The organism is Clostridium akagii DSM 12554, from assembly GCF_000686725.1.
GTDB classification, from domain to species: Bacteria; Bacillota; Clostridia; order Clostridiales; family Clostridiaceae; genus Clostridium_I; species Clostridium_I akagii.
On the sequence record NZ_JMLK01000007.1, the window covers coordinates 1 to 115,343 of the forward strand.

A 115,343-nucleotide genomic window follows, 5' to 3' on the forward strand; every position below is an offset into this window, starting at 1 on the left:
AGCGTGTGGAGCACATATAGCTACTGTTCCTCTAAAAATCATATTACAGATGATCAAACATCCATTAACCGATAGTGGAATAGAAAAATTCATGAAAGATTGGAAAGAAACTTTTGACAAATAAAATGAGACACGCTTAATTTCAAAAGTTAATAAGGTTTTATAATAACATAAGGCTCTCATAAAAAATGGATGCCTAAAAATAGCAGTATAATATATCTAATGTTGTAGCCATAATGAAAATGAGAGTGAGCGGGAACTAGGAATAAATCATATAAAAAAACAAATAAAGAGAGAATCCTCATAAACAATATTGAGGGTCCTATTTTTGTTTATGATTATATTTGAAGGAGGAATCTTGCACTTTATATGGAATAATAGAATATAATTGTAAAGAATTGTGTCTTATAGAATTTTTCAAAAAATAAAAGTTAGGATGTGCTTATATGAGAGGTGTAGTTTTAATTATCATAGGTATAGTAATTGGTATAATTATTTCAAGGCTAACGGGTTTATTAGGTTCACAAATCTTTAAATTTTCTGATGTTTTTAAAGAAATATCTAAACATCTTCACAAATCATTTGGAAAATACGGAGATACAATTAAAAAATAATTTAAATGTACAGTTAAGTAACAATAGTGGATAATTGCGAAGTAATATTGTTTTTATAGGGGGAATTAAAATAAAAAATACAAAACTAAATTTTTATTTTTTTGGAGATATAGGTGAATATGACATTTACAATCCAGAGTATGTATGTAGCAAAGAACACGCATCAGAAATACTATATTTAATTGCACAGAATAAACCATTTTCAATATCCAAATGTAAAGTAGCAAAACTTTTAGGGATAAAAGAAGAAACAGTTGAAAATGTTATTAATAGCCTTGAATTAATTAATGCAATAGAAGTGAAAGATAGCACATACAGAATTAAGTTTCCAATTTTTTTAGAGGAAGATGTCATAGAAATGGAGAATTACATAAATAATATAGGTGAGATAATTGGAAATAAAATAATTGCAATAAAAGATACTCTATATAAAAAGGTATCAGAATTAACATGCTCAAAAGACCATAGTTGCGAAAGAATACTCTACCATATTATTTGCGACAAAATTTTCGATGGTACTGCTTTTGAGTTTTTTACTCAAAGAAACACCTTTTGTACATCGAAGGTGCAACCTGGTAAAAGAGATTATATTATTGTTGCATATGAAGATAGCGATTTAGTAGAAAAACATAGTAATAAGATATTATGTAGTAGTAATAATTATAGGAGTTCTGGCTTTACGTTTAATAGTTTTGGAGATTTAAATGGTTCGAGGAAGGATATGTATAGGTTTTTTAGACTTTTACAAAAGAGTGTTGATAACGCAAGCCCATTTAATAAAGTGAATATATCATACAATAGAAGTTTAGATAATAAAAACAAAGAAATTGCCTGTGAATGTGGTAGGTTAATATTTAATATTATCAACAATAATTTTAAATATGATAAACTATCTGAAAAAGAAAAGAATTTAGCAAGTTTTCTGAATGAATTAGAATATATTGATATAAATAATGCTGATAATACCATTTCAATTAATATTCCAATATTTTATGATTTTGAATTATCAACAGTTATTAGAGAGTTATCAGATATTATACTCATAAATATATTTCCAATAGTAAAAGAAGTTTTTGATAATTTTGAGGTAAATGCATCAAGATTAACTCCAATAAGGCATAGGGTAGATATAAGAGAAACAGCAAATGAATTATGGCATCAAATATTTGGTGCTACTAATGAATATTTAGTAAAAGAAGGGTTTGTTGCATCACCAGAAAATATAGATGGACAAGGTAGATATTTAAGAAGTCTTACAATATCTCAAAAATAATACTAAAGTTGAGTTTTATTTAGTGAATAATCTTCATTTATTGTTTATCAATCATAAATTTACGATAGTTAGCAATTATTGATATTGGATTTTATAATTATAGAAAAAGCTTGTTAGCTTGTCTTATTATGACAGGCTAATTTTATATGCATTTATCCTCAATATTGTCTAACATAGCTTTATGCATAAATCAAGTGAATTTTTCAATCGGTATAATTCTAGTAGCATATATAAGTTTAGTATGATTATTAGGTCACTATTTAATAAGACTATAGTTGAGTAATATTAGGAGGGAATCGGAACTATGAAAAATGCATTACGAATAGCTAAATATTTAGTATTGATAGGAATTCTTATAATGATTTTTATTGAGGTAGATATTATTATATTTAGTATTAAATCAAAACCTACTTCGTCAGACTGTATAATAGTATTAGGATGTCAGGTCAAAGGAACATCACCTAGCCCATTTTTACAAGCAAGACTTAATGATGGCATAAGCCTTTATCCGATGACTACCATCCGTAACACTCCCATCTTCTACTAAGTGGGGGATAACGGCTGCTACGTCCCTGGATAACCATTTCTAAGTTTCATATGGAGAAAAAAACTCCATCTGAAACCAAGAACTCTGTTTATAAAGAGGGGTATGGAAAGTATATTATAGTTTCTGGTGGAAAAGGACCTGGCGAAGATATAACAGAAGCTATGGCTATGAAAAATTTCCTTTTAGCCAAAGGAATAGATAAGAATAAAATAATTATGGAAGAACGATCAAGAAACACCATGGAAAATTTGACTTTTTCTAAGAAAGTAATGGAGAGTAAAGGTTTTAAAACTGCGGTGGTGGTATCAAATAAATATCATTTAAAAAGGGTATCTCTTATGAGTAAAAGATTAAGAATGAATACTAGTTATTCTGGCGTTTTTGTTTCACAATATAAATTCACTGAATATGAGGGATATGTAAGGGAAGTGTTTGGGGTATTAAAATTTGTGATATTAAAAAAATAGGAAACTAAATGATGGTTCTATCTTTGCTTCCTAAATCTATGAAAAGAAGGAATTTAAACTTTTTTATGGAATATTGAAATATAATAATATTTTATTGTATAAAACGGACGAGGATGTGACACAAATTGGGATTTTTAAACGCCTTAAAGGAAAGTATAACAAACAGGCCATCAACACTTAGAGAACCAACTTTTGTTAAAGAATTTAATGAAGAAAATAAACAGTTTAATGATTTAGAGAAGCTGTTAAAAATTGCTCCCGCAGAAGTATGTAAAAAAATAAATGAAGATATAAAATTATTGTCTTATGGAATAACGGGTGAAAGAAATGTGGCCTATGAACTTAAAAATAGCCATATGCCAATATTAATTTTGCACGATTTGTATCTTCAGCATAATGGTCTTACAGCACAAATAGATTTTGTTATAATAGACCGTAAATTCATATTAGTTATTGAGTGCAAAAACATGGTAGGTGATATTGAAATAAGAAATAATGGGGATTTCATTAGGTATTTTAAAGGAAATAGTGGCAAGGTGTATAAAAAAGAAGGGATATATAGCCCTATTGTTCAAAATGAAAGGCATGTAGAAATAATAAGGGACATATTAAAAGAAGAAAAACATCTTGTTAAAACTGATTTTGGAATGATTAAACATATAGTAACAGTAGCGAATCCTAAAGCCGTGATTAATAGTAGATTTGCTAAGAAGGAAATAAAGGAACATATAATAAAACATGAGCAGCTTATAAACAGGATGAAAGAGTTTCATGAAACAAAGGGTAATGAGCATTGGTTCACAGAAGAAACTATGTATGATCTTGCAAATTCATTATTGAAACATAACGGTATATATACCCCAAATTATGAAAGAAAGTATGGAATCTCAGCTGAAACTAAAGAAGATAATCAGATTCCTGCTACAAATGAAAATGTCCTTGAAGAAAAGGTTCAATTAATACATAAAGAAATTATTGGTGAAACAGGTTTAATAGAAGAAAGTCCTCTGTATAAAGAATTAAAGAAGTATCGGTTAGATAAAAGTAGAGAAGAAATGGTGAAACCATATTTTTTATACAGCAATTCCGTGCTAGAGGTTATAGTTAAAGCAAAACCTAAAACAATTGAAGAACTAAAAGCAATAAAGGGTTTTGGAAATGTTAAATGCGAAAAGTACGGAAAAGATATTATTGAAATTGTTAATAAAAACATGAATTGAAATAAATGTAACTTTTCAAAAGTATCTTAAAAATAGTGCTGGCAAAACATATTCTGATGCAGTAAATGAATGGTATAAAATACAGGAAGACAAAAAGAAAAATAAAGGTAAGTCTCAAATAGATAGCCAATTTGAATACAATACATATATACGTGATTTTTTTAAAGACAACAGCGGTAAAACTTTAAAAGAAGCAATAAAATGTTGGAAATACAAAAAGAGTTTACTAGGCTTTAATAGATACGAGAAGAAGGATTTATGTGCTATTGAAAAATAGTATAGTGTTAATGAATTATACTGTGAAAAAAAAGAAATAAAGTGAGAATCCTCAGTAGGAAAAGAGGGTTCTATTTTTGTTTAATAATGTAGTCAAAGAAGGAATTTTGCATTTTATAGGGAATATTAAACTATAATAGTATTATGTGAAAATTAGTAAAAAGAAAGGAAGCTTAAGTCTAATGGATGAGGCAAAAAAATTAATAGAGCAGGATAATGAGTTAAGCTTTGATAATATTACTTCTAAAGGCATAATACCAAAGAAAAGTTGTATAACTGGGGATAAAAATTATTTTGTAAATTATTTAAGTGAAGCTTTTAAAAATGCAAAAACTATAGATATTATTGTAGCATTTCTAATGGAATCTGGAGTGAGGTTATTAGAAAAAGATTTAAAACTTAGAAAAGAAAAAAACATTCCATTAAGGATACTTACCGGTAATTATTTAAATATAACTCAGCCACAAGCACTTTATCTACTTAAGGATATATTGGGTGATCAAGTGGATCTAAGATTTTATAACCAACCTAATAGATCATTCCATCCTAAGGCATATATAGTAGAATACCAAGATGGTGGTGATATTTTTGTTGGGTCCTCAAATGTTTCTAGATCTGCATTAACAAGTGGAATTGAATGGAATTATAGATTAGAAAAGGCCAGCAATGAATATGACTATAATAGCTTTAAAGGAACTTTCGAGGATTTATTTATAAATGATTCTAAAATTATAGACGAAGCGGAAATGAAAAAATATTCTGAGACATGGAAAAAGCCTAAGGTTTATTATGATATAGAAAAAAGTGAAGACGTTGAACACAGCGTTATTGAATTTATAAATCCTAGAGGAGCACAAATTGAAGCCTTATATGAACTAAAAAAAGCAAGACTCGCGGGTTTAGATAAAGTAATAGTAGTTGCAGCAACAGGCATAGGTTATCATGACTTTAATGTAAATAAAAATAAATCATGTTAAGGTGAGTATAATAAGGTAAAGTTGCATTATACATGTAAGAATTAAGTATTGTATGTGGGGAGAAAAATGATAGAAGCTACTTAGCCTTAAGAAGTTTAGTGATATATCATGACATGACAACCTTACATGTATTTAAACACACTTGAAGAGTAGTATTATGTTAATATAACATATGATATTAATACTTATATGTAAAATGTATATGTATAAAAATATATTAGTAATAAAGCAAATGTACATTAAAAAATAGCGACTAAAAAAGATTCGCTACCTTTTAATGTACATTTGTTTTATTATATACAATTAATGTCTAAATATAGAACGAATTAAAGATATATTAAGAAAATAAAAGATATTTTTGATTTTTGGGCAATATTAAAGAAAAGGCAGGTTGAAATAAGTTTAGATTAACTTTAAGATATAATATATAGAAATATATCTCAATTATACCACAATATATATATTGTGTAAATACATATATTGAGTATTTTTGAAATGGAGTGATGATTTTTTGAGTGGAAAAAAAGTAGGAGTCAAAGGGTTGTATTTTGTAGAAGATATATTAGATGAAAATGGAAGAAAAATCAGTAGAATGGTTTTTAATAGTATGTGTGTTCCTGTTCAAGAAATTAATGAGTACTTAAGATATATTGAAAATTCGACAACAAATAGTTATAACACTGTAAAAAGATATTCAGATGATATTTGCTATTTTTATAATTATTTAACCTTTGCTGGAATAAAAATTTATAATATTAACTATGTCCATTTGTCTAAGCTTTTAGAGTATTTATTAAAATTAAAAGTAAGATCAGTTTCTGGAGAGGAAATAAAAAAAAGTAAATATGCTATAGAAAATAGCCTTATAAATACGATTACATTTATAAATAATAAACTTAATAAAATTACCGCTATAAGAAATACAGAAGGATTAAGTGAAATATCTATAAGTAGAATATTTACCATTATAATACGATATCTAGAATATTTAGAAAGAATGGGAAAATATAAATTCGAGATTTCTATATGTTTAATAATTAGCAATAAAATTATAAAGGGTTTTTTAAGAGCTAAAGGGATAAATTCATCGCATCATCAGTTTAGGACAATTGATTGGGATGATATTTTAAAAAAATTTGAATTAGAGTTAATAATGAAAAATGCTACTATGCCATACGAAAAATTATTATATTTTATACTTAACATAACTGGCATCAGAATAGGGGAATTGCTGGGGATGGCGATAACTAGCTATGGAAGAGATAATTTAAGGGAAAGTTTGAAAGGTGATATAACTTTTAAAAAAGGTAGGTGGTGTATAAATATTAAGTACAGATCTGGCAATGAATATTTTAGACGTGGAAAGAGCTATAGCGATAGAAGCATTTTCTTAAAAAAAAGTGAAATATGTGAATTTGAAATTCTTATGCAAAGATATCTAAATTTTAGGATTAAAAAATGCAAAAGTAAAACGAATAAATGGTTATTTCTGAATAGTAATGGAAATGAGTTAACACAAAATACAGCATATAAGCAGTTTAAAAGGACTTTAGAAAGAGGTGATTTATCTTATAGAACTAACATAACGCTACATAATTTTCGACATACATTCATAACACGACAATTAAATGATGGAGTACCTATTGAGTATGTATCAATGCTAGTAGGACATAAAAACATAGAAACAACAAGAAAAACATACTATCATGTAACAGCTTCTGAGCTAGGTGATATAAGAGAAAAATATGATGATTATGTTGATAAAGAATATGAATTAACCTCTTTAGATATAGTAGGTTTAAGAGAAAGGGTAAAAAGTTAAGAATTATGAAAATAGAATATGAAAATATTGGACATATTTCAAAACAAAGATTCTTTGAGGTATTATGTCTCGAAAATATATCTGAGGGTCGGAAAGAATATTATAGTAGAATATATGATGATATAATAAAAAACTGGGAAAATCCAACTAAATGGCTGGAGGATAGAAACAGCACAATAATAAATAAATATAGCGAATGTGGTATTACTAATTATTTTATAATATGGGCTTTAGAGAAAGGAATAGCATTTCCTAATAACTATATTATAAAAATAAGAACAGGAAATGCAAAGACAATTTTGAGGGGATGCTTAAAAGACTTTAATAAATTATTAATTACAATAAGCATGATTAGAGAAAAATATAAACAAAAACATTATTCTGGCAGATTATATGCTCTGGTTTTAAAAATCTGTTTATACAATGGAAAAAACTCATTTAAAGATATTACTTCTGAGATAATATTAAAGAATGACGAGTTAAAAATTATGGATAAGGAAATTTCTGCAACGTATAGGTTGTTAAACCTTAGATATTACATGAAATATGAAACTAAAACTGCTAGGGAGATAATTTATAACAATACCAATAAAAACAAAGTATTAAATAATTTTAGGGTAACAAGTGATATGTTATTAATTACTGAAGGATTTCTTCATGATTTAAGAAATAGTTATATTGGGGAAAGAATGCAAAAAGAAAAGAGAGAGCATATAAATATATTTTATGATTGGTATAGGAGATTTTATAAAATTGAAAAAATAAACAATATTAGAGAATTTAACAATGAAGATTGGCAATTATACATCACATATGTTTCGGATGAAAAAAACATATGTGATAAAACAAAAGCAACAAAATTATTAACAATTGTGCAATTCTGTGAGTGGTTGAGTATTAAGAATCCCTTTATTTTAGAACCCAATTTATATATTAGTAAGAAAGATTATTCAAAATTAAACAAATATAATAGTGATAAAAATTTAGCTTTTTATGAGGAAGATTCTGCGACAAAAATACTACACTATCTTGTAAATGAGTTTAAACCACAAAATGTATATGAAGCATATTATAAGGAAGCCATAATTACTTCAGCTAATTCAGGTATGAGAAGAAATGAGTTAGATAGTTTAGAATTAGGTAGTTATTTGTATGATGAGGATGAAAAGTGCTACATGATTGTCAATAGCAGTATTGATAAATTGTCTCAAAAAAATAGACGAGTATATATTACTAAGGATGGGTATGAAGCAATCAAGAGAGCAGAAAAAATAAGAATCGAAAATGGATTTTTAGTAGAAAGAGATGGTAGGAAAGGAGAAAAACCATTTATACATTTATTTGAGCATTTAAGTTCAAGGATATTATATAGTAATTCATTTTCAGAATTTATTGAAAAAATAAAAAATGAGGTAGGTATTGTAAATGAGGATGGTAAGGCTATTCAATCAGGATTACATGGGTTTAGGCATTTTTTCGCAATAGCATTATTTAGAGAAAGTAATTATAATCTATCAGTTGTCAGATACTTATTGGGGCATAAAAGTTACAACATGACAATGAAATATTTAGTACAAGAAAAAGAAAAGAATACATTAGAGATAAGAGAAGGTCTAGAAAAAAAACAAGAGGTATTTACAGGTATGGGGATAAATAAAATTGTGGAAATGATATTTAGCAATAGGCAAAGTAAACAGTATTTATTAAATAAAAAGGTAATGGAGGCTTCTAATAATATATATGATTTAATAAACATGAATGCTATTAAGAAGATGGAAATAGGATATTGTATTAAACCTTGTGAATCAAGAAAAAAATGTTTTGGTTGTAATAATTTTTTGATTAGTGAACAAGAAAAATCGAAATTGTTAGAGTATGCGAAGGATTTATTTAATATTATTTCATTTAAAGTATTTATATTAAAGGGTAAAGGGAATGCATTAAAAAATAATGAAATAAAAGAAGATATATTAGATTTATCTGTTATAATTTCTGAATTACAGGAGCTAAATCTTTCACAAGATTATATTAACAAATTTCTGATAGGTGAAGCATATGAATAGTTTATTAAATGTATTGGAATCAAAAGAACCTATTAGATCTAAAAGATTAAATTATATATATTTTACAAAAGATGAATTCGAATGGATATGTATAGAAACTAAAACAAATGTTCAGATACGATGGATGAATTTAAGACAATTCATGAAATTATATCCGTCTTTAAAAAAACTTGAAGAAAAATTACAAGAAACTAAAGAATATTATTATGGGGATAGCAAAAATAGAAAATATGGATGGATACTAGTTTATTTAGTATATTATAAACGAATAAAAATTCCTATGGAAGTTTTATATCAAATAAGGATTAATAGGAAAGAGATTATCTTTTTAGATAAAGAGTTATGTGACTTCATGAATAAAGCATATGAAATAGGCGTTATAAATAGACATTATTCTAAAATGCTCATTGTTCAGGAGATGATGCTTGAAGTAATAAGAAGCATTTTATATTTTCAACTTTCTTTAAATGAATGTTTGACTAATATGTTATTGTTCAAAAAAATAGCCAGTAAAATAAGTGGTCGTGAGATATGTTATACCCCGTTAAAACATATTTTGATAGAATTGGGAATTAAAATAAAAGAAGTTGAAGTTAATAAAAACCATACAATAAATATAGATAGGAATTTTTATAGTTCTAATAATGAATTTAGAAATCTGTTATTAAAATACACAGAATATTTAAATTCTGTTCATCCTTATAAAACTGTTAAGACTGAAATATCTCATTTAAAAAGTTTTTTTAATTTCATTTATGAAAATTATTATGAAGTAAGAGAAATTGAGGAATTGGATTGTTTTCATATTGAGCAATATATTAATTTTCAAAAAAATGTTATAAACATTAGGGGTAAAAAAAACGAACCATCAACTATAAATCATAGAATAGAATCAGTCAATAAATTTTTTTGCTTTCTAAGAGAAAAAATCGGAATTTCCATAAAAAATAATATAATTACTAATTATGATAAGCAAAAAGAATACATAAATTTTCCTAGATATAAATCAAAAAAGGAAATTAATATATTAATTAAGGCAATAAGCGAAATTGATGAAGAGAAAAGATTACAAGAAAAAATGGTGCTTGTTTTATTGTTAGACACTGGAAGAAGGATACATGAAATCTTAACACTGCAGTATAACTGCCTTAAAAATGATAGTATTTTTTTTCATAAACTAAAACAAGGTAAGCCAATATGGCAAAAAGTAGGAAAAACATCAGTTGCTGCAGTTTTAAAATTAAAAGAGTATTCTAGAAATATAAATACGGAAATTTATTCTGAATTAGATGGCAAGCGATATAGAAGATTAATCCCTAGTATATATAGCAGAGCTAAAAATGTACTATCTATTGCACAAATACGAAAATTTTTTGTGGAATTACAAATTAAAAATAATATTATTGATAAAAAAGGAAATCCCATTTTTACTTTACATGACAATAAACGAAATTTTGTTTCTAATATGGAAGCAGCGGGTGTTAGTCCTGAGGATATTGCTATTATATTGGGACAAGGAATGGAATCATTACTGCCATATGAAATAAATAATAGTTTAGCAATAGAAACTTTATTGAGTGTAGAAAAAAAAGGAATATTAATAGGAAAACAAAAGAAAAGTAACGATGATTCATATTATAATAAAAATGAACAGTTTATTATAGATTGTTTAAGCAATAATGATATTATAACAAAAAATAAAATAAATTTAATAGAAAAATTGCAAGATCCCAAAAAAGCAATACCACTTCCAATAGGAGAATGTTTAGACATAGATAGTATTCAGTCGTGTAGTATTATTTTATGCATAACATGTCAAGAATTTAGAATAATGTGTAAAGAGGACATAGAGATATTTGAAGAGTTTTGTTTTAAAATGTATAAATATATCTATACATTTAAACGTAATAAAGAAATTCAAAATTTGGAAAAAGAATATACTGCTAAAGTTATGTTTGTACTTCAAAACAAAATTAAATTAAATGAAGATGAGTGTAAAAAGGAAATAAGGTGTATTAAAAAAAGTGCACGTGATTCGCTAAAAGGGGGAACATATAATGGCAAAGTATGATAATATGATTCAACAGAAAAAAGATTTAGTATTAAAAAGAAAAGATGATGTGGAGAAAGCGTGTCAAAAGTTGATGAATTTAGAATCAAGCATTAGTTATTGTGACGTTAGTAAAATTACTAATATACCATTAAAAACACTACAAGGGCCTAACTATAAAGAAATAATAAAAACATGGCAACAGCTAAAATTAGATGATTCCTCTAATAGAGGAGAACTACATGTTTATAAAAAAGAAATAGCGCATTTGAAAGAAATAATACATAAATTAATAGATCAAAACAGTGCTCTAAAAACAGAAATCTATAGACTTAATAAATAGCGAAATGTAATTAAAAACTAACTATGACAATTAATATAAAAATAAGCTTTAAATGCAAGTAGGATATTCACACCTTGTTTAAAGCTTGTTTTTTTTAAATAGATTTTCAATTGGAACTTTTAAAGCGTTTGCAATAGCAGAAGCTTCATAATCTAATACTGGTCTTTTTTCAGACTCAATTCTAGAAAGCATGGGTTCATCAATCTGGATTCCCTGTAGATTTATTTTTGCAACTAAATCTTTTTGTGTGCAATTTTTATTCTTACGAATTGATTTAACATTTATACCAATGATATTTTTTCTTTCCATATTGAATCATCCTTACATAGTTTATGCATTAATTTTAGTAAATTGTGCAAAATAAAAGTTGTGCGGTACACAATTTTAGCAATTTTATAAAAGTTTTTTGAAGTGGGAGTGATTAAATTGGAAATATGCACACCGTTAGTTAGGGATATTTCATTATATAAAGAGATAGCAAAGAATTTAGTAAATCCATTAGAAGTTCCAAGAGAAGCAATAAGTAATTCAATGGATTCGGAAGCTAGAAATATTAACATTGAGATTTATCGGGATAATAAGGGTTTATTTTGTTTGGATTTTGTGGATGATGGATCTGGTATGGCACGTGAGGAAATGGAGAGCTTTTTTAATTTGGGTGATTCAAGAAAGGATGTTAGAAATATAGGCGAAAAAGGATTAGGAACTAAAATATTCTTTAGAAGTAAAAAATTAACTGTAATAAGTCAAAAAGGTGGTAATCGAAGATATATTGCAGTGATGGAATATGCTTGGGAAAATTTAAATAAAAACAAAATACCAGTGTATACAATAGAAGATGTTAAACCAATTATAGGTAAGCAAGGAACTACCGTTAGAATTGAAGGTTATTTAATAGATAATCCTGAAAGATTTTTCAATTTTGATACATTAAAAGATTATATTTTATGGTTTACTGCAGGGGGAAGTTTTAAAAGTATTTTTGCTACATATCATGAATTAAATAGATATGTTAAAAATATGCAAGTTGCACCTAGAATATTTATTAATGATAAAATTCAAGGAATAAAAGAGGAAATAGCGGGTACTCATCAATTTTTTTCTCCACAAGAAAATCCAAAAGAAGATATAAATGAAAATGTATACAAGAAATCAGTTAACTATTGTAGGCATTTTGGACCATACCATAGAAGTACTAACATTGATGGTGAATATGTCTCATTTCAGATGTATGGAACAGTTTCTGGTGTTAATTGTAGAAAAGCAGTATGTAAATTAAGGCAAGCAGAAAGATTAAAAAGTAGATTTGGAATTTATCTAGCGAAAGATTTTATTCCAGTTGTAAAAAAGTCAAGTTTAATTACTGATCCCAATTATCATCATTTTCATTTATTAGTGAATTCTCAAAACTTTGAGTTAACAGCAGATAGAAATAATATAAGCAATGAAGATGATCCTAAAATAAAATGGATTTTTGGTAATGTAAAGAAAATAATAAATGAAGACATAATGCCTATAGCAGAAAACGAATACTTTAAAATGAGAAAAGAGGAAGAATGCCAGTCTCAGATACGAGAGAAGAAGAGGATACTTAAAAATAGAATAAAAAATTATTCGGATTTAGAGGAATTAGATATTGAGGATATATCGATAAAAAAAATACCAGACAATGAGGCACAAGTGGCATTAGTACTTGCTTCAATATTAAGTAATAAGAATTATAAAAAACATATTAAGCACATAGATTCAATTGCACACTATTCTAATCAATCCACAACAGATTTAATTTGCATAAATAGAGAAGGCGTTCCATTATTGGTTGAAATAGAGTTTCTATTAGGTAATATATTTAGGCATGATCACCCATATGAAACATTTGATTGCATTGTTTGTTGGAAAGTAGATATTGAGATTAATGAGCGAAAAAGACTAGTTGATGGAACTGAATTAAAGTTAATTTGTGAAGAAGAAAAATGGTTGCTAAAGTTCGGAACAGACAAAATTATTCCAATTATTGAGTTATCAAGTATAATTACATCTATTAAGGAACTTCAAATTGCTACAGTTAATTAATTTATTATAACTATATAATTAGAAAAGTGCTATTATTATGATTCCCATAGTTAAACGGAAGCTTATAATGTATACAATCATTATAGGCTGTATTAATACTTCAAAATTTAGGTGGCAAGTAAATAGTTGTAAAAAGTAATACAGGTATTCGTGGAAACATAGATAATACATAAATGAGGTATTAGGGAAAACTCAAATTATGTATTATATAATGCTTAATTATAAGTTTGACAACATAAACTTTCTAATTTATAATTAAAAACAATTAGTTTAGCTTTATGAGGTGGATATGATGAAGATATCAGAGCAGATAAAAATTTTATGCGTTAGAACGAATATAAGTGTAGCAGAATTATCAAGGAGAGTAGGGCAATCTCCACAAAACTTTAGTGCTAAAATGAAAAGAGAAAGCTTTACTATTTCAGAATTGCAAATAATATCAGAAGCAGTCGATGCAACTTTTGAACATAATTTTATATTGAAAAATGGAGATAAGGTGTGAGAAAAATAGAAAAAAACAAAGTGACTGAATTTAAATTAGGCGAGCTTTTTTGTGGACCTGGAGGAATAGCTTTAGGTGCAACAACAGCTAAGATAGAAGATTCAAAATATAAAATAACACATGCATGGGCGAATGATTATGACTTAGATACTTGTAATACTTATAAACATAATATTGCTCCTGATAATGCTGATTCTGTTATATGTTGTGATGTGCATAAATTAGATATACCCAAATTGGCACCTATTGATGCATTGGCCTTTGGATTTCCTTGCAATGATTTTTCAATAGTAGGCGAACAAAAGGGCTTTGATGGAATATTTGGAGGGTTATATAAATACGGTGTTAAAGCTTTAAAAACATTTCAACCAATGTGGTTTCTTGCTGAAAATGTAGGTGGGTTGAGAAGTGCAAATGAAGGGAGTGCATTGAAAAATATACTTAATGATTTAAGGGATTCAGGATATAAAGTGTATCCACATTTGTATAAATTTGAGCAATATGGCGTTCCACAAGCCAGGCATAGAGTGATTATTATAGGTATTAGGAATGACTTACCATATGAATTTAGACCTCCAAGTCCAGCACCATATGAGAATATGGATAATACATGCAAAACAGCTATAGAATGCCCTCCAATAGATCCTAACGCATTGAACAATGAGTTAACAAAGCAATCTAAAACAGTGACTGAAAGATTGAAACATATTAAACCAGGACAAAATGCTTTTACAGCAGATTTACCTGAAGAATTAAGGCTTAATGTTAAAGGAGCCAAAATAAGTCAGATATATAAAAGATTAGATCCATCTAAGCCGGCATATACAGTTACAGGTTCAGGTGGTGGTGGGACACATATGTATCACTATGAAGAGCCTCGAGCATTGACTAACAGAGAAAGAGCAAGGTTGCAAACATTTCCTGATAATTATGAATTTAAGGGATTAAAAGAAAGTGTTAGAAAACAAATAGGAATGGCTGTACCAGTAAATGGAGTGAAAATTATTTTTGAAGCCATACTTAAAACTTTTGCGGGTATTGAATATGATAGTATTGACTTTAATGTGAAAGAGTAGGTTACAATATGTTAAATTATTGGTGGGTAACAAGACCTAAAAGAAAACTAAATTCTGTACCAGAAGTATTAGCAACGTTTGCTGAACAATCGTTGGATGAAGAATGGCAGGGACAAAGAAACTTACATTTATCATTTGAAGGAGCATTAGAGCAGGCTGGTTTAAAGCGCATAGGTGAACGCCGAGATCAGAAGGGCGGCGGCGGAAGAACATATAAGGCATGGGTTACCAGCTTAGGGTTGATATTCGCTCAAGAATCTACTGGAAAGATGAAGTTAACATTAGCTGGCGAAGCCATTATGGCAGGTGATTCTCCAGTTGAGGTGTTAAAAAATCAAATCTTAAAATATCAATTTCCTTCCTCTTTTTCATTAAGCAGAGGGGTAGGGGTTGTTTCAAGATTTAAAATAAGACCTTTTAGGTTTTTGCTGAGATTATTAAGTAATTCACAATTGAAGTATTTGACTGAAGAAGAGATTGCAAAAATAATTGTTATCGAGGCTGAAACTGAAACAAATAAATGCTATGAACATATTGTAGATAGGATTTTAGAATTTAGAGAAAAAGGTGATTCTTGTCTTGAAACAAATTTTTTTGAAAAATATAAGTCATCAAAAGGTAATGTTAATCCCGAACACCCATACAGTCATTTAATGGATTTAGCAAATACACTTGTGAATTGGTTGGAATACACACAACTTACCAAAAGAGACAGTGGTGAATTGTCTATCCTTGATGATAAATGTGAAGAAGTGCAAAAAATTTTGTCTGAGTGCCCACCTTTTATTGAGCGCCCAGAAGAGAGGGAATATTTCCAGAGAAAGTATGGTTTAGACCCCAAGCATAAAAAGGATACAAGAAATCTTATAGAAACTAAGACTGTTACAGCTAAAATTATTGCTGAACAGATAATCAAGAAATTTTATATTACAGAATCGTTGAGGCAACCTATAACAAAAATAACTACAGCGCTTATAGATAAAATTACAGAACAGACTGGTCTGGATGGAAAGATAGTGGAAGAAACACTTCTGAAATTGTATCCAAAAGGCTCAGTTGGAGCTTTTATGACTGAATATTTTGAAATGGCTTTTAAAGGTAGAGATGAGGCAACTGGTTTTGAAAAAGCAACTGTTGAGTTATTTAAAAATGTTTTTGGTTACGAAGCTAAACATGTGGGAGCAATAGGTCTTACACCGGACGTTTTGATTTTGTCAGACACAGATGGTTACCAGGCTATTATAGATAATAAAGCATATAGCAAATATACGATTAGCAATGACCACCACAATAGGATGGTTCATAATTATATAAAAGGGTTGAATCTTTATAGTACTTCGTCTGCACCACTTGCTTTTTTCTCGTATATTGCAGGAGGATTTGGTAAAAATATAAATTCCCAAATTAAAGGTATCGTTTCTGAAACTACTATACATGGAAGTGCAATGAGTGTTTCTAATATGATAAGGCTCGTAGAAAACTATACAGACAAAGGGTACAAGCATTCAAAGATTAAGGAAATTTTTTCTTTGGATAGGCAGATTTTGATGTCAGATATATAAATTAAATTTATGTAATGAGTCCAGATTATTTTAAAAATAATCTGGACTTTTTATTTTAATAAGTTATTGATTAGTAATAAAATAGTAAATGATGAAAAAACATATAAAAACATATAAAAATGTTATAATGTAAGAAATATGAAAAAGCTTTAGTTAGAGATTGTAATTATATTGAACAAAAAACAAATAAGTATTAAAATTATCAATAAAAACACAATAATAAATTTGTTTGTAGGGGCTAAAGATGGATACTAATAAAATATTAATAGACTACATTATTAAATTGAAAATAAAATATAAAAAAGAAACTATAGAATTTAAACCTTTAGAAAAATTAATTTTAAAAAGCTTTAATGATATCTTAAATAATAAGAATAAAAAGATATTATTTATTGGAATTGAAAAAGAACTAACATCTATTTTACTTATCTTAATTCTATCAATAAAACAATATTCAGATAATATGAAAAATCCAGATAATAATATTTTAGATACCGTTGAGAATGGGGACAAGGTATTTTATAGAGGACAGATATTGATATTTGATAAGATTGATATAGATGAAAGGGATAAAAACAAATACATATATTTATTAGGAAAAAATAAATGTACAACATTAGTGCCATTTGGGAATTCACACTTATTAACCATGTACAATGGGCAAGCAAACAGGATTAATAAAATAGATGGGAATTCTCAACGATATAATATAACAAGAAAATTTATATCTGAAATAATGGGAATTGATTATGCTAAATTAAATGGAGTAATTAAAGAAAGTACAATTATTGTATTTGAACATAAAGATGAACTTTATAAATTAATTGATTCACTAGAAATCGATTATGAAGATAAAAATTATACAATATCACAGCTATTTCCATTTGCATATTATACATCAGAAGAAAATCATGAGTATTTTAAAGGAAATAGAATTAAAGAAAATACAGTAATAAAATTTGTTTCTAGTATTAGTACAGCTATTGATATTATTAAAGATGATAAAAATATAAAGAATATTATATTGATAGGAGAAAAAACATACAGGGATGCACTAGAAACTGAATTAAGAGAAGCAAGTATGATTGATAGCATAGATAAAATATTAGTAATAGATACATGGGAAAGTAATTTTGATTTTTCATTATTGCTTAAAGACGATGAACATTTTAGTGTATATGCTATAACAAAAGAAGTGGTCTTAGATAATATTAATTTATTTGATGAATCTTTATTAAGTACAAAGTCAAGTTTACAAAAGACTAATTATAATTTAATGAAAAATCTAGTTAATAAAAATATTTATATATATGAAGTTAATAATTGTGAGATTTTAAATAAAAATATTTATAATATAAGTAAAAATTTAAAAGTTTTATTTGAATACTCAGATAATAGCATAAAAATATTAGATTTTATAAAGCGTGCTTATTATTTATGTAATAAAGTAGAACAATCGGTTCTACCATTAAATAAATGCAAAACAAATTTAGATAGTATAAATTACAGTATTAGCATACTTAGAGAAACTTTAGGAATGTTTCCAAAAGAAAGAGTTGAATATAAATTAATGCAAGATATAATTTCCCAAATAGAGGAGAGTATAAATTCTTTAGAAGTTGAAAATTATAAAATAGAGGTAATTAAAAAAAAGTTTTTAAATAATAAAAAATCATTATTAGGTATAAAAAATATAGATGAATTTATTGAGATTGAAGACTACTTTAGAAAAATCATGAAAAAAAGTTTAGATATAAAGAAGTTAGATAAAATAATTAATGTTTATGGATACTCATCACTCATAATTCCATGTTTTCTTGAAAGTAAACATTTTAATGTTCTAAATACTAATATAGTTGAAAATGTAGAAATAATAGTTTATAGACGTGAAAAAAATAGAATTAATTCCTTAATAAGAAAAAACAATAAAATGTTAGAACTAGTATTAAGGAATAATAAGTTATTAGAAGGTAGAAATTTACATGTGTTAAGCACAGTAGGAGAACTTTCAATAAAAACGGATTTTGTAGATAATAAAGAATTTTATGATGATGAAGAAAAATTTAATGAAATTGAAGATAAAGTTCAAAGAGTGATACAAGAAAATAAAATAAACCTTTTTATAAATGAAGATAAAGTTAATAGAGGTATTTCTAATAGTACAATGAAAGTCAACAAGATAGTTACGTTTGAAGATGATAATTATTCGCTTTTATCAAATAATTATAAGACTGACATAGTAGATATAAAAAATAAAGATATAAAACAAAAAAGTATTTCTGAATTAGCAGTTGGAGATGATATGATTTTCACAAAAAGTAAATTATCAGGAGAAAAAGACATTGTCAAGGTTGTTATCAGAGAACTTTTGGATCAGAAAAAATTTAGAAGTATATACGGTGAATATTTTGAACTAAATAATTTATGGAAAAATTGTTTGAATAATTATATGCATATATATGGTTTAACAGAACAAGATATTAGCAATGAATTTCAAATGTTTGGGAAAAAGATAACCTCTTTTGTTATAGTTAATTGGTTAAATGGAAATATAATCGGGCCTCAAGATTTGAATGACATAAAAATCATTGCAGGTATAGTAAAAAATGTTGATTTGGATGGAAGAATTGATGAGGTAATAACTGCATGCAAACAAGAAAGAAAAATACAAATACAAGTTAGAAAAGCCATTGCAAAAATAATATTAAATTCTGTTGTCAACAATAATGAAAAAAACAATGATATATATGAGATTGTGAAAAATACTATAAGTGATTTAGATAGGTATGCATATATAGGAACAATTTCGTCAATTAAAAATATCCATGAAGAAATAAGTTCTCAACATGTAAATAAGGTTATAGAGGGATGAATAAAATTGATAGATATACAAGAATGTATTAGGGTAAGAAAAGAAATAATTAAAAGAACTAAGGCAGAAATGCTTGGCCCTGGATCAGAAGATATAGGTGCCGATACAAAATACGAAGTGATATCGGATTCACCACTAGATAGATATGTACTTGGTGTTTTATTCCCACAAGATAATCTATATGAACAAGATGAATCGGAAAAAGAAAAATCTAGTGATAGTATTAATGAAGATATAAATGAAGAAGTTGAGATGGAAATAGAAAAACAAAAGAAAAAAGGAGATAAAACTAAAAATAATATTCATAGTATTTCATCGGATGAGGAAGAAGTTCAAGAAGAAATAAGTATGGCTAATCAAACTTTACCATCGGCAATGGGTTTAACTTTTTTTGCTGAAGGTGATATAGAAGAAATTAATGTTGAAGTAAGCTGTGCTAGATATAGATTAAGTCAATTTAGAGATTGTGTTATTAGAACAGATAAAGATATGAATATTACTAAGTATTCATTAGGTGAATATTTATATCAAGAAGATGGGCAAGTCAGGTTGAAAAAAAATCTATCAAGAAAAAATGTATTTGAACTCGTTTCAGGAAGAGACATACAAACAGAAAGGCCAGATATAGAAAAAATCTTATATAAGCTCGCTGATTTATGTTCATCAGAAGAAGGAAATAAACATAAGGGGTATGTTAGAAATCCATTCGTTGAGAATGGGGAAATAAAAATACCTTTAGTCAAGGAATTTAATAAGATTTTCATTAATGAAGATGGAGAAGTAAGTGACAATAGCGGAGTATTGAAAGTAACTGTTTTAAGAAAAAAATATGAAGAAAAAATTTTCAGTTATACTGTGGTTCTTGTAAATGAACAGAAATCCAAAAAGAACTATAGAACTTGTTTCTTTCAACCAGAAATAAAAATTACAACAGATAATAATAACTTTAAGTTTATCGAAAGATATGATATTCAAAATATAAACTCCAAATTTATTGATAATGAGGAGTTGGTTTTTAATTTATTGTATAGAAATAAGAAAAGTTACGCCGTAGGTCATGGTGTGGCAACAGGGCAAATTGTTAATATTGAAACTGGAAAAGGGGAAGTGCATACTGATTTCTTTCCAAGCTTTGAAATTCCTCAATTAGATTTTGAAATAGATGAGTTAGGTGAGGAGGGCAAGAAAATATTATCTATGTTCGTTTTATCAGATATTTCAGATATAAGTAAAGAAGGCAAGATTAATTTACTTAATAAATTTTCTGATGCCTATGAGAAATGGATTAGTAAACTTGAAAAATCGGGAAACGAGTTAAAAGGAAAATATAATGATGATATAATAGAAAATCAAATTATTCAATGCAAAGAAGTATTATTTAGAATGAAAAAGGGAATATGTATTTTAAGTAAAAATAAAAATGCATATGATGCTTTTTCTATAATGAATAGAGCTATGTTAATGCAAAGAGTACATTCCAAATTAACAGGGAGTGAGTATGATAGATTTCCAATGGATACAAAAATGCCACAATTTGATTATTACAATGTTGAGAAAAAAGATGGAAGTTGGAGAGCTTTCCAATTAGCTTTTGTTTTAATGAATATTGATTCAATTTCAAATCCAAATTGCGACGATAGAGATATTGTAGATTTAATATGGATACCTACCGGAGGTGGTAAAACAGAAGCATATTTAGGGTTGACAGGATTTACTATATTTTTGAGAAGATTAAATGATCCGATAGATGGTTGTGGAACAACAATTGTAATGAGGTATACTTTAAGGTTATTAGCTACACAACAATTTACTAGAGCATCTATACTAATTTGTGCTTGTGAAAAAATAAGGAGAGAAAGCAACGAGTATAATCTTGGAGAAGACGAGATATCCATTGGATTATGGGTAGGGGGAGATCCAACTCCCAATACAAATGCTGTTGCCAAAACAGAATATAAAGAATTGACAAAAGCTGTTAGCAATAAAGAAGAATTAGAGACACGGAAATTACAACACAATAAATTCCAAATATTGAAATGCCCTTGGTGTGGAACCAAACTTGAAACAGAATTTATTGATGGGAAAAAGAAAGGGGCATGGGGATATAATTATGATAAAAAGAAAATCATTTATTGTCCAGAATCTAGGTGCGATTTTCGTGAAAGGCTTCCTATACAAGTAGTAGATGAGGAATTATATAAAAATCCACCTACATTGCTTTTTGGAACTGTAGATAAATTTGCAACACTTCCTTGGAAAGGTGAGGTATCTAATTTATTTGCTTTAAATAAAGATAATAATACTAAAAGTCCTGAATTAATTATTCAGGATGAATTACATCTAATATCTGGACCATTAGGTACAATGGTTGGGTTATATGAAACAGCAATTGATGCAATGTGTTGTGCAAAAGGTATAAAACCTAAGATAATTGCATCTACAGCAACCATAAAAAGAGCAAAAGAACAATGCAAAATGTTATTTGATAGGGAGGTATCACAATTTCCTCCTTCAGGATTAAATATAGAAGATTGCTTTTTTACAAAAGAAGTTTCAATTAAAAGAAAACCGGGTAGATTATATGTTGGGTTAATGCCATCAGGAAAAACCGCTACTACAACGCAAATAAGATTATATACAGCAGTTTTAGAATCATTGAAATTCATAGATGCTTCAGACGAAATACTAGATAAATATTGGACTCTTGTAGGTTACTTTAATTCAATACGAGAATTAGGAAAAACATCAACATTAGTTAAAGACGATATAGCAAGTAATATTATAAGATATATGAAGAGATTAATGAAAGGTAAAGAAATAAGATATGCAGGAATACCCAATGAATTAACTAGCAGACTATCGTCAACTGCTATAGTAAAAACATTAAAAAATTCAGAAAATACATATGAAAAGGGTGAAGTTGATCCTAAAAGCAATAAAAAGCAGGATAACATAAATCACGCAATAGATATATTATTAGCGACAAATATGATAAGCGTTGGTGTTGATGTAAGTAGACTTGATTTAATGGTTGTTAGTGGACAACCTAAACAGACATCTGAGTATATTCAGGCTACGAGTAGAGTTGGAAGAAAGTATCCAGGTCTGGTATTCACGTTTTACAATGCGTCTAAGACTAGGGATAGATCTCATTATGAACTGTTTTATCCATATCATCAGACTTTTTATAAATATGTTGAGCCAACAAGTATTACACCGTTTTCTGAGCAGGCAAGGGAAAGAGCATTACACGCAGTTTTAATAAGTATGGTAAGACATATTTTAAAATTGAATGGAAATGAAGATGCAAAGAAATTCAAAAACGATATAGAAGGTTTGGATAAAATAAAAGAATTCATTTTGGCGAGAGCAGATCATTTAGATAATAGTCAAGAAAGAGATATAGCAATTAAAACTAAGCAAGAACTTGATGAAATTATACATAAGTGGATAGATAAAATAGATACAGCAAATGTTGATGAAGAAGTAGATTACTATTCAAAAAACGCGGATAAAAATTTACTGGTTCCATTTTTAGAAGATGACTATAGAAATGCATTTCCTACTATGCAATCTATGAGAAATATAGATAATCAAGCTGGGGTGGAAATAATTGAGTTTGGAGATGATATTAATGAATAAAATTCCACTAAAATCTAAGTCCTATAATATTCGATTTTCTCAGGTGATAGCTCCTTTTGGGGTTGGTTCTATGATTGATTTTAAGGATCAAACATTAATGCCCGCAGCACCAGAATATTGGACTATTAATAAATCACAAGAGATACACGATGAACGATTAGAGAGATTATTAGGTGTAGAAAAATTTTGTTTGCCACCTGATAAAGATCAAATTAGTAAGATTCCGTTAGTAAGATTTCCTAAATGGTACTTTTGTCCAAAATGTAAAAGGCTTAGAAAATTAGATGAATGGGAAAAGGAATTTGTGCAAAATAAAAGATCTAAGAATGTTAAAATGATTACACCAAAATGTATGGAATGTAATATGCAACTTGTTCCAGCTGGAATACTTGTAACATGTAAAAATGGTCATATTGATGATTTTCCGTGGGTAGAATGGGTACATGGTAAAAATAAAAGATCAAATTGTGATATAAAACATTCGCATCTAAAAATCAAAAATTCTAGTAGTGCGTTGGGCCTGGAAGGTTTAGTAATAGAATGCAATTGTGGTGCAAAAGCAAGTATGAAAGGGGCATTTAATGAACAGGCATTTAGTAATAATAAACCTGAAATAAACAAAATACACTATAAATGTACTGGCAATATGCCGTGGAAAGGTAAAAAAGAAGAAGATAAAAAAGAAGAATGCAATGAGATACCTAAAAGTATACAACGTGGGGCACTTAATATATATTTTGCTAAAGTTGTTAGCTCTATAGTTATTCCACCATATTCTAGTGAAATAAATTTGTTGGTTAAACAGAGCAATAAATTTTCATTATTATTAGAAATGTTAAATGATGAAGAATATGTTCAAATCAAAGGGAAAAAAAACATTATTGATTTATATACACAGAAAATAGCAGAAGATATTCATCAAGATAAAAGCATAGTAAAGATTATTTTAGATAAAGATTTCAATAGTGAAAATACTGAAAATATTGAGACTAAAGAACAGTATAGAGTAGAAGAATATAATGCATTAACGGGTAATATACCTAAAGAATGTATGGATGAAAAAGATTTTAAAATAGAAATACAAAACAATATTGATGATTACGATATTTATGGCTTAAGTAAAGTTACATTAGTTAAAAAGTTAAGAGAAGTTAGAGCATTGGTTGGATTTAGTAGACTAGAGCCTACAGAAGCAGATTCAATGTCAGGATTTGAAAGTAAAGCTAGTAGTGGGTTTGTATCAATAAAAGAAAAAAAGACTAAGTGGTATCCGGCATATGAAGCTAGAGGTGAGGGGATTTTTATTGAGTTCAACAATGAAATCATAGAAAAATGGATAAAAATATATCCTAAAGTTTCTGAGCGCATTGAAATTTTAAATGAAAGATACAATAAAAGAGAAATAAAACACGGCAATAATGGTAGAAAAATAAAGCCTAAATTTGTGCTACTACACACATTAGCACATCTTTTAATTAAAGAATTAAGTTTTGAATGTGGATATGACTCAGCTTCATTGACAGAAAGAATTTATTGTAATACAGAGGAAAATTCCACTAATATGAGCGGTATTTTAATATATACATCATCAGGAGATTCTGAAGGCACATTAGGTGGACTTGTTAGGCAAGGAAAATCTGATATGCTACCTAAAATCATATTAAATGCAGTAAGGAAAGCAATGTGGTGCTCATCAGATCCTGTTTGTATTGATAGTGGAGGGCAAGGACGAGATGGATTGAATTTATCCGCTTGTCACGCATGTACACTTATTTCAGAAACTAGTTGTGAAGAATTTAATGTTTTGCTTGATAGAGTACTTATTGTTGGAGAATTAGAAGACAGAAAGATTGGCTTTTTTAGCGGAAGCTTTGATAAGTAAGCAGTATTGGTTCAAATGTACAAATGAGAGAATATAGTAAGTAATTTGCGATATATTAAGAGACTATTCTACCATATTTACACAATCAAACCTAAATAGTAAAGAGCAGATTATATGCTGAACAAATGTTTTATTAGATATTAAAGAAACAAAACAATATAACAAACAATCTTTTTGCCCATTAATAGTTATCATTTAAGTATAGCTTAAAAGTTTTTATCGACTCAGTGAATCTTCAGTACTTATGCTTAGATTTGTAATAAAGTTAGACGCAAATAATGTTCACTAACGCTTTAAATATGTCAGATAAAATGTTAATTTTGTAATAAAGTCCGATTGTTTTTAAAGGTACAATTCGATGTTCAATGCATTTTCAACAAAGAACAAGTGAAATCAATCTTATATTGAGCAAACATTATTACAAACGGAGTAACTATATTTCAAAACTATAATATATATGTGGAAATCCAGAAAAACAAATCAAGGATTATTCTGTAGATTTGTATAATAAGGATCTATGAAAAAAATTAGCACAAACTGCTTAAATGCAGTAATATGAAATTTGAATTTTGGAAATGTACATATTGATTTACACAAATCTATGTACGTTTCCGGTGCAACCAACTAATTCGAATTAGCCCACGCCAAGGAATATAGTATTATGGTACTTAAATATAATATTTAAAATATCCATTTTATGGTTGCTTTTTATAAATGAAAGTGGTGATTTTGTGAGTAGAAATAAAAAAAATAGTAATATAGATCTACTTGAAAACATATCGAAAAAATATGATTTTCAATCTATCCAAGACACAGCATCTGAATTTGCAGGAATACATGATGTAGAATTATTGCCATCATCAATTACCATAATGGCATCAGCACTATCTGTTTTCGGAGAAATGTCTAAAATGGATAGTACAAATGCTCTCTATACAGTGGCAGAATCTATCAAGGACACAGCATCTAAATTTGCAGGAATACATGATGTAGAATCATTGTCATCATCAATCACTATGATGGCATCAGCACTATCAACTTTCGCAGAAATGCCTAAAATAGATAGTACAAATGCTTTCTCAACATTGACAGTATCTATCAAGGACACGGCATCTAAATTTGCAGGAATACATGATGTAGAATCATTGCCATCATCAATTACTATGATGGCATCAGCACTATCTACTTTGACAGAAATGTCTAAAATCGATAGTACAAATGATCTCTATACAGTGGCAGAATCTATCAAGGACACGGCATTTAAATTTGCAGGAATACATGATGTAGAATCATTGCCATCATCAATCACTATGATGGCATCAGCACTATCAACTTTCGCAGAAATGCCTAAAATCGATAGTACAAATGCTTTCTCAACATTGGCAGAATCTATGAAAAAAACAGCATCTAAATTTGCAGGAATGTCTAAAATAGATAGCGATATATTGAAAGATTATGATATTAAAAAAGAAGATTTTGAAGAAGCACAAAATATTGTAGAAGAAATTATTACTAGTGATAATGGAGAAAACTACTTACAAGAATTTGAAAAAAAGATGTTAAATATAAAAAAACAATCTCCATTTAGATACGAACTTCTTAAGAATATAATACTAATAATATTTAGTTTTATAATATCACTATTTTTTTATACTATTAGTAAACCTAATAATATAAATCAAATAAATAATACTTTAATTATTAATAACTATGGATATATCAATAAAGATAAAAAAAGTTTTAAGATAAGTCAAGAAGTAAGAGTTTCAATAACTGAATATTTAAGCGGAAAATAACGATGTAGTATTTAAATGAGTTAATTACAATATTGACAGCAAAGATTTAAAAAAACATACATAATTTAAATTAGGAAACTTGTAGAATAATTAAATATAAATTAAGTCATATCATATAAAGGTGATCTACATAAGCCTAAATCCAAATATTTTGATTTGTTATCTATAGGAGATATTTGACTTACGAGTTTTTGTAAATGCAAATAAGTATTAATTAAATGACCATAGTAAAATCCATAATTATAATCGAATCTATATATTCTTCAATCATTTTCATAATTACAAATTTGGGGGTTGTGTAGTAATGGGACAGAAATTCCCATTACGCAAACTATAATTTACCGATTCAAGTTTGATACATTACAAATACGAGTAGTAGCAGGGTTCGTACCGTGTATTTCAAATTAGTTTTTAAAACCATTTTAATGGGTTTAAAGACTCTATCTTTTTAAAATTATCTGCTATCAAATACCTTCGTTTATGCTACTATATCTCTTAGAGTGGGTTTTGTCGGTTTTCTTGGTTGCACCCCATTATCCATACACATTAAATTAATATTAATAAATGGAGGAAAAATAATGACAGAAAAGAAATCATTTTATGAAATTATTACTAAAAATTTAGAAGGAAGGTGGTGTAATGGGTTAGCTATATTAAATATATCTGATGATGAAATACGCATTGATAATATTTATAATAATAATGAAAAAACAATAAATATAAATGATTATCCTATGCCTATAAAAGAAAAAGTATTTTCTAAAGTTATAGAAATGGATTATGAAGCAGCTATTAGAGAATTTAATGCAAATAATAAAAGGATTATAAGTCCTAAAGTATTGACTGATGAAATAATTACATTTGATGGATTTAAGCATATTGAATATGGTGGAAATGTTTATTGTCATATTAAAGATAATAGAATAATAGTAAATGATAAAGATGATTTTGATAATTTTGATGAAATTTTAGAGATTGGTTTAAGCGAAGAAAAAGCAAAAGGAAAATGGCTAGTATTTTAGTGTTAATAGTGCAATTTTGTTGGCGATACCCCTCTACAAGAGCTGTAATATATGATACGTTTTAATTATACAACACTACGGGTATATGATTAAGGGAATTTTGAAAGGAGAAATGGTTCCATGCCAAAACAAGAAGTATTTTTATCAGAACAATTGAATCAACTCATTGAGAAAAAGGCGAAAGAAGTTGGCATATCTGTATCAGCAGTTATTGCAGATATGCTTGAAAGTTTATTTAGTGATGAATTAAATGTAAGAGGCGATTCTATTGTTAATACATATACAGAGCTAAAGAAAAAAGTTGTAGCTTTTGTAGACAAGGGAGATGTCTCTGATTTTACACTCAATGATATTTCTTATTTCCGAGAATTGGGTATTGCAAAAATAAGTTATGGGAAGTAAAATCCTATCGTTCCATCTATTACAAGAGCTCGCCTGGGTAAGGCCTTTAATCGTGAAATTGCACATAAAACGGGTGAGAATTTAAAGCTAATTGAAAGGACATATACAGATTCTGGAACTTTGAAGTTCCGAGGTAAATCTGCGGTTTATTCCGTTTTACCAGAGAAAAATTCTGCGGAAGAAAATAGACAGACAGAAAAATAAGAAACAAATAAGGGGTCTAAACTTTTGGGTTATGATACTGGTTTAAAATTCGATTCCACACAATACTAATTGTGTGGAACTGGTGCTATTTACTTATGTTAAGTATAATTTACCGTATAACCGATAATATGGTATTATATTTTATATAACAAAAGTACATATACCAAATAGAAGGAGTAATACTTATGAAATTTATTAATGAATTTATGAACCGTTTCTCAAAGTTTGGTATCATAGTGTGTTTGTTAGGTATTATACTGTCGCGATTATTTAGCAAGTATCATCTTTTATCAATAAGCATAATAATAGACCTATTGTATGCAATAGGTGTGCTATCTATTGGCTATTACATTGGGAACACTGTAGTCTAAAATAAAAAATAATATTTTTTTCAAATGAGGGTGATTACTATTATTGCACAAAATCGATTTATACGTGAAATTGTAAATATTAAAAGATGGTATTTATCAACTATGATTTCTTATGAAATTTCTGGACAAACATTGAAAAATCAAATTAATTCTGAATTGATAGATCAAACTAATATTGACAATGCTTTAGGCGAGAAAGATAGTAATCCTTATGCATTAATGCGACGTTTGTCAGTAGAAAATACTAAACTTTGTCGTGAATTATCTCTTATTAGATGTATCTCCGCACTTGAAGTATATTTAATAGCATCAATAAATGAAGTGTTTATGCAGAATAAGCAACCATTTTTAGCTAATAGCATAATACAATACCATATTGGTGAGATTTTAACTTGTTCTAACATCGAAGAACTTCATGATAAATATATTGAGAAGTGTTGTAGGGATCTACACAGTGGTGGTTATGGTGAAGTAAGAAAATATTATAAGAAAACATTTGATATAGATTTTGATGTGTACAATGCTATTATTGATGGTTTTAGCGTAAATAATAAGTATATAGAGCAAGCCCATGACAAACGCCATTTACTTATACATCAACTTGGAAAAATTGATGATAATTATAAAAAAAAATATAATGCAACAGATATGATTATTACTGAAACTCATCAAGAAATGCTGGTTTTTTTTCAAGCTATGTTGAGTTTTTCGAAATTTGTACAAAAGAAAATTGATAAATTTATTTTGTCACCATCAAAAGACAATAAAATTTACATCAAAATAATTGTTAAATCAGTTGAGTCACGACAATACATTGACCCCACTTATGATATTAAAATTCGAAAAAACACGACAATTAAACTATCAAGCATTTTAGAAAGTGTAAGCTATAATGATGATGAAAATACAATAAGCATTGGTTTACAAGGCGACTTTTTATCAATTCGTAAATATTATAAGCAACTAAAAAAGATTGCATCTAAAGGTGATATTGAAATTATCTCTTATGATTCTACTCATGTAGCATCTAACCCAAAGATTAAACAATTTCCGTGGAGTGACATTGAAGCTGTTATGAATGAACTTCCTGAAAGACCATGGGAAAAACATATACACAAGAAAATTGCAACAAAACTTGGTTGGTCAAATAACAAAGTAAGTAACATAATTAACTTAATTCAGAGTGAACCACAAACAACAATAAAGTTAAATAAGAATAATATACAATTAGATATTGGTGAAGAGTATGATTTAGTAACTTCAGTTGAACCGACTGAAGCAAAATATAAAATTGTGAGTTGGATAACTGAAAATTCCCAAATTGCAATTGTTAAAGAGGGGCATGTAACTGCACTTTCAAAAGGTAAAACAACAATAACTGCGAGGGTTAATGATAATAAAAGCAGAACAAAATGTGTTGTTGAAGTACTTGAGACAATGAATTTATAGCTTCCAAAGGGTTACTTTAAATTGAAAGGTGGTACTTTGTTTTTGGTACTACTTTGGGAACTAATAATCACCTGTAAATCCATTATTTATAAAAGTTTTATTTAAGTACCATAAACAACGGTTTATGGTACTATTTTACTTTGTGTGGGCTTTATAGATTTTGTTGACTGTACCATCTTATTTCCTCATATACGATAATATTTGATAGAATCCCATACCATTTAATATAAATCCTTGATATCTATCAAGAATAATATTTATACCAATTTTAGCGTATTTTATTCTACCTATACAGCAACAAACCACCTTTTCTTCTTTTGATTTCATTAATTTTATATATTTATTAACAATTGTCATATTATAAAACTCACTTTCATTATTAACCACAAAATATTCTGCAAAATGTACTTTTACACTATTTTCCATTTTGGGTGTTAAGTTCATGTATCCATGTCTTTCCATAAGTTGCATATTATTAACATAACCTATAACACATCTTATTTCACCTTCATCATTTTTTTCAATGTTACTGTAAATTATCGTACTAATATTAGGTCCTCTTACAATACTATCTACTCCATCATTAAATAGTTCCGGACTATAATTCCCATTGTTTCCTTTAACACTCTGTGGATTGCTATATTTTTTTTTATGAATACCATCGCCCTTATCTATACTGTCATTAATAAATTTATTAAAGGCTCTTTCCAGAGTATTATTCATATGTTTATTAGTTATATTTATTCTATTTTCATATTGTTTTTTCTTATTTTCTATTGTTCTTTCATTATGTCCAACTTCACTTGGACATCCAAATTTATGATTTGTACTTGCATTTGTTCTGAAAAATTTTGATCCGTTTTTTCCATCTACGAAATTAAGTTCAGCACTACAATCTTTTTCTTTACAGTATAGATGGCTTTTGTATTTTGAAAAGTACAATACTCTTGTTAAGTTTTTAGCATTAATATTTATTTCTATATTATTCTGCTTATATAATGCCTCTTCCATTTTCGTATAATCCCCCTCTTTACTTATTAAATAATAACATAAAAATACATTAAAGGATAAAATATCGATAGGTTACTTTATATAATAATGATTTTTCAGGTTTTTATTTTACATACAACTCCGTTAGTGTTGATCCTACATTGAGCTCGCAGAAGCAGAGCCCTCGGAGTGTTATGTAAAATAATTAACATTTAGTATAGATAACAAGAAAGCGTATTTGTTTAGATCATGGTCTAAACAAATTCACAAATATATGATTAAACTATTTGTCTAGACCTATTTTTATAATTTATAAACAATAATTTGTGAAAGTCTGTGTTTTCAAACAAAAAAATTGTTAATTGAAATAACGAATTCCACACAATTAGTATTGTGTGGAATTCGTCAAATAAGAGTAAAGCCTTATAAATTAAGGATTTACTCTTATTTTTTCTATAAAAAAGTTAAAATTGCAAAAACTAGTTCAACATATTATACTTAAATCGTCATTATGTTGAATTAAGAATCATGGGGGAATAGTAAAAATGGAAAAAGTAGAACCAATAAGAACGGAGAAAAAGATAAAGGATTTGAAGAAGTACCTTTTGGGAGCAAGAAACATGAGAAATTATGCTCTTATAGTTTTGGGACTTAATACAGCTCTAAGGATTTCAGATATACTTGTGCTTACCTGGGGTGATGTATACGACTTTGAAGAAAATACATTTAAAATACATGTAAATATAAAAGAACAAAAGACTGGTAAAGATAAAAACTTTCTTCTTAATAAGAATGCTTTAGATGGCCTTTTAAAGCATAAAAGACAACTTTGTCATGTAAGTACACTAGATTTCATTTTTGTGAGCCGTAATGGTGAAAATAAACCCATTACTAGGTATATGGCAATAAGAATAATAAAGACAAGCTGTGCAGCAGTTGGAATAAAAGAAAATGTTGGCTGCCATTCATTAAGAAAAACCTTTGGGTATCACTCCTGGAAGAAGGGAGTTCCAGTTCCGGTACTTATGGAATTGTTCAATCATTCATCACAAGCAATAACTAAACTGTACCTTGGTATCTCTCAGGATGATCTTGATGATGTTTATCGCCTGGTAGAATTATAAATTAATCACCATTAATTTCTTTAAACTCTAGAATATCTCCTGGTTGACACAGTAATTCTTTACTTATTCTTTCTAGAGTTGAAAATCTAATTGCCTTTGCTTTACCAGTTTTTAAAATTGAAAGATTAGTATTAGTTATTACAACTCGTTCAGCAAGTTCTGTTAATGATATTTTTATCTTTGCCATCATTACATCTAGATTAACAATTATAGACATACTTTAACCTTCTTTTACTATATAGTTAATTCGGTATCTTCTTTTAACTGTGTAGCTTCTTTTAATACTTCAGCTAAGATAATTATCATTACCCCTATAATTGTTGAAACATAATCTATAGGAAAGTGAATATTTTAAATATAATACTAAGAATAGATGAAACAGACTTTTTCCCTGTAACCAGGGTAAAGTAGAAAATATGTTACATAATACTATTAATTATAATCATTAAGTAACATTAAAATTAGCCTATTTATGTAAAATACTGAAAAGAGTTGCTAAATAAAGAAAGTGAATATTACACAAATAGCTTGTGTAACATTCACAATGACTAAAATGCACATTAATAATATACTCTGACACTGGTTACACGTTGGCTGGGACTACCCCTACTTGTTGTTATACAATGAAAAGGTATAAATGGTTAAGAAATAAAAGCCAACTACCTCAAATATTAATAAGAGAAGTTAGGAAAAGAGAATTAGTGAAATTATTACAAGCTAATGTGTGAAAATCTATAGTTTGGATAATAAAAGCATATATTTCATTACCTATACTAAGCATACAGAAATATATAGTAAAACGCGATTGAGAATATGAAAAAGATTATAGTATAGAATGGGGTAAGGATATATATTTTTTTTATGTATAGTAAATTAGGGCACTATGGGTATAATAGATTAGATTATTGTATTTTGATAAGGGAAAGGTGAGAATGAATATGGAAGAATTGAAGGAAATAATATTTAAAGCTACCATTGAAGGAATTATGAAAATATACGGATTAGATGAAAATTATTCAAAAAAGATAGTTGAAAATTCGGGACTAGATAGGTCTATAAGAATAAATCCTGAAATGGTTAGTCATTGCTCACAGGAACAGCTTGTGGATATGGTCATGGATTGCAGTCATCAAAATGGGCAAAATCACTTTAAAGAATGAAGTTCTGTAAATCATGATTTTAAAACTTTATATTTGTATTACTAAACTATAAATTAAAACATGTGTAAAATTATCATAATATATATCAAAGATTAATGTGGTTTGGTAAACATATTGTGAATAAAAATTCAATTAATCTGAATAAATATTACAATTAAAAATTTATGAAAGTAGATTGGACTTAATGTATAGAGGCCGGCAAGTCCTCAGTTTTAAATGTCTACAACATACAATATTAAAAACATATCAAGATAAAGTCGGAAAAACATTTTTGTCAGCATTTGATGTAAAAGAAGTAAATCCTAAAAAATTTCTTTTTATTGTTCATAGAGCTAATATTGCTAAAGCGGCTATGAAAAGTTTTATCAATGTTTTTGGAACAAGTAAAACCATGGGAATGTACTATGGAAACATAAAAGAAATAGAGGCAGATTATTTATTTTCAACTATACAAACAATTTCAAAAGATGGTAATTTGAACAAGTTTGATAAAAATTATTTTGATTATATCGTAATAGATGAAACGCACAGGGCAGGCGCAGCTAGTTATCAAAAAATATTAAACCATTTTCAGCCTAAGTTTTTATTAGGAATGACGGCTACTCCTGAAAGAACCGATGGTTTTGATATTTTCAAGGAATTTGATTACAATATTGCCTATGAGATACGCCTGCATAGAGCCTTAGAAGAAAAAATGCTTTGTATGTTTCATTATTTTGGAGTAACTGATATTACTATTAATGGCAATGTGCTTGGGGAAGATGTAACTTTTAATTTATTAATAGCCAAGGAACGAGTAGATAGGATTATTGAAAAAGCAGAGTTTTATGGATCAGACAATGGATGCACAAGAGGTCTGATTTTTTGTAGCTCCGTGGAGGAAAGTAATGAATTATCTAACCTTTTTAATGAGAGAGGATACAACACGGTTTCTCTAAGCGGTAAAAGCAGTGAGGATGAAAGATCAGATGCTATAAAAAATCTTGAGAGCGACACGGAAACGGAAAAGTTGGATTATATTTTCACTGTGGACATATTCAATGAAGGCATTGATATTCCTAGAGTTAATCAGATAATAATGCTTAGACCCACCCAGTCTGCTATTATTTTTGTGCAGCAATTAGGAAGAGGTTTACGAAAAGCTGCTAATAAGGAATATGTAACTATCATAGATTTTATTGGCAATTACCAAAACAGCTATTTAGTGCCCATCGCATTGTATGGGAATGATTCCTACAATAAAGATACTTTGCGTAAATTAATGGTTAGTGGCAGTTTGTTTATACCTGGAGCATCTACTGTTAATTTTGATAGAATTGCTAGAAAAAGAATTCTTGAATCCATTGATAACTCAAATATGCAACTTAAAAAAGATCTTGTAAAGGATTATGAGTTGTTAAAATTTAAGCTTGGAAAAATTCCAATGATGATGGATTTTATAGAACATGGTTCAAGAGATCCACAGCTCTATGTGGACTATTCTAGGTCATATTTTAATTTTGCTGCCATCCAGGAGGAGAATTTGCAGAATATTTTATCCAAAACAGAAGTTAAGCTTCTTGAATTATTTTCAAATGAAATCGCAAACACTAAAAGAATTGAAGAAGTTATAATTCTAAGTTTTCTTTTGAAAAATGAATCTATAAAAATAGAAAAAATCAAAGCTGCGGTTTTTGAAAAATATGGAGTTTCAGTGGATAGGGTTACCATAGAATCATGCATTAGAAACATAAATTTTCAGTTTGTCACTGAAAAGGAAAACAATAAAATAATAAGCATAAAAGATAAATATAATTTAAATATTGTTTCTTGTAGTGATGAGGTGATTTCATTTACTGAAGAGTTTAAACTTTTATTAAAAAATGAAACTTTTTTTAGCTTTTTAATTGATATGCTAAGTTATTCTGGAGTTATATATGATAAGCTTTTTAATCCGGGCAAATACATAAAAGGATTTGTATTGTACCGAAAGTATTCAAGAAAAGATGCTTTCAGAATTCTAAATTGGGAACAGAACCCTGTAGCACAAAATGTTGGTGGCTATATTGTTAGCAGTGATAAAACTAATTGTCCAATATTTGTAACATATCATAAGGATGAAAACATATCAGCTACTACTAAATATAATGATGGATTTATAAATAATTATGAATTTGAGATGATGTCAAAATCTAAACGAACTTTAAAAAGTCCAGATGTTGTCACTATAGCTAATTATAAATCAGGGCTTAGAATTCCTTTATTTATTAAAAAAAGTAATGGTGAAAGCAATGACTTTTATTATATGGGTGAAATTACACCAAAAGATGGAAGTATGGAGCAAACCACAATGCCAGATGGAAAAGGTAAACATGTTTCTGTTGTTAAAATGAGATTTCTAATGAATCAACCTGTGGAAAATTCTATTTATGAATATTTAACTGGAGAAAATGATTAATGTATAAACACTTTTCAGGAGAGCTACATAATGGGAAAATTAATAAAAATTAAAAGCGGCGAAAAAGAAGCATTATGCTTCTTTTTTGTTGCTAATTTTTTTTGTTATAACAAGTTGTAAATTGACTTACCTATGTACTGATTAAAACTATCTGATTGTTGCATGACCAATATTTTTAGGTAGAAATAGTACTTCAATTACTGGAAATAGCATCAATAGACCAAGAAAGATAAAACCGAATTTATATGCAGTAGTAATTGTAAAGAAAATTTGTAATAAGTTCACAACAACTGTAATAAGTGATATTCCCATCCCTTGAGCCAGTGTTGAAACCACAGCACTTAAAGTATTTGCGCTATTTCTATTTTTAGGTTCTATTTCAGAAAAACTTAGTCCATTATAAGCGGTTAATGCTAATGAACGTCCTACACCTGAGATTAATGCTAAAAACATTATCCAAATAGGCAAAGTAGTGGTTTCAATGAATGCTAAGGCAATGGATGTAATAAATACCATTCCAAATGATGACAATAGTGCACCCTTATAGCCTAGCTTACGAATAATCATATTGGTAAAAGGTTTGATTCCAATATTTCCAACAAAAATAAATAGAACATAACTACCTGCTTTTACTGGGGACCAATGAAACACCGTTTGTAAAAAAATTGTTAGTATGTATGGTAATGCGCCAACGCATAGCCACAAAACAGAACCACTTGTCTGAAAGATTCTAAAAGAAGTTATTTTTAAAGAATCAATTGAAAATAATGGATTTTCTGCTTTTTTTAGATGCTTAAAAACCACAAAGCCGATTATTACGCCTAAAACAATTAATCCTAATGCACTAAACCAGTAGTTTTTCCCATGAGTGGCTAGCTCCGTTCCAAGTAGAATCATGGCGGATGAAACGGCAATTTCTATAAATCCTAAAATATCAAAAGGAACTGCTTTATGTACCTGATCATTATCAATTAATTTTATACCGATTAACACTATAATTAAACCTATGGGTATATTAATTAGGAAAATCCACTGCCAGCTCCAGTAAGTAACAATAAATCCACCAATCACTGGTGCTATTGCGGGTGCTATGAGTGCTGGCCAAATGAGATAACTAATCATTTGTAAAAGACGTGAAGCTGGTGTCTTTTCTAATACAATCAGTCTTGCTGTAGGTGTCATAAAAGCACCAGAAATTCCTTGTATAATTCTCATTACTAAAAGGAAAGAAAAGTTAGGTGCTAATGCATTACTTAGGGAGCTAAGGGTAAATACGATAACAGCAACAATCCAAATTTTCTTTTTCCCAAATCGATTAGCCATCCACCCACTTAACGGGATAAAAATGGCAACTGTAATTAAATACACACTTATTAGTAAAGCAATTGTTGCCGAACCTGTATGAAAATATTGAGCCATTTTAGGTAGTGCGGTGGTTACAATTGTTCCATCTAAAATCTCCATAAAGAGACTCGCAGCCATTAATAAGGCTATTTTTATTTCTTTTGACATTCTGTTCACCATTCTTTCTTCAATTCATGTTTGAATTTTTCAATCCATTTAATTGTCACGTTGGTTTGCTGTAGTCTTAGCTGAAGCTTCTTACTTGCATACCAGTGATCTTTTGAATTTTCTTTAGCTAATCTTTCGAGTCCATCTTGCGTATCTTCTATGATGTATTTTTGCTCCTCATAGAATTCATCTAATAATTCCATTTGTGCTTCTTTTGCAAGGTGCTGCATCACATCAAGCTTTATTAAATAGATATCCGTATTGTGAGCTCCAGTGGGAACAGGCATTTTCATTAGTTCAAAAAAACGTTTTTTCCCTTTTTCTGTAATAGTAGCAACTTTCTTATTTTTTCCATCTGATCCTAGGTCACTCATTTCTAAAAAACCTTGATTTTGAAATTTTTCAAGTAATGGATAAATAACTCCATAGCTGATTTTACGATGACGGCCTAAGGAGAGTTGCATTGCATTATGTAGATGGTACCCGCTTTGCGGTCCTTCCATTAATTCACCTAAAATAAAAAGTTCATTCATTATTTTAATTCACTCCTTTATATCTAAAAGATATATTCAGTATATATCTTTTAGATACATGATGCAAGGTGTTTGAATAAAAAATTTGATTGCAATTTCCTTAATAGGCTGGGCAATAGGAGCATCGGTTAGTACTTCACTTTCCGGTGCATATATGCAGCTACATGGATATAAACCAATTTGGATTCTGACATTTTTTATAGCACTAATTTCAGCATTATTCATGTTTGGTGTAAAAATATTTCCATTTATATTTTTTTGTGATATATTATTGGTATAGATATAATCTCCTAAATTTTGTATTAAAAGTTATTTACATTATTTTATTTTTATATGGAGGGATGTTTTATGATGTTAAAAGTTAAGTCATCTAAGCTTTTTATACTAGCTATGGTTTTCGTGTTTACAACTGTCATTCCTGGTTGGAGTTCTGTAGTAATTGCAACTCCTGCAACAACTAGTGATTTCACGCAATTAAATGCTACACAAATTGTTTCTGCAATGGGGGCAGGCTGGAACTTAGGAAATCAGCTTGAAGCTAATTCTAACGGCACGCCTAGTGAAACAGCCTGGGGTAATCCAACAATTACAAAGGCTCTCATTCAAAAAGTAAAAGCAGCTGGATTTAAAACAATTCGTATTCCTGTTTCATATTTAAGTAAAATAGGCAGTGCACCGAATTACACCATTGATGCTAAGTGGCTGGCTAGAATAAAGGAAGTTGTTGATTATGCTTACAGCCAGGGGCTGAATGTAGTCATCAACATACATGGAGATGGATATACTTCCATTACTGGTGCGTGGCTATTGTGTAATTCCAGTGACCAAACAACTATTAAAGCAAAATATCAAAAAGTATGGCAACAGATTGCAAATACATTTGTAAATTACAATGAGCATTTGATTTTTGAATCAATGAACGAAGAATTTGATGGCACTTATGGCACACCTAATGCCAACTACTATTCAAACATAAATGCTTATAATCAAATTTTTGTTGATACTGTAAGACAAACTGGTGGGAACAATAGTGCGAGATGGCTACTAGTTCCGGGTTGGAATACCAACATTGATTACACCGCAGGTAACTATGGTTTTGTGCTTCCTACAGATACGTACAGGTCAACCACAGTTCCAAGTTCTGAAAAAAGAATAATGGTATCAGCACATTACTACTCGCCTTGGGACTTCTGCGGTGAAGAATCTGGAGCAATAACACAATGGGGTACATCAGCTACAGATATTACTAAAAAATCAACCTGGGGCCAGGAGGACTATTTGAACTCACAATTCAAGGAGATGTATGATAAATTCGTAACGCAAGGATATCCTGTTGTAATTGGAGAATATGGTTCAGTAGATAAAACAAGTGCTGATTCAAATAACAATACTTATCGTGCGGCATTTGCGAAATCAGTATGCATAGCTGCCAAGAAGTATAGTTCCGTACCTATTTATTGGGATAACGGAGTTAACGGACAGTACGGTTTTGGATTATTTAACAGGTCTACCTATGCCGTAACCCAGCAGGGAATCATTGATGCCATAATGAGTGGTACAGGTACTACTCCAAGCACCACAATTGCTCCTACTACGCTAAAAAACCAAAGGAGCCGGTTAACATCTGATAAATAAAAAAGGAAGGTACATAGATTTGATTTACACAAATCTATGTACCTTCCTAAATAATTAGATTATTTTATTTTCAAACCGCTTTTTCAGATATTCTATAACAATATCCAGGCTTTTTTCAAGTCCAACTTTTTCAGTATCAATAGTTAGATTTATCCATTTTACTACATCCTTTCTCAAGATACAAAATATCATAGAAGTAATAAAGTTTTTAGTATGACGCTATAGGAATATTGTATGAATTTTTGTGCAAGTTGTCAAATAGTTAGCAAACACCCATTTGCTGAGAATTCACATGGGGGAAATACTTAGTTCAATAAGTTCAGGGGTTTATATTGCAAATAATAGTCCTAATAATTATAGGGCAAGACTTATTGCCTAGGCTGGGCGATAGGAGCATCAGTTAGTACTTCACTTTCCGGTGCATATATGCAGCTACATGGATATAAATCAATTTGGATTCTGACATTTTTCATAGCACTAATTTCAGCATTGCTCATGTTTGGTGTAAAAATATTTTCGGTAGGGGTGGAAAAAAAGAAAATATCACAAACAATGACCTATAAACCATGAATGTATAATCTAAGGCTTGAAATGTAAAAAACATAAATTTCATGTGATATAATAAAATCAATTACAGAAAGATATAACCCTAAGGATATGAATGAATTTTGGAGGATATGGTGTAATTATGAATATTGAAAAAGCAATTGTAGCACTTAAGTATAACGGTTATTCAGTAATGTTATTTAAAACAGTGGAAGAGGCGGCAAAATATTTGGACAGTAGCATCAATGATGAATCTGTTGGCTTTGGTGATTCGGATACCTTGCTACATATGAACATGTTTCAGCGACTTTCTTCTCATAACAGGGTTGTTGATCCTGCACATTGCGTGCTAGGGAAAACATTTAAAGACACTGCCCTAGAGTGTCTTACTACAAATATTTTTTTGACTTCAGTAAATGCCATGTCAGAAACCGGAGAACTGGTAAATATCGATGGAACCGGTAATCGCATTGCTGGATCACTGTTCGGTCACCAAAAGGTATATTTTGTTGTAGGTACAAATAAACTCACACCTACGCTTGAAGAGGCAATCTGGCGTGCTCGTAATATTGCAGCTCCTCGCAATGCTATGAGACTAGGACTTAGGACACCCTGTGCAATAAAAGGAGATCGCTGCTATAATTGTTCCAGCCCAGATCGTATATGTAATAGCATTATAACTTACTATAAAAAAATGAGTGGCATGGATATGGAAATTGTAATAATCAATGAAGAACTTGGTTTCTGATATGTTCACGTTTTTTTGAAATAAAGTTATCATATATTTAGTAAGTATTAAATGGCGCTACCATAGAGTGGCTGACAATAAACATTTTTTACGTCAGTCAACGCCATGCCAGAAACCAATTAATAATAGTGGGTTTTAGGGTTTATCTATTGATAATTTTTATAATATAACATATTTCATCGTCATTAATGCTTATATTATAGGCACTTTCAAGGATAGATATGGTTTTACGTAAAATATCAAATTGTTTGATATTTTTTTCTTTATAATTATTTATATTTTCAAATCTAACAAGGTCTTTATTTATACACCTGTCTAACATACAACCAAGATGAATGATAAAATCTATTAAGGCATCATTAGATACCTTTGTATAAATTGGTTTAAGGGAGTCAATAAATTTTTTAATGTTTACAACTGCAATTTTAGGATTGATAAATTTCACATACTCCTCTAGCATCTCCTTTGAAGTTTCATATACGCTTTTAATAGGAATAGGCATAATTCTAACATCATTAAAATTACTATCAATTAATTTGATAAATTCTTTTTGAAAACTGGTATTTAAAAGTTTACTTATAGGGAAGTAGGGAACGTTTATATTAGGATTAAAACTTCCTATAACTGCTAAAATTTCATATTTGTCTTTAAAATCAGTAATATTTGTTTCTGAATCCAAATTGTTAGTTGTTATGATTTCAAGTTTAGCTCCATATCTATTAGCTAATATTTGGGTGACAATATTTTTGGCTATCATGCTAGCACCTTGCCCAGTAGTACAAAATGTTAATATAGCTTTCTTTTTAACCTGATTTGTATTAAGTGGAGGTAAATTTTTATTAATTAATGAATTATATATTGTTTCAAGATTATCGTTTTTATAAAGCACATTTCGTAATGCCTCAATAACTAAAAGTGTTGATACATCACTTATGGTTTTAGTTTTTATACCGGTGTCATTCGTAAGTTTTTCAGCAAATCCACATAAGGAACCCATATCTACAAGGAAAAGTATACCTTTATCATTATTATTTGCTAAAGCAATAGTTTTAATTCTATTATAAGTTTCAGATATATCGTCATCAAGGTGCATATCAATAGCTTTCATATAATCTGAAGTCAAAAGCGTATTAGCAACGGTTACCATGCTGGTAGCTGTACTGTATCCATGGCATATAACAAAAATATTAATACCTTTTGTTTCACACTTATTATCTAGTCTATTATTGGCCAATAAAATAGTTAAAAAACCTTTTTCATCTTCAGGAATTAATATTCCGAAATTTTCATTTAATAAGTTTACTAATTTTTTTGCAACTCTAAATTCTTCAGGATAGTCACGTTTTGTTTTTATAATATTAGGATTTTTTATTGGTTTTTCATCGGAAATCCTTTTTAAAAGAGCCTGTATATGAAGTGCGAATCCAAAAATAAATTTATTATTAAATTTTATAGAAAGTTCATCTTCAGCAATATTAATTAATTTTGCTGAAAAATCAGTTATATCTTTTGGGACAATTTTATATAGTTGATGCAAATGTAATTTTTTTAAGTTGAAGCTGTGCATGATGTCCTTAAAATAATCATCTATTAAGGAATTAACTTTTGTTTCTATGGTTTCGTCACTTAGATCATGATTTTTAAAATCTTCTAATGTTTTAATTATTAGTTCATATATATCTTTTTTTGAGTTGTCTTCATAATACTCTTTTTCATCTAGTGGAGATATTATTAGGTCTTCTGAGTACATATCTAAATATGCCTTTGAATTTTTATCACTATTGTTGTTGTTAAGGGAATCCTCTCTTATGGACTTATCAAGCATATCAAAACTTATTTTCAAATCCTGTTGGTTTTGAAGATGATTTAGAAAAGATTTTGCACATAAAAGTTTTATTTCAGATCGCAATTGTCCTATATTTCCTACATTAAATTTGTATAAAGCAAGTGCTTTAAGTATTTGAGGAGAAACTATAATTTCTTTGTTTAGATTTTTTGATTCGTATGAAAATAGACTTTGGATAATTTCAAATTTTTCATTAATAGCCTTTTCTCTAAAAGAAGGTAGCGTTATTACTACAGGAATTCTCCTGAGAAATGTTGAGAGTAGGCTACCACTAGGTTCTTCAGTGGTTGCGGCAATAATCAGTACATTACTTTTCCTTTTATTATCAGTCTCGCCCATTCTGTGGAATTCGCCCTTATCCATTAGATAAAAAAGCATTTCTTGACCAGCTGGTGGGAGCCTATGAATTTCATCAAGAAAAAGTATCCCACCATCTGCTTTTTCTACTAAACCCATTTTATCGTTATCAGCACCAGTAAAAGCACCCTTACAATATCCAAAAAGTTGAGAAAGTAGTAGTTGAGGGTTGTTAAAGTAGTCAGAACAATTAAAAGAAATAAATGGATAGTTGTTATCAGTAGCACCTTTTTTACTCTTACCAAATTCATGCATAGCATAAGCAAAAGTAGTTTTACCTACACCACTTTCTCCTAAAATTAAAGTATTTAGGCCTTTAGGAGGATAGGTTAGTGCAGCTTTTGATTTTTCAATTTCATGTTGGAGACTACCGCTACTTCCAATTAAATATTCAAAAGGATCAATATAAACGTTTTCAATATTCGCATTAGTAATTAGTTCTTTCAATTCATTTGATGAATAACAATCATTAAGGGTATACTGGTTTATATTATAAAATTCTTTAATAATATTTTTGGGAATAAAGGCAACTGGTCTTGTATTTATTTTTATTAAGTTTGATGATTTCCATAATTCGCTTAATACTGTACTTGCATTGTTTCTTAATATATTTAAGTTTTCTTGTATTTCTCCCGCAGTTACGCCCAAGGGTTCGTCAACTTCTAAACAATTTAAGATATAGTCTTTTGTAACTTTGTGTGTTATATAATTTAAAACAATGTCTACATTTTTCAAAAAAGTTCACCTACCATCTGCTAATTTATTTATCTCCATGCTTATGAATAATATTTAAATTCTGAAACTGTTTAGGCATAGGGATGTCTTTTTTAAATTTGTTTAGAATTATAGCAATAACAAAGCATGAAACCGTGAAATAAATATTGTGAGATAGTATTGAGATAATTAGAAAAACACAGTCCAATAAAACCAAAACATACCAAATTGCAATTTTCATTAAAATCACTCCTTTTAAGTAACATAATACAAAAGACAGCAAAAAGCAACAAAATATTTAGTATTTTTTACATGTAAATTTTAAAAGTGAAAAATGAGCTATAATGAAAATATAATATGAGGAGGTGGCTTTATGGACTACAAAATAGATTTACATGTTCATTCCTACATGTCTGACGGCACGTTCAGTCCAAAGGAAATAGTAAGCCTTGCGGTAAAAACAAATGTAAAAGCTATTTCATTAACGGATCATGATAGTGTTGATGGAATCAATGAAGCTTATAAGAGTGCAAGAGACCTTAATGTGGATTTTATAAATGGAGTAGAAATAAGTTCATTGTATAAAGATAAAAGAAAACTCCATATATTGGGGCTAGGAATTGATATAAAAAGTAGCAATTTTTTAAAACCATATACTAAGATGAAATTAGCTAGAGAAGGAGCTATTAAATCAATACTTCAAGTTATAAAATTGAAGGGAATTGATATAGATATTAATGATTTGAAGCAAAATTCAGTGAATAAATATTTAGATAGATATGATATACATAAATATTTTATTAGATATGGCATTAGTTATAATTCACAAGAAATATGGGATAAATACCTAGATCCTATTCCTTATGGAAAGGATGAATTATTTACAACTGAGGAAGCCATTGATATTATTAAAAATTCAGGTGGGCTTTCATTTTTGGCTCATTATAATAAAAACATAGGGTTAAATGGACTTACAAAAGCACAGATGGAAGTTAATATAAAGTATCTAATAGATATGGGACTTCGTGGAATTGAGAGATATTATCCGTCTTATAGTGAAGAGGATAATGAATTTTTGGATTATATAATAGATAAATATGGAATTGAATTTTCTGGGGGAACTGATTTCCATGGTGAAAATAGACCAGAAATAAGCCTTGGCACGGGATATGGGAATATGTCTATTCCTTACAGTGTATATGAAAACATTAAGAATAAAATATAATAGAATATGCTTATTTTAATAAGCACTAAAAAATATGCACTAATTATATTACAAGATTAGTGCATATTTTTTTCGCCTAAGTGCCTATCCATAGGCTATGCAGTGAGTTGGCATGATAGTTGCTAAGTAATATTGTGTAAAGATATTTCATAAAGGAGGTTACATAATGAATCCAACTGAACAGCTATTATATGAAGATTTAGTTTTTATGAACTATGAAGCAGAAAATAAAGAAGAATTATTAAAAAAAATGTCGGAAATATTAAGAAAAAAGGGTTATGTAAAGGAGTCCTATTTAGAAGGTATCCTTAAAAGAGAAGCACTTTATCCAACAGGATTAAACACCAATGGTGTAAAGGTTGCAATACCACATACAGATGCAATACATGTAGAAAAATCTGCGGTGGTAATTGTTATATTAAAAAAACCGGTAATTTTTAAAGAAATGGCAAATGAACTTAATGATGTTCACGCAGAATTGGTATTTATGCTTGCAATTAAAAATCCTAAAGATCAAGTTCCTACTTTAAGCAAGCTTATGTCAATTCTATCAAATAAAGAAAGACTACTTAGCATTCGTAATTGCAAAACTAGTAAAGAGGTGGTGGATATACTAGCACAGGTTATGTCTTAGAGTAAATATCCTTAAAATTAATGAGCTGAATAGTCTAAATGACTATTTAGGGCAGTATAAGGAATAAAAGGAGGAATTAATAATGAAAAATATTTTTGTTGCATGTGGATCAGGAGTGGCTACATCTCAAACTGTAGCATCTAAAATTGGGAATATGTGCGAAGATAATAATATTCGTGTAAACGTTGAAGCAGTTGATATTAAGTCACTTGAAAACGTTATCGACCAATGCGATATTTACGTATCCATAGTTTCATCAGGAACAAAGGATTGGGGAAAACCAACAATAAGTGGAATACCGTTTTTAACTGGTATGGGAATGGATGAGGAGTTTGAGAAATTGAAAAATTTTTTAAAAGAATAAAAAAAAATCTCCCATGAGAATTATATAGGGAGATATGAAAAATTTCAATTAACTAATTATACTACTAAACACGATTTATTTAAATATAATTTTATAATTAAATAGGGGGGAAAAATATGAGCGTAGTAATTAATTATATATTAGGACTAGGAGCAGCAATATTTTTACCAATAATAATGATAGTACTTGGGTTATGCATGAAAATGAAACCTAAAAGGGCGATAATAGCTGGCATAACTCTTGGAATAGCTTTCACAGGAATGAATGTAGTGTTAGGTTTTATGTTTAATGCTATAAGTCCGGCAGCTACGGCATTTGTACATCACACAGGTATTCAACTTAATTCAATAGATGTAGGTTGGGCTCCAATGTCAGCAATAGCTTGGGCTTGGCCGTATGCATTGCTTATGTTTCCACTTCAAATAGGTATAAATTTGCTTATGTTAGGATTAGGATTAACGGATTGTTTAAATGTAGATTTATGGAATGTCTGGGGTAAAATATTTACAGCAACTATGGTTGCAGCTATAACAGGAAGCATTCCATTAGCATTTGTCGCTGCTGCCATTCAGGTGGTATTAGAACTTAAAAGTGCAGATATATCACAAAAACAATTGTATGCCATTACAAAAATACCAGGGGTGGCCTGTACACACTATATGTGTATTGAAGCAGCTATACTTGCGCCAATAAATAGGTTGTTAGATTTTGTACCTGGTTTAAATAAAATTAATATAAATGCGGAACAACTAAAAGACAAAATAGGTGTCTTTGGTGAAAACAGTGTTATGGGATTTATTGTGGGAGCCATTATTGCAATGTTTGGTGGATATAATGTTAAAGATACGTTGAATACTGCAATGCAAGTTGCAACTGCTCTTGTATTATTCCCAATGGTAGCTAAATTGTTCATGCAGGCATTAGCACCAATAGCTGATGCAACAGGAACATTTATGAAGAAACGATTTAAGGGAAGAGAAATCTATATTGGACTTGACTGGCCTTTCCTTGCAGGACAATCAGAAATATGGGTTGCTGCAATTATACTAGTACCTTTTGAATTGTTGTTTGCGGTACTAATGTCTAAGGCAGGAATGAATAGTGTTATTCCTCTAGCCGGTATAATTAATGTTTGTGTTATTGTTCCAGCATTAATTGTAACTGGTGGAAATTTAATAAGAATGATTTTACTGGGATTAATTGCAACACCATTTTATCTTGCAGTATCTTCTAGCTTTGCACCAATTGTTACTCAATTAGCAAAAAGTGTAGGTTCAATCAAGGTTCCAAGTGGACAGTATTTAACTTATTTTGGAGTAGAATGTCCTGAATTCAGATGGGTACTTGCTCATGGGCTAAATATAATTCATGGAGATGTAGTTGGACTAGTAGGTCTAATCGGATTCTTTGGATTATTCGTTTATTATGCAAAGTATATGAAAAAGAGAGATTTATCACTTTAAAAATATAATTAATAATTGGAGGAATAAACTATGTTAGAAAACTTAAAAAAAGAAGTAGTTAAAATTGCACAAGAGGCTGATAGATCAGGGCTTTGTAAGCATAGATCAGGTAATTTCAGTATTAGAGATGAAAAAACTGGGTATGTAGTAGTAACTCCATCGGGTGTTGATAGAGAAGAGTTAACTTTTCATGATATATGTGTTGTAGATTTAGAAGCCAGTGTTATTGAAATAGAAACAAATGTACGACCAACTAGTGAACTTTTAATGCATTTACAAGTGTATAAAACAAGAGAAGATGTTTTAGCTGTTTCACATACACATTCTCGTTTTGCAACTGCATTTGCAGTATTAAAAAAAGAAATACCAGCAATAGTTTATGAGTGTGCAAATTTATCACTTAAAGATGGAGTGATACCAGTTGCTTCCTATGGAAGACCAGGTACTAAAGAACTTTCAGAAAGTGTTATTGAACCAATTAAGAGATCTGATGTAATACTTTTAGAAGGACATGGCGTACTCGCAGTGGATAAAGATGCCAAAGAATCACTTTTAAAAGCTCATTATGTTGAAGAATTAGCAGAAGTATATTATAGAACTCTTGTAATTAATGGCGGAAAGGAGCCAAAAGCATTTTCTGTAGAAGAACTAGGAAAATGGCAATATCCTTCCGAAATAAAACTTAATAAATAGGTCACGGGGGTGGATTTACAATGAAAAAATTAATGAATAAACCAGAAGATTTTGCAAGAGAAACTATTGAGGGCATAATAGCAGCGCATCCTGAAAGTTTAAAACTTGTAAATAATGATTTTAGATGTGTTGTGAGAGCTGATGAAAAGAAGAAAAATAAAGTAGCAATAGCTACAGGTGGTGGTTCAGGACATCTTCCAACATTTCTTGGATATGTTGGTTATGGACTAGCAGATGGAGTTACGGTAGGAAATGTTTTTGCGTCGCCAAGTGCAGAAGCAATGTATGAAGTTGATAAGGTAATTAGTAGTGGGGCAGGAGTGCTTCATTTATATGGTAATTACGGAGGAGACATGCTTAATTTTGGAATGGCTTCAGATTTTGCTTCCATGGATGATATTTTAGTTGAAGAAGTTTTAGTAACAGATGATGTAGCATCTGCTCCTAAAGGAGAAGAAAATAAAAGACGAGGAGTTGCTGGACTGTTCTTTGCATATAAAATAGCAGGAGCTGCAGCTGAAAAAATGTATGACCTAAAGGCTTTAAAAACAGTTGCCCAAAAAGCAGTGGATAATATTAGAACAATGGGAGTTGCACTTACACCATGTATTGTTCCTGAGGCTGGAAAGGCTACTTTTTCTATAGCAGATAATGAAATGGAAATAGGTATGGGGATACATGGTGAACCAGGAATTAAGAGATGTGAAATGAAAACTGTAGACGAAGTAGTACAGATAATTTTGGATAAAATCATTGAAGATCTACCTTATACTAGTGGGGTCGAAGTTTCAATATTAGTTAACGGTTTAGGAGCTACACCTAAGGAAGAGTTGTATATTGCTTATAGAAAGGCAAGTGAAATTTTGAAAAATAAAGGCATTAAAATTTATAAACCTTATATTGGGGAATATGCTACTTCTTTAGAAATGGCTGGAATGTCAATTTCTCTATTAAAATTAGATGATGAACTAAAGGATTTGTTAGATAAGCCAGCGTATTCACCATTTTTTCAACAGTTAAGATAAATGACAAGCAATTGATAAATCATAAAGGGGTTGGATTTAATGGAGAAGATAAATAAAGCAAATTTAAAGCAAATACTTGGAGAAGTGTTAACAGTGTTAAACGCAGAAAAAGAACATCTTATTGAATTAGATGCCTCAATGGGAGATGGAGATTTAGGTCTCACAATGACAAAGGGTTTTAAATGTGTTTATGATGAAATTGATAACATCGACTCAGATGATATTGGCGTTATATTTATGAAACTTGGAATGAAAATGAATACAACGGTTGCATCTACTATGGGTACACTAATGTCAATTTGTTTTATTAAGGGTGCAAAGCAGGTAAAAGGTTTCACTGAAATAGGGCTTGAAGAAGTAGTTAAAATGGGACATGCAGCTGTTAGTGGCGTAATGGAAAGAGGTAAGGCAAAGGTTGGAGATAGAACTATGTTAGATGCTCTTTCACCTGCTGTTGATGCTTTAGGAGTTGCATGCGCGGAAAAAAACAATTTGGCAGAAGCATTTGAAAAAGCATTTCAGGCAGCTGAAAAAGGGGTAGAAAATACAAAACAACTAGTTCCGGTGTTTGGACGTGCAGCATATTACAAAGATAGACCTTTAGGGACACCTGATTCTGGATCCGTAGCTATAATGTTTATATTCAAGGGTATTAAACAGGCTGTAAATAAATAATTTATTTATAGTAAAAAAGACTCGGCGGTTTTCTACCGAGTCTTTTTTTATAAGACAAAGGAGGTTCTATATTGAATATGATTAAAGGAAATTGTTTATTAGCTGAGTCTGGAGGACCAACATCTGTAATAAATGCATCGGCTTACGGCATTATAAAGGAGTTTTTATCTTTAGATAGCAATTTTACAGTTTATGCTGGAATATATGGGATTAAAGGAATTTTAGAAAAAAATATTATTGATGTGAAAGGTCTAGATATTGAGAGTATTGAATCACTTAAATATATGCCTTCAGTAGCATTTGGATCTTGCAGATATAAATTGGAAGATTTTAAGGATAATGATAAAGACTATAAAAAATTAATAGATATATTTGAGAGGTTTAATATAAAATATTTTATGTATATCGGTGGCAATGATTCTATGGATGCTGCATATAAAATTAGCAAATATTGTGAAAATATTGGATATGAAATGAATACAATTGGTGTACCAAAAACCATTGACAATGATTTAGTGGGCACAGATCATTGCCCTGGGTTTGGAAGTACAGCTAAATATGTATCAAACGTTGCTATGGAGCTTTGGCTTGATAATAACACATATGATAAGGAATCTATAATGATTATGGAGGTAATGGGAAGGGATGCTGGATGGATAGCAGCATCAACAGGTATTTTACAAAAATCTGGCATAGAAATAAATAAATTAATTTATTTACCTGAGATTCCTTTTAATGAAATAGAATTTTTAAGAGACGTAAAAAATTCACTGAAAAATAATAATAAACTTCTTATTGTAACATCAGAGGGACTAAAGGATGGAAACGGTGAGTATATTAATGTAGATAATAATTGTTATCAAAGTGATGATTTTGAACATGTACAGCTGGGAGGAATAGGAAGGTACTTGCAGCAATGTTTAAAAAATAACGTTACAAATAATGTTAAACTCACAGAAGTGGGAGTGATACAAAGGTGTGCTATACATTGTGCTTCTAAAACCGATATAGAAGAAGCAGAAATGGTTGGTAGGGCTTCAATTAAATATGCAATAGATGGATATAGTGGATATATGACAGCTTTATATAGAGTAGTGGGTAGCAAATATTCTTGTAATACAAAACTTATTAAACTTCATAAAGTCCGTAATAAAGTGAAAAATGTACCTATTAATTGGCTTAAAGGCCATGGGCAGGTAGAGGATGAATTGATTAATTATATAGAACCTCTTATTTTAGGTGAAGTAAACTCTTATGGAACAAATGGATTAATCAATTGCAATAATATAAGTATTTTTAGGAAAAAAAGATTTTGAAAACACACTTTGTTGAAAAAATCATTTGCATGTTTATGCAAATGATTTTCTTTTTTTAGCAGACTCTTAAAGAATAAAAAATTATGCCGATAATATAAGAGATAAAGATAAAAAAATAGACCATCCATTTGATATTAAAGTAGTGGAGGATTGTTAATAAAAATGACAACGTTTACTAGCAATTTTTATATAAATCATCAAAGACGTTATTTAGTAAAATATGATGACATAAAGGAGAACCATAAGATGAAGAAACTAAAAAAAGTAAACTCAAACAGCATTAAATCAAGATTAGTGGTAGTGTTTATTGCATTGATTTTAATCAGCATGTCAGTGCTTGGAATTGCTAGCTATAATGTATCTAAAAGGGCACTTACAGATTTAGGAGAATCGGCACTGACAAACAAAGTAAATATGGGACTTTCTTTCATGAAGGTATTAGAAAAACAAGTTGAAGATGGAAAATTAACAAGAAAAGCAGCACAAGAAATATTTAAATCTGACATGTTGAATCCTAAAAACAAAGATGGAAAAACTAGAAGTCAAAATAGTAAGTTAGAACTAAATATAGGTGCTTATATGTACGCTATAGATAGTCATGGAGTAGAAATGATGCATCCTAGTAAAGAAGGGGCGAATATATCTAAAGTAGTAGATCCAAAAGGAAATAATATAGTTAAGCTTATAACTACTGAAGGAAAAAATCCTGCAAATAATGGCATTATACATTTTGAATGGCAAAATCCAGGCGATACTAAAATACGTCCTAAAACTAACGCAGTTGGATATTTTAAGCCTTGGGACTGGTATTTAAATGTTGGTGCTTATGATGAGGACTTCTATAAACCAGCAAATACAGTTCTTAATATAATAATTCTAATATCTATAATAAGTCTAGCAATTGGTTCTGGCATAATTATTTGGTTCCTTAATAGAAAACTTAATCCTCTTAGTGAATTATCTAAGAAGATGCAGCAGGTTGCAAGTGGTGATTTAGATGTAGATATAAATATTAAGTCAAATGATGAAATAGGACAAATACAGGAAAGTTTTAAGAAAATGATTTTGGCTCAAAGGCAGGTAATAAGTACAGTCAAAGAGAGTGTAAATAATGTATTATCACAATCAGAAAGGCTTTCATCTACATCAGAAGAGATGACGTCATCGTCACTAGAAGTAGCAAATACAATGCAGCAGGTTGCCGAGGGGTCCACTTCTCAGTCTAATGATTTACAGGGCATAGTTAAATTAATGGAAAATCTAACTATTAATATTAAAAATGTACATAAAGGATTAGAAAATGTTAAAAATGAAACAGGTAATGCAACTGAGAGGGCTAAAAATGGTAAGGGAGAAATGGACATACTTATAAGGTCTATAGATGATATTATGAAAGCCTTTGAAATAGTGGTAGCAAAATTAAACAATCTTAAGACTTCAGTTAATAAGGTTAGCGATATAACAGATGTAATAACATCTATTTCAGAACAAACTAACTTACTTGCGTTAAATGCAGCCATTGAAGCTGCAAGAGCAGGAGAAGCTGGACGAGGGTTTTCAGTAGTTGCAGATGAAGTTAGAAAACTTGCAGAAAAGTCTAAAAAATCAACAAATGAAATTTCTGAACTTGTGTCATCGATTCAATTAGATACAGAGGAAGTAATAAATACATCAAATAAAGTAGATGTATTTATAAAGTCTCAAGCAAATGCAGTAGAAAATACAGTTAATTCATTTGGTGAAATTTTAGATTCTGTGGAAAAGATACCTGCACTTATGGATAAAACATATGAAGGAATGGATGAAATTATTGAGTCTAAGGAAGAAGCATTATCAAAAATTCAAGCAGTAAGTGATGTAACCCAAGAGAACGCTGCCGAATCTGAAGAAGTGGCTGCAACTTCGGAACAACTTTCGTCAGCATCAGAGGAAGTGTCCACTACAGCACAGAATTTAAGTGAAACGGCTATAGATTTATCAAAAGCAGTAAATAAGTTTAAAATAGAATAACATCACTTTTTTTCGTAAAATATTGTGGAAATATATGTTGTAAATATATATTATGAATTGAATGTTTCTGGGCTAGGTCCATTTTTATTTTACAAGAAACATGCTGGCAATATAAGAATAATATAAGTTATAATTATTTTATAGTGGTGATAAATTTGTATTACTGTCCTTATCAATGTTTCCGTTCACATTTTAACTCTAACCAAGCGAAAATTACTAAATCAGAAGTAGATTTAATGAATAACATGAGAATGCTATGGGAACAGCACGGAGCCTGGACAAGAATGGCCATAAGCAGTATTGTTTTTGGGTCACCGGATGAAGAATTTGTTATTAATCGGTTATTACAAAATCCTGTAGATTTTGCTAATACCCTGAAGATTTTTTATGGAGATAAAGCTGCTTTAAAGTTCAGTGATTTATTAAAAAGCCATCTTGTTATAGCAGCACAGATTGTAAAAGCATCTAAAGCAGGTGATACCAAGTCGGCTGCAGAAGCAGAAAAAAATGGTATGAGAATGCGGATGCAATAGCTTCTTTTCTGAATTCTATCAATCCTTATTGGTCAGAGGAGAGCTGGAAAGCTATGCTATATGAGCATTTAGCACTTGTGAAAGCAGAAGCAGTTTCTATGATTTCTAAAGATTATGAAGCTGGCACAAAAGTTTATGACAAAATTGAAACTCAAGCACTAGGGATGGCAGATATGATGACAATGGGTATTATTAAACAGTTTCCTTATAAATTTATAAAATAGTTATTGAAGTATCAAGAATGATTTTTATTTTTGGTACTTCTTTTATTTTTATTACATAGTAATAATTCAAGCAGTGTTATATATAATAGTGACATATTAATATATTTTAGGTGGAATATTACAGATAATTGTAGTAATATGTAAATAGATATAAAATATAAAAAGGAGACGGTTAAGATTCTGTAGTCCACCTTAACCAGGTAAATATTTTGTTAAGCCAAACTCAAAAAAACTTTAGGAAACAAATGAAAGAAGCCAAAGAAGATGGAAAATTAGAAAACATATATATGGCTATAATGATTTTATAAATATGAAAAATTCCTTGGATGCGTATAGAAATAAAGCAGATACGAAGCAAAGCATTTTATATGATTCTAGGAATAATCTTTTACAGGAAATTGATGTAGTGGATAAACTGTTATTATTTACAATAAATAATATAAATAATAAATTGTCTCAGAATGATTCTAATTATATTAATTCCTTAGTACTGCAAAAAAACAAATTAGAGACTGAACGGCAAAATATTTACATACAATTATTTACCAAAGAACAAATGCAATATAGTATAGGAAAAGATGGCGTAATTAATTATAAATATAAAATAGCTAACTAAAAAATTCATCTCATAACTAACGCTAGGATAATTATGAGATGAATTTTTTAGTTAATTAGATTATTTTATTTTCAAACCGCTTTTTCAGATATTCTATAACAAGATCTAGGCTTTTTTCAAGTCCAACTTTTCCAGTATCAATAGTTAAATCGTATCCACAGGCATCATACATATCTTGTCCAGTAAGCGATTTAAAATATTTTAATCTTTCATTATCTGTTTTTTGTATATATTTCAAAGCTTCATTTTCTGAAATATTGTGTTCCTTTTGAATTCGTTTTTTGCGAAACTCAATATCAGCGTTAAAAAATATGCTTACATGTCTTGGGTGATTTCTAAGAATGTAAGATCCACCTCTTCCTATTATTACAGCTGATTTTTCACTGGCAACTTTTGTAATGAAATTAGATTCAGCTTCATGCGCTTGTTTATCTGAGATAATTTGTATATCTTCGTTGAATTCTAAACTACCAAATGCATAACTTGAAACTAATGAAGCCCATAGTGGAGTTTGTTTTTCATCACTAGCTTCTAAGTTCTCAACATAGGTTCCTAAATCTTTTGCTGCTTCTTTAACAATCTCATGATTTAAATATAAAAAGTTCAACTTTTCAGCAAGTTTATATCCTAAATATCTTCCTCCGCTGCCAACTTGACGATTGATAGTTATTACAATATTAGATTTATCCATTTTTACTACATCCTTTCTTAAGATACAAAATATCATAGAAGTAATAAAGTTTTTAGTATGACTCTATAGGAATATTGTATAAATTTTTGTGCAAGTTGTCAAATGGTTAGCAAACACCCATTTGCTAAAAAAATCTATCTACTAGAGAGTTCGAATAAGCAACACATTCTTCTATGTCAGAAAAACTCATTATTTCTCCTGCGTAATATGTATTTTTCTGACCTTGAAGTCCTTCCACTTTATCATACCAACCATGTTTCATTTGCTGAGAATTCACATGTGGAAAATATCTCCAACATTTGTGCATTACTACATCTTTTAAATGGATATTGTATAGTTCTAAATCTTCTTCTAAATATTCTCTGCACATATCTGAAGTGACTTTCTCATTCTGATCTCCAAGTATATTAAATGTAATTATACTATTACCCTCATCTGTTCTATCATAAGAAAATACTACATGACCTGCCCTAGATTGCATCATATTTCCAGGAACATAGGCAGATGTGTTTCTACTATTTTCAACTAGGCATGCAAAATTGTAAAATTCCATATAAGTTATTTTTGAAAACAAGTTAGTTTCATCTTCTGTTGTATCAACATAATCTTTTAAGTCCTGAAGAGGTGATGAAAATATTATCTTGTCATATTCTTCCATGCCAAAATCAGTATAAACATATACTTTATTATTTTTTCTTATTATGTTTTTTATATGGGTACAAAGCCTTACTTTTTTATTAAGCTTAGCATTCAATTGATTCCAGATACTTTCTGTGCCTTCTTTCCATACAATAAAATCTTTGTTTATAAAACCCATCATTGTTGGAACATCTAGATATTGAAGCACGTAGGCCGCAGGAACAAGATTAAAATAGCCATAGCCATAACCTGTATATGGATTAACCCATAACTTAGGTATTAGTGGGATTTCATTTTTTATGCAGAAATTTTCAAATGTATCAGCTAAATCAAGATGTACTTTCTCATGGCCCGGATTTTTTATATCAGGATATTTTGTCTCAATTAAATTTTGTAATTTAGCAATTTGAACCTTAATTTCTCTCATTTCGTCTTCGGTAAAATAATTTATACTTTTTCCAGTATTATTATCAAAATAATTCCCAACTATTTTTTTGTGGATATATTCAATTCCGGCCTCATCCATTAACGCTAATGATTTGTAATAGGTTGGAAGGGCTATAACTGCTCCCATTTCGTAATATTTACCATCAAATTTAGGAGTATTACATTTACCTCCGACCCTATCAAGTCTTTCTAAAATAGTTATATCAGTATAACCTTTTTTCTGCAAATACCAAGCAGCTGACATACCTGAAGGACCTGACCCCACTATACATATTTTCTCATCTAAACTTTTACTCATTACCATCACTCCTATCTAACCTGTATTTTTTTAATTCTTCACATAGATTATCTATTTCAATAATAGATTTTTGAATATCATCGATCCTATTATTTTGTTGCTCCATCTCAGCAAATATTTCTTCAGAAGAAGCAGAATTTTCTGTTGATACATTTGCTACTTCAGTAATCTTATTTTCAATATCCAAAAAGGCTGTATGTATCTTATTTACCAATTCATGTTCATTTGATATGTCTTTATTAATGCCATGGAATGAATTGCTGAATTCACCAAGTTTATCAGTTACCTTAAGAGAGATATCTTTTCCACTCTTTACAGCTAAGGTTCCTTTTTTTACTACTTCAAAGGTTTCGGTTGTTTTTTTATTTATATCAGAAATAACTTCTGATATTTGTTTTACTATTTCTGAACTACTTTCTGCTAGTTTTTGAACCTCTGATGCTACTACAGCAAATCCTTTCCCGGCCTCGCCAGCTCTCGCAGCTTCTATGGATGCATTTAAAGAAAGTAAATTTGTTTGAGTAGATATTGCAACTATAGAATTCAAAGCTTCATTGATTTTACTTATGTCGCCGCCTAATTCTCCAACTATAGAATAGGCTGAACCAACGGCAGTATCAATTAAGTTCATTTGATTTTCCATATTTTTCATTTCAAATAATCCTTCTTCTACACTAGAACTAATTTTAATAATGGTACTATTGAGTTTATTTGATATTTCGCTAGTCTCCTGAACTAAATTAATTGCTTCCTTTGTATTAGAATTTATATTTGTTGCAGTATTTGCTTCTGTTTCTGCTCCTTTTGATATTTCCTGAACCGAAGCAGTTATATTAGCACTTGAAGCTTTTGCTATACTTATATTTTCATTACATGTAGATACGCTAACATTTAATATTTCAGTGCTTTTTTCAATTTGCTTCATAGTAGTTTGGAGTTTTCCCAATAATTCATTGGCATTTTTTTCTTTTAATAATGAAGTGTCAACAAGTTCACTACCCCATTTTGTCAAAAAATATAACACTAATATAACAGCATCAATAATGGTGAGTCTTTGAATAAATTCAGAAACAACTAAATTTGTACCCATTAATGCAGCAGGTGAAATAATATAAATAGCAATTAATGATATATTTATTATTGCTGTATAATATACGAGCATTTTACTTTTGAAATATAGAGTAATCATAGATACTCCACCAAAGAAGGCTAAAAAGATAAGTTGGTTTCCCTTCATCGCATATAATAAATAACAACATGTGTAAAATGGAACTAAACAAATAAGAATACCTTTGGCTGAAGTTTTAATTGGTATAAAGAAAATAGCAGTTCCTATAAGGGAGCTAAGAGCTAACACACATACAATTGAAAATGCATTTTTTTGTCCTACGACTAAGGATTCACCTGCCAATGAAATGTTTATCATCCAGATTAACATAAAATTAATTTTATTAATTCGAGATGTTTCAAACTTACTTTCTGGAGTACTGGTTTTGTTTTTAGTTTTCATTAGAATTCAATTCCACCCTTCGTTTTAAATACATTTAAGCTTTAACATCTCCTGCTTTTGGCACAAATGTATAACGTATATTCCTATAACAGTAAAGATTTAGCTATACTGCTACTTATTTTACTTATCGTCATTTATATGGCAAACTTAACAACAGAGAGTTATAACAATTTATTAATGTTTTAGTTAAAGATTAAGTAGCATGATTTTACAAGAAACCCTTGGAAAGAAGGGTTTTAGCATTTTATATCGAATCATAAATAACAATAGTAATTAATGAAAATTATTGAGAATGAGGAAGGTATACTACATGAAGCTTTTTAAAGAGTTACTTAACATAAGAAGTTCACCATCCAAGATAACTTCAAAGCCAAGGGAGGTTAATGTATTTTCAAAGCTACACAAGAATCTAATAATATATGGATTAGTATTGTTATTATTCTGTTGGATTGGAAATATTCTTTATTATAATAATAAAGAGATAAAGAAACCTTTATTTTTAAAACATTATTATGCTTTGCAAGATGGCATGGGTGATTTTAATTTATATTATGTTCAAAACATTAATTCACAAGATAAGGTTTCAAGTATTGTATTTCCTGAAATAGGACAAAATCCTGTGAATTTCACAGAAAATGATGATAATAATGCTTATTGCAATATAGATAAAAGGTATTATGCGTTAAAAACTATTAGAATCACCATTTATAATGGAGATTCTAATAATATGCCAGCGGAGTATAAAAATAAAATAATTACTAAGGCTAAGATTCAATTTTCAAATGGCAAAAGCATGAATGTGAGTTTAGGGAAAATATATTTTGCTAGTGAGAAGATAAAGGATAATGGCTTAGAACAACGAAGTACTACAGTTTCTACCGATAATATTGCGTATTATACTTACTGGATTAAAAAAGATATTATGATTACAGGTATAGATTATCAATTTGAGAAACAAGTAAAAGGTATGCTAGAAATCAATATTGATGGAAAAGCAATTTCAAAGAACAGTTTTCCAATTAGATTATATTCAGTAGGTATGGTTTCTATAGGCGATAAAATGAACCTAAACAAAAATAATGCTTATTTTTTTAATTTTCATATTTTAACAGAAGATTTGCAAGGTAATAAGGGAAAATCAAGCTGTTTTATTGGATCAATCTTTCAGCCACCGGAGAATCTTGATGTTGATACTTTAAAAAAGAATAGTAGAGGAGAGTGATTAGATGTACTGGAAAGGTTATAATCGCTTGTTCTGGGGAATAATAATTACTATTTTTCATATTAATATAGGTTATATAAATATTATACCGGATTTTATAGGTTATATTTTAATATATTCAGGTCTTAATATATTAGCACTACAACATAAAGTTTATGAAAAAGCTAAAATTCCTGCTGCATTGTTAGTATTACTCACTTTAAAAGATATATGGCATGATCCAAATAATAATATTTTAACAGGTCAAATCTATAAATTAAGCTTAGCTACACTTATAATTAGCACGTTAGTTGCTATTATTAAACTTTATCTTATATATCTTTTATGTAATGGAATATATGAGATTTGTAAAGAACGCGGGTTAGAAGAAATTATGAGTAGTGCAAAAAATATATGGAAGAATTATTTTTTAGTAGCTTTAGCATATTTAATATATGCTCCCTTCTCAATAAATTTAGAACAAGTACCAAGGAATATTATCATAATTATTATAGGAGTAATTCAAATCGTAATATCAATTTCTCTTGCGCTAATGTTAAAAAAATGCAGAGTAGAGCTAGAAAATTAAATATATTGAAATACTGAAAAAACAGTTGTAAAACTGTTTTTTTTTATTGTAACTGCACCTGAATAATTTGAATATAATAAATTTGAGGTGATCTCAATGTCATATTTTGATTCATTAAGTCCCGAGGAATTTATTATTTTAGCAAACTTAGCTGCCTTTACACTTATGGAAGGAAACTCAAATAAAGATAATATAATTTTAGGTAGTTTTTTATCCACCGTTTCAAGTATTATGCTCTCTTTTTCAGCTCAGCAAAACTTTATTAAGGCTTTAAATGAAGGTACAGGAAATGGATTTGAAAATATTCCAAACAATGTTAATCAACCTATAAATATTCCAAATGATATGTAGAACATAGAGGATTACCTTCTTTCATATGCATAGATGTTTATATATTCTAAAATATAAGTATAGTTTCTTTACAGTTTGGCAAAATTGACTATATAAAATACCCCTGTTTAGATTTATATTTAAGATATAGCCAATGCCTAGGCAATTAAAATTTGCTTAAGCTAACAGCGTATTAAATAAATGCTCAAATGGAGGTTTTTAAATGAAATTTAATTTTGATCAAACTATTGATGTGGAAAAAACAAATGCTTATATGGTTGGTGCTGGACTTGCATCAATGGCAGCTGCTATATTTTTAATTCGAGATGGGCATGTTCCAGGAAAGAATATTCATATATATGAGGAATTAAATGTAACAGGTGGAAGTATGGACGGAAATGGTAATGCTGATGATGGTTATGTAATCCGTGGCGGAAGAATGTTTGATAGAGAAGCTTATGCCTGTACATTTGGAATAATGGAAAGCATTCCATCATTAACTGATCCTAAAGTTTCAATACTTGATGAATTTAATGCTTTTAATAAAAAAATTCATACCCATGCAAAAGCTAGATTAATAGATAATGATGCTAAAATAACGGATGTATCAACTCTAGGATTTAATCGTGAGGATAGATTAGCACTAGCAGATATATTAATTCACTCTGAAGATTCTTTAGGAACAAAAAGTATTAAAGAATGTTTCCCAGAATCATTTTTTAAAACAAATTTTTGGCTTCAGTGGACTACACTTTTTGCCTTTGAGACTTGGCACAGTGCTGTAGAATTAAAAAGATATCTTCATAGATTTATCCAAGAATTACCACGTTTAAAAGATTTGTCTGGAATACGTCGTACACCATATAATCAATACGATTCAATGTTATTACCTATGACAAAATGGTTAAAATCACAAGGTGTTAATTTTGAATTAGACTGCCGAGTTACTGATTTTGAATTTAAGCCATCAGAAACTGAAACTACAGTTACAGCATTTAAATGTGTTAAAAACGGAAAAGAAACTATAGTAAAAGTTGGCGAAGGAGACCTTGCTTTTGCTACTATAGGTTCATTAACAGCGGGAACAAGCCTTGGCTCAATGACCACGCCAGCAAAAATTAATGATAAAACTGTAGGTGGAGCATGGGATCTTTGGGAGAAAATCGCTAAAGGACGCCCTGAATTTGGTAAACCACAGGTGTTTGATCAGCGTGTTGAAGAATCAATGTGGCAGTCTTTCACAGTTACCCTTAAAGATCCAACAATGTTTAAGAAAATAATAGAATTCTCAGGAAATCAGCCAGGAACTGGTGCTCATATGACATTTAGAGATTCTGCATGGCTCATGACAATAGTACTACACAATCAACCACATTTTCTTAGTCAACCTGAAAGCGTACAAATTATATGGGGCTATTCGTTGTTCCCATATGCAAAAGGTGATTTCGTAAAGAAGAGAATGGTAGATTGTACTGGAGAGGAAATATTAACAGAGGTATTATATCATCTAAATTTCAAAGAGGATATGGAGAAAATCCTTAAAACATCTATTTGTATACCATGTATATTACCTTTTACAACTGCACAATTTTTAACTAGAGCAAAAGGGGATAGACCACAAATTATTCCAGAAGGTTCAACTAACTTAGCATTACTTGGACAGTTCTGTGAAATACCAGATGATGTAGTATTTACTATGGATTATTCCGTAAGAAGTGCACAAACTGCTGTTTATAAATTCCTAAATTTAAATAAAACAGTTACGCCTATCTATAAAGGACAACACGATATTCGTGTAATGATTAATTCTGCCATTGAACTTTTAAAGGATGATAATCTAAGTGAAGAATTGGTTGCATTAAAGTCTTTACTAAAATAATAAAAAATGAGTCCTAAGCTTTAAATTGAAAGCTTAGGACTCATTTTTTTATTCATAATAGTGACTCTTATGATATAATGGTTTATATCATACAAAAACTCGTATAATATCGGTGATTTGGTCCGAAAGTTTCTACCTGCTAGCCAAAAGAAATAGCAGACTACGAGGTAATGCGTTTTAAAGATGTATATAATATTGTTTATATATATCTTATTAAGCCCAGTATCTCAATTTTTTTTGAGGTGCTTTTTTTGTTTTCATTAAACTAGGACATGTATATATAAGTGTTTATGTATGAGTAAATTTATTTTTTAACATAGAAGGAGAAGAATACAACATGGAAAAACTAAAGAATAGTGATGTTAGTGATGAACTAAATTATGGAATTGAAGATAAACCTAAAACTTTAATACAAATTTTGCTAGGATTTCAACATATCTTTGCTGCTTTTGGTGGAATTATAGTTGTTCCAATAGTCATTTCAGCCGCACTAAAATTTGATGCAAAAACATCCACTGCTTTAATCAGTAGTGCAATATTAATGGCAGGTATAGCTACTTTTATCCAGTCAAAAAAGATAGGCCCAGTAGGAGCAAAAATAGCTTGTGTTATGGGAACAGATTTTACCTTTGTGGCTCCAGCTATTGCAGTAGGTTCAAAGTATGGATTACCTGGAATTTTAGGCGCAACTATTTTAGGTGGAGTACTTGTAATTATTTTAAGTTTTTTTATTAAACCTTTAATGAAACTATTTCCACCAATTGTTACAGGAACAGTTGTTACATTAATAGGTTTAACTCTAATACCTGTGGCAATGGATTGGGCAGCAGGTGGAGCAGGATCAAAGGATTATGGAAGTTTAAAAAATATCGGTATTTCACTTTTAATAATGATAATAACATTACTCATAAATCACTATGGCAAAGGGCTAATTAGTAGTGCATCGGTAATAATAGGAATGTTTGTAGGGTATTTAATTTGTATCCCTCTTGGTATGGTGAATTTCGGTTCGGTTTCCAGTGCAAGTTTAATATCACTGCCACAAATTTTAGCACATGGCGTAAATTTTAGATTAGATGCAGTACTACCATTTGTACCAGCTTATCTAGTTTCAACGATTGGAACTGTTGGATGTATTAAGGCAATTGGTGAAGTATCAAAAGTAAAATTAGATGATAAACGTATTGGCGCAGGTGTTTTATCGGATGGTGTTGGAAGTATGCTTGCAGGCTTTTTTGGAGCAATGCCAAATACCTCTTTTAGTCAGAATATTGGACTTATATCATTAACTAAGGTTGCAAGTCGTTACGTTACAATGATGGCAGGAATCATACTAGTCATTTTAGGATTATTACCTAAATTTTCGGCACTTATAAATATAATGCCTCAGCCTGTCCTTGGTGGTGTAGGAATTGTAATGTTTGGAACAGTGGCAGCAGCTGGAATTCAAACTTTAAGCAAAGTAAAAATAAGCAACAGGAATTTATTAATTATGGCCACATCTATAGGTCTTGGTCTAGGGGTTACTTTCCGTCCCGATTTTTTAGCTAAACTTCCGGATGCTCTAAAGATGATATTTTCATCGGGAATTTCAACTGGAACAATTACAGCATTAGTATTAAATTTAATATTAAAAGAAGACACAAAATAAAAATCATTGAGGAGTAATAGATGAAATCATTAAAAAAACGTATAATTGAAGAAGGACATGCATTAAATAAAGATGTTTTAAAGGTTGATTCATTTCTTAATCATCAGGTAGATGCTAATTTAATGTATGAAGTAGGAACATATTTTAAGGATTATTTTAAGGAACATGGAATTACAAAAGTATTTACAATTGAAAGTTCGGGTATTGCACCAGCGGCTATGGCAGCACTACAAATGGATTTGAAACTTATAATATTAAAAAAACAAAATTCTAAGATTTTAAAGGGAGAGGTTTATCAGACTACGGTGCATTCATTTACAAAGGATACAGACTATGAATTAACCCTTTCTAAGAAATATATAGGTAAAGATGATAAAGTTTTGCTCATTGATGATTTTCTCGCAAATGGTGAGGCTGCAATGGGTGTAGCGCGTATAATTGAAGAAGCAGGAGCTAAACTTTCTGGGATAGGAATTGTCATTGAAAAATCTTTCCAGCCTGGAAGAAAAATATTAGAGAATAAGGGATATGATATATATTCTTTAGCTAGAATAGCTAGATTAGACAAAAATGTAGTTGAGTTTTTAGATTAAATTCATTAGTGATTTGTAAGATTTTTAATGAAAAAGGTTCTGACGATTTTGTTAGAACCTTTTTTATATCTAAATTTCGTCATTAATACTTTCTAGCATAGTAGCAAATTCTTCTGGACTTTTTATATCTAAGTACATATCAATAAGTGTCTTAGTAGACATTTTATTATAGCCTTTAGTACCATTTTCTAGTATTTCACTTAAAACGGTGATAAAGGTTTCGTTACTTTTATCTATATTCTTAAGCATCTTATCTGTTTTGTTTTTAATTAACTCATCTTTAATTTTGTCTCTTAATAGTTCTGAGTAGTTTTCCATATATTTTTGTATTTCTTCAGGGTACTGAGAATAATTACCAGATATAATATCTTCAAATTTAAACACGGTATCACTTCCAATCATAAATAAAACTGATTTTATTATATCTAAAGTAGGAGCAAATATCAAATAAAAAAAGGTTCCTACGATTTTTTGTGGGAACCTTTTTTTAGGCAGTTATCTTTTTATAGTTTAAATTTAAGTACCATTTCATTTAATCTTTGTGCAAGTTCTGTCTGACTCTTTGCTGTCATTGATACTAAAGCGATGGATTTTGTAGTTTCTTCAACACTATCTTTAATTGTTTCAGCATTTTCAGATGATTTTTGTGAAATATCTGCCATATTTCCTACAGCTACACTGACTTGATTAATTGTAGCATTAAGTTCTTCTGACATTGAGGCTATTTCCTCCGACATTTTACTTATAAAATGGGAATCATTATAGTACTGGTCAGCTGTATCTATAAAAGATTCAAATTGCGAATTTACATTTGTATTTATAAATTGTAATATTTCATTACTGTGATCAGATAGATTTTCAAATGCCATTTGGACTTTTGAAATCGTTCCATGGATAGAAGTTACAGCATCAGAGGACTGCTCAGCAAGCTTTCTAACTTCATCTGCAACAACTGCAAAACCTTGACCATGTTCTCCTGCTCTTGCAGCTTCTATTGCAGCATTTAGCGCTAATAGATTTGTTTGATCTGCAATTTTTGCTATAGTATCAGCCATATTACTTATTTCTCCAACTACTTTACCATCTTCAATAGATTTTAATATCTTTTGTTTTTGTTTTTCATAAACATTGTTAGATTCTTGTATGGAAGATTTGGCCTTGGCTTGTACATTTGTAGCTCTATCAATGGACTGGCTTGAATTGTTACTTCCTTCCATGGATTTATCAGATAATTCATTTATACTTGCATCAACTTCTTGTATTGATGCTGTAATTTCTTCAGCTGAAGCACTAGCTTCTTGAACACCATTAGCTATTTTTCCAACTGCATTATTTATGTTTTCTGACTTTAGTGCAAGCTCTTCAACAGTTACTGAAAGTTCCTCACTAGAAGCACTCATTTCCTGGGAATTTTCTATAATTGTTTTCACTAAGTTTTTAACATTTTCTTGGGCTGTATTTAGTGCTGTTGCAGTTTCAGAAAATTCATCACCTCTTGTTGTAGGAGCAGGGGTGGATAGATCAAATTCAGCAAGCCTTTCTGCTAAATGTTTAATTTTCAATAAAGGCTTATTGATATTCTTTGAAACAATAATACCTAAACCTATTGCAAGTAAGACACCTACTATAATTAATAGGATGATGATTTTATTATCATTTTTAAATAATGAATTATTATTATTGCTTAAATTTTTTGTTGCGGTAAGATTATTATTAATATTCTTATTTAAACTGGAAGTCATTGCATTTGCTATTTCAGGGATATTGTTATACTGAGCTAATGCGTCATCATAACTATTTGATTCAATGGATTTTAATATATCTTCACTTAATTTAATATACTTTGCCTCTTGAGATAAGTAGGCCGTCCATGTTTTATCCACAGCTGAATTTACTTGTAAATCACTTAAATTTTGAATATATTGTTGAATCTCAGCTCTATTTTTATGGATGTCAATTTCTAAATCAGCTTTTGCAGAATCATCACGTATATAAAGTAATTTTAAAAAATCATTTTGAATTTGTGTTAAATCCTGTTTACTGGCCTCCGACATAAAAACACTTTGCATTCCAACAGAATACATGGCATTTGAGTTATTAGATACAGTTTTTAACGATAATGATGATATAACACCCACTACCACAATTAATAAAGCAACTAATACAAATGATAAAACCAATTTTGTCCTTACTTTTAATTTCAAAATAGGTCCCCCTTTCAAATCTTAATTTATTATTGTAACTTTAAGCTAAAAAATCACCATTTATATATTAACCAATGAGTTGTATGGGTTATATGGGTTATAATATATTATATATTATAATAAAAGTAAATTCTACATTTTTATCATTTCTTTTTTTAATAATCAGCAATATATGGTGTGAAAAACCACCGAATTATCTAAAATTAGCAATGAATGATTTATTTCATCATAAATATCCACGAATACGTATTGTAAAAAAAGGTTAAAATATTGACATTTAATCATTTATAATATAATCTGATATATGAAATGAATGTTCATTCCAAAGGAGGATTTTTAATTTAATGGATAAGAAAGCTTTGATTTTGCGAAGTACACTAAAGCTTATTACTGAAAATGGTTTTCACGCAACACCTGTATCTCTTATTGCCAGTGATTCTGGCGTTGCAGCAGGGACAATATATAGGTATTTCAAAAATAAGGATGATATTATTAATGAGCTATATGCCTATGTAAAAAAAAATTTTAATGATGCTATTTTAGAGGGCATGCAAGAAGGAATTACGGAAAAAGATGAGTATGGTTTGAAGTGGAAAAATATGATCAATTATTTTATTAAAAACCCTTTAGAGGCTAAATTTATGGATCAGTTTGCTACATCTCCATTTATAAATAAAGATATAGTTAAAAGTAGTTTGGCTAGGTATTCCCATCTAAAAGATCTTTATAAAAGAGCTATTAACTCTCAGACCATTAGGGATGTGTCCTATGAAGCTGTAATGGTAGCCATGCTTGGAACAGTAAATCAATTATATAGAACAAACAATTCAGATATGTTTAAAGTTGATGAAAAAGTTATAAATGAGGTTTTTGAAATTTTTTGGATTGGAATAAAAAAAATATAGTTATTTATCAGGAGGATTTTATATGAGTATTTTTGGAATAACAAAAGGAACAGAATTGGAAGAACAAGTAGATAAAAATTGCATAGGCGAAGAAAAGGGAGCATCACTTTACACTGCTTTAGCATTGCTAGCTAAAGAAGGCGGTCAGGATGAAGTCTCAGAGGCACTTTTAAATATTGCTATGGATGAAGCACGACATGCTGGCTTATACGCTGTACTAAATGGACATTCAAATCAAGATATTTTTAACACTCTAAGTAAAATGTCGCCACTTGAAACTGCAGCTGGAGATAGATTATCTGAATTTGCTAAACTTGCAGGTAATCTTGGATTAGATGAGGCTGCTGATAAAATTCAAGCTGTTGCATTAGATGAAGTCCGTCATGGTGAAGTGCTTAAAAGTCTAGTAGAGAAATTTTCCAGGTAAAAGTAATAAATAAGTAAGGTAAAAACTAATATTAAAATAGAGGAGATTATACTATGTTAAATTTTGATTATTCAATCCCTACAAAAATATTTTTTGGAAGGAATAAAATAGAAGTACTTGCAGAGCAAGTTAAGAATTATGGTTCTAGAGTTTTACTTGTCTACGGCGGCGGTAGCATAAAAAGAAGTGGTTTATATGGCAAAATTGTGGACATTTTTAATAAAAGTGAGATAAGTTTTTTTGAACTACCAGGCGTGGAACCTAATCCAAGAGTAACAACAGTAAAAAAGGGCGTTGAAATATGTAGAGAGAATAAAATAGATATTATACTTGCTGTAGGCGGAGGAAGTACAATTGATTGTGCAAAAGTTATAGCAGCAGGTTATTATTATGATGGCGATGTTTGGGATATAGTTGTTGATCCAAGAAAAATTACTAAGATTCTTCCAATTGCTACGGTATTAACACTGGCAGCTACTGGTTCTGAAATGGATGCAGGTGCAGTAATTACAAATTTAGCAACTAGTGAAAAATTAGGTACTGGACATAAAGACATGAATCCCAAGTTTTCAATACTGGACCCAACTTATACATTTTCAGTACCTGCAAATCAAACGGCAGCGGGTACAGCAGATATAATGAGTCATATTTTTGAAGTTTATTTTAGTAATACAAATTCAGCTTTTGTGCAAAACAGAATGGCAGAAGCACTTCTTAAAACTTGCATAAACTATGGTAAAAAAGCTATTGATGAGCCTGAAAATTATGAAGCAAGATCAAACTTAATGTGGACTTCAAGTCTTGCTATAAATGGTCTATTAAGTTATGGAAAAGAAACAGAGTGGAGTGTTCATGGAATGGAACATGAATTAAGTGCATTTTATGATATTACCCATGGAGTTGGACTTGCAATTTTAACACCACATTGGATGGAATATGCGCTTAATGACAAAACATTAAATAAGTTTGTTGAATATGGAGTAAATGTTTGGGGACTTGATGCTAGTGGTGATAAATATGAAATCGCTCATAGTGCTATAAAAAAGACTAGAGAGTTTTTTGTAACATTAGGTATACCTTCTACATTAAAAGAAATTGGAATTGGGGAAGAAAAATTAGAGAAAATGGCAAATCAAGCTACAGTGAGAGGAAATCTTGGCAGCTTTAAGCCTTTAGAAGCTGAGGATGTATTAAACATATATAAAGCTTCTTTATAACTGGAAGCTTCAGCATATTTATTATTTATTGAAAAATACAATTCACCAATAAAAGACCATCGGATTATAAAAAATAATTCGGTGGTCTTTTATTAGCTACAATATACAACAAAAGTGTATATTGTAAAATTTACTTTGTAAAGGTATAATTTGTTTTAAGATAATTGAAATGAAGGGGATACTATGCAAAAAAAAATCGCCATATGTGATGATGAAGAACTGCAAATAGAGTTGCTTTCAAAGTTTGTAGTAGATTGGGCAAAAAAATCATCAAAAGACATTGAAATCTCATCATATAAAAGTGCTGAAAGTTTCTATTTTCAGTGGAGTAATGATAAAAGCTTTGACATTTTGCTTCTTGATATTCAAATGCCTGGTGAAAACGGAATTGAACTGGCTAAAAGGATCAGAAAGTCAGATGAAAATCTGTCCATTATTTTTATTACAGGTTTATCGGATTACATGGACCAGGGTTATGATGTATCAGCTCTTCATTATCTTATAAAGCCTGTGAAAGAGTACAAGTTGTATGCTTGCCTTGATAAAGCTTGTAGGAAAATAATTAGACAACAGAAATTTATCATGGCTTATGCTAACAGCATGAATATACGTATTATGCAAGAAAATATTGTTTACGTGGAAGCCTTTGCCCATGGCGTTTTAATTCAAACTACAAAGAATAGTTACGAAGTCAATAGGAGTATAGGAAAACTTGAAAAAGAACTTGATTGTACAATGTTTGTTAGATGCCATCGTTCTTATTTGGCTAGCTTAAAATATATTTCTAAAATTGGCAAGTCAGGTATTACCCTTGATAGCAATAAAATAATCCCAGTTAGTAGAAGGATTTATAATGATATTAATAAAGCATTTATAACTTACTACAGGGGGAATAAATCATGAGATATTTAATATATATTGGAGCTTTGCTAGTGGCCATAACTTTAATTCTAACAAGTATAATACTTGTCAGAATTAGCATAGCTCATCTTGTAGACAAGCATATTTCTGCTTATCAAAATGACTTAATAACAAAACATTATGATGAGGTACAAAATATTTACAAGCAAATGCGTGGATGGCGTCACGATTATCATAACCATATCCAAGCTATGAAAGCATATGTTACACTAAATCAAATACCTCAGCTGGAGGAATATCTGGGAAGGCTTGACTCGGATCTAACAACCATTGATACTGTTTTGAAAACAGGAAATATAATGGTTGATGCAATTTTAAATAGCAAGATATCTCTTGTAAAATCTAAAAAAATCAATATAAATGCTAAAGCTGCGGTTCCTAAGAAAATAAATATATCAGAAATTGATCTTTGCATTATAATCGGAAATCTCATTGATAACGCAACAGAAGCTTGCATGAAAATCGAAAATGAAAATCATCGTTTTATACGTGTATATATAGGTATATTAAAAAATCAGCTTTATATTTCAGTTTCAAATTCTGCTAGTGGAGAAGTGAAAAAGATAAACAAAGAGTATATTAGCACCAAAGATAAAAACCATGGATTTGGTATTAAACGTATAAATACAATTATAAATAAGTATGATGGATATGTGAACAGGCAGAACGAACCTGGTGTTTTTGCTACTGAAATAATGCTACCATTATAGAACTTTTTTACCATTCGTGCACTGTGGAATACCATTGGTGCACGTTCTTAATTTTGAAGGTTAAAATAAGATATTATACTGGATAAGGAGATGATATTTAATGGCCAATGATAAAAAAAACCAAAGGCATAAAAGTAAAAAGCCATCCTATACAGTATGGAATAATATGCGTTTTATTATCGGTAACCTAGGGAAATGGGATAAAAACCTACTTATATTATGCGGCTTTCGTATACCGGCGCTAGTATTGCTACCTCTTTCTGCAATTTATTTACCAAAGCTTGTAATAGATGAATTAACTGCAAAAGCAAGTCCGGAAAGATTAATAGCTGTAGTAGGTGGTTATACGCTAATAGTTGCATTATTAAATGCATTTGATAGTTATGCCAATGGAAAAATTGAATGGAGTGCTCAATCTTACAGATTAAGATATATTAATCTGATCAGTATAAAAACCATGGACACTGATTATGAAAATATTGATAATGAAAAAGGTCAGGCAAAATTACAAAAAGCACTTAACAATGTGAATAACAATGATTGTGGAACTGTGGCTATTATAATTTCTTTGGTGCAAATTATTGCTAGTTGCCTTGGGTTTATTCTCTATGGCAGTATAATTTCTATGTTAAATCCACTGGTTGTTATTTTACTGATTATTACTACTTCAATAAATTATTTAATGCTTCGATATGTGCGTAATTATGAGCATGGAAATAAGGACAACTGGGCACCTATTGATAAAAAAATATACTACATTGAGACAAGATCAGGAGAGTTTTCAAATGGGAAAGATATCAGACTTTATGGTATGGTGGACTGGTTTCAAAAAATGCATAGTTTTTTTATTAATGAACGATTAAGTTGGACAAAAAGGGTTACCTGGAGGCATTTCTTATCCAATATTGTAGATGGCATTTTAATATTCTTTCGTGATGGTGTTGCCTATGGCTATTTGATATATATGATACTGGCAGGGAAACTTTCGGTGGCAGATTTCGTACTATTTTTTGGTGCAGTTGCTGGATTTTCCAGTTGGCTCTCAGGGATTATAAATCAAGTTAATGAAATAAACGTAAAGAGTCTGGATTTATGTGACCTTCGTGATTATCTTGATATGCCGGATAGGTTTAACCGTGGCAAAGGCATTCCTTTACCTAAAGAAGATGACGTGCCTTGCAATATAGAATTTAAAAATATAACTTTTTCTTATCCTGGCAGTGAAAATAATGTGATAGAAAACTTTAATTTGAAAATTAGCAAAGGTGAAAAACTAGCCATAGTAGGTATTAACGGTGCTGGTAAAACTACCTTAATAAAATTGTTGTGTGGCTTATACCATCCGTCATCTGGTGAAATTTTACTTAATGGTAATAATATTTGTAAATATAACCGAGATGAATATTATACACTTTTCTCCGCGGTTTTTCAGGATATTCGCATAATGCCTGTATCAGTTGCAAAAAATGTGGCACTTTGCAATGAGAATAAAATAAATAGAGAACGAGTGATAATGTGTCTAGAACTTTCTGGATTAAAAGAAAAAATTGATACCCTCAGCGATGGTATTGACACAATGCTTATGAAAAACATAAATGAAATAGCCATTGATTTATCTGGTGGAGAAATGCAAAAACTTGTTCTCGCCCGTGCTTTATATAAAAATGCACCAATTATCGTGCTAGATGAACCTACAGCTGCGCTAGATCCTATTGCAGAAAATGAATTATATTTAAAGTATGGAGATTTAACAAAACATAAAACTTCAATATTTATTTCCCACAGGTTATCAAGCACTCGCTTTTGCGATAGAATAGTATTTCTTAACAATGGAAATATAGCTGAACTTGGTTCCCATGATGAGCTTATGAACATTAATGGTAAATATGCCCAAATGTTTGAAATACAGAGCCATTATTATAAAGAGAATATTGGAGGAGAGGCAAATGTTTAATATTACTCCCAAATTAGAATCTTTAAAAGATGATATGAAAATGTTAATTAAAGGGTTCAAATTATTAAATAACATGCTACGATGGGTTCTTCCAATAACGGCAATGACGGCACTTTTTAGTTCTGTGTACCCTTTTATCAATATATATATGTCTTCACTTATTATTGATGAATTGACCACCAACCGTAAATTGAACACATTGATTTTTTATGTAGCAGTTACAATTACGCTTAATTTTACTATTCTTTTAATAGGTAACGGACTATCTCATTTAAAAGATATACAATCAAATCTGATTTATAACAAACAGGAGATGATGATAAACAACAAGGTTTTAATAATGGATTTTGAACATGTTGAAAATCCACAAATTGAATTGATGCGCCGTAAAATATCAGAATGCAGAAATATGTGTGGTGGAGGAGTATGTCAACTGTTATATGGATTTGATCGATTAATAAAAAGTATAATAACAATTTTAGTTTCGGTATTTTTCGTTTTTAACCTTTTTACAATGGCAAAAAACAGCTTAGATAAAGGGAGTGTTGCTATAATAAATTCACCTCTTTTATCTATTATCTTGATTGCTACAATTTTAGCATCAACTTTTTTAACTATGGTTACTAACACAAGAAGTAGTAAAAAACAATTTAATATCATGGATAAGTTTATACCAATGAACCGTATGTTTAATTATTACTTTGGTGAATACATTGACGGTTACAAGGCAGGTAAAGATATAAGAATATATAATCAAAAGGAACTTGTTGAAAATGAAGCTATGTCTTTTTTACATAATGGCAATAAATTGTTTAAGGATATTGGCAATATTAAGGGTGGATACAGTAGTATAAATGCGGCGATTTCATCATTTCTAAGCGGCGTGGTTTACATATTTGTTGGATTAAAAGCACTAATTGGAATATTTAGTGTGGGTAGTTTAGTTAAATACACTGGAAGCATTTATCAGTTTACTAATGGATTTTCACAGCTTATGACTAGTTTTACTGATTTGAGAACGAATAATAAATATTTGAAGCTTTACTTTGATTTTATGGATATAAAAAATGTAAAATATCACGGAACCCTTCCTGTGGAAAAACGAGAGGATAACGAATATGAAATTGAATTTAGGAATGTTTCTTTTAAATATCCTGCCTCAGAAAAATATGTGTTAAAGAATTTGTCACTGAAGCTTCATATTGGTGAACGTCTTGCCATTGTTGGTATGAATGGCAGCGGTAAAACTACTATGATAAAGCTACTTTGTAGACTTTATGATCCTACACATGGGGAAATCTTGCTTAATGGTATAGATATTAAAAAGTACGATTATAAGGAGTATATTAGCATATTTTCGGTGGTTTTCCAGGATTTTAAGTTGTTTTCCTTCTCTTTAGGTCAGAATGTGGCAACTTCTGTTGAATTTGATAAGGAGAAAGTATTCCAATGTCTTAGTAAAGCAGGACTCGGTAAGCGCATCTCAGAACTTCCTAAAGGCGTAGATACTCCTCTTTATAAAGATTTTGATGAGGATGGGGTTGAAATATCAGGAGGTGAAGCTCAAAAAATTGCTATTGCACGAGCTTTATACAAAGATGCACATTTCATTATTTTGGATGAGCCAACTTCAGCACTGGATCCAATTGCTGAGTTTGAAATATACTCTAAATTTAATGACATTGTAGGTCATAAAACTGCAATATATATTTCCCATCGTTTGTCATCTTGTCGCTTTTGTGATAATATAGCAGTTTTTCATCAGGGTGAAATCATACAGCGTGGAAGTCATGACGTGCTTATATCAAATGAAAATGGAAAATATCATCAGCTTTGGACGGCACAGGCACAATATTATTCAAATGAAACTTCTCTGCAGCATGGGGAAAATTAGAATGTTAGGTGGATTTTACACTAATAAACAAAGCTTAATAATATTAATGCTCATAATATATTATAATTGTAATTATATAACATATAAAATTCTATATTCAATTATTTATGAGGGGGATATTATGAGAAGTAAATTTCACAAAAAACTAGTATTGCATATTTTATCTTTAGCAATGATACTTAGTATTTTATTTGTGCAGCTTCCTGTTTTAGCGGCAGCAGATACATTACCTACAAAAATAACAATATTTCATACTAACGATATGCATGGACGTTTGCTTGATGCATTTAATACAGCAAAACCACCAGTACTAACTCAAATTGGGTCGGACTACGTTGCGGCTATTAAGAAAAGTACACCAAACTCACTGCTAATTGATGCAGGTGATGCAACACAAGGGGTACCATTCGCAACTATAAGTAAAGGTGCTGACGTAATCAGATTGATGAATGCAGCAGGATATGATGGTATGGCACTGGGAAATCATGAATTTGACTATGGTAAAGCTCAAACATTATCTAATGTAGCGCTTGCAAATTTTCCTATAGTTTCAGCAAACACAATTCAAAATGGACAACCTTTGCTTGCAGGTATAAACGGTAATAACGGATCTGATTTTCTTAAAACTGTTAATGGAGTTAAAATTGGTTTTTTTGGTATTATAACACAAGAAACAGTTTATAAAACAAATCCTTCAAACCTTCAAGGTGTAACTTTTGAAGATCCCATAGCAACTTCCAAAACAGAAGTTACTAAGCTTAAAGCAGAAGGCGCCACTGTAGTAGTGGGAATAATGCATATTGGTAATGATTCTTCAAGTAGCCCAATAAGTGATGATATTGCTCAATCGGTTAACGGTATAAACGTAATAATTGATGGACATAGTCATACAGTTGAAAACAAATATGTAAATAAAACACTAATAGTGCAAACAGGCTGTTACAGTGTAAATCTAGGTAAAATTGATATTACGGTTGATGGAGCGGGTGCGGTAACTGCAAATGAGAACATGATATCTGCAGCAAACGCTACATCTTATACTCCTGACGGAGCTGTTAAAGCTTTAGCTACTCAAATCAATGCTTCACAGACTCCTATATTTGCTAATGTTGTTGGTAGGATAAACAACTCTTTATGGGGCGGAACAGTTAATGGTCAATCAGTTGGAAGACTTGGTGAAACAAACCTAGGAGATCTAGTAGCTGATGCCATGGTAGATAGTGGTAAGTCACAGATAAAAGGAACTTCTTTCGATGGACTTCCTGTAATTTCATTAGAAAATGGTGGAGGCGTTAGGGATTCTATTCCTGAAGGAGATATAAATCAAGGACAAATAACAACAGTACTTCCCTTTGGTAATATTTTGTCTCTAAAAGAAGTGACGCCTGCAACTCTTTATAAGGTTATTGAAAATGGTGTTTCTAAAATAGCAGGGCAAGACTCTACTACAGGTATAATTACTGGTGCAGATGGTAGGTTCCCTCAAATTTCTGGTATGAGATTTGAATACAATCCTGCAAAAGCTGCATTAAGTAGGGTAACCAAAATAGTGCTAACAAATGCAGACGGCACTGATAAGCAAGCGCTTGATCCTAGCGATACCACCACCAAAATTGTATTAGTTTCAAATGATTATGAGGTTGGAGGAGGCGATGGTTATACAATGCTTGGGAGTCTAAAAAACATTGGTGAAGGCAATGCACTAGATGTTATAGCTTCTCAATATATAACAAAACTTACTAAGCAAGGAGGAGGTAGTTTTGCTTATCCTTCCACTCAAGGAAGGGTAAAGGCTATTTCAAGCTATGCAAACAAACCTTATACGGCAACTATTGCTGTGAAAAATGGTTCAACTGCAGCAATTAATACTAAGGTAATATACTCAATAGATAATTCTAGTATAGATGCAGCAACTACTGATTCCAATGGAATATTAACCATTGCAAACATTTTCTCAGGTGCCCATACCGTAAGTATTATTGCAAATGACCAGGATGCAGATGTGTATATCAATGATTTAATAGGTTCAAATACATCGGAAAATGTAATAGCATCACTTCAATCATCAGATGCAAGTGTAGCTCAAAAAGTAAGTGATATAATTAATTCACTGCCTTCAAAGATTACACTTTCAGATAAAGATTCAGTAGCCAATGTTAGATTAGCTTACAACAATTTAACAGCTACGCAAATGGCTTTAGTAGATAATTATAGTAATCTAACTGTGGCTGAAAAAACTATTACTCAACTTGAATCTACTCCAGTAAATCCAGTGGATATAACACCAATAGCAACCACACCAGTAAATTCAACAGCAAATCCATCATCAGGCAGTATAAAAAATAGTGCTTCAAGTAATTTGGCTATTAAAACATTACCACAAACGGGATCACCAATAGATACTAGCGTTCTTGTTATACTAGGGTCATTATGTTTTGTAGCAGGAACAATAACATTAATATCAGAAAAGAGAAAAAAGAATAGGGCGCATGTAGCTTGATTAAATTATGCAGCTAAAAGTTACAATAAAAAACCACTGAATTATATAAAAATTCAGTGGTTTTTTATATGAGTTTATAGTTGCGATTTATTACTAAAAAGGTATAATTAACTCATAAAATATAAAACTATAAATGGAGAAAGGCGATGTTAACATGGAAAAAAAGAAATATCCAAGACCAAGCAATGCAGAACTAAAAAACAAATTAACTGATATCCAGTATAAGGTTGCCGTAGAGAACAACACTGAAAGCGCTTATAAAAACGAGTATTGGGATAATAAAGAACCAGGGATATACGTAGATGTAGTAACAGGTGAACCATTATTTTCATCCGGAGAAAAGTATGATTCTGGATGTGGATGGCCAAGTTTTACAGCTCCAATGGACTTAGGATCAGTAAATCTTAAAAAAGACAATAGTTATAATATGGATAGAACGGAGGTACGAAGTAAAAGTGGGGATATTCATCTAGGACATGTATTCGATGATGGTCCCGAGGAAAAGGGTGGCAGGAGGTATTGCATAAATAGCGCATCTATAAAATTCATTCCTTATGAAAAAATGGCAGAACAAGGATATGGAGATATTAAGGAGCATATAAAATAATTCCTAATGCATATAAACCACTCTGATATGAAATTTAAGGTCAGAGTGGTTTTTTATTTAATGTGTCCATATATTATTAAGAGCTTTTTCAACTTCTTCTCCAGGCATTGGTTTACCTAAATAATAACCTTGTATATGATCAATTCCAGCTTCTTTCAAGTAATCGTACTGAAATTTATCTTCTACACCTTCAGCTAGTGCTTTAATATCTAATTTATGGATTAATGAAATTATGGATTCAATAAAGTCATTTTTATGATTTGATATATTAATTTCATCAACAAAGGACTTGTCAATCTTTAACAAGTCGATGGGAAGTTTTTTTAAATAGCTTAGGGATGAGTACCCGGTACCAAAATCATCTAATGAAAGCTTGATTCCAGATTTTTTTAAATTCTTAAAAATATCTAGAGCAAAATCAAAATTATCAATTAGAACATTTTCTGTAACTTCCAGTTCTAAATCACAAGGATTTATGCCGGATTTAATTATAGTAGCTATAACATTATCGTAAAAATCCCCAAGTTTTAATTGAATTGGAGAGATATTGACAGCCATTATGATATCACTGCTATATATATCATTGATTTTTTTTGCAAAGTTGCAAGCGGTATTTAAAACCCAATCTCCAAGAAGTGAAATAAGACCTGCCTCTTCTGCGATGGATATAAATTCTAGGGGATTCATAAACCCAAGTTCAGGACTATTCCACCTTATTAAAGCCTCAAGACCACGAATTTTTTGTGTGTTAACATCAAACTGTGGCTGATAATATAAAATAAATTCCTTCTTTTGTATTGCTTTTCTAAGTAGAACTTCTATATTAATTTTTCTAACCAGTTCATTTTTCATATGAATATTAAAAAATTGGTATTTGTTTTTACCAAGATCCTTTGCTCTATACATTGCAATATCTGCACTTTTTATTAGATCATCAGGGGAGCTTCCGTCATCTGGAAACACAGAAACACCAATGCTAGATGTAATATTAATAGAACTATTTTCTATGTGAAAAGTTTCATTAAAGACGGATAAAATGCCATCAATAATAGGCAGAATTCCATTTGTATCATCTACATTTTGAAGAAGTACAGCGAACTCATCGCCACTTATTCTAGCAACTGTATCGCTGCCTCTCATGCATCTTTTTAGCCTTACAGAAGCTTCTTTTAACAGTTCATCGCCAAAGCTATGACCAAGTGAATCATTAACCCTTTTGAAATTATCCATATCAAGAAATAAAACAACTAATTTAGTGGCAGCTTCTTTGGCGATTTGGAGTTCTTTTTCTAATTTATCAAAGAAAAAGGTTCTATTAGGTAAATCTGTAAGATCATCATAATAGGCCATACGTCTTATAATCTGTTCACTTTTTTTTGATTCTGTGATATCGTGATTTGTGCCAGTTACGCCTATAACATTATTTTTCATATCAAATATAGGAGAAAGGGTTACAGTGAATATTGTATCTTCATTGTATTTGTTCTCAAATTTAATTGTGTTTCTAGAGTTAACCACTTTTTTTATATTTGTTTCCAGCTCTTTTGCTGCACTAGCACATACAATATCATTTATATTTTTTCCAATGATTTTATTTTCAGGAATGTTAGTAAACTGAGAAAATTTATTGTTAACCGTAATAAAAATACCATCAACAGTGCAACTATAAATAATATTTTGCGAATTATTAACAATAGTTTTATACTTTTCTTCACTTAGATCTAGTAACTCTTTATTTAAAATTATCTCATCAAGTTGTTGTTTTAATTCTTCGTCAGAGGCTGCAAGTTGTTCGTATAGTGAACTCAATTCGTCATTATTGTTTTTTAGGATTATTTCATTTGTTTTTTTTGCAGTTATATCTTGAATCACACCTAGAACCCTTAAGGCTTTACCATTAATATCATATTCAACTTCTGCAACAGAATGAATATGTCGTCTTTCACCATTATCTTTTCTTTCAATTCTAAATTCTATGTCATATTTTAAATTTTCTTCAATTAAAAGCTTCAGTGCAGTATCCATTTTAGATCTATCTTCTGGTACAACGACATTTTTTATATAATCTAGGGATAATATTCCATCTTTTGTACTTACTCCATAAATCTTAAAAGCCTCTGCAGATCCAATAGTAAGACTATTTATCAAATCAAATTCCCAGTTTCCTATTTTTCCAATAACTTGAGCTCTATTTAAACGTCGTTTACTTTCAATCAACTTATTGTTAGTTATATGTAATTCGTTAATCTGATTATGTAATTCACGGTTAGATGCTACTAGTTTCTCATGAATCTCAATGGCTTCATTTTCTAATAAATCAATTTTTCTAAGTAATTTTATCTTAGATAGCTTAAATTTATTTGTGTTACTAATTTTTAATATTGAGTGAATTTTGTTAACCGCTGGTCTAAACATAACGTCACCTCTATAGGATTTATTGGATTAAATTTATATGAATAAATTAGCATACATCTTAGTACTTATAATAACATACAATTCGACACTAAAATCCAAAATCCTTCAAAATCCTAGGAACTAAAAACATACTGGAAAATAAAAAAACATGGATAGATTTAATCCATGGACAGTGGTTATGAATAAATTAGAGCGCCCATGTTCCAGCCAGTGCGTTCTCAACGTCTAGTGCTGGTAAAGGTTTTCCTAAATAATAACCCTGTATATTATCAATGCCGGCATCTGCTAAGTAGTCATATTGAAATTTATCCTCTACTCCTTCCGCTAATGCCTGAATATCCAAGGTGTGGATCAATGAAATTATAGATTCAATAAAGTCATTTTTAGGATTCATCATATTGATTTCATCAACAAAAGATTTATCAATTTTGAGTAAATTAATTGGAAACTTTTTCAAGTAGCTTAGAGATGAGTAACCAGTTCCGAAATCGTCTAAAGATAGACTAACTCCATATTTTTTCAGATCATTAAAAATTTTTAAAGAAAATTCAAAATTATCTATAAGGATATTTTCTGTAACTTCTAGCTCCAAATTAGCTGGGTTTATACCGGATTTATTAATTGCTTCAATAACACTATCATAAAAATTAGTAAGTTTTAATTGAACTGGGGATATATTAACAGCAACTGTTATATTACTGCCATAGATATCATTGATTTTTTTGCCATAGGCGCAAGCCGTATTTAAAACCCAGTTGCCTATTTCTGAAATAAGGCCAGTCTCTTCTGCTATGGATATAAAGTCCAGAGGATTCATAAAGCCTAGCTCCGGGCTATTCCATCGTATCAATGCCTCAAGTCCACGAAGCTTTTTTGTTTTAGCATCAAACTGCGGTTGATAATATAAAATAAATTCATCTCTTTTAATTGCTTTTCTAAGCATTACTTCTGTATTAAGTTTTCTAAGAAGTTCGTTTTTCATATGAATATTAAAAAATTGATATTTATTTTTACCAAGATCTTTTGCTTTATACATTGCAATATCTGAGCTTCTTATTAAATCTTCCGGTAATTCTCCATCTTGTGGAAATACTGATATACCAACGCTAGATGTCATATTAATGGAACTAGTTCCAATAAGAAAAGTTTCATAAAACACATTTAAAATATTATCAATAATAGGGAGGAGTTCATTTGTATTTTCAACGTTTTTAATAAGTATGGAAAACTCATCACCGCTTATTCTAGCAACAGTGTCACCATCCCGCATACAGGCATTTAGTCTTCTTGAAGCTTCCTTAAGCAATTCATCTCCAAAAGCATGGCCAAGTGAATCATTAACTCTTTTAAAATTATCCATATCAAGAAACAAAACGAATAATTTGGTGGAATTTTTAGTAGCCATATGAATTTCTTTTTCTAATTTGTCAAAGAAAAATGCTCTGTTTGGTAAGCCTGTTAAATCATCATAGTATGCCATTCGTCTTATGATTTGTTCACTTTTTTTTGCTTTTGTGATATTGTGATTTGTACCAGTAACTCCTATAACTTTATTTTTAGCATCCAAGATAGGTGAAACCGTTACAGTAAATATGGCATTTTCACTATAGTCAATTTGAAATTTAGTAGTCTGCCCTGAATTAATAACTTCTTTAATAGCTTCTGAGAGTTCTTTTGAACCATTATAAAAAGGTAGGTCAATGATATTTTTTCCGATGATTTTGCTTTCGGGAATTTTTGTGAATTCCGAAAATTTATTGTTTACTGCAATAAAAACACCATTGGTATCACAACTATAAATAATATTTTGCGAATTATTAATAATAGTTTTATACTTTTCTTCACTTAATTCAAGCAATTCCTTACTTAGTAGTATCTCGTCCAGTTGTTGTCTTAATTCTTCTTCCGAAGCTGCAAGCTCTTCATACAGCGCATTAATTTCTTCATTTTGTTTACGTAAATCTTCTTCAGACGCTATTAATTCCTCATTTGTAGCCTCAAGCTCTTCATGAGCTAAGGTTAATTTTTCATAGCTTTCATTAAGTTTAGTATCTGATAAATGTATTTTATTTAGCATGTTTTGTATTAATATATAAATCACATATGATGATACAAAAACATAAAGCCAACCTTTATATGTATTTATCATTGCTAGAGTATCTTTATTACCAATAAGTTTGTCTGCAATTAAATTTGAAAACAAAATCCAAATAAAACCCACCAAAAAATATGTTATACCTATTTTAGCTGGTTCATATTTAAATTTATTCTTATTATCAATTTTTAAGATTGAAAAATTCTTTTCATCTGTTGATCTAAACATAATATCACTCCAATATCATTTTATGGACTTATATATACCTTACATGAATTTTACATTATCTATAATAAAGTATAGTTCGACTATTTTTGTAGGAATCCTCTAATGTAATAGTTATTTTTATTTTTTTCCTATATTTTAACATACACAATCAGTATTTAACTTAGAAATTTGTAATTATTTCATGAATATAATTATGGAATAAAATGTTTAAAATAACTTAATAATTTTAAATGAATGCTCGGTTGTGATAATTTATTAGGTGGTATATAGTAAGGGTATACTAATAATTATTATTAAGGAGGCATTATTATTATGGCAAATAATTTACAAGATACAGTAAAATTAAATAATGGCATTGAAATACCTTGGATAGGGTTAGGTGTATTTAAAGTTCAAGATGGTGAAGAAGTTGTAAGCGCTGTAAAGGCAGCCATTAAAAATGGATATCGTAGTATAGATACGGCTGCTGTTTATGGAAATGAAGAAGGTGTGGGTAAAGCAATAGGAGAAAGCCTTAAAGAAAATGGTCTTTCAAGAGAAGAATTATTTATAACATCAAAGGTTTGGAATGCAGACCAAGGCTATGAATCAACTTTAGCAGCTTACAAAAATAGTTTAAATAAGCTTGGATTAGATTATCTTGATTTATATCTTATCCATTGGCCTGTGAAGGGAAAGTATAAAGAAACTTGGAGAGCTTTAGAAACTATTTATAATGAAAAAATGGTTCGTAGTATAGGTGTAAGTAATTTTCACGTTCATCATCTTGAAGATTTGCTTCAAGATTCTGAAATTATCCCAGCCATTGATCAAGTGGAATTTCATCCGCGATTAGCGCAAAAGGATTTAAGAAAATTTTGCAAGGATAAAGGCATACAATTTGAAGCTTGGGCACCTCTAATGCAGGGTCATTTATTTGATAATGCTATTTTGAAAAGCATCGCTGAGAAGCATGGTAAATCTATTGCTCAAGTTATTATTCGTTGGGATCTTCAAAATGGAGTTGTAACTATTCCAAAATCCATAAAAGAACACAGAATTATAGAAAATTCAAGTGTGTTTGATTTTAATCTTACAAGAGAAGATTTGGAACAAATTGATTCATTAAATGAAGATCGTCGAGTTGGATCGGATCCAGACAATTTTAATTTTTAACACTAATTCACCCAACAATTAAAAAGGATGTAAGTAGCTTTGTGAAATCTAAGTTACTTACATCCTTTTATTATTGCAAAAGAAAATATGTCAATATATGAAATAAAAGTGTACCAGCTAGCATAATAGCAAGGATTATGTGAGTATACAACCAAAATATTTTATGTTTCATATATGTTTTTCTGAAATACTTCATAAGTATCCCTATCAACGTGACCAAAATCATCAATAATAAGCTAATATAGCCAGTGGAGAATTCAATATGGGATAGATTGTTTCCAGCATGAATAAAACCTATAATTATTGCTATTATACCGAAAATACAATGATAATCTAATAACTTTTTAGCTGGTAAATTTATTTTAAAGCTCAGGTTTTTAAATCTCTTGAATAAACCGTAACTACAACTTAAGATAAAAAAAAGCAATGTGAGCCAACCAAACAATTCATGGACCATAAATAAAACACTCCTATATTTTGTCTATTTAAAACAATGTATCTTGGATATATTCAAATCCATGGCTAGAACTGTTAAAAATAAATTTTTCTTTTGCGCCATGAGTTACATAAATTTTTTTGTCTGAAGTAATAAATATAGCGTCTATACCATTAGTTTTCTCTACTAGTTCCATACCGTCTATAAGACCAAGAATAAATATGCCTGTGGATAGAGCATCTGCCTCCATAGAATTTTTTCCTATTATAGTAGCACTTATTATGCCTGAATTAGCGGGATAGCCTGTATTTGGATCAAGAATATGATGATATTTTATATTATTTTCTTTGAAATATCTCACATAATCTCCAGAAGTCACAACCGTTTCATCAGAAATTTTTATAACTCCTATATTTTTTCCTCGTGGCTCAAATGGGTTCTGAATCCCAATTAACCAAGGAGAATTATCAGGCTTGTTTCCAAGGGTTAATACATTACCACCAATATTGATAAATGCAGATTTCACGGCATTCTTTTTATAAATCTCAATAATCTTATCTGCTGCATAACCTTTAGCTATTGCACCTAAATCAATTTTTTGACCTGCTTTTGATAGCTTGGCCGATTTTTTTTCTTCATTCAAGATGATATCTTTGTAATTTATTAAATGTAGTATATTTTCAATTTCTTCTTTTGCTGGAATCCTCTGGTTTTTGCTGAATATACCCCATAGTTTAACCAATGCTGCTGCAGTTATATCAAAGGTTCCATGGCAAAGTTCTGAATACTCTTTGGACTTTTTTATAACTTCAAAAGTTTCTTCATCTAAAATAACTTCATTTTTCCCAGCCTCTAAGTTAAGTTTACTAATTTCACTAGTACTAAGATAAAAACTCATTAACCCTTCAAGTCTTTTTAATTCATGTTCACCTAGGATGGAAACGTCTTTTGCATTAGTGCCATAAATTCTTTGAATTATGTTAGTACCCATACCAAAACTTTCAAAATCCTCAAATTGCTCCATATATACTCCTCAACTTAATATAATATTTTTAAGATTTAGCTGATTCTAATGCGTTTTCAATGGATTTCAGAATTACTTTACTACTATTGGTTGCTCCTGAAATAGTGTCCACCTGAAGACTCTGTGCCTCCACGACTTTTTCAGGGATCACCTCAGCTGGTTTACCTCTTTCATTTTTATGGTTTAGTAGAACTATATTTGTAATCTTGTTGTCTTTAACTGTAACTGAAACCTTTGCAGCTATATAAACAGCATCAAAGGAGCCAGTATATGTCCCGTCAGAAATTTTTGATAAATCTACGGTGCCAATTTTGATTTCTTTAATTGTTTTTTTATATTTTTCCACAGAAATTATATATCTTCCTCCAAAAATTCCAACGGTTAAAGCTACAATACAAACAGCAGTAATCACAATTTTTTTTGTGCTTAACATAACAAACTCCCCTTTATTTTTTTATAGATTTTAATAAAAGTTCAAGACCATCCTCCATTAATTGTTCAATGCTTTTATTATAATAAGAATTAATGTATTTTTCTTTTTTACTAATTAATCCTATAAAACCTAACATAGTTGACCAAAGCATAATACAAACAGTAATGGAGTCTGTATTATTTGAAATTTCACCCTTTTGTATTCCATCAATAATACACTTATTAAGAAGTTTAAAGGAGTATTCACCGGCAATGTAACATTCATTAATTAAAGGATTATTATCAGCTTGAAAATCAAAATCTTTGTTTTCATAATCTGTAATAGCCTTAAAGTATCCAGGATAGGTTTTACTAAACTCAATAAAAAGTTGACCTAATCTTTTGATTTTTTTAATTTCGGTGATTTCAGTATTTTTACTAATAAATTTATCAAATAAAGCATTTAAAGTATTAAATCCTAATAGCATTATTTCATAGTAGAGTTCTTCTTTATTCTTGAAATAGGAGTATATAGTTTTTTTAGTAAATTCTGCTTCTTTTGCAATATCATCCATTGTGGAATTTTCAAATCCCTTACTAAAAAAAACTCTTTCAGCTGCGGTTATCATGATATTTTTACGAATTAAATGTTCTTTTTCTTTACGTTCAATAATACCCATAGTAAGTATGCCTCCAGTTTACTAAATATACTTAGAGTATACTTAATATATGTTAAGTATACAATATTTAATTATGATGTCAATAATATTTATGCATAAAACAAGTACATATTGTGTTAAATTTTTTAGTGTTAACCCAACAAATTTTTAACAATTGTAGCTTCGGGATATTTATTCTTGACAACAATAAAAAAAATGTTATATACTATAATAAATTTATAGTATTCATATCTTAATAGTAGGGATTAATAAAAGGAGGGGACGCAAACTATGATGAGTGTAGAAATATATTTTATGACATTTTCATTACGAAGGTTAAAATTTTTTACTGCAACTTTAATAGAGCAGTTTTTTCTGCGTCCCCATATTTTATCAAAGTAAGCTAAAATACAATAATATATTATTTATTATATTTGTGTAATGATAAAAAGAGGATTGGCAGATTCATAATTTGCCAATCCTCTTTTTATTATAATAACCCTACTATTTTCATAAGAGTAATATAAAATTATTGCATTATAAATTATTTCATAAATAGATATACTATTAATTGTTTAAAAAAATAAATTACTTTACTTTTTAAACTAGGTGTAACAAAATGTATAAGAGATTAGAAATATTATTTAGGGGTGTGTAAAATATGAATAAAAAATTAATGGTCTTACCGTTATTATCAATACTAATTGTAGGTACAATTCTTACAGGATGTGGTAGTACGGGATCAAAAAGCACAAGTTCTAAGCCTACAATAAAAGTTGGATCTAAAAACTTTACAGAATCTTTAATTTTAGGTGAAGTATATTCAGAGGCATTAGAACATGCGGGTTATAAAGTTGATAGAAAATTTAATTTAGGTGATGCGATAGTTCATACATCTTTAGTTAATGGTCAAATTGATTTATACCCTGAATATACGGGTACGGGTCTGCTTTCAATACTTAAGGAGCAACCTAAATATACGTCCAAAGAAGTTTACGACGAAGTAGCAGCAAAATATAAAGAAAAATTTAATTTAGTTTGGTTAGATCCATCTGCAGCAAATGATTCTCAAGGTTTAGTAATTACAAAAAAAGCTTCGGATGAGTACAATATACACACTATTTCCGATTTACAAAAAAATGCAAGTAAAATTAGATTTGCATCCCAGGGAGAATTTGATAAAAGATCAGATGGGTTGCCTTCATTAACAAAAGTTTATGGTGCGTTTAATTTTAAAGATGAGAAGTTGTACGATAATGGACTTAAATATGATGTTCTTAAAAATGATAAAGCAGATCTTGCTGTTGCATATACTACAGAGGGCCAATTGACTGATTCTAAATTTGTTATTCTAAAGGATGATAAAAATGCATGGCCTCCATATAATGTTGCCCCGGTAGTAAGACAAGATATTTTGACTAAAAACACAGATGTAAAAGCTATACTTAATAAAGTTACGGCTAAGTTAGATAATAAAACTCTAATAAAATTAAATGCAGAAGTGGATATAGATAAAAAAGAATATAAAGCTGTAGCAAAAGAATTTTATGATAAAGAATTCAGTAAATAATTGAAAAAAAAGATTGGCATAGTGAAAGCTTTTTATATGCCAATCTTTCAATAATTATATCAAAGAGAGGTGTCATGAATCTTGAATAAGGCAGCTATTAAATTTGTAAAAGCTAGTAAAAAATTTAATGGAACTAAAGACTATGCAGTATCAGAAGTAAGTGTAAGTATTGAAGAAGGAAGTTTTATTACTATTTTAGGGACATCTGGTTCTGGTAAGACAACTCTTTTAAAGATGATTAATAGAATATATGAAGCTAGCTCTGGGGAAATATTATTTTTTGGTGAAAGCATAAAAAAATTACCTGTAGAAAAACTTAGAGTGAAAATTGGATATGTTATTCAACAAATTGGACTATTCCCACATATGAATGTGGAAGAGAATATAGCAACTGTACCTAAAATTTTGCATTGGAATAAACAAAAAATAAGTGAACGTGTAGAAGAATTGCTTAATATAGTTAATCTGCCACCAGATACTTTTAGAAAAAGATACCCAAGACAGCTATCAGGAGGCCAGCAACAAAGAGTAGGACTTGCTAGAGCAATGGCAGCTGATCCTGAAATAATGCTTATGGATGAACCATTTGGAGCCATTGATGCTATAACAAGACAAAACTTACAGGATGAACTTTTAAAGATACAAAAAAAACTTAACAAAACTATTGTTTTTGTAACCCATGACGTAAATGAAGCTTTTAAACTTGGAGATAAGGTTATTGTAATGAATAAAGGTAAAATAGAACAATTTGATACACCTTATAATATTCTTTTTACACCTGCAAATAATTTTGTTGCCCGTTTAGTTACCTCAGATGATACGCTGCAAAGGCTAAAGTTTTTAAGAGCGGAGCAGGCAATAATTCCTATAGAATTACCTATAAACAACCAGGCAATAAGGGTTGGAAGAGAAGAAAGTCTTTACAATGTATTAACTACCCTTCTATTTAATGATGGAAAAACAATTATAGTAGAGGATGATAATCACAATGTATTAGGGCAAATAGATTGGAAACAACTACAATTAAAATTTGGGCAGGAAAACCAGGAAATTAAAGAAAAGACAGGTGACAATTGTGATAAAATATCTGTTTGAAAATTATAGTGATATGTTAACCTTATTGTCACAACATATTTATTTAGTAGCTGTTAGTATTGGAATATCTTTAGTAATTGCAATTCCAATAGTACTAATTATCTTTCGTTCAAAAATATTATCAGCTATTGTATTAGCTTTATTTGGCGTATTATATTCAATACCTAGCCTTGCAATGTTTGCATTTTTAATTCCAGTACTTGGACTTGGAGAACAAACGGCTATTGTTGTGCTTATCATTTATAACCAATATATTTTAGTTAGAAATATATTAGTAGCTTTTCAGTCCATAGATCCTTCAATAATAGAAGCCGCAAAAGGAATGGGATTAAACCCAGTTCAGTTATTTACAAATATACAAATTCCCTTGGCACTTCCAATAATTTTAGGGGGAACTAGAATAGCAGTGGTGTCTACTATAGGTGTGGCAACTATTGCAGCGGTAGTTAATGCTGGTGGACTTGGAGTAATGCTATTTGATGGATTAAGAATGAACTATTTAACAAAAATACTATGGGGTACTATTATGGCAGCTGGACTAGCACTAATAACCAACCAAGTATTACTTCTTTTAGAGAAGATCGCTTCAAAAAAAGCTCGGGGTGAATACGGGAATGAATCATAATAAATGCTGATTATTAAAACAATATTTAGGAAGTGATATGAATGAAAAAATATGATGAAATTGTAGAAATTTTAAAAGTTCCTAAAATAGTTATACCTTTCTTAAATATAATTTATACTGATGATGATTTAGAAATTCTCGCTGCTATAAAAGATGCAACTTTAACAAAATCTAGCATAGAAACTTTAATGGGAAGAAATTCACAAGAAATATTAAAAAGTGCATATAAAGATTCTGTTGTAGATAAGGTTTTAAGCAATGGAGAAATAGAATACAAAGCTAGTGCTCTTACGGTTAGGTTAGATAACCTAGCAAGTTTTCAAAGGGAAAGATGGCACCAAATACAATCTGAGCATAGAAAAAAAATAGCGGATTGGTTATATAAAGATTACTTAGATGCTAAGAAGAACAAATCTGTGAAGGAACTAGTAGATTGCGCTAGTAAAATCGTACCACTTGATGTTGCAATAGACTTCGTAAAAACAGAAAAAAAAGATATTTATGTTATCCCTTGTGATTGTAAGTCTATAGAAGAAGGCTGCGATTTTGATAAAAATGTATGTATGAGTATGGGTAGTGGACTAAATACATCTTCAGATAGAGGGCACGGAAAAAAGTTAAATACACAGGAAGCCGTAGAGCTATTAAAACATGCAGATAAAGAAGGACTTATTCATTCTTTAGAAGAAAATGCCATATGTAATTGTTGTAGTTGCTGTTGCTACCCTTTAAGAGCATCAAAAGAGTTGGGACTTAAAGGAAAATGGCCTGCTGTAAGTTATGTAATTAACTTAGATAGGGAAAGTTGTATTGGCTGCGGAATATGTACAGGTAGATGCCCACAAAAAGTATTTGAAAAACAAGGCAAAACAATAAAAATAGATATTTCAAAATGTGTAGGTTGCGGAGTATGTGTAAGTACCTGCCCTAAAAAGGCTTTACATTTACAGCAGATATAGGTTATTACATTACTTTAATACAAAACAAAGGAGTGTTATTTATGTCAGAAAATGATTATGGATTTGAAACGTTGCAGGTTAGGGCAGGTTATAAACCAGAAGAGCATAACTATGCATCAGCTGTCCCTATTTACCAGACCACAGCCTTTAATTTTGGTGATACTAAGCGTTTAGATAGATTGTACTCACTTGAGGAAGAAGGATTCTATTATACTAGAATAGCTAATCCCACAACTGAGGTACTGGAAAAAAGAGTAGCAGCTTTAGAAGGCGGAACAGCAGCTATTGCATTAGCTTCAGGTATGGCAGCTATAACTTATGCACTTCTTAATGTAGCAGAATATGGCGGAGAGATAGCAGCAGTAAAAACCTTATATTCAGGTTCTTTTAATCTTTTTAATCACATCCTTCCTAGGTTTGGTATAAAGGTTAGGTGGATAGAGGATAGTTATGATATTGAATCTTTCAGAAAAGCTATTACACCAAATACTAAGGCTATATTTGCAGAGTCTATTGGCAATCCATCCATTAGTGTTCTAGATATAGAGGCGGTTGCCAAATTAGCGCATGAAAATGAAATTCCACTTATTGTGGATAATACTTTGCCGAGTCCGTATCTTCTTAATCCAATTAAATATGGAGCAGATATAGTAATTCATTCAGCAACAAAAGCAATAGGAGGTCACGGTGCAGCTATTGCAGGTATAATTGTTGAGGGTGGGAAATTTAACTGGGGTAATGGAAAATTTCCACAATTTACTGAATTAGATTATAGCGTTCAAAATAGAAATATATATGAGGTGTTTCCTACAACTGCATTTACCACCAGAATAAGATTTAGATATCTAAGTGATTTTGGAGCAGCCATAAGCCCATTTAATTCATTTTTGATACTACAAGGTATTGAAACTTTAGCGGTTAGAGTTAAACAGGAAGTTGAAAATACAGAGGAAATAGTAAAGTATTTATCTAAGCACCCAAAGGTAGCCTGGGTTAGGTATCCAAGTCTTCAGGGGGATAGAAATAACAATTTAGCAGAAAAATATTTAACTAAAGGGAGTGGAACAATATTTACCTTTGGGTTTAAGGGTAACCAAGAGGAAATAAATAATTTTATAAATAGTTTAAAGCTGTTTAGTTTTGTTGCAAATATAGGGGATTCAAAATCATTGATAGTCCAACCGTGCATAGCGACCCATGGTACTCTTAATGTAGAGGATAGGAATGCCTCTGGAGCATTTCCAGAGGCACTAAGATTATCCATAGGGCTTGAGAAGGCAGAAGATTTAATAGCAGATCTAAATCAAGCCTTTCATAAAGTATTGGACTAAAAAATATTTGAAAGGACGGTATTAATAATGTTCAATGAGGTTATAAAATTTATAATTAGTAATCATACTCAATATTACAAAGCTGTTAATATACACATAATTATAAGTATCACAGCAGTGTTAATTAGCATTATAATAGCTATCCCTGCAGGTATTTTATGTTCCAGAAGCACCAAAGTTCTATATCCGGTACTAAACTTTTTTAATTTCTTAAGGATTATCCCAAGTTTAGCGATTTTAGTACTGGTTTTACCGATACTTGGAACTGGTTTTGTACCTGCATTAGTTGCATTGGTAATTTTAGGAATTCCACCAATGCTTACAAATACATATTTAGGTTTTAAAAATATAGACAAATCAGTTATAGAAAGTGCACTAGGAATGGGTATGAATTCTAAAGAGATGCTTTTTAAAATTCAGCTTCCACTAGCAATGCCTTTAATAATAACTGGTATAAGAATTTCTGCTGTTGAGATTATTGCCAGTGCAACGCTAGCTTCATATATTGGTGCTGGAGGACTTGGAGATTTCATTTTTACAGGACTTGGTATGAATGATTACGTAATGTTATTTGTTGGTGGGGCATCTGTGGCATTATTATCCGTTGCATCAGAAATAATTTTATTGATTTTTCAACAAGGTATTACAAGATATCAGAGAGACTAGTGGCAAGTGAAAAGCTAAAAACGTTATGAGAATATTTGGGAATGTAAGTAGACTTTAATTTTTAAATAAATCTATTTGCATTCCTATTTTATTTAAATTAAGTTTACAATAAGTGTACTAATAGACTATAATTTAGTAGATAAGATATTTCATAAGTAATATAAGTGGGGTTTGATTGTTTCATGGAGAATTTAAAAAATAAGATTTGTTTAGTAACAGGGGCAAGTTCTGGAATTGGGAAGGGTATTGCTGAAATTATGGCTAAGGCTGGGGCACAAGTTATTATGGTAAGCCGCAATAAATCACGAGGCAGAGAAAATTTTAGGGAAATAAAAAATTATGCTACAAACAACGTAGAGTGGATACCTACAGAACTATGCTCCATAGAATCTATAAACGAACTTGCATTAGAATTTAAAAGTAAGTTTTCTAAATTAGATATTCTTTTTAATTGTGCTGGGGATAAAATAATGAAAAAATACTATACAGTAGATGGGTTTGATGGATTATTTTTCAGTAATTATTTGGGACATTTTTTACTCACAAATTTATTATTCGAACCTCTTAAAAATGCAGAAAACTCAAAAGTTATCACAATTTCTGGTAGAGCACATAAATCTTCATTAACTAAAGGTAAATTTAAATCAGCTATAGATTTTACTGATTTACAGGGTAATTCACACTTTTCCTATGCTAAATATGCCAAACAAGCTACACTGGCAAAAATTATTTTTGCATATGAGTTATCAAGACGATGGGGGAAATATAACATTGCATCTACCACTCTTTGTCCTGGACTTTGTAGAACAAATCAAGGTGAATACTTTCCATGGTTATTAAAAGTCCTTCTTCCATTGATTTATATGCTTAAAGATCCGCAGACTCCAAAAGAAGGAGCCATGCATCTTATAAATCTTTCATTAAAACATAATAGCGAAATCAATGGGAAATATTTCGAAGGTGATAAAAAAGGACTATTTGAGGTTAAATCTTCTGATGAATCATATGATGTTTCTACTGGAAAAAAGCTATGGGAAGAGAGTAAAAAACTAATTACTCAGAGATATAATTTAAACTTAATTAATTAGTAGTAATAAATGAAAGTATCTTTATAGAATGTAGACCATCCGGAAACTCAACATTTACAACATCACCTATAGATTTACCAATGATGGCTCTTCCTAAAGGTGAGTCTATGCTAATAATATTTTCAATTGGATTTGCATTAATTATAGTATCAAGTTTAATTTCATCAGTTTCACCACTATCTAAAAATTTAAGGCTAACCGTACTTCCCATGCTAACTTTATTTTTATCGATGACAGTAGCTACTTCAACAGAAGATTTTATCATACGTGTTAAGTAGGCTATTCTCCTGTTATTTTCATAATATCTTTGGGAAGCTGCCTTGTATTCAGCATTTTCGCTTCTATCACCAAATGCTGCAGCTACCATTTTTTCTTTTGCAATTTCAAAACGTAATTTAGTGTTTCTATAAGCTACTTCTTCTCTTAATTTTTTTATGTCCTCTTCAGTTAATTGGTTATTCATAATATATCGCCCCGTTTTTAAAAAATATCAATTATATTCTATGAGTAATTTTAGCACACTTTTCACTGAGACGAGAAGTATTAACACAATTTTATATTTACATAGAAGGAAAAATATGAAATACATGTTGGTGAATATCTATGTTAAGAAAAATTATTTTATAATGTATAAAATCCTATTAGTCAATGCAACATATAGGATAGAAGGTGATTGAAATGGAAGTTGCTATTATGGGAGCTGGAATGTCAGGACTCTCTTGCGCCATAACCCTTGAAAAACATGGGGTTACGCCAAGCATTTTTGAGAAAAGAAGTTGTGTAGGGGATAGATTTGTTAATGCAGAAGGAATGTTCAGTATACTTAATAGACCAACCAAGGACTGTTTGGCTCAACTATCAAATGAGTTTAATATAAACCTAAAACCTATAGATGAAGTAAATAAATTATTTATGCATTCTAAAAATGAGATTGGTGCTATTGAGGGGAAACTTGGATATACAAATGTAAGGGGGAGGCATGAAGATTCTTATGAAAATCAGCTAGCCAAACAAGTTAATGCGAAGATTAATTTTAAATCCACACGTGAATATGAATATCTATGTAAAAATTTTGAGTATGTAGTATTAGCTACTGGGGATGGAGAGTATGCTTCTCATTTAGGTAATTATAGGTGTGACCTTACTTGTACTATAAAAGGAGCAACTGTTGAAGGTGAATTTTTAACAAGTGTACCTCATGTATGGTTCAATTACGAGATATTACCTAAAGGTTATGGTTGGATTATACCCTACTCTGAAAAAGAAGCAAACTTAGTTATTGCCTACCCTGATTATCCAGATAATATAAAATTAGATTTGAACGATATGTGGAAAAAATTTTATGCTTTAGCATGTAAAGATTTAGACCAAAATTTAAGAATAACGGATAACTTTGAGGTCACAAGATATATGATGGGAATATGTGATAAAGCAAAATTAGATAACACATATTTTGTTGGGAACTGTTTTGGTACGGTTTCCCCAGGACTTGGGTTTGGACAATATATTTCAATGTTAACAGGCGTGTATTCAGCCTATGATATTTGCAAAATAGGAACTTATGAGGAGCTTACCAGACCTCTGCTAGAAAATTATAATCATTCTATTGTTTTAAGAAGATTTTTGGAAAATTTAACTGATGAGGACATAGATTTTCAAGTTAAAAATCTAGATAATAAAATTACAGATAATTTGGTTAATAAAGTTTTTAGTAATGATAGTGGTATTGAGCTACTTAAATTATCAACTCCACTTATGAGGTTATGGAATAATTATAAAGAGTTTAAAAGTAAGTAAGAGGATATATTGTATGAAAGTAAAAAATTCAGCCAAATCTAAAAAATAGATTTGGCTGAAAAAATAAAGGTAATGGACAAAATTAAGTGTGCCTATTTTTTACTTGTGTAGATAAGCACAGCATCTCTTAGAAATTCAGCTGTTCCAGGTTGCTTTTTATCATAATATGCCTTGAATCGGGGGTCACCTACATACATCTCGGCAACCCCTGCATGGGCCTCTTTAGTATAACTGTCCCAATAAAAACTTAGCCACTGGCCATGTAGAGCAGCTGCCTTTTGTGCCAGAACACCTGCAGGATCACCAGTAATAAACGCTTCAGTAAGTGTCTCCATAACTTCACTTTCAAGGCTCGTAACTTTATCGTATTCACTTTCCGTCATGTTTTTTAATTTATTATTTGTTTTTTTTACAGCGTCTTGACCATATTTTTCAAGAATCTCTTTGCCATATTGTTTTTCATTGTCAGCAATTAGCTTTTCCTTAAATCCCTGGAATTTTTCTTTATCACTCATTATAATTCTACCCTCCGCTTCCGCAATTGTTTTATCAACATTTGCTATTAGTAAATTTAATTGCTCTTTTTTCAGGAGGAGTTTTTCACGGTGTTCTCTAAGTGCTACTGCAGCATCAAAACAAGGATTTGTTACAATACTCTTAATACCCTCGAGGCTTATGCCAAGTTCTCTGTAAAAGAGTATTTGCTGTAATCTATTTACTTCTTTTTCACCATAAATACGATATCCAGATGAATTAATTCTTGCCGGCTTAAGAATTTCAATTTCATCATAATACCTTAGGGTTCTTGTGCTAATGCCTGCCATTTTACCTAGCTTTTGCACTGTATATTCCATGTGAGTTCACCTCCTGACAAGATTAAATATATACCTTCACGTTACGTCAATGTCAAGTAGAATTCTAATATTTAATAAATTTAATTATATGGGTTTTTCGCTTTCGTTTTCTAACTTAAATCCATTTATGGATACGTCATCACTTAATTCAATTACAAGGCATCTAGTGCCATTTTCATTAACAATCTGTTTTATTGCACTTAAATCTCTTGGATTAATAATTATACTAGTGTTTTCATTTTCTATTTTTATTGATTTACTATTAAAATCTGGAATTATGTTTTTTACTTTAAAAGCATAATCTCCTCCACAAATTTCTTGAAAAGCACTTTCAACTACTTCAGTATTTTCTATTCCACTGTCTTCTAAAACTCTTTTAATTTGGTTCATATTCATAGTAGGTTCTTCTTCTTCATCTACGCTGTCTTCCAATTTCTCATTTATTTTTTCATAAATTTCTTGCATAACATCCGCTTTTATTTTATCACCAATTACATCATTTAATATGGCATTAAAGCTCTCTTTTTCTTCGATACCAGTCTGTTTAACGTTGCAATTCAAAACTTCTTCAACAAATTTTAAATTTAACTGCTTGGACTTTGAAGAATAGTACACAAGCTTGTTTACATCTGAATATCCTTCGCTAAAGCTAGGAAACATAAATCCATCTAAAGGTGAATTTAAATTTATTGTGGTGTCTAATGCAGAATTTGCTTTAAAGGTCATTGCCGCATAGTCAAATTTTAAAACCTTTTTAGGAATATCAACTTTGTTAATACTACATAAAATAAACTCAAAAGCTTGCATATAATCTTCTATGGAGTCATCTGAGTCTTCTCTTGGTTTCTTATTTGCCTTGTAGTATTCAGCTTTTGCAAAATTTATTACTATATCAGTATCATATGTATAATTTTTAGATATCTTATCAACTATTTTATCAGAGTATTCTACTAAACTTTCACTTGAATCCAATGCCTTAGATAATAGGGCTTGTGAGCTCTCTTCTAGGTTTTCTACATTAAAATCTAATTCAAATATCTTTGAATCTATTGTTCCAGTAAGAATCTTTTTAAAATTATTTAGATAAAGTTCATTTTTCTCTGAATCCATCATATCAAAAGGTGTGAGCTCTTTTTTTATAATTTCACTATTATCTTTTTTTAAATACACACTATATACTTCTTTTATAGGGGTCATATAACTATTTGATTTAAATTCTTTTCTTAAATCAGCTAAATCTTTTTTATTCATAATGGACACCTTGCCTTTTTTAAAATTGAATACTTATATTTGTTCTACTTCTATAGTATATATCATATTTAATATTTACTAAACATTTTTAATCTCTGTAAAATTAGGAAAATTAAGAAGGAGTAAGTACCTTTTTTATAGAATGTATATGGATAAAGCAAAAAAGCTAGCTCATTGAATTTCTAAAAGCAGAACAATAAGCATTAATTTGTCATTGGGGATATAAAAACATAACTAATAATTTTGCACAAAAGGGGAATAGACTATGTATAAAAACGTAATATTTGATATTGGAAATGTACTATTGGACTTTAAACCAGAGGAGTACTTAAGGACGAAAATCAAAGAAGCTGATAAAGTGTTAGAGGTGTATAAAGAAGTGTTTCAAAGTGAAGAATGGGTAATGCTTGATAGAGGAACGCTTACTGAAAAAGAAGCAATAAGTATTCTTATAAATAGGAGTAAAAATGGAGACTTTATAAAACTTGCTTTTGAAGATTGGTATGATCTTATGACACCTATTGAAGGAACGGTCAAAATTTTGAAAGAACTGAAAAAAGCAAAATATAAGATCTATTTTTTATCTAATTTTCAATTGCTAGCATTTGAAAATGTAACCAAAAGATATGACTTTTTTAAACTATTTGATGGGGGTGTTGTTTCCTACAAAGAAAAACTAATTAAGCCTGAGGAAAATATTTATAAAAAAATAATAGAAAGATATCAACTTAAACCTGAAGAATCTATATTTATAGATGATGTACAAGCTAACATTGACGGTGCAGAAAAACTTAATTTTGGAACAATACTTTTTGAGAAGTCTACAGATTTAAGAGAAAAACTCAAAAATCACAATATAAATATGTAAGTTAAGTGGGACATACGAAAAAAGTGGATAAATAATTAGCTATTGAGGAGGAACACCGCGATGAAATTAGACACAAAGAGATTAAAGTTAATACCGTTAAAGGTACAACATTTAGCTCTAGCTGTGGATAACTATGGGGAAATGGCCACGGAACTTGGGGTAAGAGTCACTAATACAATTCTTGATGAGGAAATGCAGTATGCTATGAAAGTTAGGTTAAGAAAGGTACTTGAGGATGAGAAAAACTATTTATGGTTAACAAATTGGGCAGTGGTTCTCAAAGAAGAAAATATGATAATTGGATATATTATGATTAAGGGTTATCCTAATAAAAATGGTGAAGTAATTGTTGGGTACGGTATTGAAGAAGAGTACAGAAAGAATGGATATGCTACAGAAGCTTTAAAAGGACTAATCCAGTGGATTTTTGAAAATCCAAAAGCAAAGCAGGTAATTGCAGACACGGAAAAAGAGAATGTAGCGTCCCATAAAGTATTAGGAAATGTGGGCGCTGTGAAATATAAGGAAACTCATGAATTAATATGGTGGAAAATTGAGAAATAGATGGAGGTAACAGTAAATGGCAGAGGTGAAAGTAAAATTGATGGAAGATTAATAGGAATAGGGCTAATTTATGATAACAAAATATATTTTAAAAATTCAGATGTAAAAATAACGAATTAAATCTGAGTAATTAATAGGATGAAAACTTGAAAACAAAAGTATAGAGGGGAAAAAATCATGAGTGTAGATCAAAAAAAGTATATAAAGACTGAAATTTTACAAGTAGCTGAAAACCAATTGTCACTGGATTATAACTGCAAAGTATCTGATCTAGAAAAAGGAAATAACACAGTAGTTGAAAATAAATTAGCTAATGGCAGACGTATTTATGATAGTGATGGATGCTTTTTTAAAATACTCTGTTTTAGAGGTAGCGCAATTATTACAGCTTCACCTATAATCATGCCATGGTGTGAAGAAAAATTGTTAAATAGGTCAGCAGCATGGTTTTTTCTATATCCCAATTTACGAGAAATCGATGAAAAACTTAAGGAATTTGGACAGGAAATAGCTGATATTCATCATTACTATTTACCAAAGCGAAATGTGCCTTTGATTGAACCACCTATCAATGTTAAGTGGTATGAGTATGACGATATTTTAAAATTTAAAAATGATGATAGATTTGACGAAGCTTTTGCTTTTAATGAAAATCACCCAGATATACTTGCAGTTGCTGCATTTGATGGAGATAAAATGATGGGTATGGCGGGTGCTAGCGCAGATGGAAAAGATATGTGGCAAATCGGTATTGATGTTTTCAATGAATATCGTGGAAGAAGTTTAGGAACAAAGCTAGTTACACTTTTAAAAAATGAAATATTGAGACGCGGGAAAATACCTTTTTATGGCACAGTGGAATCTCATTTTCACTCACAGAATATTGCTATAAATGCTGGATTTTTTCCAGTATGGGCAGAGCTTTATTCAAAAGAAAAGGAGTAATATAATGGACATAAAACAAGTAAAGGGAAATACATTTTGTATAGATACTGGAATGACCTATATTCCTTTTTATAAAATTAACCATGAAGAAATTATAATGTTAGACTCAGGATGGAAAAGAGGGGAAAGAAGAGGGATAGACCAGCTTCTAGAAGAAAATCACTTCAAAGTAGTTGCGATAATATGTAGTCATGCTCATATAGATCATATAGGAAATAATTCATATTTGAAGAAAAAATATAACTGCATTATTGTTATGCCAGCCTATGAAGCTCTTATTTGTAGTAGTGCAGTGAATTTGAAACTTTATTATAGTACTCAAACATTAGCTGAAGTTACAGAACATTTTGGACATATGGTTTGTGAAACAGATATTATGATTATGGACAATGAAGATAAAATATACGTTTGTGGTAGTGAATTTAAAATTCTTCATACTCCGGGACATAGTCCAGCACACATATGTATTACTACTCAAGATGACGTGGCCTATTTAGGAGACAGCCTTATAAGCTATGAAGTTATGAAGGGCGCTAAAATGCCCTATGCCTATATACTTAGTGAGGATTTGAAGAGCAAATCAAAGCTATATGATTTAAAATGTAGCAAATATGTGGTGGCACATAAAGGTATGTATGATGATGTTACAGAACTTATAACTGATAATATTAATTTTTATAAGAATAGGGCTAAAAGAGTTAGCGAAGTTATTAATGATGCCATGACTATGGAAGATATTTTTAAGGCGGTTATTAAGAATTTTAATATTCATGTAAACAGCAGATATAGATATGCTGTAATAGAAAGAATGTTATGGTCCTATGTTGAATATTTAAATGAAACAGGAGTTATAGAGCTAAACATGGATCATGGATTTCTTAAGTATTCAAAAGGCTCAACAGATATGATTAAACCTTGAAAATAGGAGGAAAATTTTTTGATTAAAAAAAATGAAATAATAGAATATTTAAAAAAAGATGAAATTAACAATATAAATATGACTAATTTTATGGAGAACTACCCAATATATTATACAGAAAAAATAGGTGATTCAGTTATTGCTAAAGGGACAAGTGATAGAAATTGGATTTACATAAGTTCTAAATCGGAAGAAGAACTCACCATGATAATGGGAGGACTTGATAATAGTGATAAAAACTTTGCTGTAATGGAAGATTGGATGATTCCTATATTAAAAAAGGGTAATAAAATAAAGTGGAAATTATCTACTATGAGATTAATATTACCCCATGGAACATCTATACCTGAACCAAAACAAGGTGTATCCAAATTAACAGTTAGTGATGCTGAATTTATATACGAAAATTCAGATTATAAAGATTTTATATCTACTAAATACATAATTGAAAGAATAGCAGATGGGGAGAGTTCATGTATACGTTATGGGGATATACCAATAGCTTGGGGGATTACCCAGGATGATGGCGCTATAGGATTTTTGCATGTTTTGCCTGAATATAGAAATATGGGATATGCAAAAGACGTAATGATAGATTTAATTAAAAAAATTAGAGATAAGAAAAAAATCCCATTTGGCCATATTGAAGAAAAAAATGAAAAATCTATGAGGCTAGCTCTAAGCTTAGGATTTGAAAAGGATAAAGTAGTTAGCTGGGCAGGAATTTAAGAGTTAAGAGTTAAAAGAGAAGAGAAAGAGGGAACGTACATAGATTTGTGTAAAATAAAATCTATGTACGTTCCCTCTTTTTATTTCCAGTGTTTATCTTTTGTTTATTATTAGTTTAGTAAAAGGTTAGAAATTGGTTTTATAATAAGATTAGTGAAGGCATGAGAATATTTAGAGGGAGCAATAATTATGAGGGAAAAATTAGTAGCACAAGTTTTAGCATTTATTTTATTATTCAGTGGATATACGCTAACGTCTCCCGGAGTAATAAGTAATACAAACAATAATGCACCTATTTTGGGAAGTACTCAATATATAGAAAGAATTCAGAAAGTGGCTAAAGTATCTGGGAACCGAAGTGCATTGTCTTTAATCATGATAGATGTAAGTAAAAATGGGGATCAGCTTGACAATAATCAATCAGACAACATTAAAAGATTTCATAAATTAGTAAGTTCACTGATTTATAAAATTGGTTATGTAGATATAAAAACTCATTATTTCAGAAATCAGCTAAATAGAGCACCTAAAACCCTGAAACAACTAATGCTAATAAATAAAAATGTTTCAGTTAACAAACGTTGGATATTACTTAACGCTATAAATTCAGGCTATCATATGCAGGGAGTTGATGGAGAATATAACCTAAAATTCATATCTTATGATGATTTTTATGAAGCTGTTTATAATAAAAAAGGAATACTTTTAGATGAACACAATGATCCAATTAATATGGGTACATATAACTATGCTGCTGGAATATGTAGCAACAAAGCTCATATGAAATTTGATGTGGATCCTTACCTTATATATGGCAATACTCTAAATTCAACTCAAAAAGGTAAGGATAATATAGATTTAGGTGTAAAATCAGCATATCTTAATTATAAAGAGCACGCTGCAAGTGTTTATATATACCGCAAAAAATTATTCGGAATGCAGAAAGGTAGGGTTGAATAATTAATTATAATATTGTTAATCATTATAAAAATAGAGAACACACATAGATTTATGTAAAATCAAATCCATGTATGTTCTCTCTTAACTCTTAACTAATTTACTTGTAGACTACTTGATTAATTTATTTGCAGTTAAAAAGTCATCTGCAACTTTTTTTGGATCCTGACCAAGTTTATCAACCTTATAATTTAGGTCTATCATTTTAGTAGCAGTAATTTTTCCCTCTAATTTACTAAGGAGTGGTTTAAGTTCTGGATATTTTTTAAGGGTTGCGGTACTAACTATTGTTGAACAATCATAGTTAGGAAAGAAACCTTTATCATCTTTTAAAACTTTAAGTTTATATGATTTTAATAGTCCCTCGGTACTAAAAGCATCGATAGCATCCACTTTTTTATTAGCTATGGATTCATATCTTAGACCTCCATCGATAGAACTAACACTCTTAAATTTAAAGCCATATAATTTAGAGATGCCTGAGTAACCATCAGCTCTATTACAAAATTCTAATGTAGCACCTAGATTAAGTTTGTCTCCTACTTTTGCTAGGTCTGAAATGGTTTCTAGATTATATTGTTTTGCTGTATCTTGTCTTACTGATAATGTATAAGTATCATTAAAACCATAAGGTTTTAACCAAGTTATACCATAGTTTTTAGCATAATAATCACTTACAGTTTTAAAAGCTAAAGTTGGATCACTAATAGGTGCTCTCTTCATAATACCGACTAAACTCATTCCAGTATATTCTGGATACATGTCTATTTTACCGGATTTTAGCGCAGTATAGGCTATACCTGAGCCGCCTAGATTTAAATCTTGTTGCACTTTAATATCTGTATTTTTTTCTATTAATGTTGATAATATATTACCTAATATGAGTTGTTCACTACTGTTGTAACAACCGACCACAATTACGGGACCTTGTCTAGTAGCGAAAAATACACCACTACCTACTATAACAACGACTAAACAACCAGCTATGATTTTTTGTATTTTGCTAAACTTATATTTTTTTCTTCTAGTTGGAAGTTTAATTGTTCCATCTCCTTTTCTTATTCCTGGAGGTGTTACACCTTGTTCAATCTTACCAATAATAAAGTCCATTAATAGAGCTAATATACATGCTGGAATTGCTCCGGCTAGAATCATATTGTTATCTACGACTTGGACTCCTGAAAATACCATATAACCAAGTCCACCTGCACCTATAAAGGCTGCAATTGTCATAAGACCAACAGCAGTAACTGCTGCTATTCTTATACCTGACATGATTATTGGGAATGCAAGTGGTAATTGAACTATTTTAAGTATTTGTTTATTTGTCATACCCATACCTTTAGAAGTTTCAATTACATCTGGATTTATATTAATAAGCCCAATGTAGGTATTTTTTATAATAGGTAGTAAGGAATATAAAATTACCATCAATATGGCTGGGGTACTACCTATTCCAAGTACTGGTATTAGAAAACCTAATAATGCTAGACTAGGGATTGCCTGCATTACATTTGCAATGCCTATAACTGGTCCTGATAATTTCTTGTATCTAGATATTAATATACCTAAAGGAATTCCAACTATTATGGCTATAAGTACAGAAATTAGGGTTAATTGAATATGCTGAAGTGTTAATGTTATTATCTGGTCTTGTCTTGAAACTACAAAGTCTTTGAATTTATCTATTGTATTTAATATATTCATTATAATTCCACCTCGTTGTTAATATACTGACTGCTTAAAACACCGAGCAAGCTACTTCTAGTAATTAGACCAACTAGTTCTGAATTATCATCTACAACGGGTACATAACCTATATTAAGTTCATCCATCAAAGTCAATATATCTACTAGGGAATCATTAATGTTAACAGTTTTAATATCTCTTCCCATAATAGTTTCCACCTTTGTAGAACCTATTTGGCTTATTCCAATATCCTTTAACGTAATAATTCCTTCTAGTTTATCTTCTTTATCAACAATTAATAAGCTGTCTACTTTATTTGATTTCATGATTCCCACAGCTTGAATTATTGTTCGGCTACCTGTAATTTTAGCTGGCTCTTTAATCATAATATCTTTAGCTTTTATGAATTCTGGTTCTTGCCATATTCTGTTTTCTCCTATAAATTCCTTAACAAAATCATTGGCAGGATTTTTTAGAATCTCTTCAGGAGTATCGAACTGAAGAATATTTCCACCATTCATAATACAAATTCTATCTCCCAGTTTAATTGCCTCATCCATGTCATGAGTTACAAAAATTATTGTCTTTTTAAGTTCTTGCTGAAGATCAAACATCTGATCTTGAAGTTGACCTCTAGAAATTGGATCTAATGCACTGAAAGGCTCATCCATAAGAATTATATCAGGATTTGTTGAAAGGGCTCTTGCTACTCCAATTCGTTGCTGTTGACCTCCACTTAACTCACATGGATATCTGTCCTCAAATTTTTCTGGTTCCATTTTTATCATTTTTAAAAGTTCAGTTATTCTTTTAGCTACCTTTTCTTCTGGCCATTTTTCAAGGCGGGGTAGTAGTCCAATATTTTCACTTACAGTCAAATGTGGAAGTAGTCCAGTTTGCTGTATTACATATCCCATATTTCGTCGTAGCTTAATTATATCTTCTTTCATTATATCCTTACCATTTAAAAGGATATTTCCTGAAGTAGGTGAAATTAACCTATTAATCATTTTTAATGTTGTGGTTTTACCACAACCACTAGGGCCTACTATAACTATAAATTCTCCATCATTTACGGTAAAACTGGTATTGTTAATTACTTTCTGGTTTTTAAAAATTTTGGTTATGTTATTAAATTCTAACATATTTCCTCTCCTCAATAATATAATAGAAAGTCAGCCGATGTTTATCAATTGCAACTGGCAACTTATATGTTATCATAGAGTTGTCTGTTTTCAAAACCGCATAAGACGGCATACTCAATGCTAAGAAAAAAGGTAGAGTGTCCCATAGGAGCTATACTGCATCATTGTATACTTATAGCTAGTATGCTAGCGGTGTCATGAAATGGAAATTTATCTTAATAATGTAATCAATATAATGAAAACCTTTCCATGTTTTTCAGGGAATTATAATAGTTATTTAACTGCGAACTCCAAGTTTTATCAAAATATAATGTATTATAATGACTTAAGGTGTTAATATTTTGTTAATCCATAGCATGGTGTTAATGAATTATTAAAGGAAATGTTATATAATGTATTTACAATAAATAATTAGGTTGAAATAAAGCTGGTTTTAAAACTAACTTTATTCGGGGGGAATTGAAATTGGGAAAAAAAGGTTTGAGCATTATTATTGCAATAAGCATATTAGTAGCCGTATTACCAGGAAAGAGTGCTTTTGCAGGCACCACAACTACTACGAAAGCACCAGACTCCATTTATGGTATTAGTTATGAAGGTCACGTGCAAAATATTGGATGGCAGGAACCAGTTACTACAATTGGCGATCAGGCAGACATAACTGCCGCTTCAGAAGCAGGTACTGATGGAAAGGGACTTAGAGTAGAAGCTTTAAAAATCACAGGCACTAATTTACCACAAGGTGTAAGCATTACATACCAAGGGCACGTACAAAATATTGGTTGGCAACCAGCAGTTACAACAAATGGTAACACAGCAATTGCTTCTGCGTCAGAAGCGGGTACTGATGGAAAAGGTCTCAGAGTAGAAGCTTTAAAAATCACTCTAAATGGGTTACCAGGATATGCTATAGAATATCAAACACATGTGGAGAATATTGGGTGGCAAGCACCGGTACAAACTGTAAATGGGACAGCTATTACTGGTGCGTCAGAAGCAGGTACCGATGGAAAAGGTCTTAGAATGGAAGCATTAAGAATAGAGATAGTAAAGACAGCTTCTGAAAAAGTAGCAGAAGTAGCTGCAATAGATGCAATTACAAAGGCGCAAACCTCAAAATCAGATGCAGACATACAAGCTGCAACGACTGCAGTACAAGCTGTCAAAGATACTACAGAGAACGCAGCATTAACTGCTAAAATAGCAACGGCTAAAGTACCAGCTTCAATATACGGAATTAGTTATGAAGGTCACGTGCAGAGTATTGGATGGCAGAAACCAGTTACTACAACTGGAGATCAGTCAGATATAATTGATGCTGCAGAAGCAGGTACGGATGGAAAAGGACTTAGAGTTGAGGCTTTAAAAATCACAGGCACCAATTTGCCACAAGATGCAAGCATCACATACCAAGGTCACGTACAAAATATTGGATGGCAGGATCCCGTTACTGAAACTGGTAATAAAGCCATTGATATTGCTCCAGAAGCAGGTACGGATGGAAAAGGACTTAGGGTAGAAGCTTTTAAAATTACTCTAAATGGTTTACCAGGATATGCTGTAGAATATCAAACTCATATAGAAAATATTGGTTGGCAAGCACCAGTACAAACTTTGAATGGTACATCTATTACTGGCGCAGCAGAAGCAGGTACGGATGGAAAAGGTCTTAGGATGGAAGCATTAAGAATAGAAATAGTAAAAACTGATGCAGAAAAAATAGCAGAAGTAAGTGCTATAGATGCAGTTACAAAAGCACAAACTACCAAATTAGATACAGATATACAATCAGCCACAACAGCAGTACAAGCTGTTAAAGATACAATAGAAAATGCAAAGTTAACTGATTTAATAAAAGGAATAGCAATACCAATACCATATACTACTGGATATGTGAATAACACAGACTTTACAGTTGATCTTAATGTAAGATCAACATCTAGTACAAGTGGTACGATATTGGGTCAGCTATACGATTATGCAAAGGTGGAAGTTCTGGGTAATGTAACTGCCAATGGTATTGTGTGGGACAAAATTAATTATAATGGCGGTATTGCCTACGTATCTAGCTCCTATATACAAACATATACTTCGCCACCAGATAGTGTTGTTAATACTGCAAGTAAGATAACTACGCAGTTTGAAGTGGGAGATTTAACTCAAATTGCAGGAAATTCTGATGGACAAGGATTATCTTTGGGATACCTTCAATGGTGTATAGGTCAAGATTCTCTGCAACCACTGTTAAATAGAATGGACAGAGAATATAATTCTGAACTTAAAAGTATTTTTGGGACAAACTATAATGTTTTGCATGCAATGATACTTGACACCCAGGCAAATCAGCTTAAATGGGCTCAAAGCATTAATGACGGTTCCAATAATATTAGTGAACCTTGGCATTCTCAACTTGTTAATCTATACAAAAATTCGGATTATATAAGCATTGAGAATGATGCACAAATTTATTATGTTAAACAAGCAATGCTTATCTGCACTAAATATAATTTGAAAACTGTAAGAGGTTTTGCTCTAGCTTTTGATATTGCTGTGCTTGATGGAAGTGGAAGTGTACTGGGAAGCACAAATGCTGAACAAACAATTACCGCTACCATTGCCCAAAATCCCAATATTTCTGAAAAAGATTTATTAACAGTTATTTCAAATGCTGTAGCAACAACACCTGATGATAAATCAAGAAAAACGGCTATAATTAATGGACAAGGAGTAGTTCATGGTATTATGCTTTATTTAGATAAGGATTTTGGTTTAAGTGATAATTTGTATTAACAATTAGTGTAAATTAAAATATTAGGTTCAGTTAGCCTGTAGTCTTTATTATAAGACTACAGGCTAACTGAACCTAAATCTTTCTCAAATAATTAAAACAATAGGTCACTATACATATTAAAAACATTAGTGGTTAATATATAGGTATAGGATACTACCTTTTAAAGTTAGATATATTTATAAAGAGGGGATATGAAAATCTGACTTTTAGTGCTGCTACCCTATTAAAGATAAGGATGGGAGTCAAATGATACATTTAAGCAAGCATCAATTATTTTCACTAATGTTTTTATTTGAAGTAGGTAGTACATCTGTTTTTGCATTAGGAATTGACGCTAAGCAGGATGCTTGGATAGTAATATTACTTGCTTTATTAATTGGTTTAGGTTTTGTGTGGATTTACACGGAACTTCAAAGTGCATTTCCTGACAAGAATTATGTTGAAATAATTCTTATAGTGTTGGGGAAAAAACTTGGAATACCACTTATTTTACTTACCTTATTAGGTTGCTTTTGGCATAGTGCTCGTAATCTTCGAGAATTTGGTGAATTAATAATTATAACTGTACTTCCAGAGACACCACTATTATTTATAAATTTTATATTCCTATTAGTTATTATATATGTTCTATTTAAAGGAGTTGAAGTATTAGCTCGTGCCAGTGAAATAATCATGCCTGCTATTGTAGTATTTATGTTAAGTTTGTGTATATTAGTTTACATATCCGGAGATGTAGATTTTACAAATCTTACACCAATTTTAGGTGATGGTATTAAGCCAGTTCTAAAAACTTTGCCTAGTCTAGTAGTATTTCCATTTGGAGAGATGTTTGTTTTCCTAATGTATTGGAACTATGCAAATGAAAAAAAAGTTGTAAGAAAGACTGCAATGAAAGCTGCTTTTTATTCTGGAATACTACTTTGCATAACTGTAGTTATGGATATAACTGTATTAGGAGCTAAATATGTTTCAATTGCAACTGTACCTTTAGTAGAAACTATAAGGTTAATTAATATAGGTAACATAATAACCAATTTTGATGCTATCGGAGTTATTATTTTATTTTTTGGCGGATTTTTCAAGATGTCCATATATATCAATGCTGCTGTTTTAATTTTAAATACATTATTTAAAATTAAAAAGCATAATAAGTTGACAATTATTTTCGTAAGTATATTTTTGTTATGGTTCGCCATTGTATTTGAGCCTAGTTATGTGTTTCACCAATGGATGTTCCCTTTTGATGTACACTATTTCGCTGTGGTCTACACTAATATTGCACCACTATTATTATTGATTATTTACAAGATAAAAAAGAAGCGATCTGAATTATAGATATTTAAAGGTGATGAGTAATATGTGGATTATAGAATTTTTACAAAAGTTCTTGGAAGGAAGAGGATTTTATCCGTCATTAATGGTTATCTTTTCTTGGGGATATACTATTCTGTTAGTTGGAGTACTCATATGTGAAATTTTTCTATATATTTTCAAAGTGAAATATTATAATCCAGAGTTTAAGAAGGATGTTAATAAAAAAGTTTAGGAATCTGAAAGAAGGGGTAAGGGCAATGCTGGACTATTTATATAAAAAACTTAAGTTTCTACAACTTAAAAATCCTAAAATCAATAATGAAAGTACAGAGGAAGAGACTGTAGAGCCCGAACTTTCTTTTAGCCTTAAAGATAATTTAAATATTTTGAAAAAAATTTTAGGATCAAGTAATGACATAATTTATCGGGAATTTTCTTTTGGTTCTAAATTACAAATTAATGCAGCAGTTATATTTTTAGAAGGTATGACGGAAAAAACAACTATAAATGAGACAATAATTAAACCTTTTATGTATGAAAGTAAATTATATAATTTAGAAAATGAAAGTGAATTAGAATTTGGTAATTTAAGCATTATAAAAAATGCGTTAATTTCTGTTGGAAATGTAAAGCAGACCTCTATTATAAATGAACTCCTGGATGGATGCTTATCTGGAGATACTATATTTCTCAGGGAAGGTTCTAAGGACGCTTTAATTATTCAGTCAAAGGGGTTTGAAACCCGAGCTATAGAAGAAGCTAAAACTGAAGCCGTAGTAAGAGGACCTAGAGAAGGGTTTTGCGAAAATATTGCTACGAATATGACATTACTCCGCCGTAAAATAAAAAATCATAATTTATTATTTGAAACAATGCAAATTGGTACACAAACAAGGACTAGTGTATGTATTGTTTATCTAAAAGGTGTTGTTAACCCTAAGCTCATAAAAGAAATAAAAAAAAGACTAAATAGAATTAGTGTAGATGCCATTTTAGAGTCAGGTTATATCGAACAATTTATAGAAGATGCGCCTTATTCTATTTTCCCTACTGTGGGCAATTCTGAAAAACCTGATTCTACAGCGGCCAAAATATTGGAGGGGAGGGCTGCTATTTTAGTTGATGGAACTCCCTTCGTGCTTACTATGCCTATGCTTTTTATCGAGGGTTTTCAAAGTGCAGAAGATTATTATTCAAGACCGTTTTATGCAAGTGTTGTAAGAATATTAAGGTTTATTGCTTTTTACGTAAGTGTGTTAGCCCCAGCTACTTATGTAATATTGTCTACATTTCATCAGGAACTAATACCAACCACATTATTATTTACTATGGCCGCAAGTCATGAAGGGGTTCCTTTCCCGGCAGTTATGGAAGTTGGAGTTATGATGATAACTTTTGAAATTTTAAGAGAAGCGGGAGTACGTTTACCACGTCCCGTAGGTCAAGCGGTAAGTATTGTGGGCGCTTTAGTAATAGGTGAGGCAGCAGTGTCAGCAGGTCTAATTGGAGGACTTACGGTTATTGTGGTAGCTCTAACAGCTATTTCCAGTTTTGTAGTTCCTGTGTATACAGATGTTATTTCTATTTTACGAATAATGTTTCTTGTTTTAGGGGGAAGTCTAGGTATATTTGGAGTTGGAATTGGTTTTTGATAGTACTAGTACACGTGGTATCCCTAAGATCTTTTGGAACGCCATATTTAGCGCCATTAGCACCACTAAGTGCAGAAGATTTAAAGGATACATTTATAAGAACTCATCTTTGGAATATGTTTACTAGACCAAGAACTATAGTACGCCAAAATTTGAAGAGGCAAAGTGAAGGGGCAAAACCAGAGCCACCAAAAGGTAGAGTAAATAAGGATTAGAAATATATGGGGTGAATTTGATGAAAAAATACATAAGTGTGTTTATAAAAATAATTGTATGTATTTTCATAGTTATAAATCTGACGTCTTGTTGGGGTGCTCATGAATTAAATAAGCTAGCAATTGTAATGGGGGTTGGAATTGATAAAGGAAAAGCGAATGATATGGTAGACATAACGGTTCAAGTGGCAAAGGTGCTAGATATTAAAAGTTCGCCCAAAGGGTCAAGTGGAAGTGTAGGTGGAAGTGATTCTGGTTATTTGAATTTAGAAGAAAAAGGAAGGAGTATTTCCCAGGCGGTAAAAAATATAAATCGCAAAATAAATCGTAAGTTGTTTTTTTCACACAATCAAGTAATAATTTTAGGGAAAGATGCAGCAGAAGCAGGTATATCAAAGTATATTGATTTTTTTCTACGTTATCGTGAGAATCGTCTTTTAGTATGGGTTATAGTAGCTAAAGGAAGTGCTGCTGAAATGTTAGATATAAAACCTGGACTTGAGACTACTCCTGGAAGAAGTATTGGTGAATTGATTAGAAACCAAGAGGAAGATACATCATTAATGCCAGCTGTGGAGTTAAAAGATTTTGCATCAAGACTTATGAGTAAAACCACATCACCCATTGCACCTATAATTGAAGTATCAAAAGAAGATAAGAAAAAAACAGTGTATCTTTCAGAAACAGCAGTATTTAAAAAAGACAAAATGGTTGGAACCCTTGATAAAAAAGAAACTCGTGGTCTTTTATGGGTGATTAATAAAGTTAAAGATGGAGTTATTACTGTTAGCATGCCGGATGACAAGGATAAAGTGGATATTGAAACAACACATGTTAGCAGTAAAATAACAGCCGAAATAAAAGATAATAAACCAAAAATGAAAATAGAGATAAAACAAGAAGGGGATTTACAGGAGCAAACTTCTGCTGAAGATTTTGCAAATCCAAAAGCTTTTGCTATTCTTGAAAAATCCGAGGAAGATATTATAAAAGAAGAAGTGATTTCATCATTAAAAAAATCACGAGAGCTAAATGCTGATACATTTGGATTTGGAGATATTATATATGAGCATTATCCTAAACAATGGATGGAAATGGAGAAAAATTGGGATGAAATATTTCAAAAGATCCAAGTGGATGTAAGTGTCCATTCGAAAATAAATAGAACAGGAAGAATTACTAAACCTATTATGTCACCAGATAAATAGTATTAACTATAATGAGGTATAAAATGATTTTTTTATTGATAATGATTTTTATAGGTATAATATTGATTGAAGTTCCAGGGCTAATTAAAAATAAATATTGGCATGAACTTAAAATATTTTCTGTATTTTTAATTATAGCATTTATAATGAGTTTATTTTATATAATAGGTATACCAATACCTAATCCTGTAAAGGGAGAGGAATATTTGATAAAGCATATATTACATTTAAATTATAAATAAAGTTAATTTTTATACATAAGGGTAGTGTCAATTATGAAAATTGAAAAAGGTATAATATCAAGCTCACAATTAATGTTTTTAATTATTGGTTTAATTCAAGCGTCCACACTTACATCAGCTTTCATAAGTGGAATAACAAAACAAGATACTTGGATAGTTTTGTTAGCAGGGTTTATAATATGTTTATTTTTGTTATGGATATATACATCGATGAGTAAAAAATTTCCTGGTAAAAATTTAATAGAGATAAATGGGAAAATATACGGTGAGTATTTTGGAAAAATCATGGGTATACTATATATTTATTATTTTTGGTTCATAATCCCTGCAAATCTAAGATTTATAACAGACTTTTTTTCTACATATCTTTTTCCAGAAACAGATAATGTCGTATTTGCAATAATTACTATAATAATATGTATATACACTGTAAAAAAAGGAATAGAAGTAATAGCTAGATCTGGATTTATTTTGGCTATATTATCTATAATAGTATGTATATTTATTACCATAGTTACCATAAAGGATATGCGATTATCAAATTTTCTACCTTTTTTTCAAGTAAATTTTAAAGAATTTATTGAAGGAACTAATCTTATAATATCAATTCCATTTGGAGAAATAATTGTATTTTTGATGATCTTTCCATATGTTAACCACATAAAACAAGTAAAAAAAATTGCTTTTGGAGGTCTAATTATAGGGGGCATACTTTTTTTTAATGTAATTTTCCGAAATACAGCTATACTTGGGAATATAGCGGGCATTCAAGTAATTCCATCCTATCAAGTGGCAAAAAACATAAATATAGGAAATGTTATCGAAAGAATGGAAGTGTTAATAGCAGTAGTACTTTTATTTAATGTATTTCTAAAAATTTGTATTTTTTATTATGCTACAGTACTGTCCATAGCTCAGGTTTTTAAATTACGATGTTATAAACCATTAGTGATTCCTGTTGGAGTTATAAGTGTTATACTTTCAATGACTATGTTCCCTTCAACAGTGGATGAAGTGTACGCAGCAAGTATATATTCCGTATTTGTGATTCCTTTTATAATTATATTTCCTGTTATTTCTTTAATTATAGCTTCAATTAGAAAATTGAACTAATTGCTATGTTTTTGCAGTAATGAAATGAAATTGATATAATGACTAGTACAAGTAAAAACTATATACTAAAATAATATTGAAAGAAGGGTATAAAATGATTTTAGACAAGTTAGAAAATCAAAATTTATATACAAATATAAATAGCAACATTAAAAAGGCTTTTGAGTTTTTAAATAATAATGATATAAAGAATCTTAAGGATGGCAAATATGAAATAGATTCTGATAATGTGTTTGCACTTGTACAATCTTATATTACAAAACAGGATAAAGAAAATAAATGGGAATCACATGAAAAATACATAGATATTCAGTATATAGTTAACGGTGAGGAAACTATTGTATGGTCACCAACAAATCAACTAGCAGTAGATCAAGAGTATTCTAAAGAAAAAGATATAACTTTTTACAAAGAAGCTAATCATTTTTCAAAAATAAATTTAAAAAATGATTATTATTGCATCTTTTTCCCCAGAGATGCTCATAAACCAGGTTGTATTTTTGATAAACCAATGAATATAAAAAAGGTAGTTATAAAGATTAAATTATAATATAAAATTTCACTATAAACTTGTCCAAAATGCATAAACACATTTTGGACAAGTTTATTCATTTTTAATAGTATAAAGAATATCATCATCAACACAATTATAATGTTAAATGAAAAAAAATTTTTTCATACATGCTTTATTCCTTATTTAAAAATAATTCCGTGTAGAAATTAGAGGGAATATAGAACTATATGTAGAATGATAAAGAAGTGAGAAAAATAAATGATTAATTACCTGCTCTGAGTTCAATAATGTATGATTTTTATTTTGGAGATGATCTTATTAATATTTTTTGGTTTACGTTGTTATTTACATGTTTTATTATTTACATATTTTTGGGTATATATATTTATAAAATAGATAATAAATCAAAAGTTAACTGTATATTTTTAGCTTTATGTATTTGTTGTAGTCTTTGGGCAATAGGATATGCATTTATGCTAATATCTCCAAATATAAAGGTTGCATATTTATGGAGAGCAGTTTCAGTGGTGGGGTATTGTTTCTTTTATGGGTGTTGGTTGAATTTTGCATTGCTGCTAAACAGCCCAAATCATAAAAAATATAGTTTGAAAATAAAGTTTTTAATATACATTCCTTCAATAATATTTTTTATAAGTAATATAACAGATGATCCATCACAGGTAATGCTTAGACGATACTATGGTTGGATAAGCATCGCAGAAGCAAGAGATGTTTATTATGATATTATGATTCCAGTGGTTTTTCTA

The 115,343-nt window shown here is 30.1% G+C and carries 100 protein-coding genes, 2 pseudogenes and 1 riboswitch (1 of these 103 running past the window's edge); of the genes and pseudogenes, 80 read left to right on the top strand and 22 right to left on the bottom strand.

Annotated elements, in window-relative coordinates; genetic code table 11:
* The 11 genes and pseudogenes from BR66_RS22955 to BR66_RS0102365 form a co-directional block, all read left to right on the top strand.
* A pseudogene (locus BR66_RS22955) lies at nucleotides 1–124 on the top strand (fructose-6-phosphate aldolase); the annotation flags it as partial.
* Between the two features lie 322 nt (nucleotides 125–446).
* Nucleotides 447–614, top strand: a complete 168-nt coding sequence (locus BR66_RS25565; RefSeq protein WP_156946220.1) for a hypothetical protein — start codon at nucleotides 447–449, stop codon at nucleotides 612–614.
* Between the two features lie 34 nt (nucleotides 615–648).
* A complete protein-coding gene (locus BR66_RS0102330; protein WP_026881448.1) occupies nucleotides 649–1,887 on the top strand; it encodes a hypothetical protein in 1,239 nt (412 codons plus the stop codon).
* A gap of 304 nt (nucleotides 1,888–2,191) precedes the next feature.
* Complete coding sequence (locus tag BR66_RS22960; protein ID WP_051624065.1) at nucleotides 2,192–2,434, top strand: YdcF family protein; 243 nt, start codon at nucleotides 2,192–2,194, stop codon at nucleotides 2,432–2,434.
* Between the two features lie 50 nt (nucleotides 2,435–2,484).
* Nucleotides 2,485–2,901 carry a YdcF family protein gene (locus tag BR66_RS22965; RefSeq protein WP_051624066.1) on the top strand — a complete coding sequence of 139 codons (417 nt, stop codon included), beginning with the start codon at nucleotides 2,485–2,487 and terminating at the stop codon, nucleotides 2,899–2,901.
* 125 nt (nucleotides 2,902–3,026) lie between these two features.
* Entirely contained in the window at nucleotides 3,027–4,121 is a 1,095-nt protein-coding gene (locus BR66_RS0102340; protein WP_051624067.1) for an NERD domain-containing protein, read from the top strand.
* Between the two features lie 458 nt (nucleotides 4,122–4,579).
* Nucleotides 4,580–5,374 (top strand): phospholipase D-like domain-containing protein, encoded by a 795-nt coding sequence (locus tag BR66_RS0102345; protein ID WP_026881450.1) that lies wholly within the window; start codon nucleotides 4,580–4,582, stop codon nucleotides 5,372–5,374.
* 511 nt (nucleotides 5,375–5,885) lie between these two features.
* Complete coding sequence (locus tag BR66_RS0102350) at nucleotides 5,886–7,196, top strand: tyrosine-type recombinase/integrase (RefSeq protein ID WP_026881451.1); 1,311 nt, start codon at nucleotides 5,886–5,888, stop codon at nucleotides 7,194–7,196.
* A 5-nt stretch (nucleotides 7,197–7,201) separates the two neighbouring features.
* Nucleotides 7,202–9,259 (top strand): tyrosine-type recombinase/integrase, encoded by a 2,058-nt coding sequence (locus BR66_RS0102355; RefSeq protein ID WP_026881452.1) that lies wholly within the window; start codon nucleotides 7,202–7,204, stop codon nucleotides 9,257–9,259.
* On the top strand, nucleotides 9,252–11,330 hold the full coding sequence (locus BR66_RS0102360; RefSeq protein WP_026881453.1) for a tyrosine-type recombinase/integrase: 2,079 nt from the start codon (nucleotides 9,252–9,254) through the stop codon (nucleotides 11,328–11,330). The genes BR66_RS0102355 and BR66_RS0102360 overlap by 8 nt, the downstream gene beginning before the upstream one ends.
* Nucleotides 11,317–11,652: a hypothetical protein gene (locus tag BR66_RS0102365; protein ID WP_026881454.1), complete on the top strand. Its 336-nt coding sequence runs from the start codon at nucleotides 11,317–11,319 to the stop codon at nucleotides 11,650–11,652. Before BR66_RS0102360 ends, BR66_RS0102365 begins: the two co-directional genes overlap by 14 nt.
* A 78-nt stretch (nucleotides 11,653–11,730) precedes the next feature.
* On the opposite strand, the gene BR66_RS0102370 is transcribed toward BR66_RS0102365, so the two are convergent.
* Entirely contained in the window at nucleotides 11,731–11,961 is a 231-nt protein-coding gene (locus tag BR66_RS0102370) for a helix-turn-helix domain-containing protein (RefSeq protein WP_026881455.1), read from the bottom strand.
* Between the two features lie 117 nt (nucleotides 11,962–12,078).
* Here BR66_RS0102370 and BR66_RS0102375 point away from each other — a divergent pair, with 117 nt between their 5' ends.
* The 11 genes from BR66_RS0102375 (at nucleotide 12,079) to BR66_RS0102425 (ending at nucleotide 30,505) form a co-directional block, all read left to right on the top strand.
* The gene (locus BR66_RS0102375) at nucleotides 12,079–13,725 is read left to right on the top strand and encodes an ATP-binding protein (protein ID WP_026881456.1); all 1,647 of its coding nucleotides are present in this window, start codon (nucleotides 12,079–12,081) and stop codon (nucleotides 13,723–13,725) included.
* 289 nt (nucleotides 13,726–14,014) lie between these two features.
* Nucleotides 14,015–14,227 (top strand): helix-turn-helix domain-containing protein, encoded by a 213-nt coding sequence (locus tag BR66_RS0102380; protein WP_479723153.1) that lies wholly within the window; start codon nucleotides 14,015–14,017, stop codon nucleotides 14,225–14,227.
* Entirely contained in the window at nucleotides 14,224–15,303 is a 1,080-nt protein-coding gene (locus BR66_RS0102385; protein ID WP_026881458.1) for a DNA (cytosine-5-)-methyltransferase, read from the top strand. Before BR66_RS0102380 ends, BR66_RS0102385 begins: the two co-directional genes overlap by 4 nt.
* 8 nt (nucleotides 15,304–15,311) lie before the next feature.
* On the top strand, nucleotides 15,312–16,865 hold the full coding sequence (locus tag BR66_RS0102390) for a restriction endonuclease FokI C-terminal domain-containing protein (RefSeq protein ID WP_026881459.1): 1,554 nt from the start codon (nucleotides 15,312–15,314) through the stop codon (nucleotides 16,863–16,865).
* Between the two features lie 244 nt (nucleotides 16,866–17,109).
* Entirely contained in the window at nucleotides 17,110–19,737 is a 2,628-nt protein-coding gene (locus tag BR66_RS0102395; protein ID WP_026881460.1) for a DrmE family protein, read from the top strand.
* 6 nt (nucleotides 19,738–19,743) lie between these two features.
* A complete protein-coding gene (locus BR66_RS0102400; RefSeq protein WP_051624068.1) occupies nucleotides 19,744–23,379 on the top strand; it encodes a helicase-related protein in 3,636 nt (1,211 codons plus the stop codon).
* Complete coding sequence (gene drmB, locus BR66_RS0102405; protein WP_026881462.1) at nucleotides 23,372–25,261, top strand: DUF1998 domain-containing protein; 1,890 nt, start codon at nucleotides 23,372–23,374, stop codon at nucleotides 25,259–25,261. Before BR66_RS0102400 ends, drmB begins: the two co-directional genes overlap by 8 nt.
* A 731-nt stretch (nucleotides 25,262–25,992) precedes the next feature.
* Complete coding sequence (locus tag BR66_RS0102410; RefSeq protein ID WP_026881463.1) at nucleotides 25,993–27,057, top strand: hypothetical protein; 1,065 nt, start codon at nucleotides 25,993–25,995, stop codon at nucleotides 27,055–27,057.
* Between the two features lie 578 nt (nucleotides 27,058–27,635).
* Nucleotides 27,636–28,079: a hypothetical protein gene (locus BR66_RS0102415; RefSeq protein ID WP_026881464.1), complete on the top strand. Its 444-nt coding sequence runs from the start codon at nucleotides 27,636–27,638 to the stop codon at nucleotides 28,077–28,079.
* Nucleotides 28,080–28,199: 120 nt separating this feature from the next.
* On the top strand, nucleotides 28,200–28,481 hold the full coding sequence (locus tag BR66_RS0102420) for a hypothetical protein (protein WP_026881465.1): 282 nt from the start codon (nucleotides 28,200–28,202) through the stop codon (nucleotides 28,479–28,481).
* 605 nt (nucleotides 28,482–29,086) lie between these two features.
* Nucleotides 29,087–30,505 carry an Ig-like domain-containing protein gene (locus BR66_RS0102425; protein ID WP_026881466.1) on the top strand — a complete coding sequence of 473 codons (1,419 nt, stop codon included), beginning with the start codon at nucleotides 29,087–29,089 and terminating at the stop codon, nucleotides 30,503–30,505.
* 177 nt (nucleotides 30,506–30,682) lie between these two features.
* Here the strand turns inward: BR66_RS0102425 and BR66_RS0102430 are convergent, their stop codons facing one another.
* On the bottom strand, nucleotides 30,683–31,516 hold the full coding sequence (locus BR66_RS0102430) for a hypothetical protein (protein WP_026881467.1): 834 nt from the start codon (nucleotides 31,514–31,516) through the stop codon (nucleotides 30,683–30,685).
* 524 nt (nucleotides 31,517–32,040) lie between these two features.
* Between BR66_RS0102430 and BR66_RS0102435 the strand changes: the two genes are divergently transcribed.
* Nucleotides 32,041–32,619 (top strand): site-specific integrase, encoded by a 579-nt coding sequence (locus tag BR66_RS0102435; protein WP_026881468.1) that lies wholly within the window; start codon nucleotides 32,041–32,043, stop codon nucleotides 32,617–32,619.
* A 1-nt stretch (nucleotide 32,620) separates the two neighbouring features.
* On the opposite strand, the gene BR66_RS0102440 is transcribed toward BR66_RS0102435, so the two are convergent.
* Together BR66_RS0102440 and BR66_RS26765 are read right to left on the bottom strand one after the other, a co-directional pair.
* Nucleotides 32,621–32,836, bottom strand: a complete 216-nt coding sequence (locus BR66_RS0102440; RefSeq protein WP_026881469.1) for a helix-turn-helix domain-containing protein — start codon at nucleotides 32,834–32,836, stop codon at nucleotides 32,621–32,623.
* Between the two features lie 17 nt (nucleotides 32,837–32,853).
* Entirely contained in the window at nucleotides 32,854–32,967 is a 114-nt protein-coding gene (locus tag BR66_RS26765; protein WP_423219376.1) for a DUF2975 domain-containing protein, read from the bottom strand.
* Nucleotides 32,968–33,557: 590 nt separating this feature from the next.
* Between BR66_RS26765 and BR66_RS0102445 the strand changes: the two genes are divergently transcribed.
* Nucleotides 33,558–33,779 (top strand): hypothetical protein, encoded by a 222-nt coding sequence (locus BR66_RS0102445; protein ID WP_026881470.1) that lies wholly within the window; start codon nucleotides 33,558–33,560, stop codon nucleotides 33,777–33,779.
* A 271-nt stretch (nucleotides 33,780–34,050) separates the two neighbouring features.
* On the top strand, nucleotides 34,051–36,216 hold the full coding sequence (locus BR66_RS22970; RefSeq protein ID WP_207641219.1) for a DUF3427 domain-containing protein: 2,166 nt from the start codon (nucleotides 34,051–34,053) through the stop codon (nucleotides 36,214–36,216).
* 147 nt (nucleotides 36,217–36,363) lie between these two features.
* Here the strand turns inward: BR66_RS22970 and BR66_RS0102460 are convergent, their stop codons facing one another.
* Nucleotides 36,364–37,728, bottom strand: a complete 1,365-nt coding sequence (locus BR66_RS0102460) for an MFS transporter (RefSeq protein WP_026881471.1) — start codon at nucleotides 37,726–37,728, stop codon at nucleotides 36,364–36,366.
* A gap of 5 nt (nucleotides 37,729–37,733) precedes the next feature.
* Nucleotides 37,734–38,261 carry a PadR family transcriptional regulator gene (locus BR66_RS0102465; protein ID WP_035795328.1) on the bottom strand — a complete coding sequence of 176 codons (528 nt, stop codon included), beginning with the start codon at nucleotides 38,259–38,261 and terminating at the stop codon, nucleotides 37,734–37,736.
* 85 nt (nucleotides 38,262–38,346) lie between these two features.
* Here BR66_RS0102465 and BR66_RS26210 point away from each other — a divergent pair, with 85 nt between their 5' ends.
* From BR66_RS26210 to BR66_RS0102485, 3 genes are all read left to right on the top strand, one after another.
* Nucleotides 38,347–38,541: a hypothetical protein gene (locus BR66_RS26210; protein ID WP_026881473.1), complete on the top strand. Its 195-nt coding sequence runs from the start codon at nucleotides 38,347–38,349 to the stop codon at nucleotides 38,539–38,541.
* A gap of 68 nt (nucleotides 38,542–38,609) precedes the next feature.
* Nucleotides 38,610–39,896 (top strand): glycoside hydrolase family 5 protein, encoded by a 1,287-nt coding sequence (locus BR66_RS22975; RefSeq protein WP_242841092.1) that lies wholly within the window; start codon nucleotides 38,610–38,612, stop codon nucleotides 39,894–39,896.
* Nucleotides 39,897–40,557: 661 nt separating this feature from the next.
* Entirely contained in the window at nucleotides 40,558–41,190 is a 633-nt protein-coding gene (locus BR66_RS0102485; RefSeq protein ID WP_026881474.1) for a lactate utilization protein, read from the top strand.
* Between the two features lie 142 nt (nucleotides 41,191–41,332).
* On the opposite strand, the gene BR66_RS0102490 is transcribed toward BR66_RS0102485, so the two are convergent.
* Nucleotides 41,333–44,128, bottom strand: a complete 2,796-nt coding sequence (locus BR66_RS0102490) for a sigma-54-dependent transcriptional regulator (RefSeq protein WP_026881475.1) — start codon at nucleotides 44,126–44,128, stop codon at nucleotides 41,333–41,335.
* Between the two features lie 352 nt (nucleotides 44,129–44,480).
* Here BR66_RS0102490 and BR66_RS0102500 point away from each other — a divergent pair, with 352 nt between their 5' ends.
* From BR66_RS0102500 to BR66_RS0102550, 12 genes are all read left to right on the top strand, one after another.
* Complete coding sequence (locus tag BR66_RS0102500; RefSeq protein ID WP_026881477.1) at nucleotides 44,481–45,332, top strand: PHP domain-containing protein; 852 nt, start codon at nucleotides 44,481–44,483, stop codon at nucleotides 45,330–45,332.
* Nucleotides 45,333–45,498: 166 nt separating this feature from the next.
* Nucleotides 45,499–45,966 (top strand): PTS sugar transporter subunit IIA, encoded by a 468-nt coding sequence (locus BR66_RS0102505; RefSeq protein ID WP_026881478.1) that lies wholly within the window; start codon nucleotides 45,499–45,501, stop codon nucleotides 45,964–45,966.
* A gap of 82 nt (nucleotides 45,967–46,048) precedes the next feature.
* Entirely contained in the window at nucleotides 46,049–46,330 is a 282-nt protein-coding gene (locus BR66_RS0102510) for a PTS sugar transporter subunit IIB (protein WP_026881479.1), read from the top strand.
* A 116-nt stretch (nucleotides 46,331–46,446) separates the two neighbouring features.
* Entirely contained in the window at nucleotides 46,447–47,793 is a 1,347-nt protein-coding gene (locus BR66_RS0102515) for a PTS galactitol transporter subunit IIC (protein WP_026881480.1), read from the top strand.
* Between the two features lie 30 nt (nucleotides 47,794–47,823).
* Nucleotides 47,824–48,486 (top strand): class II aldolase/adducin family protein, encoded by a 663-nt coding sequence (locus BR66_RS0102520; RefSeq protein WP_026881481.1) that lies wholly within the window; start codon nucleotides 47,824–47,826, stop codon nucleotides 48,484–48,486.
* Nucleotides 48,487–48,506: 20 nt separating this feature from the next.
* On the top strand, nucleotides 48,507–49,511 hold the full coding sequence (locus BR66_RS0102525; protein ID WP_026881482.1) for a dihydroxyacetone kinase subunit DhaK: 1,005 nt from the start codon (nucleotides 48,507–48,509) through the stop codon (nucleotides 49,509–49,511).
* Between the two features lie 39 nt (nucleotides 49,512–49,550).
* Nucleotides 49,551–50,186, top strand: a complete 636-nt coding sequence (gene dhaL, locus BR66_RS0102530; protein WP_026881483.1) for a dihydroxyacetone kinase subunit DhaL — start codon at nucleotides 49,551–49,553, stop codon at nucleotides 50,184–50,186.
* A gap of 77 nt (nucleotides 50,187–50,263) precedes the next feature.
* Nucleotides 50,264–51,502 (top strand): 6-phosphofructokinase, encoded by a 1,239-nt coding sequence (locus BR66_RS22980; protein ID WP_035795412.1) that lies wholly within the window; start codon nucleotides 50,264–50,266, stop codon nucleotides 51,500–51,502.
* Between the two features lie 246 nt (nucleotides 51,503–51,748).
* Nucleotides 51,749–53,512, top strand: coding sequence for a methyl-accepting chemotaxis protein (locus tag BR66_RS0102540; protein ID WP_026881484.1), 1,764 nt, complete (start codon nucleotides 51,749–51,751; stop codon nucleotides 53,510–53,512).
* 236 nt (nucleotides 53,513–53,748) lie between these two features.
* Nucleotides 53,749–54,045, top strand: coding sequence for a hypothetical protein (locus tag BR66_RS26350; protein ID WP_242841093.1), 297 nt, complete (start codon nucleotides 53,749–53,751; stop codon nucleotides 54,043–54,045).
* A 53-nt stretch (nucleotides 54,046–54,098) separates the two neighbouring features.
* Entirely contained in the window at nucleotides 54,099–54,269 is a 171-nt protein-coding gene (locus BR66_RS26355; RefSeq protein WP_242841094.1) for a hypothetical protein, read from the top strand.
* Nucleotides 54,270–54,579: 310 nt separating this feature from the next.
* Nucleotides 54,580–54,885, top strand: coding sequence for a hypothetical protein (locus BR66_RS0102550; RefSeq protein ID WP_026881485.1), 306 nt, complete (start codon nucleotides 54,580–54,582; stop codon nucleotides 54,883–54,885).
* Nucleotides 54,886–54,940: 55 nt separating this feature from the next.
* Here the strand turns inward: BR66_RS0102550 and BR66_RS0102555 are convergent, their stop codons facing one another.
* The 3 genes from BR66_RS0102555 to BR66_RS0102565 form a co-directional block, all read right to left on the bottom strand.
* A complete protein-coding gene (locus BR66_RS0102555; RefSeq protein WP_026881486.1) occupies nucleotides 54,941–55,576 on the bottom strand; it encodes a cytidylate kinase-like family protein in 636 nt (211 codons plus the stop codon).
* A 124-nt stretch (nucleotides 55,577–55,700) separates the two neighbouring features.
* On the bottom strand, nucleotides 55,701–56,960 hold the full coding sequence (locus BR66_RS0102560) for an FAD-dependent oxidoreductase (protein ID WP_026881487.1): 1,260 nt from the start codon (nucleotides 56,958–56,960) through the stop codon (nucleotides 55,701–55,703).
* Nucleotides 56,953–58,470 carry a methyl-accepting chemotaxis protein gene (locus tag BR66_RS0102565; RefSeq protein ID WP_026881488.1) on the bottom strand — a complete coding sequence of 506 codons (1,518 nt, stop codon included), beginning with the start codon at nucleotides 58,468–58,470 and terminating at the stop codon, nucleotides 56,953–56,955. Before BR66_RS0102565 ends, BR66_RS0102560 begins: the two co-directional genes overlap by 8 nt.
* Before the next feature lie 310 nt (nucleotides 58,471–58,780).
* On the opposite strand from BR66_RS0102565, the gene BR66_RS0102570 reads away from it, so the two are divergent.
* The 6 genes from BR66_RS0102570 to BR66_RS0102595 all read left to right on the top strand — a co-directional run bounded on the left by BR66_RS0102570 (nucleotide 58,781) and on the right by BR66_RS0102595 (nucleotide 64,713).
* Nucleotides 58,781–59,692 carry a hypothetical protein gene (locus BR66_RS0102570; protein WP_051624069.1) on the top strand — a complete coding sequence of 304 codons (912 nt, stop codon included), beginning with the start codon at nucleotides 58,781–58,783 and terminating at the stop codon, nucleotides 59,690–59,692.
* Nucleotides 59,693–59,696: 4 nt separating this feature from the next.
* On the top strand, nucleotides 59,697–60,260 hold the full coding sequence (locus BR66_RS0102575; protein ID WP_026881490.1) for a hypothetical protein: 564 nt from the start codon (nucleotides 59,697–59,699) through the stop codon (nucleotides 60,258–60,260).
* 96 nt (nucleotides 60,261–60,356) lie between these two features.
* Nucleotides 60,357–60,611, top strand: a complete 255-nt coding sequence (locus BR66_RS0102580) for a hypothetical protein (RefSeq protein ID WP_026881491.1) — start codon at nucleotides 60,357–60,359, stop codon at nucleotides 60,609–60,611.
* A gap of 202 nt (nucleotides 60,612–60,813) precedes the next feature.
* Complete coding sequence (locus BR66_RS22990; RefSeq protein ID WP_051624070.1) at nucleotides 60,814–62,469, top strand: oleate hydratase; 1,656 nt, start codon at nucleotides 60,814–60,816, stop codon at nucleotides 62,467–62,469.
* A 79-nt stretch (nucleotides 62,470–62,548) separates the two neighbouring features.
* A riboswitch (purine riboswitch) is annotated at nucleotides 62,549–62,652 on the top strand.
* 154 nt (nucleotides 62,653–62,806) lie between these two features.
* Complete coding sequence (locus BR66_RS0102590; RefSeq protein ID WP_026881492.1) at nucleotides 62,807–64,120, top strand: nucleobase:cation symporter-2 family protein; 1,314 nt, start codon at nucleotides 62,807–62,809, stop codon at nucleotides 64,118–64,120.
* Between the two features lie 20 nt (nucleotides 64,121–64,140).
* Nucleotides 64,141–64,713 (top strand): xanthine phosphoribosyltransferase, encoded by a 573-nt coding sequence (locus BR66_RS0102595; protein ID WP_026881493.1) that lies wholly within the window; start codon nucleotides 64,141–64,143, stop codon nucleotides 64,711–64,713.
* A 69-nt stretch (nucleotides 64,714–64,782) separates the two neighbouring features.
* On the opposite strand, the gene BR66_RS0102600 is transcribed toward BR66_RS0102595, so the two are convergent.
* Both BR66_RS0102600 and BR66_RS0102605 read right to left on the bottom strand, forming a co-directional pair.
* Nucleotides 64,783–65,097, bottom strand: a complete 315-nt coding sequence (locus BR66_RS0102600) for a hypothetical protein (protein ID WP_026881494.1) — start codon at nucleotides 65,095–65,097, stop codon at nucleotides 64,783–64,785.
* A gap of 119 nt (nucleotides 65,098–65,216) precedes the next feature.
* Nucleotides 65,217–66,917, bottom strand: a complete 1,701-nt coding sequence (locus BR66_RS0102605; protein ID WP_026881495.1) for a methyl-accepting chemotaxis protein — start codon at nucleotides 66,915–66,917, stop codon at nucleotides 65,217–65,219.
* 344 nt (nucleotides 66,918–67,261) lie between these two features.
* On the opposite strand from BR66_RS0102605, the gene BR66_RS24680 reads away from it, so the two are divergent.
* The 9 genes from BR66_RS24680 (at nucleotide 67,262) to msrB (ending at nucleotide 78,052) form a co-directional block, all read left to right on the top strand.
* Nucleotides 67,262–67,822, top strand: coding sequence for a TetR/AcrR family transcriptional regulator (locus tag BR66_RS24680; RefSeq protein ID WP_051624071.1), 561 nt, complete (start codon nucleotides 67,262–67,264; stop codon nucleotides 67,820–67,822).
* 22 nt (nucleotides 67,823–67,844) lie between these two features.
* Nucleotides 67,845–68,249: a ferritin family protein gene (locus tag BR66_RS0102615; RefSeq protein WP_026881496.1), complete on the top strand. Its 405-nt coding sequence runs from the start codon at nucleotides 67,845–67,847 to the stop codon at nucleotides 68,247–68,249.
* Between the two features lie 53 nt (nucleotides 68,250–68,302).
* Nucleotides 68,303–69,466: an iron-containing alcohol dehydrogenase gene (locus BR66_RS0102620; RefSeq protein ID WP_026881497.1), complete on the top strand. Its 1,164-nt coding sequence runs from the start codon at nucleotides 68,303–68,305 to the stop codon at nucleotides 69,464–69,466.
* Between the two features lie 183 nt (nucleotides 69,467–69,649).
* Nucleotides 69,650–70,369 (top strand): LytR/AlgR family response regulator transcription factor, encoded by a 720-nt coding sequence (locus tag BR66_RS0102625; protein WP_026881498.1) that lies wholly within the window; start codon nucleotides 69,650–69,652, stop codon nucleotides 70,367–70,369.
* Nucleotides 70,366–71,097: a sensor histidine kinase gene (locus BR66_RS0102630; RefSeq protein WP_035795332.1), complete on the top strand. Its 732-nt coding sequence runs from the start codon at nucleotides 70,366–70,368 to the stop codon at nucleotides 71,095–71,097. The genes BR66_RS0102625 and BR66_RS0102630 overlap by 4 nt, the downstream gene beginning before the upstream one ends.
* Before the next feature lie 100 nt (nucleotides 71,098–71,197).
* Nucleotides 71,198–73,051 (top strand): ABC transporter ATP-binding protein, encoded by a 1,854-nt coding sequence (locus BR66_RS0102635; RefSeq protein ID WP_026881500.1) that lies wholly within the window; start codon nucleotides 71,198–71,200, stop codon nucleotides 73,049–73,051.
* Nucleotides 73,044–74,945, top strand: coding sequence for an ABC transporter ATP-binding protein (locus BR66_RS23000; protein WP_051624072.1), 1,902 nt, complete (start codon nucleotides 73,044–73,046; stop codon nucleotides 74,943–74,945). Before BR66_RS0102635 ends, BR66_RS23000 begins: the two co-directional genes overlap by 8 nt.
* A gap of 121 nt (nucleotides 74,946–75,066) precedes the next feature.
* Entirely contained in the window at nucleotides 75,067–77,445 is a 2,379-nt protein-coding gene (locus tag BR66_RS0102645; protein ID WP_026881501.1) for a bifunctional metallophosphatase/5'-nucleotidase, read from the top strand.
* Between the two features lie 154 nt (nucleotides 77,446–77,599).
* Complete coding sequence (gene msrB / locus BR66_RS23005) at nucleotides 77,600–78,052, top strand: peptide-methionine (R)-S-oxide reductase MsrB (protein ID WP_051624073.1); 453 nt, start codon at nucleotides 77,600–77,602, stop codon at nucleotides 78,050–78,052.
* Between the two features lie 57 nt (nucleotides 78,053–78,109).
* Here msrB and BR66_RS23010 read toward each other — a convergent pair whose 3' ends face one another.
* Both BR66_RS23010 and BR66_RS23015 read right to left on the bottom strand, forming a co-directional pair.
* Nucleotides 78,110–80,467 carry a sensor domain-containing protein gene (locus tag BR66_RS23010; protein ID WP_051624074.1) on the bottom strand — a complete coding sequence of 786 codons (2,358 nt, stop codon included), beginning with the start codon at nucleotides 80,465–80,467 and terminating at the stop codon, nucleotides 78,110–78,112.
* A gap of 187 nt (nucleotides 80,468–80,654) precedes the next feature.
* Nucleotides 80,655–82,790 (bottom strand): EAL domain-containing protein, encoded by a 2,136-nt coding sequence (locus BR66_RS23015; protein WP_051624075.1) that lies wholly within the window; start codon nucleotides 82,788–82,790, stop codon nucleotides 80,655–80,657.
* 312 nt (nucleotides 82,791–83,102) lie between these two features.
* Here BR66_RS23015 and BR66_RS0102665 point away from each other — a divergent pair, with 312 nt between their 5' ends.
* Complete coding sequence (locus tag BR66_RS0102665) at nucleotides 83,103–83,945, top strand: aldo/keto reductase (protein ID WP_026881502.1); 843 nt, start codon at nucleotides 83,103–83,105, stop codon at nucleotides 83,943–83,945.
* Between the two features lie 485 nt (nucleotides 83,946–84,430).
* Here the strand turns inward: BR66_RS0102665 and BR66_RS0102675 are convergent, their stop codons facing one another.
* Genes BR66_RS0102675 through BR66_RS0102685 form a run of 3 tightly spaced genes read right to left on the bottom strand, consistent with a single transcriptional unit; the run spans nucleotide 84,431 to nucleotide 86,496 of the window.
* Complete coding sequence (locus tag BR66_RS0102675; RefSeq protein ID WP_026881504.1) at nucleotides 84,431–85,405, bottom strand: FAD:protein FMN transferase; 975 nt, start codon at nucleotides 85,403–85,405, stop codon at nucleotides 84,431–84,433.
* A gap of 28 nt (nucleotides 85,406–85,433) precedes the next feature.
* Nucleotides 85,434–85,838: an FMN-binding protein gene (locus tag BR66_RS0102680; protein WP_026881505.1), complete on the bottom strand. Its 405-nt coding sequence runs from the start codon at nucleotides 85,836–85,838 to the stop codon at nucleotides 85,434–85,436.
* Nucleotides 85,839–85,851: 13 nt separating this feature from the next.
* Nucleotides 85,852–86,496: a TetR/AcrR family transcriptional regulator gene (locus BR66_RS0102685; RefSeq protein WP_026881506.1), complete on the bottom strand. Its 645-nt coding sequence runs from the start codon at nucleotides 86,494–86,496 to the stop codon at nucleotides 85,852–85,854.
* A 128-nt stretch (nucleotides 86,497–86,624) separates the two neighbouring features.
* Between BR66_RS0102685 and BR66_RS26900 the strand changes: the two genes are divergently transcribed.
* From BR66_RS26900 to BR66_RS0102720, 8 genes are all read left to right on the top strand, one after another.
* Nucleotides 86,625–86,732: a PAS domain-containing protein gene (locus tag BR66_RS26900; RefSeq protein ID WP_479723154.1), complete on the top strand. Its 108-nt coding sequence runs from the start codon at nucleotides 86,625–86,627 to the stop codon at nucleotides 86,730–86,732.
* A gap of 404 nt (nucleotides 86,733–87,136) precedes the next feature.
* Nucleotides 87,137–88,045 carry a glycine betaine ABC transporter substrate-binding protein gene (locus tag BR66_RS0102690; protein ID WP_026881507.1) on the top strand — a complete coding sequence of 303 codons (909 nt, stop codon included), beginning with the start codon at nucleotides 87,137–87,139 and terminating at the stop codon, nucleotides 88,043–88,045.
* 81 nt (nucleotides 88,046–88,126) lie between these two features.
* On the top strand, nucleotides 88,127–89,140 hold the full coding sequence (locus tag BR66_RS23020) for an ABC transporter ATP-binding protein (RefSeq protein WP_035795336.1): 1,014 nt from the start codon (nucleotides 88,127–88,129) through the stop codon (nucleotides 89,138–89,140).
* Nucleotides 89,121–89,765: an ABC transporter permease subunit gene (locus BR66_RS0102700; protein ID WP_026881508.1), complete on the top strand. Its 645-nt coding sequence runs from the start codon at nucleotides 89,121–89,123 to the stop codon at nucleotides 89,763–89,765. Before BR66_RS23020 ends, BR66_RS0102700 begins: the two co-directional genes overlap by 20 nt.
* Before the next feature lie 41 nt (nucleotides 89,766–89,806).
* Nucleotides 89,807–90,724: a 4Fe-4S binding protein gene (locus BR66_RS0102705; RefSeq protein WP_026881509.1), complete on the top strand. Its 918-nt coding sequence runs from the start codon at nucleotides 89,807–89,809 to the stop codon at nucleotides 90,722–90,724.
* Between the two features lie 41 nt (nucleotides 90,725–90,765).
* A complete protein-coding gene (locus BR66_RS0102710; RefSeq protein ID WP_026881510.1) occupies nucleotides 90,766–92,055 on the top strand; it encodes an O-acetylhomoserine aminocarboxypropyltransferase/cysteine synthase family protein in 1,290 nt (429 codons plus the stop codon).
* 27 nt (nucleotides 92,056–92,082) lie between these two features.
* Nucleotides 92,083–92,721: an ABC transporter permease gene (locus BR66_RS0102715; protein ID WP_026881511.1), complete on the top strand. Its 639-nt coding sequence runs from the start codon at nucleotides 92,083–92,085 to the stop codon at nucleotides 92,719–92,721.
* Nucleotides 92,722–92,903: 182 nt separating this feature from the next.
* Entirely contained in the window at nucleotides 92,904–93,809 is a 906-nt protein-coding gene (locus BR66_RS0102720; protein ID WP_026881512.1) for an SDR family NAD(P)-dependent oxidoreductase, read from the top strand.
* Here BR66_RS0102720 and BR66_RS0102725 read toward each other — a convergent pair.
* Nucleotides 93,802–94,272 carry a GreA/GreB family elongation factor gene (locus tag BR66_RS0102725; protein WP_026881513.1) on the bottom strand — a complete coding sequence of 157 codons (471 nt, stop codon included), beginning with the start codon at nucleotides 94,270–94,272 and terminating at the stop codon, nucleotides 93,802–93,804. The two genes, BR66_RS0102720 and BR66_RS0102725, sit on opposite strands and share 8 nt — an antisense overlap.
* Nucleotides 94,273–94,487: 215 nt before the next feature.
* Here BR66_RS0102725 and BR66_RS0102730 point away from each other — a divergent pair, with 215 nt between their 5' ends.
* Nucleotides 94,488–95,606: an NAD(P)-binding protein gene (locus BR66_RS0102730; RefSeq protein WP_026881514.1), complete on the top strand. Its 1,119-nt coding sequence runs from the start codon at nucleotides 94,488–94,490 to the stop codon at nucleotides 95,604–95,606.
* Nucleotides 95,607–95,698: 92 nt separating this feature from the next.
* Here BR66_RS0102730 and BR66_RS0102735 read toward each other — a convergent pair whose 3' ends face one another.
* Both BR66_RS0102735 and BR66_RS0102740 read right to left on the bottom strand, forming a co-directional pair.
* Entirely contained in the window at nucleotides 95,699–96,460 is a 762-nt protein-coding gene (locus BR66_RS0102735; protein WP_026881515.1) for a MerR family transcriptional regulator, read from the bottom strand.
* A gap of 84 nt (nucleotides 96,461–96,544) precedes the next feature.
* Entirely contained in the window at nucleotides 96,545–97,711 is a 1,167-nt protein-coding gene (locus BR66_RS0102740) for a DUF4317 domain-containing protein (RefSeq protein WP_026881516.1), read from the bottom strand.
* Nucleotides 97,712–97,976: 265 nt separating this feature from the next.
* Between BR66_RS0102740 and BR66_RS0102745 the strand changes: the two genes are divergently transcribed.
* From BR66_RS0102745 to BR66_RS0102775, 6 genes are all read left to right on the top strand, one after another.
* Nucleotides 97,977–98,579 carry an HAD family hydrolase gene (locus BR66_RS0102745; protein WP_026881517.1) on the top strand — a complete coding sequence of 201 codons (603 nt, stop codon included), beginning with the start codon at nucleotides 97,977–97,979 and terminating at the stop codon, nucleotides 98,577–98,579.
* 60 nt (nucleotides 98,580–98,639) lie between these two features.
* Nucleotides 98,640–99,143: a GNAT family N-acetyltransferase gene (locus BR66_RS0102750; protein WP_035795339.1), complete on the top strand. Its 504-nt coding sequence runs from the start codon at nucleotides 98,640–98,642 to the stop codon at nucleotides 99,141–99,143.
* A 177-nt stretch (nucleotides 99,144–99,320) separates the two neighbouring features.
* Nucleotides 99,321–100,088, top strand: coding sequence for a GNAT family N-acetyltransferase (locus BR66_RS0102760; protein WP_051624076.1), 768 nt, complete (start codon nucleotides 99,321–99,323; stop codon nucleotides 100,086–100,088).
* A 4-nt stretch (nucleotides 100,089–100,092) separates the two neighbouring features.
* Nucleotides 100,093–101,007, top strand: a complete 915-nt coding sequence (locus BR66_RS0102765; protein ID WP_026881520.1) for an MBL fold metallo-hydrolase — start codon at nucleotides 100,093–100,095, stop codon at nucleotides 101,005–101,007.
* An 18-nt stretch (nucleotides 101,008–101,025) separates the two neighbouring features.
* Complete coding sequence (locus BR66_RS0102770; RefSeq protein WP_026881521.1) at nucleotides 101,026–101,736, top strand: GNAT family N-acetyltransferase; 711 nt, start codon at nucleotides 101,026–101,028, stop codon at nucleotides 101,734–101,736.
* Nucleotides 101,737–101,925: 189 nt separating this feature from the next.
* On the top strand, nucleotides 101,926–102,696 hold the full coding sequence (locus tag BR66_RS0102775) for a hypothetical protein (protein WP_026881522.1): 771 nt from the start codon (nucleotides 101,926–101,928) through the stop codon (nucleotides 102,694–102,696).
* Between the two features lie 108 nt (nucleotides 102,697–102,804).
* Here BR66_RS0102775 and BR66_RS0102780 read toward each other — a convergent pair whose 3' ends face one another.
* Nucleotides 102,805–104,400 (bottom strand): ABC transporter permease/substrate-binding protein, encoded by a 1,596-nt coding sequence (locus BR66_RS0102780; protein WP_035795345.1) that lies wholly within the window; start codon nucleotides 104,398–104,400, stop codon nucleotides 102,805–102,807.
* Nucleotides 104,400–105,527: an ABC transporter ATP-binding protein gene (locus BR66_RS0102785; RefSeq protein WP_026881524.1), complete on the bottom strand. Its 1,128-nt coding sequence runs from the start codon at nucleotides 105,525–105,527 to the stop codon at nucleotides 104,400–104,402. Before BR66_RS0102785 ends, BR66_RS0102780 begins: the two co-directional genes overlap by 1 nt.
* Before the next feature lie 465 nt (nucleotides 105,528–105,992).
* Here BR66_RS0102785 and BR66_RS26360 point away from each other — a divergent pair, with 465 nt between their 5' ends.
* The 9 genes and pseudogenes from BR66_RS26360 to BR66_RS0102835 all read left to right on the top strand — a co-directional run.
* Nucleotides 105,993–108,317 carry an SH3 domain-containing protein gene (locus BR66_RS26360; protein WP_242841095.1) on the top strand — a complete coding sequence of 775 codons (2,325 nt, stop codon included), beginning with the start codon at nucleotides 105,993–105,995 and terminating at the stop codon, nucleotides 108,315–108,317.
* Between the two features lie 247 nt (nucleotides 108,318–108,564).
* Nucleotides 108,565–109,653: a GerAB/ArcD/ProY family transporter gene (locus tag BR66_RS0102800; RefSeq protein ID WP_026881525.1), complete on the top strand. Its 1,089-nt coding sequence runs from the start codon at nucleotides 108,565–108,567 to the stop codon at nucleotides 109,651–109,653.
* 22 nt (nucleotides 109,654–109,675) lie between these two features.
* Complete coding sequence (locus BR66_RS0102805; RefSeq protein WP_035795347.1) at nucleotides 109,676–109,864, top strand: hypothetical protein; 189 nt, start codon at nucleotides 109,676–109,678, stop codon at nucleotides 109,862–109,864.
* A 25-nt stretch (nucleotides 109,865–109,889) separates the two neighbouring features.
* Nucleotides 109,890–111,499, top strand: a pseudogene (locus BR66_RS23030) (spore germination protein).
* Nucleotides 111,500–111,519: 20 nt separating this feature from the next.
* Complete coding sequence (locus tag BR66_RS0102815; protein ID WP_026881527.1) at nucleotides 111,520–112,707, top strand: Ger(x)C family spore germination protein; 1,188 nt, start codon at nucleotides 111,520–111,522, stop codon at nucleotides 112,705–112,707.
* Between the two features lie 23 nt (nucleotides 112,708–112,730).
* On the top strand, nucleotides 112,731–112,949 hold the full coding sequence (locus BR66_RS0102820) for a hypothetical protein (protein ID WP_026881528.1): 219 nt from the start codon (nucleotides 112,731–112,733) through the stop codon (nucleotides 112,947–112,949).
* A 33-nt stretch (nucleotides 112,950–112,982) separates the two neighbouring features.
* Entirely contained in the window at nucleotides 112,983–114,062 is a 1,080-nt protein-coding gene (locus BR66_RS0102825) for a GerAB/ArcD/ProY family transporter (RefSeq protein WP_026881529.1), read from the top strand.
* Nucleotides 114,063–114,156: 94 nt separating this feature from the next.
* Nucleotides 114,157–114,612 carry a NanQ anomerase/TabA/YiaL family protein gene (locus BR66_RS0102830; protein WP_026881530.1) on the top strand — a complete coding sequence of 152 codons (456 nt, stop codon included), beginning with the start codon at nucleotides 114,157–114,159 and terminating at the stop codon, nucleotides 114,610–114,612.
* Nucleotides 114,613–114,863: 251 nt separating this feature from the next.
* Nucleotides 114,864–115,343, top strand: the beginning of a protein-coding gene (locus BR66_RS0102835; RefSeq protein WP_084156294.1) for an EAL domain-containing protein. 1,956 nt of this gene lie beyond the right edge of the window; the window shows 480 of its 2,436 coding nt (coding positions 1–480); it begins with the start codon at nucleotides 114,864–114,866; the stop codon falls past the right edge of the window.

Bases quoted from the DNA above. Each gene is read 5' to 3' on its own strand.
- BR66_RS25565 (WP_156946220.1), top strand. From the start codon at position 447: ATGAGAGGTGTAGTTTTAATTATCATAGGTATAGTAATTGGTATAATT.
- BR66_RS22960 (WP_051624065.1), top strand. From the start codon at position 2,192: ATGAAAAATGCATTACGAATAGCTAAATATTTAGTATTGATAGGAATT.
- BR66_RS22965 (WP_051624066.1), top strand. From the start codon at position 2,485: ATGGAGAAAAAAACTCCATCTGAAACCAAGAACTCTGTTTATAAAGAG.
- BR66_RS0102345 (WP_026881450.1), top strand. From the start codon at position 4,580: ATGGATGAGGCAAAAAAATTAATAGAGCAGGATAATGAGTTAAGCTTT.
- BR66_RS0102355 (WP_026881452.1), top strand. From the start codon at position 7,202: ATGAAAATAGAATATGAAAATATTGGACATATTTCAAAACAAAGATTC.
- BR66_RS0102360 (WP_026881453.1), top strand. From the start codon at position 9,252: ATGAATAGTTTATTAAATGTATTGGAATCAAAAGAACCTATTAGATCT.
- BR66_RS0102365 (WP_026881454.1), top strand. From the start codon at position 11,317: ATGGCAAAGTATGATAATATGATTCAACAGAAAAAAGATTTAGTATTA.
- BR66_RS0102370 (WP_026881455.1), bottom strand. From the start codon at position 11,961: ATGGAAAGAAAAAATATCATTGGTATAAATGTTAAATCAATTCGTAAG.
- BR66_RS0102380 (WP_479723153.1), top strand. From the start codon at position 14,015: ATGATGAAGATATCAGAGCAGATAAAAATTTTATGCGTTAGAACGAAT.
- BR66_RS0102390 (WP_026881459.1), top strand. From the start codon at position 15,312: ATGTTAAATTATTGGTGGGTAACAAGACCTAAAAGAAAACTAAATTCT.
- BR66_RS0102395 (WP_026881460.1), top strand. From the start codon at position 17,110: ATGGATACTAATAAAATATTAATAGACTACATTATTAAATTGAAAATA.
- drmB (WP_026881462.1), top strand. From the start codon at position 23,372: ATGAATAAAATTCCACTAAAATCTAAGTCCTATAATATTCGATTTTCT.
- BR66_RS0102415 (WP_026881464.1), top strand. From the start codon at position 27,636: ATGACAGAAAAGAAATCATTTTATGAAATTATTACTAAAAATTTAGAA.
- BR66_RS0102420 (WP_026881465.1), top strand. From the start codon at position 28,200: ATGCCAAAACAAGAAGTATTTTTATCAGAACAATTGAATCAACTCATT.
- BR66_RS0102430 (WP_026881467.1), bottom strand. From the start codon at position 31,516: ATGGAAGAGGCATTATATAAGCAGAATAATATAGAAATAAATATTAAT.
- BR66_RS0102435 (WP_026881468.1), top strand. From the start codon at position 32,041: ATGGAAAAAGTAGAACCAATAAGAACGGAGAAAAAGATAAAGGATTTG.
- BR66_RS0102440 (WP_026881469.1), bottom strand. From the start codon at position 32,836: ATGTCTATAATTGTTAATCTAGATGTAATGATGGCAAAGATAAAAATA.
- BR66_RS0102445 (WP_026881470.1), top strand. From the start codon at position 33,558: ATGGAAGAATTGAAGGAAATAATATTTAAAGCTACCATTGAAGGAATT.
- BR66_RS0102460 (WP_026881471.1), bottom strand. From the start codon at position 37,728: ATGTCAAAAGAAATAAAAATAGCCTTATTAATGGCTGCGAGTCTCTTT.
- BR66_RS0102465 (WP_035795328.1), bottom strand. From the start codon at position 38,261: ATGAATGAACTTTTTATTTTAGGTGAATTAATGGAAGGACCGCAAAGC.
- BR66_RS22975 (WP_242841092.1), top strand. From the start codon at position 38,610: ATGATGTTAAAAGTTAAGTCATCTAAGCTTTTTATACTAGCTATGGTT.
- BR66_RS0102485 (WP_026881474.1), top strand. From the start codon at position 40,558: ATGAATTTTGGAGGATATGGTGTAATTATGAATATTGAAAAAGCAATT.
- BR66_RS0102500 (WP_026881477.1), top strand. From the start codon at position 44,481: ATGGACTACAAAATAGATTTACATGTTCATTCCTACATGTCTGACGGC.
- BR66_RS0102505 (WP_026881478.1), top strand. From the start codon at position 45,499: ATGAATCCAACTGAACAGCTATTATATGAAGATTTAGTTTTTATGAAC.
- BR66_RS0102510 (WP_026881479.1), top strand. From the start codon at position 46,049: ATGAAAAATATTTTTGTTGCATGTGGATCAGGAGTGGCTACATCTCAA.
- BR66_RS0102515 (WP_026881480.1), top strand. From the start codon at position 46,447: ATGAGCGTAGTAATTAATTATATATTAGGACTAGGAGCAGCAATATTT.
- BR66_RS0102520 (WP_026881481.1), top strand. From the start codon at position 47,824: ATGTTAGAAAACTTAAAAAAAGAAGTAGTTAAAATTGCACAAGAGGCT.
- BR66_RS0102525 (WP_026881482.1), top strand. From the start codon at position 48,507: ATGAAAAAATTAATGAATAAACCAGAAGATTTTGCAAGAGAAACTATT.
- dhaL (WP_026881483.1), top strand. From the start codon at position 49,551: ATGGAGAAGATAAATAAAGCAAATTTAAAGCAAATACTTGGAGAAGTG.
- BR66_RS22980 (WP_035795412.1), top strand. From the start codon at position 50,264: ATGATTAAAGGAAATTGTTTATTAGCTGAGTCTGGAGGACCAACATCT.
- BR66_RS0102540 (WP_026881484.1), top strand. From the start codon at position 51,749: ATGAAGAAACTAAAAAAAGTAAACTCAAACAGCATTAAATCAAGATTA.
- BR66_RS26350 (WP_242841093.1), top strand. From the start codon at position 53,749: ATGAATAACATGAGAATGCTATGGGAACAGCACGGAGCCTGGACAAGA.
- BR66_RS26355 (WP_242841094.1), top strand. From the start codon at position 54,099: ATGCTATATGAGCATTTAGCACTTGTGAAAGCAGAAGCAGTTTCTATG.
- BR66_RS0102550 (WP_026881485.1), top strand. From the start codon at position 54,580: ATGAAAAATTCCTTGGATGCGTATAGAAATAAAGCAGATACGAAGCAA.
- BR66_RS0102555 (WP_026881486.1), bottom strand. From the start codon at position 55,576: ATGGATAAATCTAATATTGTAATAACTATCAATCGTCAAGTTGGCAGC.
- BR66_RS0102560 (WP_026881487.1), bottom strand. From the start codon at position 56,960: ATGAGTAAAAGTTTAGATGAGAAAATATGTATAGTGGGGTCAGGTCCT.
- BR66_RS0102565 (WP_026881488.1), bottom strand. From the start codon at position 58,470: ATGAAAACTAAAAACAAAACCAGTACTCCAGAAAGTAAGTTTGAAACA.
- BR66_RS0102570 (WP_051624069.1), top strand. From the start codon at position 58,781: ATGAAGCTTTTTAAAGAGTTACTTAACATAAGAAGTTCACCATCCAAG.
- BR66_RS0102575 (WP_026881490.1), top strand. From the start codon at position 59,697: ATGTACTGGAAAGGTTATAATCGCTTGTTCTGGGGAATAATAATTACT.
- BR66_RS0102580 (WP_026881491.1), top strand. From the start codon at position 60,357: ATGTCATATTTTGATTCATTAAGTCCCGAGGAATTTATTATTTTAGCA.
- BR66_RS22990 (WP_051624070.1), top strand. From the start codon at position 60,814: ATGAAATTTAATTTTGATCAAACTATTGATGTGGAAAAAACAAATGCT.
- BR66_RS0102590 (WP_026881492.1), top strand. From the start codon at position 62,807: ATGGAAAAACTAAAGAATAGTGATGTTAGTGATGAACTAAATTATGGA.
- BR66_RS0102595 (WP_026881493.1), top strand. From the start codon at position 64,141: ATGAAATCATTAAAAAAACGTATAATTGAAGAAGGACATGCATTAAAT.
- BR66_RS24680 (WP_051624071.1), top strand. From the start codon at position 67,262: ATGGATAAGAAAGCTTTGATTTTGCGAAGTACACTAAAGCTTATTACT.
- BR66_RS0102615 (WP_026881496.1), top strand. From the start codon at position 67,845: ATGAGTATTTTTGGAATAACAAAAGGAACAGAATTGGAAGAACAAGTA.
- BR66_RS0102620 (WP_026881497.1), top strand. From the start codon at position 68,303: ATGTTAAATTTTGATTATTCAATCCCTACAAAAATATTTTTTGGAAGG.
- BR66_RS0102625 (WP_026881498.1), top strand. From the start codon at position 69,650: ATGCAAAAAAAAATCGCCATATGTGATGATGAAGAACTGCAAATAGAG.
- BR66_RS0102630 (WP_035795332.1), top strand. From the start codon at position 70,366: ATGAGATATTTAATATATATTGGAGCTTTGCTAGTGGCCATAACTTTA.
- BR66_RS0102635 (WP_026881500.1), top strand. From the start codon at position 71,198: ATGGCCAATGATAAAAAAAACCAAAGGCATAAAAGTAAAAAGCCATCC.
- BR66_RS23000 (WP_051624072.1), top strand. From the start codon at position 73,044: ATGTTTAATATTACTCCCAAATTAGAATCTTTAAAAGATGATATGAAA.
- BR66_RS0102645 (WP_026881501.1), top strand. From the start codon at position 75,067: ATGAGAAGTAAATTTCACAAAAAACTAGTATTGCATATTTTATCTTTA.
- msrB (WP_051624073.1), top strand. From the start codon at position 77,600: ATGGAAAAAAAGAAATATCCAAGACCAAGCAATGCAGAACTAAAAAAC.
- BR66_RS23010 (WP_051624074.1), bottom strand. From the start codon at position 80,467: ATGTTTAGACCAGCGGTTAACAAAATTCACTCAATATTAAAAATTAGT.
- BR66_RS23015 (WP_051624075.1), bottom strand. From the start codon at position 82,790: ATGTTTAGATCAACAGATGAAAAGAATTTTTCAATCTTAAAAATTGAT.
- BR66_RS0102665 (WP_026881502.1), top strand. From the start codon at position 83,103: ATGGCAAATAATTTACAAGATACAGTAAAATTAAATAATGGCATTGAA.
- BR66_RS0102675 (WP_026881504.1), bottom strand. From the start codon at position 85,405: ATGGAGCAATTTGAGGATTTTGAAAGTTTTGGTATGGGTACTAACATA.
- BR66_RS0102680 (WP_026881505.1), bottom strand. From the start codon at position 85,838: ATGTTAAGCACAAAAAAAATTGTGATTACTGCTGTTTGTATTGTAGCT.
- BR66_RS0102685 (WP_026881506.1), bottom strand. From the start codon at position 86,496: ATGGGTATTATTGAACGTAAAGAAAAAGAACATTTAATTCGTAAAAAT.
- BR66_RS0102690 (WP_026881507.1), top strand. From the start codon at position 87,137: ATGAATAAAAAATTAATGGTCTTACCGTTATTATCAATACTAATTGTA.
- BR66_RS0102705 (WP_026881509.1), top strand. From the start codon at position 89,807: ATGAAAAAATATGATGAAATTGTAGAAATTTTAAAAGTTCCTAAAATA.
- BR66_RS0102710 (WP_026881510.1), top strand. From the start codon at position 90,766: ATGTCAGAAAATGATTATGGATTTGAAACGTTGCAGGTTAGGGCAGGT.
- BR66_RS0102715 (WP_026881511.1), top strand. From the start codon at position 92,083: ATGTTCAATGAGGTTATAAAATTTATAATTAGTAATCATACTCAATAT.
- BR66_RS0102720 (WP_026881512.1), top strand. From the start codon at position 92,904: ATGGAGAATTTAAAAAATAAGATTTGTTTAGTAACAGGGGCAAGTTCT.
- BR66_RS0102725 (WP_026881513.1), bottom strand. From the start codon at position 94,272: ATGAATAACCAATTAACTGAAGAGGACATAAAAAAATTAAGAGAAGAA.
- BR66_RS0102730 (WP_026881514.1), top strand. From the start codon at position 94,488: ATGGAAGTTGCTATTATGGGAGCTGGAATGTCAGGACTCTCTTGCGCC.
- BR66_RS0102735 (WP_026881515.1), bottom strand. From the start codon at position 96,460: ATGGAATATACAGTGCAAAAGCTAGGTAAAATGGCAGGCATTAGCACA.
- BR66_RS0102740 (WP_026881516.1), bottom strand. From the start codon at position 97,711: ATGAATAAAAAAGATTTAGCTGATTTAAGAAAAGAATTTAAATCAAAT.
- BR66_RS0102745 (WP_026881517.1), top strand. From the start codon at position 97,977: ATGTATAAAAACGTAATATTTGATATTGGAAATGTACTATTGGACTTT.
- BR66_RS0102750 (WP_035795339.1), top strand. From the start codon at position 98,640: ATGAAATTAGACACAAAGAGATTAAAGTTAATACCGTTAAAGGTACAA.
- BR66_RS0102760 (WP_051624076.1), top strand. From the start codon at position 99,321: ATGAGTGTAGATCAAAAAAAGTATATAAAGACTGAAATTTTACAAGTA.
- BR66_RS0102765 (WP_026881520.1), top strand. From the start codon at position 100,093: ATGGACATAAAACAAGTAAAGGGAAATACATTTTGTATAGATACTGGA.
- BR66_RS0102775 (WP_026881522.1), top strand. From the start codon at position 101,926: ATGAGGGAAAAATTAGTAGCACAAGTTTTAGCATTTATTTTATTATTC.
- BR66_RS0102780 (WP_035795345.1), bottom strand. From the start codon at position 104,400: ATGAATATATTAAATACAATAGATAAATTCAAAGACTTTGTAGTTTCA.
- BR66_RS0102785 (WP_026881524.1), bottom strand. From the start codon at position 105,527: ATGTTAGAATTTAATAACATAACCAAAATTTTTAAAAACCAGAAAGTA.
- BR66_RS0102800 (WP_026881525.1), top strand. From the start codon at position 108,565: ATGATACATTTAAGCAAGCATCAATTATTTTCACTAATGTTTTTATTT.
- BR66_RS0102805 (WP_035795347.1), top strand. From the start codon at position 109,676: ATGTGGATTATAGAATTTTTACAAAAGTTCTTGGAAGGAAGAGGATTT.
- BR66_RS0102815 (WP_026881527.1), top strand. From the start codon at position 111,520: ATGAAAAAATACATAAGTGTGTTTATAAAAATAATTGTATGTATTTTC.
- BR66_RS0102820 (WP_026881528.1), top strand. From the start codon at position 112,731: ATGATTTTTTTATTGATAATGATTTTTATAGGTATAATATTGATTGAA.
- BR66_RS0102825 (WP_026881529.1), top strand. From the start codon at position 112,983: ATGAAAATTGAAAAAGGTATAATATCAAGCTCACAATTAATGTTTTTA.
- BR66_RS0102830 (WP_026881530.1), top strand. From the start codon at position 114,157: ATGATTTTAGACAAGTTAGAAAATCAAAATTTATATACAAATATAAAT.